The organism is Microcoleus sp. FACHB-831 (assembly GCF_014695585.1).
GTDB lineage: Bacteria > Cyanobacteriota > Cyanobacteriia > Cyanobacteriales > FACHB-T130 > FACHB-831.
This window is the reverse complement of record NZ_JACJON010000077.1, coordinates 1-115,343: the sequence shown is the minus strand read 5'-3', so window position 1 is coordinate 115,343 and position 115,343 is coordinate 1. Positions and strand designations below refer to the sequence as shown.

The window sequence follows — 115,343 nt, the reverse complement described above, 5'->3', positions numbered from 1 at the left end:
GTTCGTGATTTGCGCTCAAAGACAAGGAAAATTTTTAGTTAGTGCGGGAGATAATAAAATCTGCGATCGCACTCAGCGGTATTGCCCTCTCCCCAAACGGTTCAAGTTCAGCCTTTGCCGCATCAATCAGTTGTTGGGCTTGTCTTCTAGATTCCTCCAGTCCCCACAGGCTGGGAAAAGTTGCCTTTTGAGCTTGCAAATCCTTACCCGCAGTTTTCCCCAACTCCTCAGCCGTTGCCGTGATATCCAGAATGTCATCTACAATCTGAAACGCCAACCCGATATTCTCGGCATAGCGAGACAGCCGTTGCAAGTCCGATTCACTACTACCTGCCAAAACGCCACCGCAAACCACACAAGCTTCCAACAAAGCACCAGTTTTGTGGGTGTGGATAAAGTTAAGCGTTTCCAGAGATATATCCGGCTTTCCTTCCGATTCCAGGTCAACAACTTGACCGCCAACCAACCCTGCCGCGCCCACAGCGCGACCTAAACGAGCAATTACCTGCAATACCCGTTCTGCTGGTACGTTTTGGGTCTGGGTAGCAATAAATTCAAAGGCATAAGACAACAAACCATCCCCAGCCAGAATCGCAATATCTTCACCATAAACCTTGTGATTTGTGGGCTTGCCCCGCCGATAGTCGTCGTTGTCCATCGCTGGTAAATCATCGTGAATCAACGACATCGTATGAATCATTTCCAGGGCGCAGGCTGTTGGCATCGCCATTTCCACGCTTCCACCCATCAAAGTACAGCTAGCAAGACAAAGGATGGGACGCAGGCGCTTTCCTCCAGCCAACAGCGAGTAGCGCATCGCCTCATAAATCTTTTCTGGATAGGTGAGTGGGAGGGAACGATCTAGGGCTGCTTCTACCAGCACGGCTTGCTGGGTTAAATAGGCCGATAGATCGAAGGCTGGAGATTCCCCCTGGGGGGCATGAAGGTCATCTGTCGCTATCATCCCTCAATTCCTTGAGCTGCTGTCGTGTCCGTAACAATTTTACGGGACTATGGCATTTTAGATTTTGGATTTTACATTTTGGAATGAGACATGGGGAATCCCATTACTCCTAACTAAGAATCCCCAAGGCCCAAACCTTAATGGCGCCTGTTGTAGCTTGATACGGTATTTTGCAACAACATCGCGACTGTCATCGCGCCAACGCCGCCGGGGACGGGGGTGAGAAATTGGGCGACGTTGCGGACAGAATCAAAGTCTACATCTCCTACGAGGCGAGATTTACCGCCTTCATCTTCTATGCGATTGATGCCGACATCGATAACTACAGCCCCAGGTTTTACCATGTCGGCGGTGATGAGTGACGGACGCCCTACGGCTGCAAGCAGGATATCAGCAGTGCGGGTAATAGCAGCGAGGTCGGGGGTGCGAGAATGAGCGATCGCTACAGTAGCATCCTCTGCTAGCAGCATCAAAGCCAGCGGTTTACCCACCAGAATGCTGCGTCCAACGACAACCGCCTGTTTTCCCTTGACATCAATCTTATATTCTTGCAACAGGCGCATCACCCCAGCAGGGGTGCAGCTGCGTAACCCAGGTTCTCCCCGCACAAGTCGCCCCAAATTAATCGGGTGCAGTCCATCGGCGTCTTTATCTGGATCGATTTGATATAACAGCGAAATAGCATCGAGGTGCGGCGGTAGGGGCAGTTGAACTAGAATGCCATCAACGCGATCGTCTTGATTTAGCGCGTGAATGACTTGCTCTAGCTCTTGCTGCGTCGTTTCAGTAGGGAAATGACGCCCAAACGAGGCAATACCCACTTTAGCGCAGGCGCGTTCTTTATTCCGCACGTAGGCAGCACTGGCTGGGTTATCGCCAACCATCAGGACGGCCAACCCCGGAGGGCGTCCGATTTGGGGTTGCTGCTGCTGAATCTGCTGTTGCAGTTGCGTGTAAATTTGTTCAGACAGGGCTTTACCGTCTAAAAGCTCGGCAGTTGTGGATTGCATCAGGCTTTAAAGAATGTTGGCTCTTATTGGCTATCCTATGGATAGTTTCGCAGATTTCGTCAATCATCACACCCACTTGGGATAGGTATCATTCTTTTATCGTGTAGCGCTCTTAAATTTCCCTGATGATATGAAGCTAGTTAAAATCCGGGTGTTGCAATTAGGTACGGCTGCGCTGCTGCTGGGTGGTTTGTCCGGCTGTGGTAACTTTACTCAGTTGGTTAATGGTGTACCTGTCAAAAAAATCGAAGATATCCAAAAGAGTCGAGATACCAATTCAACCGTTTACATCAAAGGCAAAGTGGCTACTGTTGCGCCGTTTATGGGAAGTGGCGCTTATGAATTGCAGGATGGTAGCGGCAGTATTTGGGTTATAACTAACAAGACTCTTCCAGATAAGGGGGATGAATTGTTAATTAAGAGCCAAGTGCAGTATAAAAGCATTCCTATTGGCGGCAAAGATTTAGGAGAAGTATACGTGCAGGAGCAAGAACAGGTAGAAAAGAAGACGGTAAATAAAGAATGAAGGATAAATTAGTTGAGGTAGCGATCGCTATCCTATATCGCGACGGTCAATTTCTTCTGCAACTGCGAGATAATATCCCCGGTATTTACTATCCCGGACATTGGGGCTTTTTTGGCGGTCACATCGAACCGGATGAAAGTCCCCAAGAGGCTCTAAAGCGGGAATTATTAGAGGAAATTGGCTATGCTCCGCCAGAGGCTACATTGTTTGGCTATTATCCTGATGAAAAAGTGTTGCGCCATGTTTTTCACGCACCGCTTGCTGTAGAAATCGACCAGTTAGTGTTAGGCGAAGGGTGGGATATGGGGTTATTAACACCAGACGAGATTAGAAGGGGCGATCGCTACTCTGAAGCCGCTGGGCAAGTGCGACCTCTGGGGAGTCCTCATCAAAAAATTTTACTGGATTTTCTCGACAAGTTCCCCTCCATTGCCTGAGTAGCCAGACACAAAAGTTCTTTTTATCTTTATGAAGTTTCAGTTCGGAACGTGACCCCATGCAATCAGCAAACAAATTCCCGCGATGGTTAATTATCTGTTTGGCATTTCCTCTTGCTGTTTTGAATGGTTGGCTATTGCTCCTGGTTTTGCAATATTTTCAACCCCTCGTTAGCGTTTTTGCGGCAGCAATTCTGGTTGCTTTTATTTTGGATTATCCGATCCAATTTTTACAGCAAAGAGGAGTTAAACGTGACACGGCTGTTGTGGTCGTTTTGTTGCTGGCGTTAGTGATAATAGGGGGTTTGGGTATAACCTTAGTTCCGATTATTTTACAACAGCTCAACGAACTTGCTACGATTTTGCCCAGTTGGATCGATTCGGGAAGGCAACAAATACAGACTTTTCAAGAGTGGGCTGTAAACCAGCAACTTCCAGTTAATTTAAGTGGATTAGCCACCCAATTTACAGACAGATTATCTAGCCAACTCCAGAACTTAACAGGTCAACTTGTTAGTTTTGCTTTTGATACCATTGGTAGCGTCTTCAACATACTGGTAACTGTAGTTTTAACTTTCTACCTGGTATTGAACGGAGAGCGTATGTGGGATGGAGTTTTTAAATGGTTGCCTGCTAGGTTTAGTCCTCAAGTGCGGCAATCTTTACGCGAGGACTTTAATAATTATTTTATCGGTCAGGCAACGTTGGCAACTATTGTTGGATTTGCCATGACACTGGCCTTTTTAGCTCTGCGAGTTCCTTTAGGGTTGCTGTTTGGAATCGGAATTGGATTTTTAGCTTTCTTCCCGTTTGGTACGGGGATAGGAATCAGCTTAGTGAGTTTGTTGGTAGCGTTACAAAATTTTTGGCTTGGCGTGGAAGTTTTAGCTATAGCCGTAGCGATAGATCAGGTTAATGCTAATTTTATTGCTCCTCGCCTTTTGGGTAATTTAACAGGATTAAATCCTGTGTGGGTTTTTGTTTCTTTACTCATAGGAGGGAAGCTAGGAGGTTTGCTAGGGGTTTTGATTGCTGTACCCTTGGCTAGCTTTTTTAAAAGTATTGCAGATAGTTTGCGCGAGGTAATAATGAAGCAATTAGATGGCAGTGAATCTGAATCGACAGCTTTAAATGAATCGGTTGTAATAGCATCGAAGGGATTAGCTAGTGATGCTGGAAACTGATGGCGATCGCATAAGCATTTTTTCATAGGGCAGCATTAGTTGCTTTTTCCATTGCTGGTGGTTGTAGTAGGAGAATTAATCACTCTCAAGTTTTGCCTGGATTGGAGATAACTTTACTGCAAGAAGCACTGGGGCGCAGTCGGCAAATGGATAATACGCAAGTTGGTGCTTGGTTGTTAGAGCAAATGCAGAATTCAAGTTTGTTTATTGCAGTAAATTTATTATAATTTCAAGCATTTGGACTTATTTGGGTTAAATAGGAATTACCTGAATGTTTCTTGAAGCTACGCCGATTGCTTGGCATAACGGAAAACTGGTTGAACGCGAACAAGCTGCACCCTCAATTGCTAGCCATTCTCTTCACTTGGGCATAGGCGTTTTTGATGGCATAATGGCTTATTGGAATGGCGATCGCTATTATATTCATCGTCTAGAATCACATTTAGACCGCCTTCGCAATGGGTCGACAAACATGGGGCTGGAATTTGCCTGGTCAAACGAAGACCTTAAAATGGGTATTCTGTCATTGCTAGATGAAGTCCCAAAAACTAATTATTACATTAGACCGATTGTTTACCGTTCAGTGCCACAACTGAACTTTAGCGATGCAATGCCTGTCGATGTGACAATTTTGGCTGTTACTATTGCACGGGATGTAGACACCTCTCTTACTTGCCATATATCTCAATATGAGCGCGTTTCTGGTAGTGCCATTCCAATTACGTGGAAGATATGCGGAACCTATGTAAATAGTTATTTAAGCCGTCGCGCCGCCGAGTTAGCTGGATTCAATGATGCTATCCTGCTAGACAGGGAAGGCAGAATTACCGAAGCTGCGGTGGCTAATCTTTTTTTCCTGAAAAAAGACACTATTATTACACCTGCGCTAACTCCGAATATTTTCCCCGGCATTACCCGCGCTACCATACTTGATATTGCAATATCCGAGGGGATTGAGGTGATTGAACGCGATATTAGACCTGAAGAATTAGGTAATTTTGATGCTGCTTTCTTAGCTGCTACCATGATGGAGTTAAAGCCGCTGACAAGCATTCATCCATATCAGTACGACTCGTCAACCCATCCCCTATTTCGCAGAATTTTAAAAGAGTTTCGCGAGATTACCCATCAATAATAAGGATGAGGTTACTTACCTTGCTTCCTCGCGACATATTAACAAAGCTTTAACAACTGTTAGAGTCACCTTGCGCTAAAGTCATTAAAGGTTTAAGCATATCGCCAGCGTCTATGAATTACTCGGCATCTACCCCTCAAGAACCCAATCAACCCAAGATCCGGAACGCTGATTATCACAAGCTAGACCGAACTAAGCTGACGCCGATGATGCAGCATTATGCTGATATTAAAGATCAGTATCCTCATGCGTTACTGCTGTATCGTGTTGGCGATTTTTACGAGGTATTTTTTCAGGATGCGTGTATTGTTTCTCAGCAATTAGAACTTGTTCTAACAAGTATCAATGGTGGCAAAGAAATCGGTCGCGTACCGATGTCGGGAGTTCCTCATCATGCAATAGATAGATATTGCACAATGCTGGTAGAAAAGGGGTATGCCGTTGCTATTTGCGACCAAATGGAAGAAGCCTCTGAAGTTGAAGGCAAAAATTTGGTACGCCGCCAAGTAACTCGCGTCCTCACCCCCGGTACGCTATTAGATGAGGGGATGCTAACAGCGAGGCGCAATAATTTTCTAGCAGCTATAGTTATTGCCGGGAATCATTGGGGGTTGGCTTATGCAGATATTTCTACTGGCGAATTCTTCACCACTCAAGCCAGTGAATTAGAACAACTAACTCACGAATTGATGAGATTGCAGCCTTCAGAAGTGCTGGTTCCAACTAATGCTCCGGATTTGGGAAGTTTGCTGCGACCGGGTGAAACTAGCGAGCATTTGCCTAACTGTTTGCCGCCGTCTTTCTGTTATGCACTGCGATCGCAAATTCCCTTTACCCCAGCAGAAGCAAGACAGCGACTATTGCAAAAATTTAAAGTGCGATCGCTTGAAGGATTGGGTTGCGAACACCTCCCCCTCGCAGTTCGCGCTGCTGGTGGATTATTAGAATATCTCGAAGACACCCAAAAAGAAAACCCAGTTCCACTCCAAACCCTACGCACCTATACCCTCACCGATTACCTCATCCTCGACCACCAAAGCCGCCGCAACCTCGAAATTATTCAAACCGTCCGCGATGGCACGTTGCACGGTTCCCTACTCTGGGCAATAGACAAAACCTGCACCGCAATGGGTGGCCGTGCTTTGCGCCGTTGGGTGTTGCAACCACTACTAGATATTAAAGGAATTGGCGCTAGACAAGACACTATTCAAGAATTAGTAGAAAATAACTTTCTTCGCGGCGATTTGCGACAGTTACTCCGCCAAATATATGACCTAGAAAGATTAACAGGTCGCGCCGGTTCCGGGACTGCTAATGCTAAAGATTTAGTTGCTTTGGCAGATTCATTAGCAAAATTACCCGAATTAGCTGAAATAGCAGCTAACGGTAGTTCTCCCTTTCTTAGAGCTTTGCAGAAAGTGCCGCCTATCTTGGAACAACTGGCACAGAAGCTACACGTTAATCTAGTAGAAGCGCCCCCCCTCCACCTAAAGGAAGGCGGTTTAATTCGACCTGGTATCAACGCTGATTTGGATAAACTGCGTGCAGAAGCGGAAGACGACCAAAAATGGATAGCAAATTTGGAAGTTACCGAAAAAGCTCGCTCAGGTATTTCTACACTAAAGGTAGGCTTTAATAAAACTTTTGGCTATTACATCAGTATCTCTCGCGCTAAGGCAGATCAAGTTCCAGATAACTACATTCGCAAGCAAACTTTAACGACTGAGGAGCGTTATATTACTCCCGAATTGAAGGAACGGGAAGCGCGAATTTTGACAGCGCGTGACGATCTAAATAGGCTGGAGTATGAGATTTTTAGTAACTTGCGCTTAGAGGTTGCAGAATACGCAGAACAAATTCGCAATGTCTCACGCGCTGTTGCTGCTGCTGATGTTTTGTGCGGTTTAGCAGAGGTTGCAGTTTATCAGGGTTACTGTCGTCCGGAGATGGTTGAAAGTCGGGAAATTAATATTATTGATGGGCGTCATCCTGTTGTAGAACAATCGCTGCCTGCTGGCTTTTTTGTACCGAATTCGACTCAGTTGGGTAGGGAAGAATTAGCGAACCGCAAAGGCGCAGAGAGAGCAGAGGAGAGGCCGGATTTAATTATTTTGACGGGGCCTAATGCTAGCGGGAAGAGTTGTTATTTGCGCCAGGTGGGTTTGATTCAGTTGATGGCGCAGATGGGTAGTTTTGTGCCTGCGCGTTCGGCTACTTTGGGGATATGCGATCGCATCTTTACTAGGGTTGGCGCTGTTGACGATCTGGCTACTGGTCAATCTACTTTTATGGTGGAGATGAATGAGACAGCTAATATTCTCAATCATGCAACGCCTAAATCCCTAGTTTTGTTAGATGAAATTGGGAGAGGTACGGCTACTTTTGACGGCCTTTCGATTGCTTGGGCTGTTGCAGAATATCTGGCAAATGATATTCAGGCGCGGACTATTTTTGCCACTCACTATCACGAACTTAACGAATTAGCGTCGATTTTATCTAACGTTGCTAATTATCAAGTGACGGTGAAAGAGTTAGCCGACCAAATTATATTTCTGCACCAAGTTCAGCCTGGAGGTGCAGATAAATCTTATGGAATTGAAGCTGGACGATTGGCTGGTTTACCGCCCTCTGTGATAAGTCGAGCCAAGCAAGTGATGGGGCAAATTGAAAAGCATAGTAAGATAGCAATCGGGCTGCGGAAAGGACTCGATCTAGATGAACCCCCGGTTGATTTTTGAAACAGTAGTCCGGCGCTGGTGGGCTACGAAGCTTAAAAGAAATCTGGCAGCCAAGGTTGCGAACCAGCAAACAAGCTGGTAGCAACTGATAATGCTGTTTCTGTAGCTTCTAGTTTCCCTGCGAGTTGCAGTTGATGTGGCGCGAACAGACCTGTGTAGAGTGGTGCTAATCCCCGCACGTCTAGGTGTAATTCGCCTTTTCCTCCCTTTGTGACTTCACCGCGTCCGTTGGATACTTTTAAAACAAATTTACCGTTATTTTCAGGTAGCAATTCGTCCTCTACTTGCAAATGCAACTCGGTTTCTATTCCCAAGGGATAGCCTCGTTTTTCCAATGCTTTGGGAACATCAATTACTCGCAGCATCCAGCGTTCCAAATTGCGAATGTTTGCTGTCTGCTCTGGAAGCAACAATGTTAAAGGGTCAACTGGTGAACTGCGCCACCTCATTTTTTTAATTTGGGAGCGATGACCAGCTAAAAATGTCCATAAAGTATTCGCTGCTGCTGCTGTTAAAACTACCCAATCTTTGATTAAAATTAGGTTGTTGTTGTCTTCTTGATATTGAGCCAAAATAATGTAGCCTTCGGGTTGGGTTTCTTTGCCGATGAGATAGGCATAGACTGGTTCTTCAGTTTGGGGTTTTATGGCTCCGTCCCAGATGGCTTTGTTTCTATCTAAATTGCCGTTATTGACTTTCGACTGTTGGTGATAAAGGTCTTTAAAGACTTCGTGGCTGATGGAACTGACAGATTTTATCGGGAGGTTGCTATCTTTTATTTGGATAGTTTCAGTGGGTATTTCCCAACTGCAATATATCCCGCCTTGTTCGTATCCAGCTTTGCGATAAAGTCGCTGAGTTGCTGGATAAAGTACAGAAATTGGCAATCCTTTGGCATAAAGTTCTTTGACGGCGTGCTGCATCAGGGCGATCGCTGCTCCAGATCCGCGATACTCTGGTGCTATGCCAACGGCAGCAATTCCCCCCATTGGTACGCTCTCAAGGCCATAATATTGCCCCATGTGGTAAATCGCCAAGCCGCCCATCAGTTCTCCGCCTTTGCGAATTATGCGAAAGTTTTCTAAGCCGATGCGATCGCTGTAAGTTTGCCAACTGTTAGGCGGACTGTTAAAGCACTGATTGAGAATTACCCCAAGTTTTTCAGCTTCTTCAGGGTTGGCGATGCTACCGTATTCAATCTGAGATGTCATGGTTTAATGCTGGGAAAGGTTGAATTGAACTCGCCAGGAATTGCAATATGAGATCTGCCATTTCCGAAGCATGATTTTGCGGCAATGCATGGCTTGCACCTGGGATTATAGCTATCTGAGCGGCTGGAATTTCTTTAGCATAGGTTTCGCTATGCCACAGAGGAATAGTTTCATCGCCGTCACCAGTAATTACCAGCGTCGGAACCCGCAGCCTATGAATTTCTTTCTCAACTGTATCAATTGCATCTTCAGGTCGCATCCGGTCGAGTAAAAACGATCTTGCTGCTGGCTGTGACATCAATTCTTGTCTAAACCAGCTAATTCTATCTAATGTTGCGCGTTTATCTGTAGTATTAGCAAATGGCTTGGCTAGCCGCAACGCCCAATCAACTACAGGTGTAGGCCATAATAAAGGACGCAAGTGGTCGTAGCGACCGCAAAAACTATCATCTCGAATCCCTGCTGGTGCTGCAAGTATCAAGCCTTTAACCGCATTGGGATACTGCAACGCATAAGCAGACGCCACCCAGCCGCCAAACGAGTGTCCGATAATATAGCAGGGGTCTAACTTGAGTGCCTCGACGACGCAACGCACGAAGGCGACTTCCTTCGCGATGTCGTAGCGGATGGCTGGTTTGCCTGACTCGCCAAAACCCATTAAGTCTAAGCTGATGCAACGACGTTCCCAGGCAGAGTCCTGGAAACGAGAGGATTTTAGCTGTTCAATCAACGGCAACCAGCAAGCTTTAGTGCCCATAAAGCCGTGCAGCATCAGCAACGGTGGTAGAGACGTTGCATTGCTAGTCTCTACATCTTCTAGGTAGGCGGCTGGCTGGGGAACTTGACGGAGCGGCTCGATATCCAGGTGTACCGTCAGGATGTGTTTGTTGATTGATGACATAGCTTGACTCGCCTGGACTCAGGCAATGAAGATTAGAAAAATCGCTACAACTATTTTACGGTTCTTAACATTTAAGCGAAAAATGATTAAAGTTCGTTGCGAAATTAAAACAGAGCAAAAAGTGCGTGATAATTTCTAATGATGATAAACAGCTTAGAGACAGGGACGGACAACACTGTGGCCTTTGATTCAAAGCAATCCCCAAATCCTGCATTTCGCGAAGATTTTAGTGAGTACGTGGCCCACTTGCAGCTTCACATGGCTTTACAAGCCCGTAACTTGGTTCCCACGCTCACCCATGCGGGAGATACCCGAGAGCAGCTATTGCATCAAACCCAGGCGAATATTGAAAAGCTAGTTTCTCGACAGGCGGGCTAGCTATACGATCGCCATATATGCTTTAAAGGACAGGCAAGATGCCTGTCCTTTTTGCGTTTATAGCATTTTTGCGGGGCGATGCCCGATCTGCCATTAATCGCATTTAGCTAGAAAAAACCCGCAATGGCAAGCGGATCGAGTGGGGGCTAAATAGAAAAATTTATTAAAATGTCAGGTTACGGGGCGTGCCATCATCTCTGAATCGTTGTTCTCCCACACCAACGAGTTGCACTATAATTTCCCGCGCTGCTGGTGTAAAATTGCCCTCACGTTGAGCAATTTCAACTATTGTTTGTTGCCCTTCAGAATAAACGCGATAAGTTGTTGTTGCCCAAGCGCCTGTCTGATATTCAAAGCTATGACCGTCGTCTTCGTAGAGGGTAAATTCGCCGTTTCCTGGGAAGATGCGTAATGTTAGCTCATCCAGAGGACGCTCGTCTGCATATTGCACTATGGGTGCGAGGGGAATAATAGCGCCAGCACGCACGTAGAGGGGCATCTGCTCTAGGGGTGCGTGGGCTAAAATATGCGTCGAGCCTTGGTAACGTTCGCCACTCCACCAGTCGTACCAAACGCCTTCGGGAAGATAGACGGCGCGGTACTCTACGCCAGGACGATAGACTGGTGCAGCCATTAGGGCCGAACCGAGCAATACTTGGTCGTAGAGGGCGTAAGTGTGGCGATCGCTTGGATAATGATAGAGCAAAGGGCGCAATATCGGTGCGCCTGTTGTTGTTGCTTCCCAGAATAAGGTGTAGATGTAGGGGAGTAGCTGATATCGCAGATTGATATATTCGCGGCAAATTTTCTCGGTGCGATCGCCAAATACCCAAGGTTCATGTCGCGCCGTACTCATCGCTGAATGTCCGCGCATCAATGGATAGAGTATCGCCACTTGCATCCAACGCGCAAACAACTCAGCCGTCGCATTTCCAGCAAAGCCGCCAACATCGCAACCCACAAAAGCCACGCCCGACAGCCCCATATTACACAGCATGGGCAGCGACATTTCTAGATGTTCCCACAGCGATTGGTTGTCACCCATCCACACCGATGACCAACGCTGAATGCCAGCATAACCCGATCGCGTTAAGACAAACGAGCGCTCGTTTGGGCGCGATCGCTCCAGTCCTTCGCAACACGCCTTAGACATCATCAACCCATACAAATTGTGGGTTTCCGCATGGTTAGATATCTCCTCGGCGTCACCTTGCGGCGTATCTAGGGGAAAGGCAATTTTTCTCCCACCATCCCCAAATGGGCGCTCGTCAATGGTGGGTTCGTTCATGTCGTTCCAGATACCAGCAACACCCACATCAGTTAAACTTTTTTGCAAATCGCCCCACCACTTACGCACTTCAGAGCGCATAAAGTCGGGAAATACAGACTTTTCAGGCCAGACGTAGCCGTGAAATAGCTTTCCGTCGGCTTTACGCACAAAGTAGTCGTGTTCGATACCTTCGTCGAATACGTGGTAATCACCCTCTGGCTCGTATTTAACGCCTGGATCGATAATTGTCACCGTCTTAAAGCCATTTTGCGCTAAGTCACCCACCAATTTTGCGGGATTGGCGAAGCGCTTGGGACTCCACGTAAACACGCGGTAGCCGCGCATATAGTCGATATCGAGATGGATGACATCGCAAGGAATGCGGCGATCGCGAAATTCCTTAGCCAATTCCCGCACGATCTCTTCCGACTCGTAACTCCAGCGACATTGGTGGTAGCCCAGCGCCCATTTTGGCGGTAGTTGCATTCTACCAGTGAGTTCAGTGTAGGTACTGAGAATTTGTGAGGGTTCGGGGCCGTAGATGATGTAGTAATCTAGTTCAGCCCCGCGTGTTTCCATTCGCAAGATACCTGGTTTTTCCGCGCCGATATCGAACTGGCTCCAGAAGGTTGTGTTAAAAAAGATACCGTAGGCTAATTCTGGGCGCAAACCAATAAAAAATGGAATCGCCTGGTACATTTCATCTGTAAGCGAATTATAGTCAAGCGCGTCAGTTGTCCAGTTGGTTTTTACTTCGCTAAGTTTGTCAAGCAGCCCAGTACGTTCGCCGAAGCCATAGAAGTGTTCGTCAGTTTCGATGCGTTTCCAAGCAGCAACAGCACCCATGCGCCAACCCATCCCTAAATCTGTATCGTGGGCGAAGGGTTTGCCAGTTTTATCGAAGCAGGCGATGCGACAGGGGTTGCGGTAAACGCACGCACGCATTTGTTGGGTTTCGATTTCTACCGCTTCATCAGATTCTCGCAACTCAAACGGTACAGTTGGCCATTCTCCATCATCTAGGGTTACTGCCCAAGATCGACGCGGCATAAAATCGCCCGTTGGTGTTAGTCGCACGCGGATTAAGTTGGGCGCTAGGACGCTGAGGACGATGAGGGAACCGCCACAAGCGAAGCGAATGCAGCGTTCGTCGCGGTTTATAATTTGTACCGGGCCAAGGGTTGACCAAGGCTGTTCCGTTTTTTGGAGTTGTCCGAAGTATTGCGGCATAGATTCAAGGATTTTGCGATGAGAAGCATTTATTATTTATCGTTCGTGGTTCATTCTTCATCCTTCCCTTGGGGGTTCTACCGCAGATTTTTACCTACAGAGTAGCTGTCAGAGTTGTACGTGTTTGAGAGGGAATAAATATTCGATTTTGCGAGAATTCAGGAGGAATTAGGCGTTAAGAGCTGTAAAGTGCGTTTGACCACTTTTTTCAAGATTAATAGTTCTTTTTAGTCGAAAAGTTAGGCAAGATGTTTCGTTTGTTTTTTGATTGAGGTGGTAAGGGATAATGAGTGGTACAAAAACTGTTCCCTAATTACCAATTAAGAGCGATCGCTCCAATCCCTACGGTAATAAATTTTGACATATCTTCCCCTTACTTGCGTGGGAGTAAAAAACATAATTTTTGATCCCCCTGCAAACATAAGCTTTGAATTACGCTTCCCTCTTAAACTAGACAAATAAGGGGGGTGGGGGGATATTGGTAGGCTTTTTATGTTAGTTGGCTTCGGGGTGATGCTGCGAATACCGAAACATCAACAGGTTAATTACAGTTGCTGTTGTTGGGATTGCTCAAGTGAGTTTATACTTTAGATCTATGCCAAATTTACGGCTAAATTGTTAAAAATGTAGATAAATACAGGTTAACCCCAGGTTAACTAGAAGCAATAAAATAAAGTTGCGATCGCGCAAATCCAGGCCAGTTATAATACGCAGCCTTACCCATCGTATCTCGGATCGCAGCTGGCAGCGAATAGATCGAGTACAACATAATTGTTACCCCTAAAGCAGCTCGGCAGAAATACACCACTGGCTCCATAGCAGGGGTGGGTAAACCCACTCCTGAGAGCGAACCTTAACCTGAGACATTGCACTGTCTAAAGATTTCCGCTGCTATGAAGGGAAATATTTTTCTGTTGCTGAAGTATTCGATTGAGCAGCAATTATATATCTTTTTTGTTCAGCGATTGTGACTACTTCAGCAGTTGATGAGGAGCAAGAATGAGAGTATCGTTGCCTGATAACGAAATAGACAGAATCGAGGCGCTTTTGCAGTATAAAATCCTCGACACAGCACCTGAAGAGTCATTCGACGATCTCACCCGTTTAGCTTCTTATATTTGTGAAACTCCCATTGCTTTAATCAGCCTAATTGATACAAAACGCCAATGGATCAAGTCAAAAGTGGGTTTGGATCTTGTGGAAACACCCCGCGATGACGCCTTTTGCGCCCATACAATTTTACAATCTGACGTTTTTATAGTTCCTGATGCGCTAGCTGATGAACGGTTTGCCACTAACCCCCTAGTAACATCCGAACCCTATATACGGTTTTACGCGGGTATCCCCGTAATTACCCCTGATGGACACGCACTGGGAGCGCTCTGCGCGATCGATCGCGTACCAAGGGAACTCAGCCCGAAACAATTAGAGGCATTGCGAACGATTGCCCGCCGAGTAACCCAGCAACTAGAGCTACGGCACAACTTAGAAAGTCTGAAACTAGCACCGACTAATGAGTATAAGCTAGCAGAGAAAACGCGCAGGAAATTCTTTAAAAAAATTGCCGGAGGATTTGGGTTAACTTCGACAATTTTAGTTTTGATTGCTACAGTTTCATACCATAGCATCAGAGAAGTAATTAATACCAGCAAACAGGTTGCACAAACTCAAAAGAAGATCACCAAGCTTGAAGAATTACTCTCGTATATGAAGGATGCGGAGACTGGACAACGCGGCTATATTATTACTGGAAAAAATTATTATTTGGAACCTTACGAAGTTGCAGTTGAAAATGTCGAACGACAAATTGATGAGCTTAGGAAACTAACAGCAGATAACCCCAAACACCAGCAGCAGATTGATATCCTGGTTCCGCTGATTGCCGCAAAATCATCCGAACTCAAACAGACTATTGAATTGCGATCGACCAAAGGGTTTGAGGCTGCATTGCAAGTAGTGTTGAGCGATCGCGGAAAGTCACTTATGGATAATATCCGCTACACTATTCGCGAAATGGAGAATGAGGAGGCAAGACTATTAAACCAGCGCGCTGCAATTGCTCAAACCAGCGCCCGCAACACAATCGTTATAGTCTCGGCTGGCATCATCCTGACTTTTGTGATTCTCGCTTTGGTCTACTACTTAATTTATCGTGAGATGACCGATCGCAAGCGGGCAGAGCAGGCATTGAAAGTACAACAGCAGTGGCTAGAAGTTACGCTTTCAAGCATCGGTGATGCTGTCATTACCACTGACACATCAGCAGTTATCACTTTTATGAATCCTGTAGCACAAGCGCTAACAGGATGGCCTATTAACGAAGCTAAGGAACGAAAAATTGATGAGGTCTTTTGTATTATCAACGAGCAGACGCGACAGCCTGCTGAAATTCCTGTAGAACGGGCATTGCGCGAGGGTATTGTTCTTGAATTAGCTGATAATACAATTTTGATCCAAAGGGATGGTAGAGAAATACCAATTGATGACAGTGTTGCACCCATTCGCTCTAAAAATGGGGTGTTACAGGGAGCGGTGTTGATATTCCGCGACATCAGCAAGCGTAAGCTAGCTGAAGCGGAAATGTACAAAACGCTGGAAAAAGAAAAAGAACTCAACGAACTAAAATCCCGCTTTGTATCAATGGCTTCTCACGAATTCCGCACTCCGCTATCCACGATCTTATTTTCTGCCGGGTTGCTAGAAGATTATGGCCATAAATTAGCAGAAGATAAAAAAATCACTCATCTGCATCGCATTCAAGCAGGTGTTCAAAGGATGACGGAGTTGTTGGATGATGTGCTGCTTATCGGAAAAGCCGAAGCGAAAAAATTAGAGTTTAAACCAGCCCTCCTCGATCTAGAAAACTTCTGCCGCGAACTTGTGGAAGAAATTGTTTTGGGTGTTGGTATTCAACATAAGGTTAATTTCGTAGTACGCAATAGTTTGAATTCTAGCTCTACAGGGAGCTACACCAATGCTCATATGGATGAAAAGCTACTACGGCACATCCTCAATAATTTACTTTCAAATGCTATTAAGTATTCCCCTGAAGGTAGCACTGTAGATTTTGAAATTAATTGTGAGGATGAACAAGCCATCTTTTACATTAAAGACGCTGGCATAGGCATTCCTCCTGAAGATTTAAAAAGACTGTATGAGAGTTTTCATAGGGCGAAAAACGTCGGTACGATTCGGGGTACTGGTCTGGGATTAGCAATTGTTAAAAGGTCGGTTGACTTACATGGTGGTCAAATTGATGTCAAGAGTGAAGTTGGGGTTGGAACTACGTTTACTGTGAGGCTACCCTTGAACAATCAAGAAAAAAACTGATGGTAATTTGCAGGATTGAAGACGCGGCAGATCGCACCAATGGGGTATATCGATTTAGATTTACTCACCCGAATCGACAAAACTCTCGATCGAGGAAGAAGCTTAGAATAATGACAAACTGAAGATTCTATGCCAAAGGATATGGTATAGTCACGCGCCTGACTGTATGCGTTGCTAGGCAAATGCCCTATCAAACTTTCCGGACTTTAACAACAAAGCCTGTGAAAGGGAGAAGAGGACATGATGGAGTGACGGAATGAGCCATTTTTATCTACTGGCTACAGGTCTTTTAACGCAAGGGTCAATATCAGATGGGGCGATCGCTAATCCTTCTACGCTACCACCAGACCCACCTTTAGCACAGTTTGATGCCTACGATACGGAGTTTTTGCAACTTGTTGGTAACCACAGCGTCCCTAGTTTAGAATTGCCGACTTTGGAATTCAGCAGTTTGTTGGATCGCCCGCTTGCTGATGGTTCCCCAATTGCAGGTTTGCCAACATCAGCGATCGCGCTCAACTCTCAATTTAGTCCTGAGTCGGTTGTTGGGAGTCGAGAAACTACTGCCCTACAAAACTCAAAACTATCTAATCCAATTCTTTTATCTGACGTAAAGTTTACCGGTTCAGATATTATCAAGAATTCAGATAATTTATCTGATTTTGCAACTATAAAACCCATCTCGGGAACTCAGCTATTTTACCAACGGGTAGCAGCGTTACAATCTGGGCAGATTTATACGCGCTTGCCTGCTTATAGCTTTAAATCCTATTGGGAGAAGGCTAAGAAAAAACCCGCCTATGAGCAGTGGAAGCGCTTATTAGTAAAGGAAGCAAAAGCGATCGCGCACGGTCGGGGCGAGAATCGTCTAGCTATCTTAGTTGGAGATTCTCTTACATTGTGGTTTCCTCAAGAGAAACTTCCCTATGGAACTTTGTGGCTAAATCAGGGAATTTCTGGGGATAATTCCACTGGTATTTTAAAAAGATTGTCAGCTTTTTCTCAAACACAACCCGATGCTATTTATGTTCTAGCTGGCGTCAATGATTTAAAACAAGGTGCTACAAACGAGGCGATTCTTAGTAATATCAGGCAGATAATTCGCCGCTTGCGCTTAAATCACCCACGTTCTGAGGTAGTTGTGCAATCAATTTTGCCCACGCGGGTGTCAACAATTTCTAACATTCGGATTCGTTATCTTAACAGGCAAATAGCTGCGATCGCTCAACAACAAGGGGCAAGCTATTTAGATCTTCATTCTCGTTTTACCGATCTTGAAGGCAATTTGCGTGCTGATTTGACAACAGATGGAGTGCATCTGACTCGTCGCGGCTACGATCTTTGGGAATTGGCCCTTCAGAAGTAGAAGGCGTGCTGTTTAAACTATGCCCCTTAAAAAGGGAGGCTATAGAATTTTCGCCCCTTTTTACGGGGCATTTTTGTAAGCCCTGAAGCGAAACGAGAGCATTCTGGCGATCGCTGTTTGTACAATTAAACATAGCAAGTTGAGTGCAAAACTTATTATGACGACAAGCGGCAACACAATTAAACTCGACCAGTTTTTAAAGCTTCTAGGTGTAGCGGAAACTGGTGGGCACGCCAAACTGATGATTCAAGGGGGCGAGGTAAAAGTCAACGGCACGATCGAAACCCGACGAGGACGGCAATTAGTAGAAGGCGATCGCGTGATGGTTGAAGGGCAAACTTTTTCTGTTAATTTGGGCGATTCCTGATGCGTTCGTTTTAGGATTTGGTTTCGATTATTTCTTTTTATCGCCAAAGGCTAAAACTCCACGTAAGAGCATAGCGATTCCGCTTATGAGAATAGCGATCGCTATTCCACCTGTTACTAAGTCTAGCCAAGCTGTATTTTCCATTTGCTTCTCCTGCACGTTTGCCATTTTTATTTTTGGGCATACTTTAATTATGGCAGAGCGCGATCGCCCCAAACATTAATATTGCCTTTATTATGAATTACCGCCTAATTGCGATAAAAATCATTGGTTTAGTTTACAGCCTTAATTCTGTAGCCTTTGCCCAAGACATAGATAAAAGCTCTCCAAATAGATTCGGAGACTACTACAGCAATGATGCTCCAGTTAAAGCAACTCTCCCCCTTAATTCTAGTTTGATGGCAGGTTCGGTGTGGCGTGTTGTTAGTAATAATTTAAACTGTCGCAGCACCCCAGGAACAAATAACCGGATTATCAAGAAGTTTAATAAAGATGATGTAATTCAAGCCGAAGTGGGGCGTGGTGGTTCTGATGAAGTTCTCCTTAATGCCAGAGACATTGCAGGTAAGCCCTGGATGCCTGTTAGGTACGAGCGGGCTAAAAATAGTCCAGATAGAATGAGGTGTTACGTTAGAGCAAATAGTCGTTATATTACACCATATATGCGCGATCGCTGACGTGCTGAAACAACAGTTATTGATACAAATTGAAAATATATTTTTATCTCTAACAATGACTTAGATGGCTATAAATTTCGCCATTTATATTGTTATACCAACGCTCTTTAATTTTAAAGATATTGTCGAATAGGAGAAAATTCATGCTTAAGTAATAGGCCTAAAAGCCTATACATCAAAATGTAAGAGCTGAGTATGACTTATAATTTGGATCTTCTCAACAAGCCCATTTTTTGAGCCAGGAGTTATCATGTAAAGCTATAATTCTGCCTCTGGACAGACACCGCTAGCCCTGACATCGCACATCCTTGATATTAAGGTAATTAGGAGGCAGAAACATGGATATCAAGTACAAGTGGAAAAATGGCGCTCCCCCAACCCGAGATGAAGCGGCACGGAGCGAACATCTACTAGATGAAAGTCAATTTAACAGCGAACACGACCACCAGATGGCAGAACAAGACGCTCGCAAGCATCTGGGCGTACCTACGGAAACTACAGATTCAGACCGACCTGTGTTACCATAAGCTGCTCCAGAAACGGGTCTAGGTATCGAATAAATATGGCATTCTAGGGGTGGTTTTGCACAAAGCTGATATCTAGTGTTGAAAGTGTCATTAATTAATTGAAAAATACTGAAAGCGACGCAACGGAGGGAGCGCTTAGTTTTGTTTGTCGGTTTAAAAAAGCTGTAGGTTTTATTGGCGCGATCGCACCTTAGACCTGTGGAATATCCTCTGGCATTACCCAGTAGTAGAGGGTGGATTCTTCGTCTTCTGAGGAAATCATTTGAATTGTACGATCGGGCTTCCAATTACCTATGTCGAAGTCATGAGACACGATGCGCGTACCGGGCTTGAGCTGGCAAAATAGTTGGGGTACTAGCTTGAGATTAAGATGGGGTAATAGGTACAGAAAAATAACCGTAGCATCACTGAAATCACACTCAAACAAATTTTGTTGGCGAAACTCTACGCGATCGCTAACTCCAGCAAGAAAAGCGTTTTCCTTAGCGATGCGTATGCGTTCTGGATCGATGTCGATACCGACACCCCGCGCACCACACTGTTGAGCCGCCGCGATCGCCACTCGTCCATCTCCACTGCCCAAATCGTAAAGAATGTCATTAGAATTCACATTGGCTAGAGCGAGCATTGCATTGACAAGATCTAAAGCTGTCGGAATGTAACCAATGTCTGGCCTTAAGTGGTTCATCTTTTGCTCTTGGGCATCAGTCAATGGAACTGGCAGGCAACTTAAAGATTTGGCAAAGTTCTAAGTTTACTCGTATAAACACAGTTGTCGCCCGTCCGGGGGCAGAGTAGACGTAGATTAGAGACTTCATAAAAATATTGACGCCTGTCTGACAGCCATACAGGTGTAATTATCGTATGCCTAGCACATCAAATTTGCAAGAACGCCTCAGCTCCAACGGGTCTAGCTTTCAAGAGCTGACTCCACCAACATTGGGAACATCAGCGATCGCGCCCGGACTCAGCGTTCCTACCTACAATTCCAGCAGTACTGCGCCCTCCGTCTCGGCATCAACCCCTCCAAGCAGTGCTGTGAAAGGCTACGACTTCAACAGCGATGGCAAAAGCGACATACTCTGGCGCAACTATGCGACAGGGCAAAATGTCGTGTGGCAGATGAACGGCACAACCTTCACTAACGGTTTGTTCCTCACCTCAAACAATGACCTCAACTGGAAATTAGAAGGGACAGGTGACTTTACGGGCGATGGCAAAAACGACGACCTGCTCTGGCGCAACTATGCGACGGGACAAAATGTCGTGTGGGAGATGAACGGCACAACCTTCGCTAACGGTATATTCCTCACCTCAAACAACGACCTCAACTGGCAAATATCGGGAACGGGCGACTTCAACGGCGATCGCAAAAGCGATATAGTTTGGCGCAACTATGCGACAGGGCAAAATGTCGTGTGGGAGATGAACGGCACAACCTTCGCTAACGGTATATTCCTCACCTCAAACAACGACCTCAACTGGCAAATATCGGGAACGGGCGACTTCAACGGTGATGGCAAAAGCGATTTAGTCTGGCGCAACTATGCGACGGGGCAAAATGCCGTGTGGGAGATGAATGGCACAACCTTCGCTAATAGTTTGTTACTCACCTCGAACAACGACCTCAACTGGGAGATTGGGCTAAATGATGCGGTTCTAGAGAAGGCCCCCAACACAGTAGCTTATGCCCGCGACATAACAGTAAGTTCTAGCATCACCACATATAAAGATTCGGTAGGCAGCTCTGACAGGAATGACTACTATAAATTCACTTTCGGCACGAAAAGCGACTTCAATTTAGCTGTCAACGGCTTGGGTGCAAATGCTGACGTGCAACTCCTCAACAGCAGCGGAGCAGTTATCTATAGTTCGGTAAATTCCGACACAGCAGCAGAGGGGATTAATACTAACCTTAATGCAGACACTTATTACATTCGCGTCTACTCCGCTACAAACGCGAATACTAGCTACAATCTGAGCGTAACTACTGTATTTACAGCTCCCAGTTTCAGCAGCGTTAGTGCCATAGATGCTTCTGGTGACAACACTAACAATACCGTTTTTCAGAATGGGGCTATAAATTTTAGCTATAACTTGACAAACCCGGCATTTTTGTCAAATGTTCGGTTGTTAGTAACGAGCAATGGCAACGTTGTATCTACTCTAGGAACTTGGACTGGAGATAGTTTATCCAATCAGTTAATAAACCTGGCTAACTTTTCCAGCTTGACTGGGGGTGATTATCAACTCCTCGCGGTTGCGCGCACTACCAACGATCAAGACATTTTCTCCTCTTCCCAGGCTATGAAAGTTTTGGGTTGGAATCAAACTAATGGCACTTTTGCTGCTGACACCCTCAATTACTCAGCTGGTCTAGGAACTGGTGCTGTCATTACAGGTCGCGGCGGTACGGACACGGTAGATCTTTTTAATGTCTCCCGCGCTAATGTTACGAGTATAAATGGCATCAGCCTTAGTGCTTTTAATCCGTTGTATGGTTCGACAAATAATCAAGCGATCTTCGGCGGTACAGCTTTTGACTATTTAACTCTAGCTGATGGCCGGGAGCTTTACTTCCAAGGCATTGAAAACCTTAAGTTTTCAGATGGTTCAAGATTAGAACTGCAAGTTCGCACCAATGACACTTACTTCGGCGAACAGTGGAATCTCCATGTATCTGATGTAGATAGTGCATGGCGTTTTACTCAAGGTTCTAAAAATGTGCTGTTGGTTTCTTTGGATACTGGAATTTTGACACAAGCTGGAGGGAGTGGCGGTATAACTGACATTTCAACAAGTAGGTTAATTACCGATCCATCCGATGATGATAACTACAACGATCATGGGCACGGGCATCTTTCTACCAGCATCATGTCTTCGACTGCTAACAACAACTCAGGTATTGCTGGCATTAACTGGAATAGCAATGTGTATATTAATGATGTTTACAACGGCGTATCTCTACAGCAAGGAATAAAGGATGCAATAAGTTACGCACGAGCAAATAATCAGCGGGTTGTTTTTCAGGGTGGAATTCAAGGTGAGGGTTGGCTTAATTATGGTGGCACGCAAGCGGAGCTAGAGCAATTAATCAAAAATAACTCCGATATTGCTTTTTTTGCTGTTGCCGCAGGTAATGGTGGCCCTGGCGGTAATCTTGACGATCCGGATTATCTAACCAGTGTTAGCGGTGTAGCTAAGTTAGAAACTACTCACAGCAATGTAGTATCTGTTGGGGCGCTTTTACCAGCAAAAGATAATGGTGGGTATTATGATTATTCCCCAAATTATGTCAATAACTTAAAGAACCCCCAAGGCGTAGCTCTTGCGCCATATTCCAACCGGGGTTCTAATTTAACCTTAGTTGCTGCTACAAATTCGCCAGCTATGAATAAGCTAGGGCAGATGGAAATATTTGGAGGAACGTCTTCCGCTAATCCCAATATGGCTGGAATTGCCTCTCTGGTTTGGAGCGTTAATAGTAACTTGGATGGTGGGCAAGTACGTCAAATTCTAGTTGATACAGCGATGGATTTGGGAACAACTGGCCGGGATAATACTTATGGCTATGGATTAGTTAATGCGGATGCGGCTGTGCGTCGTTCTTGGGCACTAGCGAGTAACTATAACCTTGCCAATCTTTATTCTAGTGTCTCATGGCTTGTGTGATGCTCTTGCTTGACACCCCACGCTCTTTCTAAAAGTGTTATTTTGAATTCGCCCAATTTGTTAGTTATGAAATACCGCAAGAAAGAGCAATAGAATAAAACCTCATTCAGACGTTGCATTTAGGGAAACAGGATTAAGGAAATTATTGCGATTTATGAGGAGGTGCAGCCGGAAATTTACAAGCCTAGCATCAAAAAAATAAATATTATAAGCCTTCAGACTGAGGTAAGCATCAACTAAAATTTCAACACTTGTTACAGAACTAACAGCAAGCTTTGTGCTTTGTACAAGGAGGAAATAGGATGAGTTCACAGCAACCCATGCACGTTGATGCAGTAGGCGCTGATGCTAATGGCAGTGGTTTCCTTACGGCGGATGCAGGCCCGGATACCTCACGCGCTGATTATTCAAGCGATCGCCCGCAAGACCTCAATGACTCTAGCCACGATAGCGAAAACGTTGATATCCCAATTCCCAAAGGCCCTGGCGTAGATTTTAGCGGTAATGTTGTCGATCGTCAGATGAGATCTATTAACCAGACGCCGGGATGACATCACCCAGCATCAACGCTGGGACTGGACAACAAATGTCGCTTAGCACGTTTGCTATATTCAGATACCCGACTTCTATAAGAAATCGGGTATCTCGCTTCACGAATCATTTAGGACTGCGATAAAAATATTTCAGCTATATTAATTAAAGGGCAATCGAAATAATATATTTTTTTCTTTAACAACATTTTACTATTTGTTTGCAACAAATAGATTTTTTGCATAATCAAGCGAAAATTTAGCTTGAAAAAATTATTATGAGTTTTTAATGAAAGGTGCGCTAAAGGCAAAAATTTGCTAAAACAATACTTTGCGATGTAGCAATTAGGGTTAAAGGCAATGGATGAAGTCGTCAAAAAAATTGCGGCTTTAGGATTACCGGGTGTAATTCTGGTCATCACAATGGCTGCTACTGGTTTAACCGGGGCTGCTGCTATTACAGCAGCTTTAGCCTTCTTGGGTGGCCCTGGGGGAATGTTAGGGGGAATGGCTGTTTTAGGGCTGACGGGATTAATTACTGATGCTTTGGCTAAAGTGGGGCTTGAGGATTTACTAACGGCGATTTATTGCCAACGACGACAGTCTGAAGCGGCTGGGAAGCTTTTAGAAGAGATTAATTCGTTGTCGCTATTTGATGGCGATATTAGGGATAGGCTAAAAGTAACTGTAATAGATGGGTGCGGTTGTTCGACTGCGGTAAACGCTCAAACTTCGGATGCAACACAAGAAGCGATCGCGCTTTTAGAAAGTGTCCCCGGTATAACTCCAGCACACCACAGAGACTTTAAAAGTTCCGACCCAATTATCAGGCTGAGGGACGGAACAGCAGTGAAAACCTGGAAAAATCCTCTGGGAGTTGACCACGTTTTCTTAGCCGATGCTAATGACCGGATGGTTTACGGTGGTTATGTAGGCTGGATTCATAGTGACGGATTAAAGGACGCGATCGCGCGAATTAGAAGCAACTTAACCTAGAAATTAACAATTAGTTGATGCCACAGGATAATAGTCTCAAATCTCCTAACTTTGCCTTTTTAGGCGAGCGCGAACCGCAGTTATTGCGCTTAGGAACTCTGGCCGAACAGTATTTTGTTAATGACCCAGTAACCTGCTTGATGAAACTGCGTCAGTTTGGCGAACTTTTGGCGCAGTTAGTAGCAGCAAATTTTGGTCAATACGATCCTGACGCTGGCGAATCGCAGATTGAGTTACTCAATCGCTTGCGGGATAAGGGGTATTTACCAGGTCGAACTAATCAACTATTCCACGAGTTGCGACGTGCGGGAAATGATGCCAATCATGCCTTATCCGGCGACCATCGCACAGCGCTAAGTAACCTTAAATATGCCAGGGAATTAGGCATTTGGTTTCACAGAAGTTTTGGTAGAGATGCAAACTTTAAAGCGGGGGCGTTTATTCCGCCACCCGACCCGCTAAATGAAACGCAAGCACTCCAGCAAGAATTAGAACGGCTGCGACAGGAAGCTGACGAAAGGCGTTCGGCGGTGGAAATGGCTTTGGCTAAAGCCGCAAAGGAAACAGAACTCAGACAGTTAGCCGAACAGTTGTTGGAAGAAGCGGAAGCAGAAGCTAAAACAGCATTAAATAATTTGGCTGAACTGCAAGCGCGTACTGTTAGTCAACCTGCTGAAGTTTTGCAACAAACTCTTCGTCAAGTGCAGCAGGCGGAAAAGGAAGTTGTTCTCGATGAGGCCGAGACGCGCCGCTTGATTGACGCGCAACTAAGAGCAGCAGGTTGGGAAGTAGACTCGGAAGAACTTAAATATAATAACGGTACTCGTCCGCAAAAAGGGAAGAATTTAGCGATCGCAGAATATCCCACAGCCGATGGACGCGCTGATTATGCGTTGTTTGTAGGATTGCAAGTTGTCGCAGTTGTAGAAGCTAAGCGCCAGAGTAAGGATGTTTCCGCAGCAATTGACCAGGCGAAGCGCTACAGTCGCGGCTATCAAATCAAAGGGGATGAAATAGCAAATGGCAACCCTTGGGGTGAATTTAAAGTCCCGTTTGTATTTGCAACAAATGGCAGGGAATTTTTAGAGCAACTGCGGACTAAAAGCGGTATTTGGTTTTGCGACTTGCGCCGTCCTGAAAATTTGCGCCGACCGTTACCGAGTTGGTACAGTCCGCAAGGTTTGGTTGATACGCTGAGTCAGGATTTAGAGGAAGCGCATAGAAAGCTGGCTGAAGAAGGTTTTAGCTACAACCTGAAGCTTAGAGATTATCAGATTAAGGCAATTCAAAAGGTTGAGGCAGAACTTGCTGATAATAAGCGCCAACTTTTGATCGCAATGGCGACGGGGACGGGGAAAACTAAAACCTGCATTGCTTTGGTATATCGGTTGTTGAAAACTAAGCGCTTTCGCCGCGTTTTGTTCTTAGTAGACCGCACGGCATTAGGGGAACAGTCGGCGAATGCTTTTAAAGATTCGCGGATGGAGAGTTTACAGACTTTTGCCGATATTTTTGAGATTAAGGAATTAGGCGATCGCGATATTGATAGCGATACTAAAGTTCACATTGCAACCGTCCAAAGTTTTGTCAAACGCCTGATTTATCCCTCTGAAAAAACTGTTATTCCAACGGTCGATCTATATGATTGCATTGTAGTTGATGAGTGCCATCGCGGTTATTTGCTCGACCAAGAGTTAAGCGAGACACAACTAACCTTCCGCGACTTCAACGACTACATTTCTAAGTATCGCCGGGTGTTGGATTACTTCGATGCGGTAAAAATTGGTCTGACAGCAACGCCAGCGCTGCATACAACCCAGATATTTGGCGAACCTGTTTTTACCTACAGTTATCCGGAAGCCGTAATTGATGGTTGGTTGATTGACCACGAACCGCCTTATGAAATTAAAACAGCGTTATCTGAAGATGGTATTGTCTGGAACCCAGGCGACCAGATGGAGTTTTTTGACCCTAAAACGGGGGAATTGGATTTAGTTCACGCGCCGGATACCGTTCGCATTGATGTTGATAAGTTTAATCGGCGGGTGGTTACTAAAGAATTTAATCGGGTGGTTTGTGAATATTTGGCTGAAAATATTGACCCAGCGTTACCGGGGAAAACGCTAATTTTTTGCGTCAATACAGATCATGCGGATATGGTGGTTGACCAACTGAAACTCGCTTTAGAAAAGCAGTATGGTAGCGTCGAAGATGACGCGGTGTTGAAGATTACGGGGAATGCTGATAAACCGATGCAGTTGATTCGCCGTTTTAAAAATGAGGCTAATCCTAAGATTGCGGTGACGGTAGATTTGTTGACGACGGGGATTGATGTTCCCGAAATCTGCAATTTAGTGTTTATGCGACGGGTGAATTCCCGGATATTGTATGACCAAATGATAGGACGCGCTACTCGCCTTTGTGATGAGATTGGTAAAGAGGTGTTTCGCGTTTTTGATGCGGTAGATATCTATAGCACTATCTCGAAAGTGTCGGAAATGAAGCCAGTGGTTAAACAGCCGAATATTTCTTTTAGTCAGCTAGTTGATGAGTTGGGGAGGGTGAAAGATTCGACAGCGATCGCGTGTATTATTGATGAGCTGTTGGCGAAGTTGCAGCGCAAAAAAAGATCGCTTTCCGATGACAGCAAGGAAGCGATCGCACTCTTGGCAAATATGTCTGTTGATGACGTGGTAAGCCATCTGCGCGAATCTAGTCCCACCCAGGCGGCGCAGTGGTTGCGGGATAAAAAAGCGATCGCTGAAGTGTTAGACCGACGCGATGGCGGGTTGCAAGCGGTTTTAATTTCCCATCACCCCAATGTTTTGAGGAGTGTAGAACGGGGGTATGGAAAGGGGGAAAAGCCGCAAGATTATTTAAACAGCTTTAACGCCTTTTTAGGGGAGAATTTGAATAAGATTCCGGCGCTGTTGGTGGTGACTCAGCGACCCCGCGAATTGACGCGATCGCAACTCAAGGAAGTGCGTCTGTTATTGGATGCGGCGGGTTTCTCTGAAACTAATTTGCAAGTGGCGTGGCGGGAGACTACAAACGAGGATATTGCTGCTTCTATTATCGGATTTATTCGGCAGGCGGCGCTAGGAAATGCGTTGGTTCCTTATGGCGATCGCGTGGATAAAGCGATGAAGAAAATCTTGGCGAGTCGTGCTTGGACTGCACCGCAGCGCAAGTGGCTCGAAAGGATTGGCCAACAGTTGAAGACAGAGGTTATTGTAGATCGGGATGCTTTCGATCGCGGAGCATTCAAGGCGCAAGGTGGAGGATTTGAGCGTATTAATAAGGCGTTTGACGGACGGTTAGAAGAGATTCTGGTGGATATTAACGAAGCTCTTTGGCAGGAGATGGCATAGAAATAATAGTATATTTTTACTTGCAATTACTTAGATTTTTCCTCTAATAAGCAACTTGTAACAATGAATTTAAACAAAGCAAGCCATTTTTACATTTTCATGGGATTGTTGTTTAGCTTGCTCTTTTCTAGCGCAGGGTTGGCAATGATTTTTTGGATGGCAAGTTTTACTACATTTAATTGTCAGCGTATAGACTCGAATCAAGGAAGCTGTGAATTAAGAACGGTCACGGGGCCATCCAATAAAGAAAAGATTCGCACGTTTCCCCTCAAAGAATTGAAATCAGCTTCTCTGGAAAGATCTACTTCTTCTTCATCGAGAAAAACTTACTATGTTTCTTTGAAAACACAGACAGAAGACATCGATCTCCGTACCGATGCCTATGGATCGACTGGGACTAGAGCCTCTTTAGTTACTGAAATTAATAATTTTATTAAAAACCCAAAGGAGACATCCCTAAACGTTCAAGAAGATGATTTTCGTTTGCAGATGTATATATTTGGAGGGTTGTTTCTTTCAATTCCTAATTTAATAGCAATTCATGCTCTAAAATTGGGTATTCAGGAACTCAGAAACGAATGAGACAGTGGCTCGAAAGGATTGGCCAATAGTTGAAGACAGAGGTTATTAGACGTGTTGCAAAAATCTATGAATGACCCCTCCCCAGCCCTCCCCGCGAGTTCGGGGAGGGGGCAAGATTTCAAGTTTTTCCCCCCTTACTAAGGGGGGATTAAGGGGGGTAAATTCGACTTTTGCAAGAGGTATATTGTAGATCGGGATGCTTGCAATCGCGGAGCTTTCAAGGCGCAAGGTGGAGGATTTGAGCGAATTAATAAGGCGTTTGACGGACGCCTAGAATAAATTTTGGTGGATATTAACGACGCTCTTTGGCAGGAGATGGCATAGAAATAATAGTATATTTTTACTTGCGATTACTTAGATTTAACCTCTGATAAGCAATCTGTAAATAATCAGACAATGAATTTGAACAAAGTACGTGACTTTTTCAGTTTAGTGGGACTATTATTAGTCTTTAATGGTGTATGTACGACAGTAATTTTATTGGCATCTCCTACAAGTTTTACCACATTTAATTGTCAGCGAATAAAACCCAACCAAGGAAACTGCGAATTGACAACATTCACAGGGCCATTTAATAAAAAACAGCTTCGTGCGTTCCCCGTAAAAGAATTAAAATCAGCATCCTTGGAAAGTTATTCTTATTCTTCCAAAAAAACTTACTATTATACCCTTTTGAAAACGGAGAATGGGAAAATTCCCCTCCCTACTGGATTTTATGGGCCGAGTGGGAATACAGCCTCCCTACCTGCTGAGATTAATGAATTTATTAAAGACCCCAATCAAACATCCATTGTCGCTCAAGAAGATGACAGTCGCGGGGAGAGTTATTGGGTGGCAGGGTTGATTATTGGACTTGCTAATTTGATAATAATAAATAGCATAATTGTAAGGATGAAGGCACCCCGAAACGAATGATATTGCTGGATCGTGTTAAATAGTCAGTACGTTGGGGAGCCACACGAAAAGCGGTAAGTCTCCCACCCTAGCGACCTGGAGTTGAGGTAACGAAACCCAACTTTATTTAGGTGGTGCTGTTGGGTTTCGCGATCGCTTTACCCAACCTACTAGAACTTTTGCAAGATGCAAAAATCCATCAATGACCCCTCCCCAGCCCTCCCCTTACTAAGGGGAGGGGCAAGATTTCCAAGTTTTTCCCCCCTTACCAAGGGGGGATTAAGGGGGGTAACTTCAACTTTTGCAAGAGGTCTATTGTAGATCGGGATGCTTGCGATCGCAGAGCATTAAAGGAGCAAGGCGGAGGATTTGAGCGACTTAATAAAACTTTTGACCGACGGTTAGAAGAGATTTTAGGTGAGATTAACAATAGTCTCTGGAAAAAATTAAAATAATTAAATTTGTGGAAATAAATTTTATGACAATAGAAGATCTGGGCAAAGAACTTTCTAGGCTGTCAAATTTTGATTTTAATGACTGGAACGAAAATGATGTTAGGGAAGAATTTATCCAACCTTTGTTAAAATTATTAGGATATCGCAAGAATACTGACTACGATATAAACCGCGAAGAGAAACATCAATTACATAAACCCTTCCTCATGGTAGGGCGTAAAAGAATTGATATAGATTATGCACTATTGGTTCGTAAAAAACAGTTTTGGATAATTGAGGCAAAACCATCTTCTCCTAGACAAATCGAAGAAAAAAGTATTTTTCAAGCACATTTATATGCTTTACACCCCGAAGTCAATGCTCGTTACTTTGCCGTTATTAATGGGTGGAATATTGTAGTTTATGATTCACGAAACATTGATGAGGCTTATCAACCAATTTTAAATATCAGCTCAACTGAATTACCGCAAAAATTTTTGATGCTAAATAAAATATTGGGTGCAAAAAATCTTCTCCCAATGCTAAAACAGCGTGTACTTGACGATATTAGAGATATTTTATCTGTTGAAGTAATGGAAGAACGACTGCAAGAGTTCTCTTTGGCAGTAGACTCTATTTTAGAATCTGCTCGTCCAGTAGTACAAGAAAATCGAAGGAACATTTATTTTAGAAAAGCCCTTGAATCTGAGCAAAGCTTCAAGCAAATTTGCTTTAGTAGTACTTTAGATGAATTAATAAAGCTAAGTTTTAGCTTTTCCAACACTTTTGGGGATTTTAAGATTATATATGAAGCATTTAATTCAAAATTTGAATTATTAAATAATCTTGAAAAGTCTAAAGTTGTTACGACTATTCTCCAAGTTTTGAGAGGACGCCCTGCAATCTGCCATCGTCAAAATTTAATTGCCTTACTTGTTAAAATTCTGCCGAATAATGAAATGCTTTCTGATTCTCTGTCTTTCAGTTCTATTGCAGATGAAATTAAACGAGCTATAAAAGACTGTTTAACTCATTTTGAGAATCAAGCATGGTTAAGAGAGCTTTGGAAATTAGAAGGAAATCTTTATAGAGTATATTATAAATTAACATTTTTCTCAAATGAATGGTTTGATATGTTTTTCAATAATATTGTTAAGATAAAAAAAGAAGTATTAGAGGATGAAGAATTAGTTTTCCAAGCTCCGGATAACCTACGAGAAAGAGTTGACTTTATCCAAAAATCTGTAATTATAACCTACTATCAATGTATATCAAGAGATGAACAATCACTTTTACAATTAAATCACGAATTAAATGAGCTTGAAGAAAGAATAAATCCTGTTTTTCAGGACGAAATAAAGAAAGTACATCCTGACGATAGAATTATATTAAGATATGAAATGTACAATAAGCCATTTGATTTCTTGATTTCTGGCTTATTTAATTTTTTATATAAAGATTATGAAATAGTAGAGCGTTTATTAGATGAAAAAAGTTTAGAGCTAATTTTAGAATTAATTCAAAAAGATAGAAAAAAATACACAGCTAGTTGGATAGATAAATTTTTAGTTAGATATTTATTTAATCAAAATCGCTATGAAATATTGGAGCCAGTCTCTAGTAATTATAACGATAGCCTGGATATGCTAATCATTTTGAAAAAAATATTCAACTGTGGTCAAATATCTATATCAATTAAACCTTCATCGACTACCAATACAAATTTGCTTAACATATTTATTAGAGAAAACTATAATAATGAGGGAGAATGGACACTTGAAGGAGAAGTAGACATTAAAGATAAAATCCTAAAAATTACATCATTAAATAAGAAAATTAAGTATGTAAGCGATCCTATAAAACCTAGTGCATTTTCAACTTCTGAAAAAACCGAAAATGAACGCAACAACTGATATTGTCCAAAAACTGTGGAACCTGTGCCACGTCCTGCGGGATGATGGCATTACTTACCTGCAATATGTTACGGAACTGACTTACTTGCTATTTCTCAAGATGGCGCAGGAGACGGGGGTAGAAGACCAATTGCCCGAAGAAATGCGCTGGGCAAATTTGACAGCAAAAGAAGGGATAGAACAGTTGACATTTTACCGTTCGCTGCTCTTAGAATTGGGGTCAAAAGCTTCTTCGTTAAGGGTGCAGGCGATTTTTGCTAATGCTCAAACGGCGCTAAAACAACCGCGCATTTTAAGCAAGCTCGTCGATAGTATTGATAAGTTGGATTGGTATTCTGCTAAGGAAGAAGGGTTAGGCGACCTCTATGAAGGGCTATTAGAAAAGAACGCCAGCGAGAAGAAATCTGGGGCGGGGCAATATTTTACACCGCGTCCGCTGATTGATTGCATGGTGTCTTTGATGAAACCGCAACCGGGGGAACTGCTACAAGATCCAGCAGCGGGAACGGGTGGTTTTTTGATTGCTGCTGACCGCTATATTAAACAGCGCACTGATGAATTGTTTTCCCTCTCGGAAGCTGAACAGGTGTTTCAACGACAGCAGGCATTTTATGGCATGGAATTGGTGCAAGATGCCCATCGCTTGCTGTTGATGAATATGATGCTGCACGGTATTGAGGGGGAAGTAACTTTGGGGGATACTCTCTCACCCGATGGACAGCGATTAGGTAGGGCAAATGTAATTTTAACTAATCCACCTTTTGGTACTAAAAAAGGCGGTGGAAGTCCGACGCGGGATGATTTTACTTATCCCAGTTCTAACAAGCAATTGGTATTTTTGCAGCACGTTTATCGCAGTCTGCTACCGGAAGGACGGGCGGCGGTGGTGTTACCTGATAATGTTTTATTTGAGGATGGACAGGGGCGCAACGTCCGGGCAGATTTGATGGATAAGTGCAATTTACATACAATTTTGCGCTTACCTACGGGGATTTTTTACGCCCAAGGTGTGAAGACGAACGTGCTATTTTTTCAGCGGGGGACGACGGAAAAGGGGAATACTAAAGCTGTGTGGATTTATGATTTGCGGACGAATATGCCCAGTTTTGGGAAGCGGATTCCCCTGACCCAATCGCATTTCCAAGAATTTGAATTAGCCTATGGAGATGACCCGAATGGCAACAGTCCGCGTGTTGACCAAGGGGAAACCGGACGCTGGCGTTGTTTTACTAGGGAGGAGATAGCCAAGCGCGGGGAAAATCTCGATATTTCTTGGTTAAGGGATGAAAGTTTGCAATCGGGCGATGGTTTGCCAGAACCGGAGATTATTGCTGCTGAGATTATGGTGAGATTGCAGACGGCGATGGAGGAGATGACGGAACTCATGGTGTTGCTTGATGAGTGAGCAAATTAACCATGACCAGTTGTTCAAAGAACTCCTCTCAACGTTTTTTATAGAGTTCATTGAGTTATTTCTGCCCGATGTAGCGGGTTTTCTGGAACGAGACTCTATTACTTTTTTACCCCAGGAGTATTTTACCGATCTTGTTTCTGGCGATCGCAAACTTCTAGATATTGTTGCTCAAGTGGGGTTTCGCGAGCAGTCGGCATTTTTTATTATCCATGTGGAGAATCAGTCTTACACGGAGTCGAATTTTGCTCGGCGGATGTTCTTCTATTTTGCTAAATTGCATCAGGAGTATTTGTTACCCGTCTATCCAGTTGTGGTGTTTTCTTTCGATGAACCACAACGAGCAGAGACAACACAATATCGGGTAGATTTCCCACAATTAAAGGTGTTGGAATTCAATTTTACGACCATTCAACTCAATCAGATGAATTGGCGGGATTTTTTGCAGCAGCGCAATCCCGTAGCAGCAGCATTAATGGCAAAAATGAAGATTCAACCGGAGGAACGTCCGAAGGTGAAGGCGGAGTGTTTACGTCTGTTGGCGACTCTAAAGCTAGATCCAGCGCGGATGCGGTTGATTTCAGGGTTTGTGGATACCTACTTGCGGTTGGATACAAGGGAGGAAGCGGCGTTTGAGGTTGAGCTTGATAGGATGGGACTAACTGAAGAGGAGAGGGTTATGGAAATTGTCACAAGCTGGATGGAAGAGGGAATCCGGCGCGGATTGCACCAGGGACAACAAAGAGAGGTAGCATTAGTGCTACGGCAATTAAATCGCCGTTTGGGAACTTTGCGGCTCGATTTGAGGGAGCGAATTAGCCGCCTAGAAATCGATCGGGTTGAAGACTTGGGAGAGGCACTTTTAGACTTTTCTAGCGAAGCAGAGCTTATCGAATGGCTGGATAGATTGAGTTGATGAAGTTGCATTTAAAACAGTTTCTAGAATAGAAATACGATTAGCAACCTATGGGGTAAAGGATTCGCGATCGCCAGGGTTAAAAGTAAGTTGCTGTATGCGATCGCCTTCTGAAATTGCCGCACAGATTATGGTGAGGTTGCAGACAGCGATGGAGGAGATGGAGGCGCTGACAGCGTTGCTTGAGGATGAGGAAGAGACTGAAACCGCGCTTCTAGAATAGGAAGATGATTAACAAGACTAAAGAGTAAACATCAATGAACGTATCATTAACTCCAGAAATTGAACAGTTTATTCAAAGTCAAGTAGAGAGTGGCAAGTACACCTCGCCTGACGAAGTTATCCTAGCGGCACTTAGGGCGTTTGAAGAACGGGAACGCATCTACAAGGGGCGCTTTGAGGAGTTGAGACGGGAAATTAGGGTTGGTGTTGAAGCGTCTAAACGGGGAGAGGTTGTTGATGACGAGATAGTTTTCAGCCAACTGCAACAGAAGCTGCAACGGCTTCGTGAGCGAGAAGGTGGAATGAGTAATATTTGTAGGTTTACTGTTCCGGCTAGTCGAGATATTGAAAGCATTATCGACTATGTTGCTGGCAATATTAGTTTGGATACAGCGCAGCGCTTGCTCAACAAAATAAATCAAAAGTGTAAGACTTTAGCCAATTTTCCTGATATAGGGCGAGTTGATGATTACTTGATTTTTTGTCGCCCGATTGAGGGAGGAATTGAGATTTTGCGGGTTGTTAGTGGTTATCGGGATTTAGAGGCGCTTTTCCAAGATGAAGACGAGGGTTAAATGTAAGTTGCTGTATGCGATCGCTTTCTGAAATTGCGGCTATTGATTATGATGAGGTTGCAGACGGCGATGGAGGAGATGGAAGCGCTGACGATATTGTTGGAAGAGTAGTTAGTAGGTAAAAAAGTATGAAGAGTATTAAAACGCGATCGCTTGTGGGAAAAGATGGTATTTTGCATCTTGATATTCCCGTAGGAATACAAGATAAAGAGTTTGAAGTGATGGTGATTTATCAGCCGATTGAATTATCAACGCCATCGAAAACACCAGAGGAATTAGGCTGGAATCCTGGTTTTTTTGAAGAAGTGATTGGGGGTTGGGTGGGAGAACCGCTAGTGCGCGAACCGCAGGGAGAGTATGAGACGCGGGAGCCGCTGTTTTGACTTACCTGCTTGATACTAATGTTTGTATCCGATTGTTGAACAATACCAGTCCTCTGGTTACTACTCGGCTGGCAGCAAAACAGCCAAATGATATTTATCTGTGTACTATTGTACAAATGGAGCTATTTTATGGAGCGTATCGCAGTGGTAATGTTGAACAAAATTTAGCGGTGCTACAACGGTTTATCAGTCAGTTTCCTATTTTGCCTTTAGACTCTCGCTCTGCTGAAGTTGCAGGCCAAGTTCGCGCTCAATTAGCGGCATTGGGTACGCCTATTGGCCCCTATGATTTACAAATTGCGGCTATTGCTTTGGTGAATAATCTAATATTGGTTACGCATAATACGGGTGAATTTAGCCGTGTGAATGGATTACAGATTGAGGATTGGGAAGAGGTGGGGTGAGAGCGCCTTCTGAAATTGCGGCTCTTAATTCTAGTGAGGTTGCAGGCGGCGATGGAAAAAATGGAGGCGCTGTCAGAGTTGTTGGATAGTGAGGAAGTAGGTTGATTAAGAAAAATATTCCTGGTTGGTGTCGAGTACCACTCGGAGAACTATCATATCGGATTACAAAAGGTACAACTCCTACATCATTGGGCTTTAACTTTACTGACAAAGGTATTCTGTTTGTAAAAGTTGAAAGTATCTCAGATCAGCGTATAAATCATGCGCTATGTACCTATATTGACCCAGATGCTGATGAAGCTTTAGCACGCTCACGTTTGCAAGAAGATGACATCTTATTTTCAATTGCAGGAACTCTCGGAAGAATTGGGATTGTTCATCAGAATGACTTGCCAGCTAATACTAATCAAGCTGTATCTATTATTCGCCTCGTAAAACCAATATTGCCTGAGTATATTGCTCATTTTTTATCATCCCATTTACTTGAAGCTAGGATTCGAGAGCAGCGTCGTGGTGTTGGACTGCAAAATTTAAATCTAAAGCAAGTTTCGGAGTTTGAAATCTCCTTACCGCCCCTCAACGAACAACGCCGCATAGTTGGCAAGATTGAGGCGTTGAAGGCTCGGAGCCAGGGGGTGAAGGAGGAACTTGAGGCGATCGCGCCCCTCTTAGACCAGTTCCGCCAATCTGTCCTCGCTGCCGCTTTTCGTGGCGATCTTACCGCCGACTGGCGAGAGAAAAACCCCGATGTTGAACCTGCAAGCAGTTTGTTACACAAAATCTTGAAAGCACATGAATTGGCAGGTGGACATAAACGAGGAAATGCAGCTCCACCTACAGATGGTGTTCATAATTTAACTTCCGAGGCATTTCCTAAAACGTGGAAGATAGCAGAATTAAAGGATATTTGTGAACCGGGTCGCCCTATCACTTATGGAATTTTAAAACCTGGTTTTGAGGTACATGATGGTGTACCTTATATTCGAGTTGCGGATTTTCCAAATGACCAGCTTAATCCAGAAACCATTAGAAAAACTTCCTTTGAAATAGATGTGCAGTATGCAAGGTCTCGATTAAAAACAGGAGATTTACTACTTTCTATCCGAGGAACTGTTGGTCGTTTATGTAAAATTCCGCCTCTATTGAATGGAGCTAATATTACCCAAGATTCTGCCAGATTAAGTATTCAAACAGACGTGTTTTCTGACTATGTTTTTTGGTTTCTTAAAGCTAAAGCAACTCAAGAGAGGATGCAAAAGGCGATTAAAGGAGTTGCAGTTCGAGGAATCAATATCGGAGATGTTAGAGCCTTACAGATACCGTTACCACCGTATTTAGAGCAACAAGAGCTTGTTCGCCGAGTAGAAGCTCTCCTTAAAACTGCTGACTGTATTAAGCAACAATACCAAGAGTCAAAAGCCTACCTAGCTCAACTCGATCAATCCATTCTCGCCAAAGCATTCAGAGGCGAACTGGTTCCCCAAGACCCCAACGACGAAACCGCCTCAGTCCTCTTAGAACGCATCCGCGCCGAACGCGAGAAACTGGATACAAACAAAAAAGCAAAAAGTAAAACTGAAAATAAAAGCCGCAAAGCAAAACCCGAACCCGAACCAAAACAATTGAGCTTTCCAGGATTCGAGTAACCGCGCAGCTAACTTAAAAAATCACCCCTATTCATCACAACCCAGAACAACCCAACATTCAGCACCGCAGCCGAACCTTATAATTACCCTGCTACCCAATAACCTCAAGCCTTTAGCTGCGCTTCAATCTGCTCAAGCAACGCCTCATCAGAATAAGACGATTCCCATTCCCCTTGCAATTCCAGCCGCACCGACTTCGCACCGCCAGAGGGAGTACAAACAACCCAGTAACTATCTTTCTCGCCCTTTACCTTAGCCGCCTCCTGGTTCTCCCCCCCATCCGAAAGCCCCGCATAAGCCTGAATGCAAGACCAAGTAATTCCCTCAGCATCAGTAACTTCTCGCGCCATTTTCTACCTCCTCTTCATTCCTGTTAGCCAAGCCAATACTCACCCGGCGCCGTCCGGTTTAACCAGCCCTTGCGCGAGTTTTGCAAATTCTACAATAAAAATCGGGATGACAGGATTTGAACCTGCGACCCCCTCGTCCCGAACGAGGTGCGCTACCAAGCTGCGCTACATCCCGATGCCATACGGCACTATTAATCAAGAATATCACGTCAACAGCAAATTACCAACACCGCGCGATAAAAATTGACCCAAATTACCTTTTGCTTGATACCATATAACTCTGTATGACTTCAGTGGGAAAAGCGGTTGTGGCTGTTAAACCAGATTGGCTGCGAGTAAAAGCCCCTCAGTGGGAGCGCGTCGGCAATGTTAAAGAAATTCTCCGGGATTTGTCCCTAAATACCGTCTGCGAGGAAGCATCTTGCCCTAACATCGGTGAGTGCTTCAATGCCGGAACTGCCACTTTCCTGATTATGGGGCCAGCCTGCACGCGAGCTTGTCCCTACTGCGATATAGATTTTGAGAAAAAACCCCAACCGCTAGACCCGACGGAACCAACCCGCTTGGCCGAAGCTGTCCGCCGACTGCGTTTAAACCATGTCGTCATTACTTCGGTAAATCGCGACGATTTGCCGGATGGGGGTGCGTCTCAATTTGTTAGCTGTATCGAAGCTATACGCGCCATTTCGCCCGATACAACCATTGAAGTATTGATTCCAGACCTTTGCGGCAATTGGGACGCATTGGCGGGGATTTTGCAAGCCCGACCAGAAGTACTGAACCACAACACAGAAACCGTCCCCAGCCTCTATCGGCGAGTGCGTCCTCAAGGAAATTACGAGCGATCGCTTGAAGTATTGCGCCGCAGCCGCGACCTAGCTCCTTCCGTCTACACCAAATCTGGCATCATGGTAGGACTCGGAGAAACCGACGCCGAAATTCGCCAAACTATCCAAGACTTGCGCGACGTAGACTGCGATATTTTAACCATCGGTCAATATCTCCAACCCAGCCAAAAGCATTTGCAAGTTAAAGACTTTGTAACACCAGCGCAGTTTGACGCTTGGAGAGAATTTGGCGAGTCTATCGGCTTATTGCAAGTTGTAGCCTCACCCCTCACCCGCAGCTCTTATCATGCAGAACAAGTAAGAGAATTAATGAAACGCTACCCCCGGTAAAAAGTTTTGAGTTTTGAGTTTTGAGTTTTGAGTTGGGAATTTTAAGTTTTGAGTTTTGAGTTTTGAGTTTTGAGTTGTAGAGACGCGATTCATCGCGTCGGAGTTTTGAATTTTGAGTTTTGAATTTTGAGTTGGAAGTTATCAAGAGACCTCTTGCAAAAATCCATGAATCACCCCTCCCCAGCCCTCCCCTTACTAAGGGGAGGGGGCAAGATTTCAAGTTTTTCCCCCCTTACCAAGGGGGGATTAAGGGGGGTTAACTTCAACTTTTGCAATAGGTCTAATAAATCGATTGTTCATTATTCATGGCTCATAGTTCGCAACAATCAACCATGAACAACGAACAACCAACAAAATCCATAGCGATTATTGGCGGTGGTGCTTGGGGTAGTACCCTAGCAACCTTAGCCTCCAGGAACGGTCAGGATGTGCAGTTGTGGTCGCGTCGCAGTCCCCAAAGGCTGGAAGATGTTCTGGAAAAAGCAGATATAGTGCTATCTGCTGTCTCAATGTCCGGCGTCAGAACAGTGGTGGAGACTATAAGCAGAGCAATTTCTCCTCACGCAATTATCGTAACCGCGACTAAAGGTTTAGACCCTGTTACTACCGACACCCCCTCGCAAATTTGGCAAGCGGCGTTCCCAACGCATCCTATAGTTGTTCTATCTGGCCCTAATCTTGCTAAAGAACTTCAACAGGGATTACCAGGGGCTAGCGTTGTCGCCAGTATTGATAACGAAGCGGCTGTGGCGGTGCAAAGAGTGTTTTCGTCGCTGAATTTCCGGGTATATACTAATAGCGACCCGCTGGGAGTGGAATTGGGCGGGACGCTAAAAAACGTCATGGCGATCGCTGCGGGTGCGTGTGATGGTTTGCATCTAGGGACTAACGCCAAAGCCGCTTTATTAACTCGTGGCTTAACAGAAATTATTAGAATTGGCGATCGCTGGGGTGCAAAGGCTGAAACCTTCTATGGTTTGTCGGGTCTGGGAGACTTGCTAGCTACCTGCAACAGCAACCTCAGCCGTAACTATCAGGTGGGATATCAGCTAGCTGGGGGTAAGACGCTTGCACAAGTTCTTGCTAATCTTGAGGGAACAGCCGAAGGCGTCAACACCACACCAGTTTTAATACAGCGATCGCAAAGCCAGGATATTTACGTTCCGATCTCTTATCAAGTTTATCGGTTGCTTCAGGGAGAAGTTAGCCCCCTAGAGGCATTTGAGGCATTAATGCTACGAGACACAAAGCCGGAGTAGAACTAAGAGCGTTACTTAAACCTGTTGCAAAAATGCTCGAAATGTCAGGTTGAGCGAAGCCAAACATCTCACGAGATGCTTTGCTACACTGCGTTTGCGTGAATGACATCCACAATTTTTCGACTTTTACCACAAGTCTATTTGTCCTGGTTCGTGAAATGTCATGTTGAGCTTCGCGAAACATCTCAGACGATTAGTTTAGGCGAATGGGCGCGATCGCAATTTCTATAATAAACCGCGAGTTAAATACAGCCTCGTGCTAATGCCAGCAACGTTTCTAGCTTGTAATAAATATTCTCTATTGAATAGGGAAATTTTCTGGAATCACTCTTAGAGGTGATGAAGATTAACATAAGCCTTGACCAACGTCACTACTTTGGTTTTAAAAGGTGATTATACTAGCCAACATTGGTAAGAAACGAATCCTACTAAAGGTAGGTTCGCTGCTTTAGCCAATGTTGAATCTTGTATGCACGCACGATCGCGTCAGGGTGTCCGTATAAGCGATCGTTGCCCTCCCACCGACAATGCAGATTGTTAGCTATCGAAAGTAACGAAACAATAAGCCGCGATCGCCCTTTTCTTGACGGTGGGAACGTTAATAACAAGCAACTGACAAAAAGCAACCCTGTAGTCCCCGGTCGCAATTGAGAGATCACTATGCCAGCCACTCCTTTCTACGCAGAAACAGAATACGACGCTCAGGTTGAAGCCAGCGGCTTTGAGCCGTCGAGCCACTATGAGGCGGTACCCCTGGTGGATGAGCTTGTTGACCTTGATATGGAAGGTACCGACGATGCTACTAACTTGTCAGTAACTGCTAACCGTCGTACCACCGATCTGGTGCGCTTATACCTTCAAGAAATTGGCCGCGTTCGTTTGCTGAGGCGGGATGAAGAAGTCTCAGAATCTCAAAAAGTTCAGCGCTATATGCGCCTGCTGGAACTCCGAGCTGAAGTCGCCGGAGACACAGATGAAGTAATTCAGCGCTACGTCCGCTTGATTGAGTCACGCGATCGTCTAGCGTCCCAACTTGGCCACCGTCCTTCTTTAGAGCGTTGGGCTACTGCGGGTGGCGTTCCCGTATCGGAACTGAAACCAAGTTTAGCAGCCGGAAAGCGTCGCTGGGCAGAAATAGTCGATCTGACTGTTGAGGAACTTGATACCATTCACGCTGAAGGGGTGCAGGCTAAGGAACACATGATTAAAGCCAACCTGCGCCTAGTGGTGTCGGTTGCCAAAAAGTATCAAAATCGCGGCTTGGAACTCCTCGATTTAATCCAAGAAGGCACATTGGGTCTAGAACGGGCAGTCGAGAAGTTTGACCCTACCAAGGGTTATAGGTTTAGCACCTATGCATACTGGTGGATTCGTCAGGGAATTACGCGGGCGCTGGCTACCCAAAGCCGCACTATTAGGTTGCCCGTACATATCACCGAAAAACTCAACAAAATTAAAAAGGCTCAACGCAAAATTTCTCAAGAAAAAGGTCGCACCGCGACTATCGAGGACATTGCCAAAGAGCTAGATATGGACGCGCCTCAAGTACGCGAAGTCTTACTGCGCGTTCCTCGTTCTGTTTCTTTAGAAATTAAGGTCGGTAAAGAGAAAGATACCGAATTAGGCGATTTGCTGGAGACGGAAGAGGTTTCTCCCGAAGAAGTGTTAATGCGAGAAGCATTACACCGCGATTTACAGGATTTGCTTGCGGATCTCACCACCCGCGAAAGAGATGTGATTAGGATGCGGTTCGGGATGGGAGATGGACATCCTTACTCCCTCGCAGAAATCGGTCGCGCTTTAGATCTATCCCGCGAACGAGTCCGTCAAATTGAAGCCAAAGCTTTGCAAAAGTTGCGCCAACCCAAGCGCCGCAATCGCGTGCGGGATTATCTGGAATCCCTCAGCTAGAGGTAATTGGTAATTGCTAAAGAGTAATGGTTAATAGGTAGTTATTAGGATATATTCCAACTACCTATTAGCCATTATTAACTCACTAGCCTTTATTAATCATGCATTCTTAAGATTTACTTATTAACTATTATTCTCAATAAGCTAAAATTGTTGCAAATCTGCTGGCAATTCGTTATCCTTCTCAATAGGGCGGATTCCTTGAGAAGGTAAGTATGTCTTTCTACACAGCAGGCTCACTCAAGGCTGAACTTAACGAACTCGGCTGGCGTCTGACTCCCCAGCGAGAGACAATCCTGAACGTCTTTCAGCATCTCCCTAGAGGCCAGCATTTAAGTGCTGAAGACCTTTACGATCTGCTGCAAGATGAAGGAGAGAGTATCAGCCTGTCCACTATATACCGAACGCTAAAGTTAATGGCCCGTATGGGAATTTTGCGGGAACTAGAACTAGCGGAAGGACATAAACATTACGAACTCAATCAACCTTACCCCCATCATCACGACCATTTGATCTGCGTGCGGTGTAACAAGACGATTGAATTCAAAAACGACTCTATTTTAAAAATTGGCACGCGGACTGCTAAAAAAGAAGGCTACCACCTGCTTGATTGCCAACTGACTATTCATGCTGTGTGTCCATCTTGCCAGCGATCGCTCAGCCCTATGTAAGTCAAAATTAAAAAAAGCAAAAGGCAAAAGAATTTATTTTTTCTTTTGCCTTTTAACTTTTTATTTCTACTTTCTTTTAGTAGCGTCCGTTGATTATGTCATCAGCACTAACGCCATAAGCTTGCTGGGCAGTAGCGATCGCTTGTTTGGTTTGTGCATTTAAAACACCATCTATAGGGCCACTATAAAAGCCCCTCTCTTGCAAGCGCTTTTGCAAAGCTAGAACGCTAAAACGATCGGTTGCCTTGTTTATGGCTACAACTGTCTTCTGTCCAGCAACTCCATCAGTGGGTAATTTTTCAGCTTGTTGGAAGTCGATAACCGCGTTCTTAGTATCTTCATCAAACTCGCCACTCAGCCGCCCCTTAAAATATCCCAGATCCCTTAACCGCTGCTGAAGGTTGACAACTTCTGAGCCTTTGTCGCCTGGCTTCAGTCCCGTTGGAGTTGTCAGTCCCGCTGGGGTTGTCAGTCCCGCTGGGGTTGTTGGTTTGGCTATAGCTACAATTTTCGCCATAGTTTGCCGCCCCACAAGACCATCAGCAGCTAGTTTATTAACTTGCTGGAACTGCTTGACAGCCGCTTCTGTATCTGCATCAAATACCCCAGTGGTGGCGCCATTATAAACACCAGCCATTTTCAAGCGTTCCTGAAGGGCTGTAACTGCCGCACCGCGATCGCCTAGACCCAAGACGTTTTCCGCAGGTTGTGTGGGGGTAGGCGTGCTAGATTCTTGCCGAGCGCTGGTTCTAGAACGTTTTGTAGCTGCCGTGTTGTAGGCTTGCCGCTGGCTGTTGGTACGACGTTGGCTGATAGCCTGCGTTTGACGCCTCGCTCGGTTCCCCCGTAACGCCGCCTCGGTTCGCGACCCCACCAAGCCATCAGCAGTTAGGTTATTAGCTTGCTGGAATTGCTTAACAGCAGCTTCGGTAGCGGCATCGAATACCCCATTGGTAGGGCCATCATAAACGCCAGCCGCCCTCAAGCGTTGCTGAAGTGTTGTCACAGCCGCACCGCGAGCGCCCGGAGCCATAATATTTTCGGTAGGCTGTCTTGTTGCCCCCGCGTTATAGTTTTGCTGCTCGACGTTTCTGGAACCTCTTGTCGATGAAGCACTATAACTTTGCTGCTGGTTGTTGCGGCGACGTTGGCTGATAACCTGCGTTTGACGCCTCACTCGGTTCCCCCGCAAAGCTGCCTGGGTTTCCGACCCTACAACGCCATTGGGTGTCAGCCCCTTATCTTTCTGGAATACCATAACGGCATCTCTGGTTGCAGGACCAAAATTGCCTGTTATGCGCCCGCCCAAGTAACCCTGCTGCTGCAAACGCTGCTGGAGGGCTGTCACCTCCGGGCCGCTACTTCCTTGTTTAAGTTGAGCTAGAGCCTTACTGGCTATACCCAGAAATCCCCAGGCGATAGCAACTGATAGAAAATACATCCAGGCGCGGCTAGAAAGCTTACGCCAGACAACTCCCTCAAAAAGTTTCACATTCTCTAGCACAGGAAGCGTTTCGGCGTCGTACCCTTGGCGCACCTGCGGTGCGACAGCTTCCTCGTAGGCCAGAGCAATATGGATATAGGCAAGGGTTTCCATAATTTCACAGAGAAATTTCTGCTTGTAAGTTTAGCCCGAATATTCTATTAAGTTGCACTCTTTTCGCCTCTATCGACGGCGGTATACTACCCGAGCATTAAGCTTATAAGCTTGTAAAAACTTCGATAGATTTTCGGCAGGCTGCCGATTGGGAAATTCCCCAGCATTAACATAGCAACCTAAGTTTGACCGCTCCAAAACAGCATCAGGCTGATACGCCCGCACTTGCCTGAGCCGATCTTCCGTTCCCGGTATTACCACTACATAGCGATTTTTAGGAAAAAAGCTGTATGCCGATGTAGGACAGCGATCGCGTCGTGCTTGGGCGATATTACCTGTATAACCCAGTTGCCTCAGTGTTTCTGTTTCAGCAATACCATCGGGGAAAAGATTCCTAGCCCGCTGGAACGACAGTACACCTTGCTCTGTTTGGGAACCAAATACCCCATCGATGTTGCCATAGTAGAAACCTTGCCTTGCTAACAATTGCTGGAGGAAACTGACATCCTCACCGCGATCGCCACGTTGTAATAGATTTCTGCGACTACCATAGTCAAACCTCTCAATCGGCCTCTGCCCTAGCAATCTATCGCTATCCCTAAAACTGTCGAAATTATCTATCTGAGGCAGTCTACGCGAACCAAATAATACCGTTTCGGTTTCTCTACCCACTTCGCCATCCGCCGTCAGCCCGTTATCTCGCTGGAATCGGATAACTGCTGTCCTAGTGAGGGAGCCAAAATTGCCATTTGGACGACTGTTAAAGTACCCCAGCTCTTGCAAACGCTGCTGAACTACTTTTACATCCTCACCTCTACTGCCAAGTTTTACCCCAGCTAGAGCCTGACTTGCAATTGCTAACAGCGACAGGCCGACGGCAAGGGATAGAAAATGAATACTCGCCCTGCTAGAAAGCTTTCGCCAGTTCAGCCTTTCAAAAAGTTTCAGCTCCTCCCATACAGGAACAATATCGGCTTCTGTTACTGTTTCGTAAGCTAAAGCCAGATGAATATAACCAAAGGTTTCCATATTTTTACCCGGCCAATTTTTAATAGCTAGCCTAGCCGTTCGCTATTAACAAACAGCTCTATACTATGCAGTGTCTATTTAAAGTAAACCACCCTAGCATCGAGCTGGTGTGTTTGCAACAGCTTGCTGTGACTTTCAGCGCTGGCAGTGTCATCAAATTCTCTAGCGTTAACGTGGCACCCCAATTTTGGGTCATTATCCACAAAAGCATCAGGCTCATGCACGCGCACTTTAGTCAGTGTCTCTACATTCCCCGGTACTACAACTACATAGGGATTTTTAGAGGAAGTTCTGGTAAAAGGGCGGTTGGGAGACAGGGGGCAATTTGCACCTTTTTGCGTTGCTTTTGTAAGATCGCTTTCTTCTTGCTGGGCTGCTTTTGCTTGACGATAGTCGTCGAACCGCAGTTCGGCTAGGGTATTTTTCTCAGCAATGCCGTTAGCGATTAGACCCCTATTTTCTTGGAATTGTTTGAGACTAGCCTGGGTTTTTGGGCCAAATACCCCATCTGTGCCACCGGGGTCGAAACCTTGTTCTGTCAGCAGTTCTTGTAGCAGTTCTACTTCTTTGCCGCGATCGCCTGCCTGCAATTCACTTGTATTGCTAAGACTAGCAGCGTTCAAACTCACCTTCTGAGTTGGCTTGTCTTTGTTTAATAATGCTTGGGTTTCGTCGCCCACAATTCCATCAACAGGTAGGTTATTTTCTTGCTGAAATCGCATTACAGCATCCCTAGTCAATGGGCCAAAATAACCGCTGGGACGACGTTTGAAGTAGCCCCAATCGCGCAAGCGATGCTGGACAGTTCTTACCTCCTCGCCTCTAGCTCCTTGCTTTAGCACTGCGATCGCCGATTTTACCGTCAAAAGCTCCGCAAATCCGACGGCAAACGATAGTAAGTAAATACCTGCACGCAGGGAGCGCTTTTGCCAGTAATTTTGTGAACCTTGTTTCCGGCTCTGCGGTACAGACTCACCCTCACATCCAGCCATTCTCTTCTCTAAGCAGATGTGAGCTGAAGAATCATCTGCGTTTGAGTATGTATCGTAGGCTAGAGCAATATGAATATAAGCAAGAGTTTCCATAGGTTTACTAGGCTTACTTTTGATACACAGTTTACCCTATATAGCCAAAAGTAGATGCCTAATAGGTATGTTTGGCTTAACAAAGAAACAACTATTTATCTTAGGTAAACTACCCGTGCATCAAGCCCCAGCGATCGCAACTTTTGCGCTTGACTTTCAGCATTGGGTTGATTTTGAAATGCTCCTGCATGAATATAACTCGCAAATTTAGATTCATCCAGATAAGCATCAGGCGCATAGCGCATCACTTGATTTATCGTATCGCCAGTCCAAGGCGTTACTGCTACCACGTATGGAGAATTTGAAGATCCCAGATAGCCCAAGGCAAACCAGGTTTCTTTACCCACAATGCCATCTACATCTAAACCCCTGTCTGCCTGAAACTGTCTGACAGCTTGCGCGGTTTTGGCTCCAAATTTCACATCGATCGGCCCTGGATCAAAACCAGCAGCTTTCAACCTTTGCTGAATATCTTTTACTTCTTCGCCGCGATCGCCCAATCGCAGTCCGCGCTTAGCAACACCAACGACAACTACCCGCTTGCTGATAGCATCAATGTGTTTTTGTAGCGCCTCTAGGGTGTCCTCACCTGCTACGCCATCTACCGCTAACCCCTTGGCACTTTGAAACTGTTTAACGGCTGCTTCGGTCAACTTGCCATAGTATCCCGTTACAGGCCCGTCATAGTATTCTGCTGCTGTCAGCTTATTTTGCAGATCGGTTACTTCAGAACCTTTGTCCTGTTTCTGTATTGCTGACGCAGGTAAAACCATACTGACTATAGCTATAGCGCTACAGAGCGATCGCCAGTTTAGTTTTGAAACGAATTTCAGTTTCTCGCCCAATAGTGTTTCTTTTGTCGGGTTGAGACTTTCGAGCATCTCCCCCAAATCGGGCGAAACTGCGTCTCGTGTTTCCTCGTAGGCTAACGCCAGATGAAGATAGGCAAGGGTTTCCATGCTTGTCCTGCAAAACTTTTAATCCCTAATCCAGCTTTTTTGTTGAAGGACGCCTAGAGCGGCAATATCCCTCTTTTTGTCAATTTTTTCTGGTGTTTTGCAGTTATTTTAGTTCATCTCACCCCCCTCTGTTACGTGGTTTTACCGAGAATTTATTAAACAAATGATTGCTTACCTTGCTGTTGACAAAAAAATATTTTTTTGCATAGGTAGCCCTGCACCCAGACACGCTGCACTCCTAACCTAGCTATGCCCATATCTATCAGTGGGTTTTTGACCTCGAATAATTACCAAAGAAGTAACTTAGCAGCCCCCAAACCCGCGATGGAGCTAGCAACCAATCTTTGTTTTACTTCAGTTATGGTGTTGATGAGGTTGTGTAACCTAAGTTCCCACCGAAATAAATATTTGTATTAATCAAAATTTCTTAAAATATAAAATTTTAATCGGTTAATGACTCGCGGCTAATAGTTTAAGCCCTAGAGTAGTTGACCGATTGATGAATTAACAATTACAAATTTGCAATTAGCTATTGAGCTGACTCTGTTTTAGCTTTCTCAGCGTTTTCGTCAACGCGCTCAATATTCCCAGCTTTGACCCAACCTTTTTCTTCACCAGTTTCCCCGCGCACCTGCTGCCATTTTTTATCAGCGCTTTCTTGTAAGACCACAATTGTTTCGTTGAATCCAATACCACCAACTCTCTTAGCGTCCAAATTTGGTTCGTCCCGCATACTCAAGCCTTGGGGCCAGGTAACGCGGCCTTTGTAGGCTCCTGGTTCTAGCGGTTTAGGTGTGGATGGTTCTTCGGGTGTGGCTGAAGCGCTGGCTTTGGAGGAAGGGGGTGTTGATTTTGATGCTACAGATGCAGTTTTGCCTTTGGCAGCGGGTTTAGACTTGGGTTGCTCCTCGGCAAACAGGGGTTTCTCAGGCGCTGTTGTGAGTTTAGTTAAAAAGTAAAAGGCGGTGGCGCCAGTTGCAGCCAACAAAAGGGCGATCGCCAGAAAAACACCTAGAACAAATTTGGCAAGACCTGACAAACTCATGAATATTTATTAGTTGTTAGTTGTTAGTTGTCAGTTGATAACAGACGATGGTCTGGGGGATTATTGAAGTTGACGCTGAATGCGACTGCTTAAATTGTTGTGTCTGGAAGCTAAACGGGCTTTCCCGGCCGCTGCCCAATTTTGCAAAAACTCGATCTGCTCTTGAGCCGTGCGAGCTAGGGGCACAATCTGGCTCGCGGCTTCCAAGATGTCGTCTGTAGAGAAGTCTCGATTTTGGCTAAAGCCAATATGCATAGCTTCAATCAGAGTTTGCTCAATTTCTGCCCCAGAAAAATCAGGGGTTTCGTAGGCGAGTCGGTCTAAGTCGTAGCTATTCAAGTTGTGAGGCCGCAGTCTGGATAAGTGTACACCAAAAATGGCACGACGTTCCTCCTGGCTGGGCAAACCAACAAAGAATATTTCATCAAACCGACCTTTGCGGAGCATTTCCGGAGGTAATGCTTGGATATTATTGGCTGTTGCGACAACAAAGACAGGAGACTTCTTTTCTGCCAGCCAGGTGATAAAGGTGCCAAAGACGCGGCTGGTGGTGCCTGCGTCTCCTTTGCTGTCAATTCCGGCGAATGCTTTGTCAATTTCATCAATCCACAGCACGCAGGGAGCCAGGGCTTCTGCAAGCTGAATCATCTGCCTGGTGCGGGATTCCGATTCTCCTACTAAGCCAGCAAATAGACGCCCCACATCAAGACGCAATAAGGGTAAGTGCCAGTGATGGGCGATCGCTTTTGCGGTTAAGGATTTCCCAGTTCCCTGAATTCCTACCAGCAGCAAGCCTCTGGGGTGAGGCAACCCATATTGCCGCGCTCGTTCGGAAAATGCGCCGCCTCGTCGCAGCAGCCAGTCTTTTAGGTTATCTAAACCGCCAATATCAGAAATGTTTTCTTTGGCGGGGTAGAAATCTAATATTTGTGTTTGGCGAATTGTTTGGCGCTTTTCTTCGAGAACTAGCTCAACATCTTCTGGTTGTATTTCCCCTCTAGTAGCGATCGCCTTTGCCAGAATCCTCCGAATCCGTTCCATCGACAACCCCTGGCAGGATCTCACCAATTCATCCAACACTTTGTCGCTAAGCGATTGGCCTGTAGCATGAATTAGGCGTTCCACTTCAGTGCGAATGTCGTTCGCTCCAGGCAGTGGAAACTCCAAAATTGTACTTACTTCAGTGAGGTCAGCGGGGATGGCGATAGAAGGTGCTAGGATGACCAGGTTTTTCGGCTGGGATTTTAGACGGCGCGACAAGTTTCTTAGTTTCCTAGATACTGAGATATCTTCTAGAAACCTTTGAAAATCGCGCAGTATGAAAATTGCTGCTGACGATGCAGGCAGTTTTTCCACAAATTCCAATGCTTGGAGGGGATTTCTGCGTCCAAATCCAACGTCGTTGGGGTTGCCCTGGTATCCATCGACGAAATCCCATATATATACGGCGCGATTGCCCAGCCGTTGAGCGCACTGCGCGATCGCTGCTTCCACTCGCTCTTCTTCCGGCGTCGGAATATAAATCAAGGGATAGCGGGCACGCATTAGCAGTTCAAACTCATCATTGAATGTCATGGCAGTAGTTATAAAAGTAAAAAATAAAAATTAAGAGTAAAAAGGAAAAATAAAAATTTTTTCTTTTTCCTTTTTTTTGCCTCCCCCCGTGCGAAGGGGGGAGGGGGTCGCCTTTTTCCTTTTTAGGAAAGCTGCTTTTTAAGATCTGCCAAAGATGCCCAGCGCCGATCCGTAGTTTGTTCTGAAACAACGCTATCAGATGGCTGGATTCCTGGACAGTTTTCGTCACACAGTTGGCGTGGAGGAATTGCCAGACACATCTGTTCGTATAGCCACGCCTCTGGCTCAAAATACCCTTGGGGTGGTAGTGCCTCCACCAAGTCTTCAATGGCAGTTTCTCGTTCTAACGGGCCATTATCAGGTTGGTCAGCGGATTCATCTAACCAAATCATTTCCGATGTTTTGAGCGATAACCGATGATTGAACTGTTGCAAGCACCGATGGCAATTTAAGGTAATAATCGTCTCCGCAGTTGCGGAAACCTCAAGGTAGCTCCCCTTATGTGCCACAGAAACCCTTCCGCGCACTGGCGTTAGCGTTTCCAAGTCGGGGAGAAACTCATCAACCTCAATTACCTGTGTTTTTTGAGGCGCTTTTGTCAGTTGAGGAATGTGAATACTTTCCATGATGGCTTTTGCCCTCCTCCCGAACATGATTTTGGATTTTAGATTTTTGATTTTGGATAAATCCCCTATCTCCAATCTAAAATCTAAAATCTAAAATTACCGCAGGCGCAGGACGAGACGCCTATCTGGTTCAGATCCGCGACTGTAAGTTTCTATATCGTCGCAATCCTGAAAAAAGGTATGAACCATCCGCCGCTCGGCTGAAGAGAGCGATCTCAATTCAACTTCTTCACCCGAGGAGCGCACTGTATCTGCGGCTTCAAGAGCCATAGCGCGGAGTTCTGCCAGACGCCGGACGCGGTAGCCGTTGAGTTCTATGGTGTATGAGCCTTGCAGCTCGCGCTCTTGACCTAAGTTGAGAATAGAATTAGCCAAATACTGGATGGCATCGAGGGTGGCACCAGAAGGGCCAGTCAAGGCATTGATTTGTGTCGGTGTCAGTTTCGTTTCGTCGATGGTCAACCAGTAGCTGTCTGCTTCTGGTAGGTCGCCGTCACTTTCGCCTGGTTCAGCTTCGCCTGCCGTATGTTGATATAAAGCTTGCTTTTCTGCCTTGACACCTGTTTTAAACTGTCCCTGTTTAAGCAGTTCTTCAAGCCACTGCTGCCCCCGCTCTATTTGGCGATCGCTCATGATTCCCCTCTAGCTTTTTTCTTAGAAGCTTTTGGCTCGAAAGGGATTGCTTTTTCTTCGTTCTTGGCCTTTTCTTTTTCTTGCACTTCTACCAGTTTTTGCAGGTTTTCTGGCAGCGGCTCCCGCATCAGAATATATGTCTGGAGGGTTTGAAAAATGTTGGCTATCACCATGTACATCAGCACCCCAGCTGGTAGCGGGAAGAACAAAAACATCCCCGAGAAAATTATTGGGGTGATTTTGTTAACCGTACCTTGCGCCGCTTGCTGCGGGTTTGAACCTGCATCTTGATTGCTGCCGCTTAGAAGCTGGTTGATATACAAACTGACGCCAAAGAATATCACCATCCCCACAATATCCCAGTGGACGGTTCCGTCTTGATCCACAGCGCCGACGCGCCCTAGTGCATCAATGAACAGAAATCCTTTATCTGACGCTAGTCCTGGAAGACTTCCTTGAATTGTCACCTCTCCTGGTTGGAGTGCAACGATAGTCCCATCTTCATTCAGTTGAACCTTATCTTCGCCTTTGGCCACCTTCCAACGCGGTGCAAGTTTCGTATCTGGATATTCGGCAGCAAGGGCTTTCAGGGGTTGGCCAGAAACGGTTTGAAATTCGATATTTGTTTTTTGCCCTACTCCAAGATTGTTGCCTCCTGGCAGACTGGCTATTAATGGCGCATGAACGCCATCGGCAACGTAGATGTTTTGGGGTGGTGTTGCGAAGGCTTGCGGTTGGATTTGCTCAATTTGTTCCGCCGGAAAGATTTGCAGGTTGATGTTGTAGTTTACATCCGAGAACGGGGACCCCCGCAAGGTGGCGAATAGAGCAAATAAGACTGGCATTTGCAGCAGGACGGGGAAGCATCCTGCTAGTGGGTTGCCAAATTCTTTGTAGACATCGCTCATTTCCTGCTGTTGTTTAGCAGGATCGTCTTTGTAGCGCTCTTGTATTTCTTTGACTCGCTTTTGCATCAACGGTTGGGCGATTTTCATTCGCCTCATGTTGCGAATGGAGCCAGCGCTGAGGGGATAGAGGGCAAAGCGAATCACGAGTGTCAACGCCACGATGGCGAGACCATAGCTGGGCACGATCCCGTAGAAAAAATCCAGGATCGGCAGCATGACGTTATTGGAGAGAAACGAGATACCAAAGTCCATTCGTTCCTAGTCCCGCTAGGCGCTGTAAAGTTTTCTTAATCTAATGTATCGAATCTTGTTACATCTAGGTGTCATGCAAAGCCACCAATGGCAGCTTTGTGCAAGACAGCCTTTATGGTGGCAGAGACTTTATTACTTTTGGAAGCCGCTGGTTTTACCTGTTCTGGCAGCGACTTGCTCCTCTATGTAGGAATAAATTTCCCGGAAATTAGGAACGGATCTTAGCTCCAGACGACTGCCATCGCGCAGGGTAAGTACCATGTCTCCCCAGGCGCCGAAGCCTCTGGGGATTTTGACTGCCTTAACAATTTCGGAGTAGATGATGTCGGTGCGATCGCGCCCCATCCAACCACCCGTTACCGAGATGCGACGATTTGTGATGCGGTAGCGCAGCCAAAGCGCTCTCACAATCGATCCCACTGTTAGAGGCAAACAAATCACTGTGAATCCCAGCAGGATATTGATTATCAGATCGCCAACGTGGGGGCCACCTTCATAAAAAGTTTCCTCTTTAATTCCCATTTAATACCTCTGCTTCTACCAACAACTGCTCTAATTGTCCCAAAAGTTGAGCATAATCGCACTCTGGAGCTTTCTGTCCTACTACTACTACCAACAGCCATCCTGGCTTTAGGCGGGGCAATAGCGATCGCGCGGCTGCCCGAATCTGTCGCTTGATCCGATTCCTCACTGTTGCCTTTTTGCTCACTTTTTGGCTTATAGAAATGCCAATTAGCGTCGCATTCGTACCAAGAGCTGATGATTTTAATCGGGGTTTATTACCCTCTGTAGCCTCGGATTTTAAGTCTGTTTTCCCTCCTGCTAAAGACGGGGGGAAGCCGCCATCACGTTTCCCTCCAGCATTAGCACGCAGACCGTATAAAGTCAAATTAGGGGCTTTGCGACGAATGCCCCTTTTATACACGGCCTGAAAATCTTGCCGTCGCCTGAGTCGATTTACTTTAGGCAATGCCACGGTAAGCTGCCATTACCATATCAACTCTGGCTAAACTGCCAGCCGATAACGTCCCTTCTTTCTCCGTGCTTTGATGACGGCTTGGCCGTTTTTCGTCCGCATCCGCGCTCTAAAACCAGATGTTCTTTTTCGCTTGCGGTTGGTGCCGCCCAGAGTACGCTTGGTCATAAAAAATTACTCTCGCTTGACTGCTTGACTGTTAAAAAAAGTCACAATCTATTACAATAGCAGGTTTTAGCAGCCATTGGTCAAAAGGTCAATTGTTGATGGTGATAAACCATCAACAAAGCAGAACACCCCAATTCTTAACTAATGCTCAACATCCAGGTGCCGAGGTAACGGGGTAGGGGGACATCACCCGGCGTGAGAATCCGACACTCAAAATAGTAAATGCCTCCAAAGGGCGGATTTTTCACGTTAGATAAATGTATTTCCACCTTGTTACCCGCCTGAATCGGCTCCTTTAGGTAAATCTGGAGCAGGTGATTCTCTTTATCCCACTTCACCTCTTGCAGGGGCACAGCTTTGTCTTTAACAAGCACCTCAATGCGCTTGGTGTCAAACTTGCCTTTGTAGTAATCGGGATAAGAAATGGCAAACTCGGCAACCCCTAATTCCATTTTGTTGGAGGGAATCTTCAGTCGGTACCGATCCCACTGATCCGCTTGACCGCCGAAATCCAAGCGGTAATTTAGCTGATCTTTGCGTTCAACACCCCCCCATAGGGTTAATCCGGGCAGACTTTGCGCCAGAGTGACCGCAGGCAACCCACTCAGCAAACAACCTGCCATCGCGCCAAAAAGAACGATGCGTTGCTTAGAGGATTTTATGGAAAACATAGGCAAGTACCTCAATCGTAGGAATCTGGCTGCTGTTACTAAACTTTACTATTTTCAACTTGTTCGCGGTAGAGCATCCGAGCTAAATCTGTGGCAGTGACGTTGCTGGTGACACAAAAGTGCCATTGGGGTGCGGGGAGTCGGGCGTTAGGAGCCTGCGGAAATTGATTTCCGCAGGCAGATTAAATATCGGGGATATATTGCCTGCTTCCCCGCCTGTAAGACTTAGAAGCCGACGCGATCGCTCCTTTCAGGTATTTTCATTGCCAATTATGTCTGACTGTATCAGAGTTGTTACAAATATTAAAAAAAATATTGTAGGTAACTGCTAAAAAATCGTTCGCTTTATATAACTGAATTAAAGAATTCCTAAGACAAGTTAAAAATACCTTCTCGAAATTGGGGATCGACATAGTATGCAAAGTGAGATGGCTAATAAATCCCCGCATTGACTCTAAGAGTGTCACTCGCTGGCGTCACAAGGCAAGCTGTTGTAAAGTAGCAACCGGATGCCAACCGACCCTACTCTCTACCAGAGGGAAGCGCGTGAAATTGAGGCAATGAATTCTCTCGAAAGAATGAGGAAAACCCTGCTCGTGCTGGCATAACAAGTTCAGGTAAGTTTTGATGTCATCGGTACTAAATTTAGGCAGAAAAAAGGAGATTTCATGAGAATAGCGGTTGCCAAAGAAATTGAAGTTGGCGAACATCGCGTTGCCCTAATTCCTGACACTGTTGCCAAATTGGTAAAACAGGGTTTAGAAGTCTGGGTAGAGGCTGGGGCTGGTGAAGCGTCTTTCTTTTCTAACGACGCCTATGAAGCAGCAGGAGCAAAGATTATCTCCGATACAAATCATTTGTGGGGTAGCGCCGATATCCTACTGAAAGTCAATGCTCCAAAAGAGCATGAAGTTTATCAACTGCCCGAAGGCGGCATGTTGGTAGGGTTTTTAAATCCCTTGGGGAATCCAAGCACAGTGCAGCGTCTGGCAGATCGCAGGGTGACTGCTTTGAGTATGGAGCTGATTCCTCGCAGCAGTCGCGCTCAGAGTATGGATGCTTTATCCTCTCAAGCTGGGGTGGCTGGGTATAAAGCTGTGCTAATTGCAGCAGCAGCATTGCCCAAGTTTTTCCCGATGTTGACGACAGCCGCAGGAACGATCGCTCCGGCTAAAGTGTTTATCATGGGTGCTGGGGTAGCTGGACTGCAAGCGATCGCAACTGCCCGCAGACTCGGTGCTGTTGTCGAAGCCTTTGATATTCGTCCAGCAGTGAAGGAAGAAGTGCAAAGCCTTGGTGCTAAATTCGTCGAAGTCAAACTCGAAGAAGAAACCGTAGCAGCAGGTGGTTATGCCAAGGAAATTTCCGAAGCATCCAAGCAACGCACCCAAGAAGTATTAGCAGAACACGTAGGCAACTCGGATGTGGTGATTACCACAGCCCAAGTTCCCGGTAGGAAAGCGCCCATCCTAGTGACAGAGGAGATGGTAGCGCGGATGAAACCCGGATCTGTGATTGTCGATTTGGCAGCAGAACAAGGCGGTAACTGCGCCTGCACGGAACCAGGCAAAGATGTCCAGCGCAACGGCGTTACAATTATTGGCCCGATTAACTTACCTTCCTCGATGCCAATACACGCCAGCCAGATGTATGCCAAAAACGTTTTGACGTTGGTGCAATATCTGATTAAAGATGGCGCGTTGCAGCTGAATTTGGAAGACGACATCGTTAGCAGCACTTGCGTTACTCACAACGGCGAGATTCTCAATCAACGAGTGCGGGATGCTTTGACTCAGCTAGCAGTAAATGCCTAGTTTTGTAATTGATTAGGTTAGTCATTAGTAGGAAGACTAACTAACAAGTAACAAGTAACAGTTCCAACCAAAAACTAAGAACTATCACCTGATATGAATGAAGCCTTGATTGCTGCGTTGTTTGTCTTTGTCCTGGCATCTTTTACAGGATTTGAAGTCATCAACAAAGTACCGCCAACGCTACACACCCCTCTGATGTCTGGAGCTAATGCGATTTCTGGAATTGCCGTGATCGGCGCACTGGTTGTTGCTGGGCCACGCGAGTCAAATTTAACCGTTATTTTGGGCTTGATTGCCATCGTACTGGCAACCATCAACGTGGTGGGCGGTTTCCTAGTAACAGATCGAATGCTGCAAATGTTTAAGAAGAAGGAAGTCAAGGCATAGTGGGAGACGCGATAAATCGGCGTCGCTACAAGAGCATATTTATCGCGCATCCAAATCGATAAGCGATCGCGCTATTGCTGACCCCTTACAACTAACAACCAACAACTAGAACTAACAACAGATATGACGGATTTTCTGCCAACAGGGATACAGCTGACTTATTTAGTGGCGGCATCTTTATTCATCCTGGGTTTGAAGAAGCTGGGTTCGCCAGCAACTGCTCGTCAGGGCAATTTGTGGGCATCTGTAGGGATGCTGCTTGCTGTAGTAGGGACGCTGCTGGATCGGCAGGTGCTGAACTACGAGATGATTTTGGTGGGTTTGCTGATTGGCTCGGTATTGGGAGCGATCGCAGCCTATAAAGTAGAAATGACCGATATGCCCCAAATGGTGGGTTTGCTCAACGGCTTGGGAGGTGCAGCATCAGCCCTCGTAGCCGTAGCAGAATTCTGGCGGTTGCTGGGAACGCAGCAAGCAATACCCCTTGACGCCAATCTCTCGATCATCAGTAGCGTCTTTATCGGTGGTGTAACTTTTACAGGCAGTATGGTTGCCTTTGCCAAATTGCAGGGACTGATTAGTGGTTCGCCGATCTCATTTCCCTTCCAGCAACCAATTAATGCCTTACTGCTAGTTAGCTTTGTTGTTTGTTCAGTCTTCCTAGCTATCGACCCGCAAAACCTGCCCGTCTTCTTGGGAATGGTTGCTGTTTCCTTACTGCTGGGCGTTTTGTTCGTCATTCCCATCGGTGGGGGCGATATGCCAGTGGTAATTTCCCTATTGAACTCCTTGTCGGGGGTAGCTGCTGCGGCTGCTGGTTTCGTGGTGATGAACAATATGCTGATCATCGCTGGTGCTTTGGTTGGCGCGTCTGGATTGATCCTCACCCAGATCATGTGTAAGGCGATGAACCGCTCCTTAGTAAGCGTGTTATTTGGTGCGTTTGGTAGCGCTGGTGGATCTGGTGGCGGTGCAGGTGCAGATCTTGGCGATAAAGCTGTACGCAGCATAGATAGTGAAGAAGGCGCGATGATGCTGGGTTATGCCCGCTCTGTAGTCATTGTTCCTGGGTATGGGATGGCAGTGGCGCAGGCGCAGCACGCTGTACGCGAGTTGGCTGATGGTTTGGAAAAACTGGGAGTTGAAGTGAAGTATGCGATTCACCCAGTTGCCGGACGGATGCCTGGGCACATGAACGTGTTGTTGGCTGAGGCGAATGTGCCTTATCCGCAGTTGTACGACATGGATGATATTAATCCCCAGTTTGAACAGACGGATGTTGCCTTGGTTATTGGGGCAAATGATGTTGTGAATCCAGCAGCGCGAACTGATTCGAGCAGCCCAATTTACGGAATGCCTATTTTGGAAGTAGATAAGGCGAAGCACACGATTGTGATTAAGCGCGGTATGAGTGCGGGTTTTGCTGGTGTGGAAAATGATTTGTTCTACAAAGACAAAACCATGATGCTTTTTGGCAGTGCGCGTGATGTTGTGGCGAAGTTAGTTGCTGATGTGAAACAACTTTAGGAATTTTGGATTTTAGATTTTGGATTAATCCAAAATCTAAAATCATTCAGATAGTATAAAAACCCGGTTTCTACAAGAAACCGGGTTTTTGTTTTAAGAGATTGGCCACTATTAGCTCATACAAATTTAGTCTCTCAATTAACGCCAGATCTCCGCGATCGCGCTCTCACATTAGCTCGATAAACTCATCTACACTAAGGCCAGCATCTCGGATGATAGCTCGAAGTGTCCCTGTGTCCAGTTCCCTATGATCGGGCACAACGACTTGAGCAAAGGGATCGTCCCGACGCAAAATTATATGGCTGCTTTGCTGTCGTTTGAAGTAGAAACCAACCTTAGCTAAAGCGTTTACACATTCGCGTCCCGAAATTCTGGGTATTTTATTCACAAAACAACTACAAATGCTTCAAAACGTTCTTTCGGAACAGGTAGGCCATCTTCTTCCAAAACCGCGATGTATAGTTCAATGGCTTCTTTGATGTTGGCGATCGCTTCTTCTTTGGTTTTTCCCTGACTGTTGCAACCTGGTAAGCTGGGGCATTCAACCACCCAGTAGCCATCTTCGCCGGGATAGATAATTACTTGTCGCATGGTTTCAGCTAGTCGTGATTCTTCCTTATATTCTGGCACTCACATTCGCGATCGCCTGCTGTTTTGGATTGTGAGTAGCGATCGCGCCTCTTATAATTATTAATCCGCTCAATAGTAGGGTGGGCAATGCCCACCTTATTTTCATCACTACAAACCCCCGTCGTAGTCGTCCCAATCGTCGGGGATTTGGGATATACGATCGCGCAGTTTGGCTAGCATTTCTAAGAGCATTTTCCAAGCGCGATCGCCTATTTTGGGGGCAAGCCAAGATATCAGAAAGTTGATAATCAGGTTTACGATGAAGTCCATATGAGTGCTTTCCAATTCAACACCTACAGAATGGCACGAGCCGCTGAAAGCCTTCTCTGGCTAAGTCTGTGAGCTATATTTGACTTAGATGTGACTTGTGTGATTTCCGTGTGAATTGGGCATTGACTGATATGAGTTTTGTATGACTAATTTGATTTAGTGGTGAAATTCAACCCCAAACAGCCTTAATGAAAATTTAAGATTTAGACAAATAGCCGATTTTTTTACAGTTATGGCCAGCCACTCAGTCCGGGCATCTAAACTCCGGGCATCTAAACAAGGTATCAAAAAGGCATATGAGGCTCTCAACCATAAGGGATGGATAAAAAAAGACCTGAAAAAGGAGGCAGGCTTATCTTACCAGCCAGTTTCAAGGTTCTTTAACGGCTGGCCTGTTAGCCGTTACACCGTTGACAAAATCTATACTGCACTGGGTCTGAGGCATGAAGATGGAGATATTGAACCTAATCTAGATGAGCAGGCTCAAGACAACAGCACTGATATTGATACTTTGGTGCAACAAGTGCGATCGCTCCGCCGCGCCAAAATCCAAGAACAGTGCGGCAAAATGCGGATGCTGGACATTGAACGGGCGATCGCAACGGCGGAAATCTACACCGATGTCAATGTATTGGAGAAGATAACCAGCCTGCAATGGCTAGAAATTTCCGATCTGCTGCAAGGCTTCAACCCAGAATCAGATGATTTTGACAGACAGGGACTGGGTAGGGTTCAAAAACGAGTACCAGGTAAGGACGCTGTGGAAAGGTACTCTAAGCTGATGGTACTCGGCAAACCAGGGGCGGGTAAAACCACATTTTTACAGTGGATAGCGGTTCAGTGCGATAACGGCGAGTTTCAGTCACGCCTGATACCAATTTTTATCAGGCTGAAAAACTTTGCTAAAGATACTAAGGGTGAATTTAATTTCAATCTATTTAACTACATTAAAAACGAGTTCCGTACTTGTGGCCTTGCCGATGAGACGGTAATAGAAACCGTACTTACTCAGGGTCGTGCCTTAATTCTGCTGGATGGTTTGGATGAGGTTTCCGAGGCTGATGATGATGTTGTTGTAGACCAGATTATAAAATTTTGTGAGACGTATTTCCAAAATCAGTTTATTATCACCTGTCGCATTGCTGCCGGAAAGTACAGGTTTGTGGATGAAAATTTCACAGAAGTCGAGGTAGCAGATTTTAAACCTGAGCAAGTAGAAGCCTTTGCTAAAAAGTGGTTTGTAGCAGTTGCCCAGAATAACCCGGTAGAGGGGGAAGCGACGGCGAAACGATTTATTGATAAGCTGAATTTGCCACAAAATAATCGCATCCGCAACCTGGCTGTCACACCAATATTACTGAATTTAACCTGTTTTGTTTTCCAAGAAAAAGGGGAATTTCCATCGAAACGCTCCACGCTGTATGAGGAGGGACTGGAAATTTTGCTAGTCAGATGGGATGAAGAAAGGAAGATTGAACGAGATGAAGTTTATAATAATTTGTCATTACCACGCAAAATCAAGCTGCTGATTCATGTGGCTGCTATCACATTTGAGCAAGGCTACTACTTCTTTGAACAAAGCGAAGTCAAGCGACTCATCGCCAACTATCTCTGCACTTTACCTGATGCAAAAACTGACTCATCCCAATTGGAACTGGATAGTGATGCGGTACTGCGAGCCATTGAAGCACAGCATGGTTTATTAGTAGAACGTGCAAAGGGAATTTACTCGTTTTCTCATTTGACTTTTCAAGAGTATTTTACCGCTAAACACTTTGTTGACAGTTCTGGTTCACAGGCTTTGGAGAATCTGGCAAACCACATTACTGAGAGTCGGTGGCGTGAAGTATTTCTCTTGACTGCGGAGATGATGCCAAATGCAAAACGTTGATGATCTTATTGCGTCAATGAAGCAACAAACTGAATTAATCATCGCCAATGAAGCATTTCAGCCATTTCTTAGGTGGCTAGTTCAGAAATCTCTCTCAGTTAAAAGTACATATAAACCAGTCTGGTTAACACGAAGATATCTTGCGGATGAAATTAACTTTAAGCCAGCAGCAATTAGAGCTTTTTATTTTGCTCTTGCTATGAGCCACATAGGTGGTCTCGATGTTGCTATTTACCGTAACTTTAGCTCTAATTTTTCCAGGAAAGTTTCTAGGGACGAAACCCCTGATTCTCGCCTTGCCAGCGAATTTGATCTTGCTTGTGCGCTCGCTCGTGATGTCGCTCCTTATCTTCACTTTGTCAGCGACCTGGCGCTGATCGAAGCCGACGACCTTGCTATCGATTCTGCTCTTGACAGTAACCTTGAATCGGCCCTTGAGTTGGCCTGGGATTGTACCGTTAAACATTATAAATTGCAGGAAGCCCTACGAAAACTAAAAGCTCAACTACCAGACCTGCTTAAAGACAAGGAAAACTTTGAGCAGTGGTGGCAAGCTAACGGTCAAGCATGGACTGAGCAATTAAGAGCCGTGATGATTGAACATCGCAATATTGGTCACGATTGGCAGTTCAGCAAAGAGCAGAAAGAATTACTCCAGAAGTATTACGATGCCAATAAATTGCTTGTAGATTGCATGAATAGCAGTGAAGTAAGTGACGAAGTACGACAAGAAATAGAAGATACTTTGTTATTACCCATTTCCGAAATTGAGAAATACAAGACAAATAAACTCTGCGGATAAAATTGGCAACTACACAACCTCGCGTCTGCTAGAGTTTACCCTTTAACGAAGTGAAGGGCGGATTAAAAATAAAATTTGTATTCAAACCGCACAGGCGTGTGGTGGCCTACATGCATTAATGAGGGTATTTCCGCTGAAGAAACTCTGAGAGGTAAGTTAATTCGCAGATCCCGTCCGTCTAGATGAGTAGGAGGCGATCGCCCGCATTGCTTTCTTCTATCTCAGACTGCTGTTATTGACAAACCATATTATTTGTGTTAACAATAGCAACAAGTTCAGAAAGCATCATCAGGTTTCACCTGTAAGCACCAGAGCTAACCGAGAGAGCGCCCCGTCTGGCAGTAGCGTCAGGAGCGCAGTTGATAAGTTATATAGCGATCGCGCAGCGAATGCATGCTTAAGGGTGCATTTCTTTTATATAATTTAGAGAGAATTTTCCGTTTAAATATTGGGGTGCATTGAGTTCAGGGTGTTTAACCAGCGAGTTGAACTCAATCCGCTTAGGTAGTAAATGGTGATATTTTCACCAATAAGCGAAACTGTTGTACCCTTGCAATGTGACCGCCCCTAATATGATTAACGATATCGATCTGATCAAAAGCCTTAGCCCCAGCGCTATGGATCAGATCATGCTATATCTCGCTTTTAGTGCCATGAGAACCAGCGGGCACCGACATGGAGCCTTTCTGGATGCGGCTGCCACAGCTGCAAAATGTGCGATATACATGACCTATCTAGAGCAGGGACAAAATATCCGCATGACCGGACACCTGCACCACATAGAACCAAAGCGGGTGAAGGTCATTGTTGAAGAAGTCAAGGAAGCCTTAACCAAAGGCAAGCTCCTGAAGATGCTAGGCTCTCAAGAGCCACGCTATCTGATTGAGTTTCCCTATGTTTGGCTGGAACAATATCCCTGGCAACCAGGGCGATCGCGCATTTCTAGTACGAGTCTAACGGCTGAGGAAAAGCGGTACATTGAGCAAAAACTGCCCGATAACCTGCCAGATGCTCAACTGATCAACTCATTTCAGTTCCTAGAATTAATCGAATTTCTGCACAAGCGATCGCAAGTAGATTTACCAGAAAGTAGGCATCTTGAGCTAAGCGAAGCAATGGCCGAACACATCAAGCGGCGCTTAATCTATTCTGGGACAGTAACGCGAATTGATTCCCCTTGGGGTTTGCCCTTCTACGCCTTAACTCGGCCTTTCTACTCACCCGCAGATGACGAAGAACGCACCTACATCATGATTGAGGATACGGCGCGTTACTTCCGATTTATGAGAGATTGGGCAGAACGCCAGCCCAAAGTAATGCGGATCTTGGAAGAACTGGATATTCCCTCAGATCGCATCGATCGAGCTATGGAAGAACTCGACGAAGTAATCCGCGCTTGGGCGGACAGATATCACTGTCAAGGTGGAGAAACAATGCTTCTACAAATGGTGTTCGGCCCCAAAGAAGATTAAAAATAAGTTTTTAGCCTTCAAAACACCATTAACGTCTGAACTGCTTGAACTAGACCAGGAACAGCTGCCGCAGGCCAAGTGCCTTCGGCGCGACGTCCTGCGTTCAGGATAAAGTGAATGTTGTAAGCGTGGGGATAGCCTTCTACTTCCATCCACAGGCGATCGCTCTCGGCTTCACAGGCAATTTTCTCTTCATCCATTAACTCGGCGGTCATCTGGCTCATAGTCTCAGCCAGTTGCCCCAACAATCGGCAAAAGTCATTCAACTCCGGCTCAGTAAGTTCAATAGCCCAATTTTCTCCAGCCACCAAACCTTTAAATTCATCGGAGTTGGGGTTCCAGCCGATACGCCAACCCTCTCCACTCTTAACAACACGCTCCATCAGGATTTTGGATTTTGGATTTTGGATTTTTGATTAAAATTACCTCCAATTACTAATTACCAATTACCGCTTCTAAGGCTTTAGTAACTGAGCATCTCCCGGCTTTGGTCGCGTTGGGGTGGCTCTTTGCCTGGAGTTTGTAGGTGGCTTAGGTGACGCCACAGGGGTAGGTGTTGCTCTTTCGTTGTATTTGGGATCAAAAGTGGTAACGAGAACATTAATCAAAGCTTCGCGCTGAGAGCGATTCAAGCGATTAATCGCTGTCCTGTCACCCTCCATCGGATTTTTCTGCAAAGTATCGTAACCCGGATACACTGCTTCTCGCAGGTACTCGTTAGCACCGAGATAATCAGCTAGAGTCATTTTCCAATCCAGCCGATATATAGGGGGACGATTTTTCACATATATGTGATAGCGGATCAAGCGATTCGCCAGAGTGTTATCAGTCGCCACCTTGCCCGTTTCCTTACTAACGTATTGGTTTTCTTGGGGGAAATCCGGTAGGCGTTGATAGACTTGCTTTGCCACATCTGACGGACTAAAGCGCTGGGCAACGGCTATATCGTAGCTTGCCCAAAAAAAGCCGCCTGAGTGTTTAATGCCCACACCTGCAAGAACCAGGCAGACACCAATCAGGGCGGCAAAAGCAAAACGCAGGATTCGTCTTTGAACCCTGCCAGTTTTTATTGCATTTAGGTTTTTGAATGCCAAGCGATCGCTCCTCAAACTCCTCGCCACGCACGAAACCTTCCTCTAATCACCAATAATTTCCGGTTGTGTCAGCTCATCTGACATCTCAGTAATCGCCCGGAGTACTGGTTTCATCATCGGGTCCATCTCAGTATCAAACTCTTCATAGCGACGACGCTTTGCACGATTCGCCACTTGAACCGTAATCCGATAGCGATTGGAGGCAGCACTAACCAGCTCCTCAGCTCGGTACATAATCTGGGTTGTATCAAACGGGGAACGCTTATGCATACACTTCTCTAGTTTTATGTCGCCCCCTCCAGTATACTTAGCCTCCACTCAAATTCAGCTAAAAACTCAAAACTAACAACAAACTTGGTTTCTTTTCACTCAAAACTTTAATAGCGTGTTATATTTGTCTATGCCGATGAAATTACGGGGCGTAGCGCAGCTTGGTAGCGCACTACTTTGGGGTAGTAGGGGTCGTGGGTTCGAATCCCGCCGCTCCGATCGGTACAAATTAAATATAAAACCCCTATAGGGTAATGCCTTCAGAGATTGAGCCGATAAAGCTTCAAAACTGAAGGCAAATTTTTTATTTAAAATTTTGCATATTTCTGCATATCTTGGGCATCTTGCTAGAAATTTAAATTTCCAACCACGATATACCCCATGAATAAAATACAGCAAAGATCTAAACTGCTAAGGGCTGTATTAATAGTTCTTGTATCCCTTACTCTAATTACTGTGCCATTAACTGCGCTGCCATCTATGAAATCAGCGGGCGAGTTACTAACAGATCCATTTTTACAATTTCCGGCAAGCAACCTGGTGCAAGTTGTGTGGTTTACCGAGTTTGCAGGTTCGCGCCATACAGTTGCCTATGGTGAAAATTTACAGCAAAGCGCGATCGCCACGACGACAAAACTCAGCCGCACAAGGGAAGACCAAAAATCTAGAGTAGGCAAACAAACCGCTGACGCTCAAGTTTACAAGCAAACTACAATGCGCGACATCTGGCGTCACCAAGCCACCGTCACGGGATTAACCCCAAACACCCGCGTACCTTATCGCGTGAGTAGCGTCCGGGAAGATGGCAAAACTATTAATAGTAAGCAGTTTACTCTTGCGCCCACACCTGCACCGGGGACGCCAATTCAAATACTACTCACCTCCGACCATCAGCTCAAGCCCATGACATCTGCTAATCTGCAAAAAGCAGCGGAGAGTGTTGGGCAAGTCGATGCAGTCTTGTTTGCTGGCGATATGGTAAACGTTCCCGACCGCGCTTCAGAGTGGTTTGATGATAACAGAGGCGGCGCATTATTTCCTGCTCTCCAAGGTCGGGCAAAATTTGAACTTGAAAAGAACGGTGTGGGGACAATTTATAAAGGCGGCGAATTCCTCCAACACGCCCCCATGTTCGCCACAATTGGCAACCATGAAGTAATGGGTCGCTTCTCAATGGACAGCAGTCTGGATGACCAGTTCAGCGATGCTTTCCCCCGCTTGGATGCCCAGGAATTAAAATCTACCAAAACTTCGGTGAAAGACAATTCCTTTAACACCGATACTTATGAAGAGATTTTCAGTTTACCCCAGAGCAACGAAGGCGGTAAAAAATACTACGCCGTAACTTTTGGAGACGTGCGCTTGGTAGTACTCTACATTACGAATGTGTGGCGTCCTTGGGGAATCGATCCAAAAACTAAGGGAAAGTTTTCCGAACGAGAGCAAGACTTGAACGACCCAATTAACTGGGGATACGGACAACACATTTTTGAACCAATTGCCAAGGGTAGCACTCAATATAAATGGCTGGAGGAAGAACTTAACAGCCAGGATTTTAAGGAGTCGAAGTACAAGATTGTAATGTTTCATCACCCGCCGCATTCTCTGGGGGAGAATATAGTTCCTGCCTACACCGACCCGCTTCAGGTACGCGAAAATAATGCAGATGGGAGCATAAAAGCTGTGCGATACGAGTACCCTAAACAGGCAGATTATATAATTCGCGATGTCGTGCCGTTGTTAGAGACAGCAGGCGTGCAGCTTGTATTCTACGGACATTCGCACTTGTGGAATCGCTTTATTAGTCAGAAAGGGATGCACTTTTTGGAAACTTCAAATGTAGGTAACTCTTACGGTGCTTTTATTGGTGATAAGAAGCGATCGCTCCCATCAAACTTTGGATCAGATTATGCTGTAACTGGCAACCCCAATGGACTGGAGCCTATAGTACCTGCGATCGCTCCCCTCGTGGGTGAAGATGGCCAGCCTTTGCCCTATGTTGCCAGTAATGATATTACTGTCTTTAGCATCTTAGACACTGGCGCTGGTACGGTGAGCAGCTATCGCTTCGACACGCGGGAACCGGAATCGCAGGTTGTGAAATTCGATGAATTCCGCCTCCGTCAACATATTTAAACTTAGAATGGATTACAAAACTGCTCGTAGCTTTCTAATTACTCAAGGCATGGCTTCAGAGCAAAATTTTGATGCTTTGCTGGTGCGGCTGAAAATGGGAAAAGCACCGATTCCCGGTCAGGTAACTAATATTTTGCTGGCACTTAAAATAATGTTTGAGAATTTGCAAGGTGCAGCGAATCTTGACCGAGAATTAATTTATGCGCTGTATCAATTGTCTTATGAGAGCCGACAGCGCTTTGAAGCCGGACGCCAGTCTGGGGTGAACTGGCCACCCCTGCTGGATGAAGACTTAAAACGAATTACCACAGCGGTTAAGAGTATTTTTGCTGGGGTTTGGCAATTATGAATTATGAAACTTAGCTCTTAAAATTCATAATTTTTCAGCGCCCGCGCAACTGAGTCTCCAGCTTGTCCAAGTCTTCTCTAAGAAAAATCGTCATTTGACCGTTGAATGCCTTGCCTTTCTGTGCTTGGGTAACTTCCATCCAGTAAGCGTATCTATCTCCTAAGCGCAGTTCTCCTTGTTGCGCCTCCAACAGAATCCTATTCTCCCGCCTAGCTAGATCTATTGTTTGTGGGCTGGGGTAGACATATACAAGTTTTGCGCGATCGTAATCTTGATAAATATCCAGCCCATAGATTATCCTCAGCGCTTCTTTGAGACGCCCTGGTGTAACGCCATTAATCGTGTCAAAGAACGAAAAGGTTTCTGTGCGAATAGTGTTGTTATCTCTGGGAAGAGTAAGTTGGCCGGGAGGAAGGATGGTAGCGTCAAAGTTAAACCGCACCCGCGCTGTATCGTTCTTACGCACCTGCAACCCATCGCCAATCCCAGGTCTAAGGGTGGGGTTGGCGTTGATCCACGCAACAACTTCGTCTGTACTTTGACCAGGTAAGGCGTTGGCTGAAGAAGTAAAAAGTAAGAAGTTAAACGGCAAAAGAAATAAGTATTTAATTTTGCTCTTTGCTGTTTGCTCTTTTTGTGACAAGAATGACCGCCGTCTGAATATACCCATAACTCCTCCTAAGAGCCAAATTCGTCACCACAAAAATTTATAAATGGACGCGATGCACGACGCCCTGATGATGCAGAATTTGTCTTCCATCTATTCTTAAGATGCCATACTGGGGTCGATTGCTACCTTAATCGCCTTACGATTCTTCATATCGCAGAAGACTTGCTCTAAATCCTTGAGAGGTCGGCGATCGCTGATGAGTAATTCAAATGGTATGGATCGGCTGGCAATCAGCGATAGGGCATCTCGCACGTAGGCTGGTGTGTTGTGAAAAACACCTTTAAGGGTTAGTTCGCTGTAGTGCAACTGTTCTGTATTGACGGTGATAGAAGTATCGCGGGGACAACCGCCAAATAAGTTAACTGTGGCACCAGGACGCGCGATCGCGATCGCGCTTTCCCAAACTTCTGGTACTCCGGTCGCTTCAATTACTACATCTGCACCCAGCCCGTCTGTCAGTTCTTTCACTGTTGCTGGTATATCTGGTGTCTGATGGTAATTGAATGTCTGAGACGCCCCCAGCTTTTGCCCAATTTCCAGACGCTGGTCGTTGCCTCCAAATAATACTACTTCAGCATCTAACTGGTGAGTTAGAGCCGCGACGAACATCAGGCCAATCGCACCATCGCCCAAGACTGCCACTTTATCCCCAGGCTGGACATTAGAACGCGCAGTGCCATGCAGCACGCAAGCTAAAGGTTCAGTCATCGAGGCTAGATCGTCGGGCAATTCCCCTGGAATGGGCAACAAATTGTGCTGGACAATCGGTGCTGGAATTTTTAGATAACTGGCAAAAGTGCCGTTATTCCAAGTCAAGTTGGGGCAAAGAGAATATTCTCGGCGTTGACAAAAAAAGCAACTCATGCAAGGTGCAGAGTTATTAGCTACTACGCGATCGCCTATCTGCCAACCTTGGACACCTGCGCCCATCGCTACAATGCGCCCAGCAGCTTCGTGACCGAACAGGGTAGGAGGACGCAGCATTTTTGCATGACCCCCGCGACGCCAGACCTTCAAATCTGTGCCGCAGGTAGTCGCCGCCGCCACTTGAATCACGACTTCACCAGCATCAGGCGTCGGATCGGCTACTTGTTCGAGGCGCAGATCTTCTTGTCCGTAAAGTACAGCTGCGAGCATTATCCACTGCCACTAACTATTTCCAAGCTGATTGTATCAGGGCAATGGGGGCTGGCGGGGGCGGGAGAGTTATGAGTTATGAGTTATGAATTTATAACTTATAACTCCGTAATCGCTCGCGAGCAATGAGGAACAAACAAATTTATCCTATGGCTTCGCCGCAGTAGTGGCGAGCGATCGCACCTTCAATGTATTGCAAACAGGCTTCTTCTCACCCACCAGAGGCATCATTTCCTGGCGACAGGAGGTGCAAAACCAATAAATACCCCGCTGGCGAGCATGGCGTAATAACAAACCACCGCAACAAGGACAGGTATTCAAGTTCATGATTTTTAAGCTCCAGAGGGCAAACAAGTAATTTTAAAAAGCTAGTCTGGGATCGGGAATGTAGCGATTGAACAAAGAAATTTTACAATTTTTTTTTGATTCGATATGTGAGGATAATCACCTAAAGAATGTCCGCCAATAAAATAGAGCGATCGCAGCTTTGGCCTAGTCTTGAAATAACCCGCTTATTAGCCGTGCGTTTTTTTAGCAACCCCCATAAACACAAGCTGTATATCTTGGGGAGCGGGCGCAATACTTGTTTTGTCAGGCGGCCTGTCGTCAGTTGGCTGCCACCATACGATCTGGGGGGCACTCGTTCCCACAGCGGTGAAATTCGAGCGGTTCGCATATTTTGGTTGGGCGCTTATATACAAAAAGAAAAGAGCCTTGGCTGCTGCAATTGCTCTGATTATTTAGATAGTAGCTGTGTCGATTCGATACGACCATCTATCCTGGGGATCATGTCCTGGTAGGCGCTCTAGCAGTTAAATGCACTAAGAGCTATCGCGTAAAAGTAGAGTAGTTTCACCCTTGCCGATCCTATAAAAATCTAGTAAAGGTGCTTCTGGTGTTTACAGTAGCGATAAACACTAGGATATCTGTATTTAAGTCATGCATCGGTAGTTTTAACGACAATAGTTACAAGTTCGATACAATATTCTAGACACACAGAAGAAGGTGAGTTCTAGCTTCTGCTACAGCCAATATTCTGATTAGTAAGGAAATAAAGTATTAAATAGTTAAATCAACTGTAGGGTAAAGATATAAAATTCCCAAACCTCAAATCTGAATATTTATTTAATAATTCATAACTCTGAATATTAGCAAGAGCATGGCCTAGATTGTGTTAATAGAAGGTAATCTAGGGGATATACGGCTGACTCGCAGAAAATTTCCTAAATGGGTCAAAGCCTAAGTAAGCCAAATGTAGCTGACGATAGTAAAGAAGCTTTAGCATTACCGCAGTAAGACGCCAAGCAAGTCTAAGCTATTGGATGTGAGGCGCTCGAAGAAATGGAGAGCATCTCAATGAAGGTAAAAACATCAAGCCCAATCTGCTTACACAGACCGAGAAGTGTAAGCTAATGAGCATTGAAATTGCCTGCCTTCATATATTGTGGGAAAAGCAACAAATTCTCTCGCCTTTTACCACAACAGGTAAATTAAAGGTGTGACAGCTTACTTCCCCCCGTTCGCGGTGGAGTGAGGGTGATTAATTGTAAATGTTCACAAGTGAGATGAGCCTGCGGAATTACGAACAAAAATCATCTCAAACAAAGCCCTGTGGTAATTATGGCAACATCCACAGACCAGTCAGGCTATTTATAATAGCTAGAATCTACATGCCGTCTTGCACATTAATCGCGCCAGTCGCTCGGGATCTGTTGTTGAGCTTTATCAAAACGACCCTGGAGATTCTGGCTCGAAACACCAAGTTTGGCGAAAGTAAACGATTTAGATTTAATTTCAGGGCAGTAAGCAAAACGCCCGCATAGATAATGTTAACCGCCACTTTGGCTTGAACTATGCCTCCAGAAACCATCAAGATAATGTTAGTGGAGGACAACCCAGGCGATGCCCGTCTGGTGCAGGAAATGCTGCGGAAAGGGTACGAGCCGCCGATTCAGCTACTCCACGTAACTCGGCTAGCAGAAGCAATTGAGTGCTTAGCACTGCAACCTTATTCAGCAATATTGTTGGATCTATCCTTGCCCGACGGAAACGGGTTAGAGACGGTGAAAAGAATCGGGAATGCGGCGCCAGACGTGCCGATTGTGGTGATGAGCGGTCTCATCGATGAAGAGATCGCCATTGCTTCAGTGCAAGCAGGCGCCCAAGACTACCTCGTTAAAGGTAATGCCGATCCAGACTTGCTAGTGCGTTCTATTCAATATGCGATCGAGCGTCACCGGATGCAGAGGAGGTTGCACGCAGCGCAGCAAGCCTTACAGCAACAGGCAGAAAGGGAAGCTCTGGTTAACCGCATCACTAACGCCCTCAATTCCAATCTCGACCCCCAACGAGTCCTCGATGAGATTGTGAGGCAAACTGCCAGCCCTATGGGCTGCGATGTGTGCATGGTAGTCCGCGACTTGCCGGAATCGAACCAGATTTATATAGAAGCAGAATATTGGCCGGGGCAGCAAGATCGGGGGGGGTTAGATGGAAGGAAGTGGCAGGGTAAGACCTTGGTGATGGAGCGATGGGAACCAGTACGGCGGGCGATCGCGCACCACCAACCAATAGCGATTACCGATACTGCGCCTTTGCTTTGCGCCCCTGGTTTCCGGGAAGTTCCTGCGGACGCTAGACCAGCGGCTATTTTACTCGCCCCGATCTTTGTGCGAAAGCAATATTACGGCAATTTGGTTGTTGGTTATCTTCAGCCCCGGTATGCATTTGAGGAGTGGGAAATTTGTCTGCTGCAACAGTTGGCACAACAAACTGCTTTAGCTTTGTACAATGCCCGTAGCTACGAACAGTTAGAAATTTTGGTGCAGGAACGCACGCAGCAACTAGCAACTGAGAAGGCGCTGCTGGAGGCAATTCTTAATTCTATTCAAGAGGGGATTTGCGTTACTAAGCCCGATGGTGGGACGCTGCTGACTAACCCGGCGTTTGAAAGGATGAAAAAGGGAAAGGGGGCATGGGGAGCTGGGAAAAGAGGGAGGCAAGAGGGTTGCGGTTGCGAATCGCTCGATAGCTCATTAAGCAACGGTCAATTGCCAATTATTAGCTTTATCCCTGCGATTAGGCAGACGCTGCAAGGGCAGGTATTTACCGATTGTGAATTGATGGTGGGGGGCGGTAAACCTGGGGAAGGGAAGTGGGTGAGTATTAGCGGCGGGGCGATAAAGGATGAAGCTGGGGAAGTTTTGCTGGCGGTGAATACGACGCGGGATATTACGGCAGCAAAAGAAGCAGAGATGGAATTAGCAGCGAGGGCGCGTCAGCAAGCAGCGATCGCTTATTTAGGGCAACGCGCCCTGGCTTCTTCTGACTTTTCGGCTTTGCTCTCGGAGGCGGTAACTCTAGTTGCGAAGACGCTTGAAGTAGAGTATTGCAAAATCTTAGAATTTTTACCCGATACGCAGGGTTTACGTCTGAGATCTGGTGCGGGCTGGCCCGAAGAAATGGTGGGAAAGGTCATATTAAATGCCAGCAATGATTCGCACGCCTCGTATACTTTAAGGACTGGCGAGCCGACGATCGTGGAAGACCTGGGTGCAGAAACGCGGTTTAAAGCTTCGTCTGTGCTGCTGGAGCGGGGGATTGTCAGCGGGATGAGCGCGATCGTCGCGGGGATTAACAAACCATTCGGCATTTTGAGCGTCCACACGAAAAGCAAGCGCAAGTTTGGGGATGACGATATTAATTTTTTGCAAGCGATCGCCAACGTACTGGCGCAGGCAATCGATCGCTCCCAAGCAGAGCAAGCGTTGCGGGAATCGGAGACAAAATTTCGGACGCTTTACGAATCAACTAGCGCGTCGGTGATCTTGCTCGATGAAAAGGGATTTATCGATTGCAACAGTGCGACTCTGCGTACATTTGGCTGCACGGCCTTGGATGAGTTTTGCGGCAAACACCCGGCTGAATTTTCGCCACCAACTCAGCCGAACGGTGAGGACTCGTTTGCCTTGGCGTCGGCTCATATTAGGACAGCGCTAAAGATGGGTAGCAGTCGTTTTGATTGGCTGCACTGCAAGCTAGAGGGCGGGCAATTCCCGGCTGAGGTGACGTTAACGGCTATTGAACTGGGCGGGAGGGCGTTGGTGCTAGCCGTTGTAAACGATATTACCAAGCGCATCGAGAGGGAGGCGGAGTTGCGTGCGGCTAAGGAGGCGGCTGAGGCGGGGAGTCGGGCGAAAAGCGAGTTTTTGGCGACGATGAGCCACGAACTGAGGACGCCACTAAATGCGATTTTGGGTTTATCTCACGTGCTGGGGGAGGGTCTGTTTGGTTCGCTTAATTTAAAGCAACAGGAGTATGTATCTTGCATTAATAGCAGCGGGGAGCATTTGCTGTCGCTGATTAACGATATTTTGGATCTGTCTAAAATTGAGGCTGGGAAGGAGCAACTCAGCCCCGCGCCTGTTTTGGTGTCGGATTTGTGCGAATACGCGCTGGCGATAGTGCGCGATCAGGCGTGGGTGCGGGGTTTGGAACTAAGTCTGGAGATCGAGCCTGGGGCGATGTTTTGTTTGGCTGACGAACGCCGCATGAGGCAGATGTTATTGAATTTGCTGTCTAATGCGATTAAGTTCACGCCAGCGGGGAAGGTTTCTTTGATTGTAGAGAAGCGAGATGCGATGGATTGGTTGGGGCTGCGGGCGATCGCATTTCGAGTTATAGATACGGGTATTGGCATCGAGCCTGAAAAGCTGCCGTTATTGTTTGAGCCGTTTCGCCAGTTAGATAGTGGCTTGAACAAACAGTTTTCGGGTACTGGTTTGGGTTTGGCTCTGACGCGGCGATTGGCTCGACTGCACGGAGGCGAGGTCACGGTTGAGTCGATAATTGGCGAGGGCAGCGAATTTACTCTTTATATGCCTGCGTCAGAAGAAGATGCATGCGGGGAGGAAGCCCGCGAGATAATGCGGCAGGGTGACTCGGCGGTAGTTTCTTGTGCGATCGCGGGACGTATTTTGGTTGTGGAAGACGACCCCCGCAGTGCCATGCTGTTGCAGGATTATCTCCAACTGGCTGGCTACAATGTGGAGGTTTTGACAGATGGTATTGATTTTTTGATGCGGGTGCGGAGTTTTAGGCCCGATCTGATTTTGCTTGACGTACAGTTACCAAAGGGGGTGACTGGTTTCGATTTGCTCTTGCAGTTGCGACAAGAGCCGGAGACAAAAAATGTGCCCGTCGTGATGGTGACGGCTATGGCAATGGAGGGCGATCGCGATCGCTGTTTGGCAGCTGGCGCAGATGATTATCTCAGCAAGCCAGTTGGCATCGCCCAACTAGAGTCTATGCTGATGCGATATCTCCCTTAAAAAAAGCTTTTGCCTACTTTATTTTGTCTTTTATTTTCTGATAAGCAGCCCATGCTTTAAACAAATTCCCCTGCATCAGACCAGCAGCACCATCGAGTGCTTCAATGTATGGTTGGTTTTTGCTCATTGCTAAAGCTGGTTTGAGTGCAGCTTCAGCAGCGCGGGGGTTCCAATCGTATAGATGGACAAATGCTAAATAGGCGTAGGCGTAAGGGTTTTTCGAGTCGAGTTGGGTAACTCGTTCTAGAGCAGCGATCGCTCCTTTCACTTGTCGTTGCAACACCTTTGACAGCGCCACATTATAAGCCCACTCACGGTTTTGCGGTTCCAGCCGCAGCCGATATTCTAAAGCTTGCTCGCCTTGCTTCAAATAATCCTGAATCGGGTCATACTGGTTAATTCGCCCGACCCGATCGAACACTGGTGTAAGTCCATCTGGCCCCTTGGGTAAATCAGCGGCCATTGTCCGTAGCTGAGTCACCAAATCCAACTCAGGCGCAGGCTGTATACTCGCCGCTGGGTCGATCTTCAGCGCTACTGGCGGAACCGGAATAGAGTAACTCTCGCCCGTTTCCCGATTTAGATAAGTCGCTTCCAGAGTGTAAGTCCCAGAAGCAATATCAGCTGGGGGTAACATCGCTAGCCGTTCCGTCACTTGAAAGATATTTCCCGCTTTCCCCTGTTTTATGGCGTGCAAATTTCCCATTCCAATGCCGCGATCGTGCAACCATCTCGTCGATTGTGGATTATTAGGCTCCTCGTTAATCAACGTCGCTGCTGGATTTTCGCTCTTCTTCTCTAATGCTAAATTGAGTCGCCAAGTCAGCAGCACTATGCCAGATTGTAGCTGTTCCCAAGGGCCAGACCACTTGTATGTAACAGGAACGGGCGCTCCTGGCGGCGATTGTTCCGGAACTGTCACCTCCACAAGCCTGACCGCAGTTAGAGGTTCTTCAACAGGCTGCACCTGGACTGGTGGTATGCGGCGATGGTACAGGTTTAGATTACTGCCATCGGGCAAACTCCATGACTTGTGCAGAGCGAAATCCGGGCCTTGTTCGATAATTTTGACAATATTCGCTTGAGCTTCTTGAGGAACTGACCCCTGATCGCCAGTTTTGGTGAGAAACCAAGAGAGGCTGCGTGCATCTTGTTCCACTTGCTTGCGCCGGACTCCCACCTGACGCCCGTAGACCTGAAAGTTTTCTAAGGCTCCGTAGTAGTTAAAATTATGCTGATTAACAGCCCCTGTTGAGGGTAATACCCCCAAGTTTGAGCGCAATAATGGTTCAGTTTTAATAATTTCGTCAATTACCTGCTTGTGAGGCCATATATTTCCCAAGTAGGCTGAGTGCTGGGCATTTGGGCTGAGGGATTGCGTCAGCCAATTACCACCCAATGGATACAGATTTAGGAACATCAGCAATGTCGCCAAACCAACAGTACCCCACCGGATTCGTTTTCCTAAAACACCAGGCCAGCGCGTTATGCCATAAGCTAAAAACACCGATAGCACTGGCAAGTAAGGCAACACATAGCGTGCATCCTTGTTGATGTTGACTGAAGAGAGCAAATAAGCCCCCACCAAAAACACTGCCAACCAACCCAATTTTGGATTTTGGATTGCAGATTTTGGATTATCAACTGACTCGTCAGATTCAACTGCTTTTGGTTGGCGATCGCTAGTTTTCAATCTAAAATCGAAAATCGAAAATCTAAAATTTCTTCTTTGTCCCCAATAGATAAGCAATCCCACAATCGGCACTAGCAACAAAGGCCAAGAAATTAAACTCGGCAGGATTTTCCAGTAGTAAGTCCACGCTGCTAGCGTGTTGAGGGCTGGATCTCCTTCTGCCAGAGCAGAATCCACCGTTGCCCGCTTTCCTGATGTCAGAATCAATAGCCAATTGGTGCGATACCACCAGCCAAAGACAGCAACCGAAAGCAACAACGCCCCGACCAATTGGGCTAACCGCCCCCAATCTCGTCGGCGAATTGCTCCCACTCCCACCCACACGACTGGTATCAACAGGAAGAACAGCGCTGTCTGTTTGGTCATTAGAGCCAGTCCCAAAGAAAGGCCAAACGCCAAAGAAGGCAAAAGGCAAAAGGCTGCATGCAAAAGAGATTTTTCGTTTTTACTTCTTCGTTGTTCCTTTAAAACTGTGAGACATAGGAAACTCAGGGTGACAACAGCTGTGAGGGGATAGTCGAGGAGAAAATCCAGGCGAACCCGATAAAGGCCTGGAAACAGCACGCACATTCCAGCCGCCCACAAACCTACTGGGGGGGAAAACAGCTTAGCGCCCAAGCCGTATACGGAACCCAGTAGAATGGCACTGAATAAAAGGTAAACGAGTGTGGCTTGGTCTGGCCCCGTGCCAAAGAGGTTCAGGAAAGGAGTTGTTGCAATGTAGGTTAAGGGGGGTATTTTGGACGAGAGCATCCAAAAATTCGTCCACCACTCCCCCGATAACCACTGAGGATTTTGTAGCGCTTGCCAGTAGTTTAACGAGCCAGTTAGGTACTCGGCTTGATCCCAGGCTGGCATGGTATGGTCGAGGGCAAACCAAATGCGATCGCATACCGCCCCCAACAGCCAAATTATCCCCAACACCTGCAAAGACCTGAACCTATTGCGTTTATCTTTCTCAGCCACAAAATCCTTAATTTGGTAATTGGTAATTGGTAATTGGTAATTGGTGGGTATTGGTGAGTTTTTCCCATTAACCATTACCTATTTATCGAAGTTTATATTTTAATTCTCCACAGCCGAGCTTGGGCGGGATAAACTTGCTCTAATTTTTGTTTTTTATCTCCAACAAGGGTATAACGCAGCTTTTTGGAAGGATTAAAAACAAACACGTCGCTAAACCCATCGGGGAGCTTGGGGATATTTGGGTCAAGCACCAATAATAGCCTCACTTTGGGATCTAGCAAATAGCTGAGAGACAGCAACTCACCGGGGTTAAGGTTATAATTGCTGCTGACTAAAAGCGGACGAGTCGCGGCGTTAATAATGCGGGCTGTTTGGGGATTGTTATGGCTATTTTTCTTATTCCACCAAGTCTCTGCTTGAGAACTTACCGCACACGATATAAAGCCACTGGAGATTATTACTAATACTATTATTTGCCACATCCTCCGGGAGAAACTTAATACGCTAGTCTTGGCGTTTATAAGATAAGCAACTGCTAGCTGAATGCCTAAGTAACTAGGGAGCATATAGCGGCTGACGCTGGAACGCCGTCCTCCCAAAATTAAATCTGGCAGTATTAGAGATAAAGCATTAAATACAATTAAGGTTAAAACAAATAGCCAAATGTTTTTGCTGGTTGTACGGCATAAAAAATAAAGGGAATAGCCTATTAAGATTAATACCAGTAAAGTAGGAGCTACGGTGTATATTAATTGAGATTTTGAATCTAAATTTAAATCGAAAAATATCCTACTTAAATTACCAATCCATATTTGAATTAAAGAAATAATAGCCATTTTTTGAGATGTCCAGGATGAGGCGGGAAGCGAACCTGGGTTGGTAAGAATAACTATTATCCAAGGTGCAAAAACAAGAAATCCAGCAATAGCGGCGATCGCGAAGGCAATTAATGTTTTAGTAATGCGGAAACTTTCACTTATTAATACATAGATGCCATGTCCAATTACAACTAAAGCAGAGAAGGGATAAGTATAGAGTCCAAGCGTTACAGTTGCCGCATAAATTACCCAACTGCTTTTAGTTTTTACTCGGAGCGATCGCAGTAAGGCGGCGCTCATTAGCAAGATAGTAACTGTCCACAAGCTATATTCCCGCGCTTCTTGGGCGTATAGCATATGAAATGGCGAGACGGCTAAGATTGCAATGGCTATCCACCCTACAAGTGAGGATTCAAATAATTCTAAACAAAGCCAATAGATGGAGGGGAAAGCAAATAAACTAAAGAAGGCGGATAGACTTCTAGTTACGGCGGGGGAATTACCAAAAAAAGAATTCCATAAGTGAGCGATCGCATAATATAGCGGCGGATGTTCCGGAAAGTCTACTGCTAAAGAACTAACTGTATCGATTAACCCTTTCTCTGGATTTGTGCGCTGAAACTTCTGCAAATCTTCAATGCCAATTTCGCTACCATCAAAAACTTGCTCGATCATTTCTGTCCATCTATAGCCAGAAATCGTCAATGAGGTAAGAGTCTCATCGTGCCAGTAAACTTTGTCGCCAAGGTTGACGAAGCGAAAAAACACTCCAGCTACCAACAAGATAACAATTAAAAATCGCCACCAACTTGGTGGTAGCGTCCACCTAGAAGTCAATTCGCTTTTCATTTCCTCGTCTGCTGTCTACCAGGAAAGCCCGTATTCGACATAATAACAGCACAATGGCACTGGTGATGCCTGGTTGATTTACAGGTCGCCGCCTGGAAAGCAGGACATAAATTAAGCAGTAATCGTTAAGCAGATAGCGAATTAGTTGGTATTGCGCCGTATCTCCGTCTAGCCTTACCAGCCATAAAAAACCATACGCAGCTATGGAAAAACCCGTTTTCTTTGAGAAAACGGGTTTTAATGAGGGGGATGTTGGGGGTTATCCCCCGAAAAAACTAAGATGATGTGAGATTTTTACGCGGCTCTACTTCCTCACTGTTTTTCTAATTTCCAGAGCCAAGCATTCATTTTGTCGCTGTAAATAAGCTTTGCCTGAGCATTGTATTGTTTCTCAACTTCAGAGCGCCACTCCTTAGTAGGCAGGAGTAAAAACACATCGCTGAAACCATCAGGAATCTTAGGTATATTTGGTTCAACTACCACCTGAAGCTGCACTTTGGGGTCGAGCAGATAGCTAAGGGAAATTAAATTACCTACAATCGTAAAATTGGAGTAATTTGGCTTGGTAGCGCTGATTAAAAGTGGGCGAGGAGACTCATTAATTGTCTTAGCTAATTGGAAATTTTGTGGGCTGGTGTACTTAGTCCACCAAACATCTGCCTGAGAACTCACGCTACAGGAGAGAACTCCCACAGAGAAGATGGCGATCGCTGCAACCTGCCACATCTTCTGACGCACAACTTTAACAGATGTAGAAGCAAGTTGAGCAGCAATTAGATATGCAACAGCTATCTGAACACCTAAATAAGATGCTGTCATATACCGACCGAAAATCGACCGCCTCCCACCCTTAATCACATCTGGCAGGATGAGAGCTAGAGCTGTCACCCCTATCAATATCACAACAAACAACCAAACTTTTTTTGGGGCGTGACGACAGAGAAAGTAAATTGAATACCCTACCAAAACTAAGCTGAGTAAAATCAAGGGCACAAGCGCTATTAGCTGGATTTTTGGCGCTTCTTCAGTCATGCCAAAATCAACAAAAACACGGCTCAGATTGACAACCCACTTTCTAACCAAAAGCATCAACGGCTCTCGCGAGCGTGTTTGCCAGCCGATTGACGTATCAAGTTGAGCCAAGTTACTAAGAGTAACAATAATCCAAGGCGAAAAAGCAACAATCGCTGCAATAGAAGCAAGCAAATAATTCTTCACCGCCTTACTCCAGCGGAAGCGTTCGCTTGCTACTACATATATGCCATGACCAATAGCAACAAATCCTACATAAGGATAGGAATATAGTCCCAGCGCTATGGTTGCTGCATAAATACTCCAACTAATTAGCGTGCTTTTCCTCATGGCTCGTAGCAAGCACGCGCTTGATAACAACGTCATCAAAGCTAACGTACTATACTCTCGAAATTCCTGCGCGTAGAGTAAGTGAAAGGGTGAGACAGCCATTAATGCTACGGCTAGCCATCCCACTAAAGAACCGGGAACCCTGGAAGTTTTTACCCCACCGTCAGAAAAAGATTCGGGAATGCGGGAAGTTTTTACCCCACCACCAGAAAAAGATTCGGGAATGCTCCGACTTCCTCTGCCACCAACAGAAGCAGCGACGGGAACGCGAGCAGTTGATATCTCGGCAACAGAAAAAGACAATTCAAATAATTCCATGCATAACCAGTACATACAAGGCAATGCCAAGAAGCTGATTATTGCAGCTGAACTTCTGGCTGCTGCTATTGAATTGCCAAACAACTGCATCCAAAATCTCGCAAACACGTAATAGAGTGGTGGATGCTCTGGAGTTTCTACAGCTAAAGTTCTAACTGTATCCGCTAAGCCTTTTTCAGGAACAATACCCTGATATTTTTGTAAATTTTTGATACCAAGGGGTGAATTAGAAGAAACTTCGTGTACCAATTCTGACTCTAGGTAGCCTGCGATCCGTAAGGAGCTATAAGTCTCATCTACCCAGTAAATCTTTCGGTCAAGATTCACAAACCTAAAAAATACTCCTAGTACCAAGAGGGCAACTATTAGAAACCGCAACCACGTCGGTGGTAGCTGCCAAATAGAAGCCAGTTTCCGGCTTGTGGTAGAGGTTGTCGGAACCTGCTTAATGTTTAGTCTAGTCATAGCCCCCTGTACCTAAAAATCAGTAATTATGCTGACTTTGGGAAAATACGTTTTTTCTATTATGCGTAATACCTCTATAGATAGACGAAATTTTTACAGAACCTTTAATAAAGATAGTAGATATATGGAAATGTATAGATTTTTAGTAAAGGAATACTTAAGTACGTCAGTATATTCACGCGGTTTAGACGACAAAACTCTTGATTTAATTGGGAAAAGCTTTTATGTACAAATATATGCTGTTACAATATATACCTGTTTTTGCGGTAATATTGCTTATACCACGCTTGCCGCTTTAAGCGGCAAGCGTGGTATAAGCATCTGAATTGACTATCTAAACCCTTGATATCCGCCCTATTTCCACGTAGCTTCAACCCAAGGGGATTTTTTACTGAGTTTTGACTAATTTCCAGAGCCAGGTTAGCGCTTTTTCTTGGTAAACAGGCTCTAAATGAAAATTCTGCTCTTTTTCGAGTCCGCGCCGCAACTCCTGAGAAGGTAGCAATAGGAATACATCACGAGTACTATCAGTAATTTTAGGGATACTTGGTTTAACTACTAGCTGAAGCTGTACTTTTGAATCTAGCAAATAGCTAAGAGACAGTAGATTACCTATCGTCATATAATTTACCGTCTCGCTGTTGGTATCGCTGAGCAAAATAGGATGAGGAGCTTGGTTAATGATGCGAGCTAGCTGTAGATTTTGACTGCTGCTATACTTGTTCCACCAACTATCAGCTTGAGAGCTGATAGCGCAGGACAAAATCCCTAGTGAAAACAAAGCAATCATCGCAATTCTCCACGCTTTTTGTTGCTTTATTTTAAGAGAAATGCAATTAATTTGAGCAGCAATTAGGTAAGCAACAGCTAGATGGATACCTAAATAAAGCGCGATCATATAACGACTCTGGGTTGACCGAACCCACCCAAAGATTAAATCTGGGATAATCAGCAATAGCGCTGTAGGAGCTATTAAGGCAAAAATAAATTTCCAAGCTTTTTGGGGTTTTTGAGTATACAAAAAATAAAAGGAATATCCAACTAAAGCTAATATAGTTGCGCTAATTAAAATTAGCGGAACTAAATGTGATAAGTAGCGATCGCCGTCTAAATTAAAATCTATAAAAACCCGATTGAGATTAATAACTAAGTTTTTAAGTAAAAGCAAACGGGGTATAGTTGATTGTATTTCCCAGCCTACTGACTTACGAATTTGGGTCAAATTCGCTATCAAAATGATAATCCAAGGCGAAAAAGCTACAATCCCTGCAACAGAGGCAAGCAAATAAGTTTTAAATGTCTTAGTTCCTCGTAAGCCTTCAGTGGCTAATACATAAATCCCATGACCAAGAGCAACGAATGCAAAATATAAGTGGGAATAGAGTCCGAACGCTACCGTTACTGCATAAACGACCCAACTTATGGAGGTGCTTTTCCTAATCGCTCTTAGTAGGCAGGCGCTTGATAACAAGATAGTTACAGCCCACAAACTATATTCCCGCGCTTCCTGGGCGTATAGTACGTGAAAGGGTGAGATAGCTATTAGAGCGATCGCACTGCATCCAACTAAAGAACCGGGAACGACGCCATTTGCTTGCCTTGCAGCAAAAGATAATGGCGAGCTAAATAATTCCATGCATAGCCAATATATACAAGGAAATGCTAACAAGCTAATTACGGCTGCCGAACTTCTAGTCACCGCTATTGAATTGCCAAATAGCTGCACCCAAAATCTTGCTAAAGCGTAATACAGTGGTGGATGTTCTGGGTGTTCTATGGCTATAGAACTTACTGTATCAATCAATCCTTTTTCAGAATTAATCCCCTGATAATTTTGTAGATCTTTAATGCCAATAATTTGGCGCTCAGAGACTTGCTGTATCAATTCTGACTCTAGATAGCCAGCAATGCGTAAGGAAGTATAACTCTCATCCACCCAATATACTTTTTTATCAAGATTGGCAAAGCGAAAAAATATGCCCAGTGCTAACACGACAATAATTAAAACCCGCAACCAAGTTGGAGGTAGCTGCCAAATAGAAGTTAATCTACTGCGTTTGGGAGAAATTGGTGCAACCTGTTTAAGATTTGATTCAGCCATAGCTTCAACACCCTAACAAATAGTAGTTAGTCTGGATTTTTTAAATTGATTTTTTATATTATGCGTAATACCACTCTAGACAGAAAGAACTTTTACTGAATCTTTAATAACTTGGGTATATGCACCAACTTTATAAAATTTAAGTGAAGGAATACTTAGTTAAACCGTATATTTACCTTTGTTTTATAACTAGAACATTAAGGCGATTGCCTATAGCTTATTTATATAAATATGTAAAGTGACGGTAAATACATTAGGACTATATGCAGATACCAGCAATTTTTCGCGCAGCTTGAAACCCTATCAGCTAGGCTATAGCATTGCTATATGGCGCTAACAAATCGAATAAATCTCGGGTGCTTTAGCATGGTAGCCAGGTTAGCCTGTACCAAAGCCTATGACCGATTAAAATATGAATTTTGCAACTTCTATACAAATTAACCAAAAGCAATAGAAAAAGGGCTGAGATATTTAAAGTCGTCACAACTCATAGCAAACCCTCACGCGCAGCAGCAGATAATCAGATACTGGCTTCTTATGTAATTAAAGGTTAGCCATTTTATTTTGAACAGGAATTAAACTATTTCTATCTATTTTTCTACTATTTAAAATATATAAAGCTCCTAATACCATCAAGCTTCCAGCAAAGAGGTAAGATTGGAAAATATTCAATAATGGTATATGCGCGATCGCCTTATTTATAGAAAAATTATTACTACAGAGTATGTAACTAAGACATAAGTAAGGAATTGTCATTTTTCCAAAAATTTGTTTTTTTAATAAATAAGGAACTAAAAATGCATATATTGGCAAAAGAATACCATAGTGATGTTCCCACGCAACTGGAGAAGCCATAGTAGATGTAATGCCAATTATACAAAAATCGATTGTACTTTCTTTTTGGGTGGTTTTCCTCGGCAAAAATATAGCCACCCCAATTAATACAGCCGAACTAATTACTGTGCCGAGATAAACTAACAAATTAAATGGAGGAAAATACCCATCTTCAAACTGTAAGTTATTTCCATTGAATAACAATCTATGCAGCAATCCATTGACTGATTGATTAGAATAATAAGCTTCGCCATGCTGAGATATCAACTTCAGAACCTTTATATACTCTATATGATTTTCAATACCAAATAGAAAAATAGAAATTAGTAAACCTGTTAAAGCAATAAATACAAATGAGCGTACAAAACTCCATTGTTTCCGCACAATTCCCCACAATAGAATAATTGCGTACTGTGGTTTAATCAGACACATAATTCCTGTTAAAATACCGGAAATTTGTTTTTTATCTTGCATCCACAAGAAAATAACTATAGCGAACATACAGTTTAGCCATGTTTGTATCTGGCCCAAAGTGTAAGCTTTTATTACAGGATAAAATGTTAAAGTTAAACATACTAAAAGAATATTTCTAGTGAGTATATCAACCTTCGATGATGAGTCGAGGCTAGGCTCAGAATTTCTTTCTAAACTTAACTTAAATATTTTAATTGCCATAAATACTGTAATCAATACAAATATCCATGACAATGCTTGAAAGAAATCCGTCCAAGATATGCCATTTGGTTGGAAATATTTTACAATTTCGCTAAAAAATTGTTTTACTTCTTGTAAACCGGAATAAACTAATAAAGAACTAGGGGGATACTGAAATTTTACCCTTTGTGTAAAAAATATTTCCTGATACAGCGTGTTCTGAGGAACAGATTGAAGATAATCAAATGCCTTGCTCATTGGCATCCATGAATCTGAGCCTTTTTTGAAAAATAATTGAGCTGTAAAAGATTGCGCCGTATGAAATAGTATTGAGCCTTTAAATTCTTTGGTTAATAAACCTACTATTAATGTCATTGGCAAATTAATTATTAAATTTATAAATAAAATAATATAAAGCTGTTGTGTAATAGCAGTTAACTGATGCCAATAGTTAATTAATTTTCTCATTTCTCTCACCTCGTTTAGTTAAGGCAAATTTAGATAAGCTACTGCAAAAAATTAGCAGATAACATTTGTTGGGAAATCTGCTTGCTGAATATAGGGCTTGAGCCTTTTTAAGCTTCTGCTTATTGATAGGGTTGCCTCTAGCGCATATTTCTCCGCCTTAAAGCTGTTGTATCTAAGCGAGTATTATAGTACGTCTTTAGCAAAAATATTTCTTTAGTTCGTTGCTGGCTGACTTGAATGAAGCAAAATGGTTGAAAGTCAGTACTGGCATGGTTTCGGATGTTTTATTTCGCCGGAATTGTCTATAGGTAGAGAGTATGTTTTCACTAAATGCCTTTATAAAACTGTGTATTTGGCGACTAAAATTATAAAAACTTTGGATTGTAGCCTTTATATTTAGCTTGGAGTTTTTTACTTAACTTGGATTCAGGTAAGCAGATGGACGTTAAACACAAGCTAGTTTTAACCCGGTAAAGTCCACCGTTGCGTAGTAGTCTAGGTAACAGAAACTTTGGTCGGCAATGCGGGATTACGTTTAATTGAGCTTACCTACTTATTGCTAATTAACTAAAAGCAATAGAAAAAGGGCTGAGATTTAAAATCATCTCAGCCCTTTCAACGCTGCTATATCAGCATTAAAAATTCAGATCGAGTATAAATTGCCTTAATCTACGCCTTCAATTGGCGCGAAACCTTGGCGTTGAATATTCTCCGTAATTACACGAGGTTCGAGGAATTGCAGCAAGTAATCTGGCCCTCCTGCCTTGGAACCAACCCCAGAAAGTTTGAAGCCACCGAAGGGTTGTCGCGATACGATCGCGCCCGTAATCCCCCGATTAATATAAAGGTTGCCCACTTCAAACTCAGCTTGTGCCTTGTCGATGTGCGAAGGAGTGCGGGAGTACAACCCACCCGTAAGCGCGAAATTTGTACCGTTAGCGATCGCTATTGCTTCTGAAAAATCTTTTGCCCGAATTACAGACAACACGGGGCCAAAAATTTCCTCTTGGGCTATTGTCGCCTCTGGCGCAACTTCGCTAAATATAACTGGGCCGATAAAATAGCCGCCTTCGGGGGCTGGCATTTCTAAGGCCACTGTTGCTTCGGCGCGACCTTTTTCGATATATTCGCGGATGCGGCTGTGAGCATTGGCATCAATCACTGGGCCAACCCCGGTGCTGGGAAGTTCAGCGACGCCGATGTTGAGCGATCGCGTCGCTTCTACTAACCTCGCTACAAAAGCATCGTAAACGGGTTCCAACACAATCGCCCGCGAACAAGCAGAACACTTCTGACCGCTATAGCCAAACGCCGACTGCACCACACCCGCCACAGCTTGGTCGAGGTCTGCACTCTCATCCACAATAATCGCGTTTTTGCCTCCCATCTCAGCAATCACGCGCTTCAGGTGCTTCTGACCGGGTTGTAAAATCGCGGCATCGGCGTAGATGCGACAACCAACTTCCATCGATCCCGTGAAGGTAATCATGTGGACATCGGGATGCTTCACCATATAAGCACCAACCGTCGAACCCTTACCAGGAACGAATTGAAACACCCCTTTGGGAATGCCTGCTTCTACCAAAATTTCCGCTAATTTCGCGGCGATCGCTGATGAAACTTCTGCTGGCTTCAGTAGCGTGCAATTCCCCGCCACTAAGGAAGCAACTGTCATCCCCGTAGGAATAGCTAGGGGGAAATTCCAAGGAGAAATTATCAGCGAAACTCCCCGCGCTTGGTAGTTATAGCGGTTATTCTCACCTGCAATGTCATAATTGTGACCCCCGTCCAGCCTTTCCATCTCGTCGGCGTAGTAGCGACAGAAGTCTATCGCCTCTGAGACTTCTCCATCTGCTTCCCGTACTGGTTTGCCTACTTCCAACGACATCAAAGCAGATAATTCATCGCGGCGCTGTTCCATCAACTCGGCTGCTTTCCGCAAGACGCCAGCGCGTTCCCGTACTGGTGTCCGCCGCCAACTGGGGAAGGCTGCTTTTGCTGCCTTAATTGCTTGTTCTGCTTGTTCTATAGAAATGAGTCCAACCGTTCCCACTACTTCAGTTGGGTTAGAGGGATTGAGGGAATCAAAGGACTGCGATGTATTTTGATATTCGCCGTCGATTAGGGGTAAATAGGTTTTCCCTAGTTGTGCGCGTACTGTTTGGAAAGCCTTGCGCGATCGCTCCCTTGCTTCTACCTCCGCATAGTCGGTATCGGCTACATTGGGGAATACCCTTTTAACCTCATGGGTTGACGCCTCGTTTCCATTGGCAACTGGCGGCGCTAACAATTCTTCGACGGGACGATCTTCCATGTTTTGCCGCAGGAAAGAACTATTAGCAGTATTTTCCAGCAAGCGACGAATCAGATAAGCCATCCCTGGTAGCAAATCGCCGTAAGGACAGTAAACCCGCACGCGATAGCCTTTATCGACTAATGCTTTTGCCAGTTTATCGCCCATACCGTACAAGACTTGCATCTCAAAGCGACGGCGGGGAATATTTAGGGTTTGGGCGATCGCAATGGCGCGTGCTTGCGATCGCACGTTATGGCTGCCAATAGCCGAGTAAATATACTCGTGATTTTCCAGCATCAACTGGGTTAATTTCTCAAAATTGGCATCTGTTGCCGCTTTGTCGTTATAAACTGGCTGATGCCAATCTTTCTGGGCAGCTTTGATCGTTTCCTGATCCCAATAAGCACCCTTAACCAAGCGTACCGTCAGGGGATTTCCGCGCTGTTTTGCCCATTCGATCAAATCTCGCAAATCTTGTTCGCTGTCGCGCAGATAAGCTTGAATTGTCATCCCCACATCGGTGCGGTTGCGGAACTCTTCTTCCATCAACAACTGCTTGAGGATGCTTAAGGTAATGTCTTTATAGGAGTACTGTTCCATATCGAAGTGAACGGCAGCACCTAATTCCTTAGCGCGACGCAAGAGGAGGCGGATGCGATCGCTTACTCGTTCCTGACTCCCCATCGCATCTAAGGGGTCAAACTGCGAATAAAATGCCGTTAACTTGACCGATACCTGAACTCGCGGTATATCTTCCCCATCTGCCTTATCGATCGCCTCGACTTTAGGCCAAGACTTCGCCGCATCACTCAATTGGGTCATCAATTCTAGGTAACGATCCAAATAAGACTGCGCTTCGGCTTCCGTAATCACCGCCTCACCCAAGAGGTCGATGGTGAAGGTCATCTTATCTTTCCGCAACCGTTCAACCGTCTTGATGACTTGTTTAATGTTTTCCCCAGCAATATACTTATGCGCTAAAGTTTCTACTGCTGTGGATACAGTCGTCGCAGCAACACTTCCCGGCATCGAGTCTGGGTTAGCAAAGTTCAGCATACCTTTGAGAGCCGCTGGCAGTTCAACCGACTCATCCCCCAGATATTCCTGCAAGTGACGAGCAATTTCCTGTTTGCTACGCAGGGAAGGCAGACAGTCAATGAAGCGAAACAGCTGTACGCGCAAACCAGGATTAGCCATTGCCCAAGCGAGCAATTTATCATCCCACCGCATTTGATCCTGTATTTGAGCAAAAAAGGAGCGTTTTTCCTTAGTTGCTGCCAGAAGTGTTTTGGCGATTTCCAGGGTTTTCGTTTCGTAAGCGGTATTAGTATTAGATATTTGTAAGACCACAGCTAGCAGACTCCTATATTCAGTGCTATTGGCTCAAAACCCTCTGTTTACCATTGTCACGTTTGGCAGCTACATTGCCACTCATGAGAGAATAGCCTGATTTTAACTATATGCCTTGAAACCCGTTAACTTCACAGAAAACGGGTTTCAAATGTTGTGAATTCTTGATTTTTAGTTTTTAATTCTTAATTTTTGTGGGGACAGATTGTTTGTGAGGAATAGTTACATTTACTGGCGGTCGATCCAGTTCTTTTGTCAAAGAAATATCCGCTCGCGGCACACCCACCTCTTTACGCAACAGTCCTGCATCCTCTAACACTTGCAGACCGCCGAACACCGCATCCCTAACAACGGGTTCTTGCTCCTGACTCAGCATCAGGCGAAAGCACTCAGTAACTGTACGTCGCTGTGATGGTTCCAACCTCTGTTTTTCCATCAAGCGCGTCAACTGCCGCACTGCAATTAGACGCTTCAGGGGGTCAGCGTGGGTGAGTTCCGTTACTATTCGGTTCAGGTTAGCTTCATCCCGATTAGCTGCACGGTTTATTATTTGCCATACCAGAAGGATGAGCGTTGCCAGAGTGCCGAAGCCTTGAAGAATGGCACCCGCGGCAATCCAGGGACTATTTGAGTCAGCCCAAATAGAAATTGCTAGGTAAGTGCTAAAGGCTGCTATGCCACCGCTGCCAATGGCTAGGCTTAATTCTAATTCTCGGTTGGAGCCACTAAAGAACTGCCGCAGAGAAGACAAATGCACTTGCCAATCCCAATCGTGCATCAGGTAGACGAGCAACATCACCAATACACCAGTGCCAGTCGCCAGCAGTAGCTGCCAATTCCACAAAAGCATTGCTACCACGACGGTTAGAGCCAGCATCCATCCTCCTGGCTCTCTGAAACGGTTGCCCCCAAACCACTGAAAAGTTTTACTTTTGTAGTCTAAAGGCGCAGAGCTTTGAACAAGCTTAACGAGTTGCTGCCACCAAACCGACGGCTGTGCCACTTTCTTTTCCTTATTGACTGCACTGCCTATGTTAATAGAATAGCGGCTTTGTGTTTACCTAATAAACCGACAAAAATCCACTTTTTTTGAGAATTGGGGTTTTAGGGAGAAGGAAATTACAAATTACAAATTACAGATTAGCGATTATTAATTTTAGAACCCAAAGCTCAGGTCATCAATGGTGAGATGACCGTCAAAGGAGTATAAGCTAATCCGATAGATGTCCGGGGCGCTCAAACTCAATTTAAGGTTGGGAGGAATTTCGGAGCCAGAACCCGCTAGATTGGCTATAGGCATTTCATCACGGACGAGGAGCTTCTCTTCGCTGTCGTAGGCAGAGAGAATAGTGCGTTGGGAACTGGTGAGATAACAGCTAAAAAAGCGAGCGGGATGGAGGAAGGTGATTTCCAGCAAGCCATTTTTGGGAGCTGCCATTAAAACGGTGTTTCCGCTTCGGGGAGGAAAAGCTGGGTTTGTGGGGTGAAGGGCGATCGCATTCCTAAATATAATTCCCCAGTGTTCAAACTGACGCTCGACCACTTCAAAGCACTTCAAATCTTCCACATTGAGAAAAACGCAGGTTGGCATAGTTCCTAATGGCAAGCCGGATTCCTGGCCGGATGTACTCCTGCGAGGAGAAGCTACAACCGTTTGCGGCTCGATGAAATCCATTACAGGCTCACATGGTTCAAATTCTTTTACAGGGCTGTGAATACCAAGCAGCCGTTCCTCTTTTTCTGGGTTCGGGGTAATAATACCTACCATCTTCCCCTCTTTTTCTGCGATGACCTTTGATAAAAGACTATAGTGATTTGCCATAGAACGCACTTTAAAACACTTTTATAAGAACCGGATTGTCAATAGTTACGATTCTTTGGGTGGCTCCATTCGCCCGCATCTGAGCTTTTTATCTTGTAATGGGATAGAAGGACCCAATTTCTCGCCTTAGATTGTCTGAGCAGGAAATAAGCGCTAATGTTCCAGGTCATTTGTATAAATGGACTTGGGTTAAGCCGTTCTAACTTCTTGAGCCGCTCTCAGTAGGGTGGGCGCAGGCGATCGCGGTTCTTCAAACGTGCAGTTTTGCGTTTACTTGGCGGACATTATCTACTCAAGGCCTAGCCTAACAACCGGGTGGAGGGTTTAACCCCTCAGTTTGGATTATCTCCGATATTTTGCGATATGTCACAAATTTAAGTAATTCATCAAACAGAACCGCTACAGGCTAGAAACAAGCAAGCACTGGTGTTTACAATCAACTCCTGCCGACCTAATTTCGGAAAAAAAAGCACAAAAATTGTAACTAAATGTCGTATTGTTTTAAATTTGCTTCTTATTGCTAAAAAGTTCAACAAATTGTGTCGCGTGCAGGCGGTTGTGGTGGCGTCAATATCTCAAGGCGCGATCGCCCGCTTCAGTCCCTTTACCTGGGAAGAATTAACCAGCAATGACGCATTAACTTACGGCATATCAGCGCTCGTGGCTAAAGTGGGGAGGATGCTAAGATTTCCTCTGGGCAAAAGACGTAGTTATGAGGTTTAGCCATGATTGAGCCACTCGGCTTTGAACAGCAATCAATCGTCACCTCGCTGGGAAGAATGGTGTATTACACCAACACTGGGGAAATTTGGCAGCCATTAGACGCAGCCACTGCCAACGATCAGCCCAAGTTAGTGTTTTTGCACGGCTTTGGCGGGGGGTCATCTGCCTACGAGTGGTCGAAGGTCTACCCAGCTTTTGCCAGCGAGTATCGAGTTTTAGCGCCAGACTTAATTGGCTGGGGAAGATCTGAGCATCCGGCGCGGAATTACAAGATTGATGACTATATCACCACCATCATCGAGTTTATCGAGCAGACCTGCGAGCAGCCTATTACAGCGATCGCGTCTTCTCTGACAGCAGCTTTCACAATTCGAGCAGCGATCGCGCGTCCCGATTTATTCAAATCGTTGATTTTAACCACACCCGCAGGTTTATCTGACTTTGGGGAAAACTATTCCCAAAGCTTCTTTGCCCAACTCGTCAGCACGCCCTTCCTCGACCGATTTATCTACAGCACTGGCGTTGCTACCGAAGGCGGCATCCGCAGCTTCCTAGAACAACGTCAATTTGCCCAAAGCAGCCGCGTTTACCAAGAAATAGTGGACGCCTATCTACAGTCTGCCGAGCAACCGAATGCAGAATATGCGGCGCTTTCATTTGTGCGGGGAGATTTGTGCTTCGATCTATCCCTGCACGTTACCCAGCTTACCGTTCCCACAGCGATTATCTGGGGGGAAAAGTCGCAGTTTACTGGCCCAGAGATCGGCCAGCGTTTGGCCGCACTTAATCCGCAAGCAATTAGAGCCTTTCAACACCTTGATGATGTTGGGCTGACACCGCAACTGGAAGTGCCTGCGGTGACAATCGGCTTAATCCGACGATTTTTGGCTTTGTTGGAATAGTTTTATCTAGCGCGATCGCCCTCTTTCCTCCTGGCAAACAAAAATTTATCCCGTTGCGGGGGGATGAGGGGGTGTCTTTTGTCTGCCCCTGCTGCGGGGAAGCGATCGCGCTTTGATTAAGTTAGCCTTTTACACGCACATCAATGACGGTGGCATTAAAGTTGTAATTAAAACCTTCAAGCTCAATCGGCACGCCAATTTTTACTTTACTGTTACCCAGAACCGGGCCATCTTTAGTGATATTCGCGTCACCGCCCAGAGTTAAAATCATGTCAGTGCTGAATTGCTCAGTCCTGGGATCGGGCAATGCTTTGACCGTTCCATCCGGTTGGGGAATGAGTACTGTTCTGGGGAGTTGTTTGACAGCTTTAATACCAATCTCTCCGTAAGGTTGATTGCGGATAATAACCTTGGTTTTTCCGCCTTCCTTAAGACCTTGCTGGAATAATTCTTGGGGATCGCGCACGTTCAGACCCCTAACAACCAAATCTACTTCTACAGGTTTTGTGGTAACGCCAACTTGGGCGACGGAGCCGGAGGTACTGGGGAAGAAGAAGATACCTACGACAACTAGCAAAATCACTAAGGCAGCACCCACATCTAAGATGCTCACCTTGCCAAATAAGCGACCTTTGGAATCCAAAATCTTCATGCAGAATTTTCCTGGCTCTAAATAGTTGTTAATTGTTAGATGCTGGTTCTAGCTGTCCTGTGTTAAATTACCACGACCAAGAGTAGAAATCGGCATGAATTGACGCAGGGGAGTCAGTTATTTTTCAAGGGCTGTGGTAGCAAGACAGTAATTATTTCCATCCCTGATAGGGATTAATACAGAGCGGGTGGGCGAACAAGTAACACGCAGCCGGGAATTAAGTAAGTTATATCACGTTCGATTCGGGGTTTTATATAAATCCTACGCGAAAACAACTTAAAGGAAAATAATGGGGTGTAAGCATTGGCGATCGCAACTTAAAGCCGTCAGATAGCGTCTAAATATCAAGGCTGTTTTAGGTTCCGGCTAGGGAATCGCCCTCCGCAGCGTAGATTTCGTGGTGTTTTCTGCCCATATAGCTAGTGTCTGGAAATCAGACTTTGGCATATCTGCGGACGAGTGAAATTACTTTTTTGGTTCTGCTGTCGAATGACTGTTTCTCACACCTAGATGCTATGTTGAATTTTTTGTCATTTTTTTACCGTCAATCGCGTCGTCGTTTTTTGTATCCGTTGGTGTCTGCGCTCGTAGCTGTGGGTATGGTGGTAGCGGCGCCCCTGCCTAGTAAAGCGATTTCCTGGATTGACTTGCTGATTCAGGGGGCGCAGATCGTTCAATTGTCAAATATATCGGATAAGCAGGAATACCAGATCGGTAGAGATATTAATCAGCAGTTGGTTAGTAGCGAGATTCGGATCTTGCGGAATCCGGGACTTAGCCGTTACGTCGATCAAATTGGACAGCGGTTAGCCCAAGAGAGCGATCGCCCCGATATCCCCTATACCTTTCAGGTGGTTGCCGATAAGGGCGTAAATGCCTTTGCCACAATGGGGGGTTTTGTCTACGTCAATGCTGGTTTACTGACAGGGGCAGATAATGAAGCTGAATTGGCAAGTGTCATAAGTCACGAGATCGGGCACATTACTGGTCGTCATGCCATCAAGCAAATGCGACAGATGGCGCTAGCTAGGGGTGTGGCGCAAGCTGCTGGTTTGGATCGCAGTATGGCTGTGCAAATTGGTGTTGACCTGGCTTTGCGCCGTCCGAAAAGTCGGCAGGATGAATTGGATGCCGACAGACGAGGACTGGCAACTTTAGAACGTGCAGGCTATGCTCCTTCCGCAATGGTGGGTTTCATGGAAAAGTTGCTGTCTGCACCCTCGGTTCCCACTGTTTTGAGTACGCATCCTGCTACTAAAGACAGAATTGTTGCCCTAGAGCGTGCCATCGAACCAAACCGTGCCAATGTTGGCGATGGGTTGAATAATGTTGCCTACAAAGCTAAATTACGCTCTTACTTAGGGTCTTAGCAAACTTCGACGCCTTAGCACCTGGTTAGGCTCGACTCGCGTTACAGCTTCCTCAAGTGGCATTTTGCGAACCCGACGGCGTTGAACATTGGCTTGATAAACCTGGTTATTGGTGATGTCCAATCCGGTTAACCAGCCGCTCTTGGGGTGATAAGCTCCGGTATCGATGTCGAGCCAACCATTGCCCAAAGCCAGTTTTCCAGGGGCGACCCCAGGCAGGGTAAATGTAATGGTGTGACCCGTGACGATCAGTTTATCGGGAAAGTATGGCTGGGTTATACTGTGAAATTCTTCGCGAATCCAACAAAATTGATCGGCGGTTTGCTTATCTAGGGGCATTTGCGGATTTACCCCGGCGTGTACTAACCAGATATCCCCTAAATCTAGGTAAGTAGGGAGGGTATGCATCCAGTCGATATGGTCTTGGGGAATGCCAGCGTCGCCGTAACTGTTTACGGTTGCGTGTCCGCCACTGTAGAGCCATGCTTGCAATGCTGGGCCGTAGAGTTGTCCGTCGCCCATGACATCCAGTAACATTTGCTCGTGGTTGCCCAGCAAACACGGGTATGAATTGTCCTTGACAAACTTAACTACTCGATTGCTGTGAGGCCCCCGATCGATTAAATCCCCTAGAAAATATACTCGATCGCTAGAGTTGGGAGCGATCGCTTCCAACAGGGTCATAAGGCCGTCGTAGTGGCCATGCACATCACCAATCACAATGCGACGGGGGGTCATTTCGATCATCCTAAATCCGATTGCTCACAAAACTGGATAGCGGTCAGCCGTGAGGGTATGCACAGCCTGGGTAGCACCGAACACCTGAAGACAAAGCGCGATCGTCTGTTGCCAACTTGGGCGAACATTCAAACTACGCAGGCTTAACGAAGCAGATACCAAGTATGCTACACTACAGCTTCGATCATATCTCGCTAGCCAGAGATAACGCCTGCTGGGGTAGTGCAAATACATCCCTTTTGCTAAAAAACTCAGGGTTAATGACTCCACAAAATTTAGACTAAACTACTCTGGCTCTGAGTAATTTTTCAAATTTTATGTAAGTAGTGATTTGAGCGTGAGTGTGACTTCTGCAACCCAGCCGCTGATAAACACCCTGAAGCAGCCGAGTAGCGAGGCTTGGGTAAAACAAGCGATCGCTAACCTTAACATAATTCTACTCGACCACTCCCATTGCGAACGCAAAGCAGCAGGAGTGGCTTTAAACTTAATGTTTCGCTACCCGTCCAATACCAAGCTGGTGCGGATGCTAACAGCGATCGCTAGGGAAGAACTAGAGCATTTTGAGTTAGTCAATCAATGGCTGGAACGGCGCGGTATTCCTCTGGGGCCTCTCGCCGCACCCCCATATGGTGCTGGGATGAATGCCCAAATTCGCCGCAACGAACCAGAACGGTTGTTAGATTCTTTACTTGTTTCTGGTTTAATTGAGGCTCGCAGTCACGAACGACTGGGGTTGTTAGCGGCTGGCTGCCCCGATCCAGAGCTGGCCCAATTTTATCGCGGCTTGATGGCATCAGAGGCGCGTCACTTTGGCGTTTATTGGCTTTTGGCTGATACTTACTTTGAGCGATCGCTTGTAACCAACCGACTGGAAGAATTAGCTATTGTGGAAAGTGAATTGCTAGCAACCCTTCACCCAGAGCCGAGAATACATAGTTAGTAAAGCTAACTATTGCGTTTCTTCCTATGAAGAATAGCCAAGAGATGCTGTATAAATATTTTTTTGGTGTATTTGACTGCTTGTGCCACGCCGTCAAAACATTTAAATTTAACCTTTACCGACGCGATGCAATCAAACGGTATAAAACTTGCCGCGATCGCGCCTTCAAATACTCATACTCCATTTATTTATACCGCCACCCTACTTAAAAATAGTACGCATATAGTTAATTTTATGCTTGGCGATCGCGCTATTTCCCTGTTTGCTAAATATGGATTTACCCCCCTTACCAGAAAATAACATCGCTCAATTTTTTTAGGAGCTGGCGTTGCTTGTTATTAAATGATGAATAATCAACTAGCAATTTATAAATAAATTGCGATCGCAAAATTATTTAAAAGTTTATAATCCCAAAACTTCGATAGATTTTCCTAACACTTCGTCCGGATCGAAAGGCTTGGTCATATACAGATCTGCACCAACATCCCTACCTTTCTTTTTATCAAATTCTTGACCTTTTGCAGTCAACATAATAATATAAACATTCTGCATAGACAGCTCGTTTTTCACAGCGCTACAGACTTCAAACCCGTTCATTTTAGGCATCATTACATCCAAAAACACCAGTTCTGGTTTTTCTGCCCGTATCGTCGCTAGAGCCTCCTCGCCATTAACTGCCATCAGCAATTCAACTCCCTCTTCTTCCAGCTCTTCAAGAGTTTGTTCCATAAGAATTCTGATGTGAGGTTCATCATCGACAATTAATATTTTTTTAGCCATAAAAACTCCACGTTATAAATTATGAATTATATTGTGACTTATAATTATATATACTGCATTGTAATAATTCGTTGAAAATAGGGTTTAGTTAAACCATCACTAACCTCCACTAATCTTTTAAACTCATAATTTGCCCTTGAGTTCAGAATTATCAGAACTATCAACTTGCTTATCTGCTAGTAATAGAAAAAGGACATTTTCCAACCCCTTTTCAAAACGTAATATTTTAACAAGATTGTGTTGCTGTGAAAACCCAGAATCTACAATAATCATATCTGGTTTTATTGATAATGCCTTCTCGATGCACTCAGGGCCATTAGATGCCTCAACAACACTATATCCTTTTGCCTGTAGCACAGAACCCAGTATTTTTACAGTTGATATATCTTCATCCACTACAAGAACTTTCTTTTTTGATGTGCCCTGAGATATGAGTAAACCAATCTCCCTCAGCAGAGATTCGGTGTTAAGTGGTTTAGTAAAGTATCGGTCAATGCCAAGGCGATAACCCCTTTCTTTATCCTCTATTATTGATAGGATGATAATCGGGATGCCCATTGTAGCAGGGTTATTTTTCAGGACTGCTGCCACATCAAAACCGCTAATTTGTGGCATCATCACATCTAAGATAATCAGGTCGGGAATCCTAGTTTTAATCTGACTAAGGGCATCCATGCCATCAGTAGCTTCCCTAACTTCATACCCTTCTGTTTCAAGTTCTTGTCTGAGCAATTGGCGGATATTGGCATCATCATCGACTACCAGAATATTTTTATGGTGTTCGGTTAGAGATGGTGCTGCTTGTACGATGCTTTCTTTCAAATGTCTAAATAGGGTATCAATATTAATTTTTTCTATTCCAATACCCGTGAAAACGCGATTCATTATGTCTCTAGAAAGAGGTAGGGTAAAGGAGAAAGTACTCCCAATTCCTAGCTGACTTTCCACCGACATTCTGCCGCCATGATGTTCTACAATCTGTTTGCAAATTGGCAATCCTAGACCAGTGCCTTTGGGTTTGTCTGTCAAGGTGTCGCCGACTTGCTTAAATTTTTCAAATACTTTTTCTAGGTCAGATGGCGCGATACCGATGCCAGTATCAATAACACTGACGATCATCTCGTTACCCTGGCGTCTTGCTCTCAAAGTACAAGAGCCTTTTTCGGTAAATTTTACAGCATTAGAAATCAGATTAATTAAGACTTGAATTAAGCGATCGCGATCGCCAATCGCATCGGGGAGACCAGGTTCGACATCTTCGGTTAGAATTAGCCCGTTTTGCTCAAATAAAGCTGATGTGGCAGCGATCGCTCGTTCAATAATCTCTGACACAGCTATAGGCTGCATCTGCCACTCCACCTTACCAGCTTCCATTTTGGCGATGTCCAAAACATCGTTTATTAAAGATGTCAGTCGTTCGCCTTCAGAGATAATGATGTTAATATTTTCTCCCACTTGCCTGACAGTTTTTTGAGTTTTACGATCCTCAACCTGTAGCAAAGGGAAAATTCCATCCTCCAGCTTCTTCTTAATAATCTTGGCAAATCCCAATACCGAAGTTAGCGGTGTCCTAAGTTCGTGGGAAACAGTGGAGATAAAATCCGTCTTCATGCGGTCAATTTCTTTTTCGGCGGTGATATCGCGAATTAAAATCACCGAGCCGATACACTCATCGACATCTTGACTCGATGAATTTTTAAAGATAGCTGTTGCCAATGCTCCACCAACCCGACCAGATGCTAGTAAAATCTCTGCCGTAAAGACTTCTTTAGGGTGTTTCCGAGTTTGTTGTACAAGTTCTGTCACCTCATTGCTAGACAACTCATCGGCATCTTTACCCGTGAGATCCATTTCTCCCTTGCCAAACATAGCTAACAGAGCTGGATTAAACCTATCGATCTTGCCAGATGTATTTGTTACCAGCAGACCATCTGCTAAGTTATCGATGATGGCACTTAGATGAGCCAGCGTCTCCTGGCCTTGGCGCATTGAAATGGCAAGACTGGTACTGTAGTCTTCTAATTGGCGACCCCGCGCCTCCAACCCTTGCAACAAGCTGCTGATTTGCTCGGCCATTGTATTGAGCGTAGAGGATAGCATTCCTACCTCGTCGGTAGTTGCCACTGTTGAACGCACTGTAAAGTTGCCACTGCCCATAATCTTGGCAGCCTGGGTTACTTGGGTGAGGCTGCGGGAGATGCGGGAGACGATGAGAAAAGAGATGGCGATCGCTAACATACTTAAAAGCACAGTCACTAATAATAAGGACTGACTTTTGCCAGCATTATCTGCTATTTCTTTGTCCACCGAGTTTGCCATAGTATCTAGCTGGTTCGCTAAGAAACCCGCTAGGTTGTTAATGGCTTGAAGATGTTGATTTTCTGTGGCTGCGTCAGCGACCAGATAATCTTGCAACTGCTCGCGGTAAAGCCGCCATGTAGCTTCGACTTTTTCGAGCTGAACCAGAACTGTTGGATCGTTAATGGGACGGAGACCGAATTTTGCGGAACCCCCCCGCAATCCCATGAGAAATTCTTCAAATTGCGCTATTTCTGCCTCGATTTCACGAGTCACGGAAACCCGATTGCGAGAGTTAACCTGGTCTTGGCGGATATTAGCCAGATAAGCCAGCTTAAAAGTTGTGCCGCGCTGCGAACTTACTTTGGTACTCAATGGATTATTAAAGACCAACTGAGTTAGCGCCAGCCACCCGACTCCCACCGCCATAAAGTTGATGCCTACCAGTCCAGTAAACAGAAAGCTCAATCTGTGGCGAATACTCAGATGGAAACCGCGCTGACTGGGAGCCTGCGTGCTGATGGAACCTACTTTACTTTTGTCTGAACTAGAGGTCATCCGATGGAACTTGCCTCAATGATTATTTGGATAATGCCACGCTCTTAACTAACTAGCATGAGGGCTGATACTGATTTAAGGGGTATCTCAATGCAGAATTCTGTCCCCTCACCAAGCTGGGATAAACATTTGAGAACCCCGTTATGTTTCTCTGTGACGATATGGTGCGAAATTGACAGCCCTAGCCCCGTGCCTTTGCCTACTGGTTTTGTCGTAAAGAACGGATCGAATAGCTTTGTTCTAACTTGCTCGGCGATTCCAGGGCCGTTGTCTCGAAAACGAATTAAAACAGAGTTAGTGTCAGAAGAAATTGAGGTGCTAATGGTGATAACACCGGGTTCTTTTTGCTCCTCTAATGCATCGATAGCATTACTGACAATGTTCATAAATACCTGATTTAGTTGCCCGGAGAAACACTCCACCTTGGGCAGGTCGCCATAGTCTTTGATTATTTTAATACCCGCGCACGGGCGTCCCCCTCGCGAACCATTTGGTTTTAAGCGATTGTGTAATATCAGCAGGGTGCTATCGATACCTTCGTGAATGTCCACTGGCTTCATCTCGGCTTGTTCTAGGCGGGAAAAGTTTCGCAAGCTAAGGACAATCTGGCTGATGCGATCGACACCTATTTGCATTGAAGAGAGGAGTTTGGGAAGGTCTTGGGCGAGAAAATCTAGTTCTATATCTTCGACAAAGTTTTGAATTTCTGGTGCGGGTTCGGCATAATGCTGTTGGTAGAGCTGCACGAGTTCGATTAAGTCTTGGGTGTATTTATTTGCGTAGTCGAGATTACCGCCGATGAAGTTGACGGGATTGTTGATTTCGTGGGCAACACCAGCAACTAGCTGACCCAAGCTGGACATTTTTTCGCTCTGAATTAGCTGGGATTGAGTTTGTTGTAATTCTTGCAAAGCTTGCTGTAACTGTTGGGCACGCGCTTGGGCGGTAGCAGCAGAAAGACAAGTTTGTTTGTAGAGTTCGGCTTGATCGAGGGCGATCGCTAGTTGATTGGCTACCATTTGCAATAGTTCTACTTCCGCATCGCTCCAAGGTCGGGGTTCTTGATGTTGAGAGCAGCTAAGGACTCCAATTAAACCAGAGCGAGTTTGAATGGGAAGGGCTAATACAGAGGTACAACTCTGGGCGAGAAATAACTGCTGCATATCTTGCGCGATCGCTGTTTCAACCTCATCAAGTCGAACTATTTCCATGTTCAGCAGCTTATGACTAAAAGAACCGAAATCATCCGGCGAGTAGTACCCAATTGCGCTCAATAAATCAAAGTTCCTAGCTTCATTCACAACTTCCCAAACTGGCCGATCCTCGTTCCAAGAGGCTTTGCTTGAACAGCAACAGGCTTTATCGACTTTTTCCGTAAATGAATGTTGTATTAGATCTATACTCGCCCGGTCGGGCTTTATTAATCCCTGCTCAGGTCTAGAAATACCAACGATTTGCGCTCGATACCAACTGAATGCACAGCGATCTATATGTAGCAGGCTGCGGATCTCGCTCACCGCAGTTTCCAATATCGTATTGAGGTCGAGAGATTGACGGATCTGGCTAGCTAAACGGAAAAGCAAAGCTTCACGACGGCTTTCCTTTAGTTTGTTTTCGTGGAGCAGGGCATTTTCGATAGCTGATGCTGCTTGGAACGCTAGCATCGCCAAAAGTTTAAGATCTTTTGCTGTATAGTTTACAAGTTCGTCGCTGCTGAGTTCTATTGCACCTATTACTCTAGCTTTGCTTTTTAGAGGTACGCAAATAACAGAAATCACCTCATTTACCAGAGGTTCTATATTTAAATTTTTAGTATTTATTGGCGTGGATAAAATATCGTTGACTATCTCTCCCGTTCCTGTTCTAACAACATTATCAACAATGCCCTCAAAAAGCCGATAGCGTGTTTTTGATTTGTACTTATTACCAAACTCCGAGATAGTTTCTAAGGTTTCTGCCCCGCGTTCTAGTAACATCATCCTCCCGCCTGTGGCTTGGATGAGTCTTTTAGCTTCATCCAGCACTAATTGGGCGACTTCTTTGAGATCCAAACTAGCAGTTATCTTGTTAGAAATATCGTGTAATAAGGATATCTCTCTATATTTATCCAGTAATTCATTGGCGAGTGTTTTCTTTTCCAGCTCTTTATTAGCTAAATAGGAGAGAAGCGAAGCGACAGCAGATGCATTTTCACCACCAATCACCCATCCAATTACTTTCTCGGACATTGCTACAGGATATTTATCCTGCGCTGCGTCCATGTCACTTCCTATCAGAACCTGGCCTTCTGCATCTTGAATGATAAAGTTGCTCTCAAGGGAATTTAGGATGCCACTGATTGCAGATAAGCAATCTTTTTGGGAAAGAATTTTTTTAAGACTGATTGGCAGCATAGGCTTGTGCGTTCTGTGGGAAATGTTAGCTTTTGTCTCTCTAAGCCAAATTACTGAGAGAATAAAATTAATGGTTACTTAGTGGCTAAAACAGGAAGAATTTAGTTGAATAACGCTAAAGTCATCATAATGTGATATGTCAGCATAGATAAGGTGCGTGTTGGCCAAATCCCTCCTATCTAGAATTCCCATAAGTATCGTGCAAATTAACTATCGAGATTTTATAATTCGTCATTGGGAGAGTGGCGATCGCGCCGCCGCAGCCCTCGTTATCCATTCTGTGTTAACCGAGTACGGGTTGAATTGGGAACCAGATGGGGCAGATAAAGATGTATTGCAGGTAGAAAATTTTTATCTAGCAACTGGTGGAGAATTTTGGGTAATTGAACAACAAAAAAGCGTGGTAGGTACTGGTGCGTATTATCCGATCGAACGCGGACAAAATGCTGTAGAAATACGGAAAATGTACCTGTTGCCAAATGCGAGAGGGCAAGGGTTGGGTAAGTATTTACTACAACAGTTGGAAAGCGCGATCGCGGCACGAGGTTTCAAGGAAATTTGGATTGAAACCGCCAGCGTATTAAAAGAAGCCGTCAAGCTGTATGAAACCAGCGGATACCAAGCGGCGACTGGAGTGGAAACTCATAGGTGCGATCGCGTTTATGTCAAATTCCTCCCTAGCGATCGCCCCCTCTTTTAATCCAAAACTCATATTACCTAACTGCTTTAATCGGTATCTGAATACAAAACTCTGCTCCCTGCGCTGGTTCCGAAAAACATCGCAGAATCCCGCGATGTTTTTCCACGACAATTTGATAACTAATCGTTAGACCAAGACCTGTCCCCTTGCCCACTGGCTTAGTAGTAAAAAAGGGGTCAAACAAACGATTACGCACTTCCTCAGTCATCCCTGGCCCGTTGTCTGCAATACTAATAGCAACATAACCAGAATCTAATACTTCAGTGCGAATGCGGATGCAAGGTGAGAAACTATCTTTTGACTGTACAGTTTCGGAGGAGCGATCGCTATTGGCTGCATGACCGCTGCTGCCAATTTTAATACCTTTTGGCATACTATTTAGCTTTCCGGACCTCGCGCTTTGTAACTCTTCTAGGGCATCTATAGCATTAGCAATAACATTCATAAAAACTTGATTTAACTGTCCCGGATAGCATTCAACTGGCGGCAGTTCGCCGTAGTCTTTAATAATTTGGATGTCGCGCTTATAAGGATTTGTGGCTTTCAGTCGGTGTTGCAAAATTAAGAGAGTGTTGTCAATCCCTTCATGAATATTCACCCGCTTGATGTCAGCTTCGTCATGGCGCGAGAAGTTACGCAATGACAAGATAATTTGACGAATTCGCTGCGCCCCTCCACGCATTGAGGACAACACTTTAGGCAAATCGTCTATTAAGAATTCCCAATCTATAGTGTCAAGTTGCTCTTGAATTGGGGCAGTTGGGTTGGGGTATTGTTGTTGGTATAGGGTTAGCAGATCCAGCAGGTCTCTGACATAGTTGCTGGCATGATTTAGGTTCCCGTGAATAAAATTAATTGGATTGTTGATCTCGTGAGCAAGACCAGCCACAAGTTGCCCAAGCCCAGACATTTTTTCGGTTTGAATTAGTTGCGCCTGAGTTTGCTGTACTTTGTGTAAGGCTTGCTCAATTTTAAGGCTTTGCGCTTGAGCGATCGCCACCGCCGATAAACTTTGTGAGTATAGTTGGGTTTGGCGAATCGCGATCGCGATCTGATTTGCCAATATTTGCAGAGTCTGTAAATCTGAGCGCGTCAGCCTCGGTCTTCTTATGTTATCTTCTGTTTGGTTGCCCGCGAACAGAATATGATTGACCTCATCATGTATGGCAAAAGGAACAGCAATAAAATATTTGACCTGAAAATTGGATTGATATGTATCTGAGCCAATAGCAGTAGTTTTGCTGTTGACTAAAATGCCTTTTTTACGTTTAACAAATTGAGAAAAAAACGGGTTTGCCAATTTTTCTGCTAGATTTTCATCAGGATAGCCCCGGACGGCGACGGGTATAAAATTGTTTTCTGATTTCTTGAAAATAACTGCTCTGTCAAAGCCAATATTTTCCGCGAGATACTTGACGGTGATTTGATAAATATTACAGGCGTCTGTTGCAGAAATAATTTCTTGATACAGCAATTGGATAAACTTAAATGTTTCTTCGCGTTTTGTAGCCTTAATTCGCTCTTCTAGCAACGACCCTTCCAATTGCACTGTATCGAAATTTAAGCTTTGTAACTCCTGTCTAAGAGCGGTGTTTTCTTGACGAAGCTTTTCAAGTTCCGCTTTTAATTGCTGATTTTCCAACAGCAAATTTGTTTGTATATCCATCACTAAATTCCTGCTAAGATTCCCGTATAGTTGTGAAAATGAATTTTCCCCTTGCTGGAGATATTTCTCCAAAGGTGAAAGCCCAATCATTGACCTATCCGCACCCCAAAGCTTTAATACGCAAAGTGGAAGGTTTCGCGCAAGTGCGTGATGAATACCTTCAATAAGGTTACTAATATTGTGTCCAACGGTGGCAAACACGAGAAAAAAATATGTATATTTGCCATTATTTTTTTTATAAAGGCTGCCATTGCCTTTAGAGTAGTAAAAAGTAAAAATTAAAAAGGCAAAAGAAAAACAAAATAATCATAAAAAATTTTTCTTTTGCCTTTTGCTTTGGCTATCGGCTTAGGGCACGCAAGAACTGTTGCATGCTGGCGAATAGCCCTTGTTTCTTGGGTTTTGGCGTCTCGCCGTTGTCGGTAACTTTACCCAATATTTCGTCAAGTCTGTCGCTAACGGGCCTTTGCGGTTCTTCGGCAATAAGTTCGTAATCCTCGCTGTTTTCCAGCCAGACTTGCCAACGAGACGGGTAGCAGCGGTATATAGCCGCACCTTCTAGGGGTCTAAGGTAGTAGGAGGATTCAAACGTCTTGAGGAAGCGATCGCGTATTTGCCTACCTGCATATCCTATGCCAATAGTGCCTATATCTTCCAAGCGGGGGTTAAGTAGAATTACAGGGCGCGAGTCTGCAATTTGACAGAGTTTTTCGACTTGAGCTAATTCTACTGCACTGGGGCCAACGAGCAGAAAAACTTGGTCTTCTGGCTGAATTTTATCCTCTACGGGGGTTCTGCCGATGCCGATGTCTTGAATTTTAAAGGGAATCTCGCCCCAGTCGCGGCGGGCAAGGGCGGCAGCACCAGCATCGGGAAATAAAACTTTCAGCCCAGAACCGAAGTCTTCAAATGCTGGGATGAATTGTTCAGCTATTGACTGCGCTTGGAGGGCGATTTCTGGGTATACAAAGTCAACCTGTAGCCGGGAGTAACCCGCTTCAATGGCGGCTTTTGTTGCAACGCTGGCTTGCGCGATCGATTCTTCTAGTGTCTTGGGTAGTTCAGCCATATTCAATATTATTGCGTTTTCACTTCTTAAGGTTAGGCCAAACCGCGCCCTTTTAGGGTCTGATATTATAGCGATCGCGTCTTACTTTCAACCACGATTCCAAATCGAATCCAGTAGAAGATCGCAGGTATTCGTAAGTCTCAGTACCTGCCCTTATTGTCCAACCACCCATCCTGCAAGCATTGATAGCTTGGGACAAACTATCACTCCTGAGTATCAGTAAAACTGGGTTGTACCCCATTTGACGCAATCTAACTGCATACTGTCTGAACTTCTTCAAAGTTCCTGAATCCCCAGAACCAATCCTATATTTTGTATCAATGGCATCCAGTCCAATAACAAGATCGCAAAGTTCATCTTGCCCTTCTCGAATTGCAGCGCTGAAATTATCACATCTTTGTCTGCACAGAGCAATTACTATGCGCTCCCAACACTTTCCTAACTCTCTTCCCCAATACTGTTTATTTTCCGCTTTAATTTCTTGATTTAAACCGAACACGCGCATCAGATCGTCTTCTTCTAAAGATTCCTCAATAAATAATTTGGCTGCAAAAGACACGCTGTACTGTTGGATTATCCTCTCTAAGGCATTATCAATTTCATTAGGGTTCATAAGGCTGGCTTTTCCAAAATCACAGTCGTGTCGTGTTTGATAGTCCCAGCCCAATCTACGTTTCTAGGAAGATTTAGTCTGCGATTTTTCAATAGCAGATGAAAATGAAATTTCTCCCTAAAACCAACTTCAGTGGCTATCTCAGTTAGAAGTGAAGCAACTGGAATATCAACCCCGCAAATCCGACTCACGTCACCTATTGAAAAGCAGTAATATCCACCCGTTTGCAGATGTGAAAAACTACTAGCAAAGTGGCTTCTCATATCGTTAAAGTATTTATAAACAACTCTTGCCCTCAGTTCGTTCTGCCCCCGCGTTGCTTTGTACTTGCTACCTGTATAGATATCTTCTATTAACCGATCGAGACATTGATTGCCAGTTTTGCCAAGTGAGTTGCATTCTTCTCTGGGTATTCTTTCTGTGCCAATCTCTCTGGAATATAAGTTCAGCCTATCGCGATCGCTTTTAACCATTCCCAGCCAATGAAGCTCAAATTTGGCAGCCCACACATAATCTATAGCATTGATGTAAGGCGGCGACGTGACAATTGCATCGCATATAAATTCCCCTTGAAGAGTTTTTGCATCTGAGAAATTTAACTCTTCAGACTTGGCCTTCGTTAACTGCAAATAAGTCTTCCATTCAACAACTGCATCAATTGCTTTATCAACGTAGTATTGAAAGTATCTAAAAACATCAGCCCGAGCGCGTTGCGGTATCTCCTCAACATGAGAGCGTCGAGCCGCCAGCAGCATCCCATCATTCATATTTGATGTTTTTCTGACCGTCGATGCAAATGCCAGCCACAGTAAGGGCTGAGTGCTTTCTCTAGCTTTAACAATATGAGCTTTGAGGATTTCAAGCCCCTCTTGCACTGGCTTTTGAAACCAGAAATCTTTATTGGCAAAGTTTACCGTTTCTGGTGCTAAGACATGATCCTTGACCCCGACAATAATTTTTGATGTTTCCTCTAGAACTTCTAGGGGTGAAAAATCAGTGGTTTTGACGCCACAAATTAGGCGGCTAAGGGGGTGATAGTCTAGCCAATAGATTGACGAGCCATGTTTCAGAGCTTCAATTATCGTAGTGCCAGAGCCAGCGAATGGCTCTAGTACAGTAAACGGCGAATTGGCATACTTCTGCAAAAACCAGCGAGGAATTTCTGGGATTGTCTTGGCGGGTTGAAAACCAAGCGAGTAAATTTTAAGGGGAGTCTTTCTAGTAACAGAAACAAACGTTCCTTGAGTTATATCGAGTGGAATATCTCCTTCAACATGCAAGTAGGAATTGGACGGCTGTTCGACTGTAAATGCCATAGCTAATCTCGAATCTAGGAGTGTTACCTAACAGGGTTGATTTAACGTCTCGCTAAGACTAATTCTGGCATTAATCTTCGCAAAATTTGCTTCAAAACCATCGCAGCCCAGTCTACATCAGCTTCAGTCGTGTCTCGTCCCAAAGTAAGGCGAATTCCTGTTTTAGCAGCAGAGTCGCTGAATCCCATCGCTAGCAGTATAGGACTTGGGTTAAGTTTGCCGCTGTTGCAAGCTGCACCAGCACTAATAGCAATTCCTGCTAAATTCAACTGTCGCACTAGAGTTTTGCCGCTGATTTTTTCACCATCGGCGTGTTGCACATAGAAACTGACGTGGTGGGGTAAGCGATGGTAGCGATCGCCTGTTGGAATTAAACTTGGCGTGTCAGCTAAGGCATCGAACAACTGTTCTCGCAACCGAATTAATCTCGGTGTTTCTGTTGGCATTTCTTGCGCCGCCAACTCAGCAGCGACACCAAAACCAGCAATAATTGGTACAGCTTGCGTACCAGAACGCGATCGCATTTCTTGTCCCCCCCCGCACAACAAAGGGACTAACTCCACACCCGGACGCACGTACAATGCCCCAGCACCCGCAGGGCCATAAATTTTGTGGCTGGAAAGCGATAGCATATCGACGGGCAAATGCTGCACATCTATAGGCAAGCGCCCTGCAACTTGAACTGCATCGGTGTGGAACAACACACCATGAGAACGGGCAATATTTCCCAGTTCCTCAATCGGTTGCAGCGTACCAACTTCACTTTGACCGTAAATAATAGAAACCAGAACCGTGTTGGGTTGCAACGCTGCTTCTAAGTCACTGGGATTAACCCGTCCTTTGACATCTACGGGCAAGCGAGTTACTTCCCATCCCCACAACTCCAGCAACCGTGCTGTTTCTGCGATCGCTGAATGCTCGATACTGGAAATAATGACGTGCTGCGGCGTACTGTAACATCGGGCGACACCCATAATCGCCAAGTTGTCCGCCTCCGTGCCGCCACTCGTGAAAATTATAGACTCTGCCGGAGCGTTAATTAGCCCAGCTACCTGAATTCTGGCTAATTCCAGAACCGTTGCCGCCCGTTGTCCCCACTCGTGTAAGCTCGAAGGATTCCCCCAGGTTTGCGTGAGTGATGCTTGCATAGCTGCGATCGCTTCCGATCGCGGCGGTGTTGTAGCGCTATAGTCTAAATAAATTTGCATAGTTGCTTATCGACGGGCTGTATCCAATTTCAGCATATAGCCCTCAAAGTCTAACAACTAACTACTAGCTGCTAAATCCCCGCCTATCCGCCTGGTTTGCGGACGTTGTAATCTTCGTGGGACAACACTGCTTCAGGAATCAGAATATTACCGCAGTCCCGGCAAATCATCCGGTAGTCTCGCGTGATGGGGATACTGACGATGAAGCGGTTATGGCGGAGTCGCTTTCCACCAAATTGTCTGTAATCCCTTTGCTCCTCCAAGGAAGAAATTATTAGGCGAGCCTTTAACACTACATGAGGGGGTAAGGCTCTCAAATCTATGGGATCGTAGGCAAACTTAGCATCCCACTCTCTTTTTTGCTGCCTTTTTTGCTCCCTTTCTGCGTCTTCTTCGGCGCAACGATGGCACTTTTGACCATAGCCCTTGTGACCGCACTGAAAAATTTTTCTTCTTCTTGACATAAAATCATGGGGTGGTTTCAGACCACCACCTCCACGCTAGTGCTACCCTGCTCATACTTCTCATATCGACCCGTTTGGCGAAGATACAAACTTTATTGGTTTGCTGTTTATGGTACTTCAAGAGGGGTTTGTTGGGAATTCAGTCATCAGCCCTCTGTCTTAGGGTGGAAAATGACTGTATAAAGCTACGCAACTTGTTTGATTTAACTACCAATGCATCTGCTTTCCCCAACTCACCAGCGGCTTGGTTACGCTTTGCTGTTGTCTCTGACTCTTCTGGCTTGTAAATCTGCCGAGCCAAAGAGCCTGCGTCCTACTCCTCTGCCTCAAGATTCTTTGGTGCAGGTATACTTCAATCACTCGCAGTCTGCCGACTATGTAGAGCCATATCGTCGGCAAAAACGACCGGGAGATGACTTAGAGCAACTTCTTGTGGATGCGATCGCGAATGCCAAATCTACAGTAGATGTGGCAGTTCAAGAGTTGCGCTTACCGAAGATTGCCAAGGCGCTAGTTGAGCGCAAGAAAGCTGGCGTCAAGGTGCGGGTTATTTTGGAAAATACTTATATTCGCCCCATTAGTAGTTTTACAACAGTTGAAGTGGCGAAACTGCCGCAAAGAGAGCAAGCGCGATACAAAGAAGTTTATAAGTTAGCTGACAGCAACGGCGATAATCAACTCAGCCCCGATGAAATTAACCAAGGTGATGCCTTGGCAATGCTGCGAAATGCCGCTATCCCCATAATTGACGATAGCGCTGACGGTTCCAAAGGCAGCGACTTGATGCATCACAAATTTGTTGTTGTCGATAATCGCAACCTGATCGTTACTTCAGCCAATTTCACCACATCGGACATTCACGGAGATTTTGCCTCTCCCAGCAGTTTAGGTAATGCCAACAACCTGCTAAAAATTGACAATTCCGAATTAGCAGATATGTTCACCCAAGAATTTAACTTAATGTGGGGTGATGGGCCAGGAGGCAAGCCAGATAGTAAATTTGGAGTAAAAAAACCATATCGACCAGTGCAGCAAGTCACTGTTGGCAATACAACAATAACCGTGCAGTTTTCCCCCACATCTACAGCGCAACCTTGGAGCGAGAGTGCTAACGGCTTGATTGGTAAAACATTGAACGCAGCCAACCAATCTGTTGATATGGCATTGTTTGTATTCTCAGAGCAACGTTTGGCTAATATTTTGGAAACCGAAAATCAAGGCGGCGTGCAGATACGAGCTTTAATCGAGCCAGATTTTGCCTTTAGAAATTATAGCGAAGCCTTAGATATGATGGGGGTTGCGCTGAGTAATAAATGCAAATACGAACCTAACAACCGTACTTGGCAACAGCCAATTACAACTGTTGGCATACCCCAGTTACCAAAAGGCGATTTATTGCATCACAAATTTGGTGTTATAGATGGACAAACTGTTATTACTGGTTCGCACAATTGGTCAGTGGCTGCCAACAACGGGAATGATGAGACAGTTTTGGTAATTAAGAATAAAACTGTAGCCGAGCATTTTGAGCGCGAATTTACCCGACTTTATGGTAATGCTCAGCTAGGATTACCAGATGTTGTTAAGAAAAAGATTGAGGCGCAGCAGAAGCAGTGTGCGACTTCTACAACAGCGCCTAGCCCCTCTCCAACTAATGTAAGTACACCGGGATTAACTGAAAATGATATTATTCAGAAAGTCAATCTCAACACTGCAAGCCAACAAGAATTAGAAGCATTGCCGGGGGTGGGGCCAAAGTTAGCAAAACAGATTATTCAAGCGCGTCAGCAGAAACCTTTTACTTCTTTAGCAGACCTCGATAAAGTGCCTGGAGTGGGGCCAAGTTTGCTGGAAAAATTGCGCGGTCGCGTCACTTGGTAGTTTTGCTAAAAAAGTCAATTCAACATGAACGATACTACAGTTTTATTTCGTCCCGTAGGTCAAAAAGAACTCGATTTAATAATAGAAAGCGGCTATACTGCCTTTCCGCCTCGGCTTCCCTACCAACCAATTTTTTATCCCGTAATCACCGAAGAGTATGCAGTGCAAATCGCTAGGGATTGGAACACGAAAGACAAAGCCTCCGACTATGTTGGTTATGTCACCCGCTTTAGTGTAAAAAACGAATTTCTGGATAAATACGAAGTACAAACTGTGGGGAGTTCCTCACACCAAGAGTATTGGATACCAGCGGAAGACTTGCCTGAATTTAATAGTAATATTGTGGGTAAAATTGAAGCGATCGCCTGTTTTCGACCTGAAGAAGAATCACCACAATAACACTCTTTAACATATACGCCCCCGCTTACCTGCTGAAGAGTGGGCAATAGGATTTACACCCACCCACCTTTCATCGATTGGTTGCGATGAAAGTTGATAGCGGCTATCTGAAGAAAGGCGAATTTGTTCCGAGTGATTATCTAAACTCCCATGAATTGTAAACATCCCAAATATCAAAACATCTCCAGCTTTAAAATTGGTAGTTAGCCAGCGTCCTCCGTATTTTTTGCGTAAGGAAACTGGATTTTTTGATAACGCTCCATTCCACCATTTTTCACCCCTTGCGTACAATTGTGCAGTATTATGATTTGCACAATAGCTATCAACATCTTTGCGCCCATAGCCGTTTTTAATACTTTCTAGACGATGGGAATTTTCCAAAATCATCAGTCCTCCCATCTCTAGAGAAACATCTCCTAGAGGCGTCCAAGTCGTATAAAGTTCGTGGGTTCCCCGTCCCATGTAGACGATATCGCAATGAGGATAAGTCCCTATTCCAGGTGCGACTGCTCTCAGCCAAGTAAAATCAAAATTTCGGACGTTTCCGCCTAAAAATTTTTGATAAAATTCCATCATTCTGCCAGTATAAAGCAGGTTTTTCAGCGCCTGACTTTCAGTTGCTAAATCGGGACGAAAACTCATTTTTAAGCCTGGTTTTGCCACGCAATCTAAAAGGGGAAAACCAGGTTCTAAACAACCATCAGCGGCTAATAATTCGGCAATTTCCTGGCGCGATCGCCAAACTTCTTCGGGATTTATAAGTGCGCGGAGATATAGGTAGCCTTCCTCTTGCATTCGCAAGCGCAGTTTATCCGGTTCGTTGAGTAAATCTGAGGAATCGGTTAACGCGCCAAAAGCATCGGAACTGCAATCAAGTTCGTAACCTAAAGAAGTTAGGGCAGTTTTCTCAGGTAAGATTATCATTTTAATGTTTTTCTACGATCGCGCTGGCATTTTTATTAGTATCGCTAACATAGCCATATTAGCTTTGCTTTGGGCGGGGTTGTTAAAATAAAGCGATAAATCTGGTTGAGGACATAGCATATTTACCATCTGCACCTGGTTGAAAATTATGAGCGATCGCACCTCCTATCTTGTTCAAAACGACACAATTACCATTCGTCTTATGCAAGACGATTTGCAAAATTATCAGTTAATGGAAAAATGGCTAACTGATGAAAAAGTATTGGAATTTTATGGGGGAAGAGACAATCCTTACCCGTTAGAAAAACTTATAGAAGAATATCAACCCCTAGCGCGGGGGGAAGACCCAGTAAAACCCTGCATTGTTTCATATAAAAATGTCAACATCGGTTATTTACAGTATTGTTCGCTAACAGACCTATCATCCGAAGAGAGGCAGACATATGGCCTTGGAGAAACAGTTGATACCTATGCCATCGACTTGTTCATTGGCGAGACAAACTATTGGAATCAGGGTATCGGCACGCAAGTGCTTTCCACTTTTTTAACCTATCTGTTTGAAGAGCTGCAAGCTGTTAAAGTTGTCATAGACCCGGAAACGTGGAACACCCGCGCCATCCGCTGCTACGAAAAATGCGGCTTTATGAAAGTTAAACTACTGCCCTCACATGAACTCCACGAGGGAAAATATCGCGATAGCTGGCTGATGGCTATAGAACGGGCAAAATCAGTAGACTGAAGGAAGTTGCCCAGCTAGAATCGCCCACCCCTTGAACTATGACCCAGCAACCTGCACGCATTTGTATTCTCGGTGGAGGCTTTGGCGGTCTCTACACTGCTCTACGTTTGAGCCAGTTACCTTGGGAAAAGCCAGAAAAACCCGAAATTGTTCTGGTCGATCGCAGCGATCGCTTTGTATTCACCCCCCTACTATACGAACTCCTCACTGGCGAGCTGGAAACGTGGGAAATTGCCCCTCCATTTCCAGAAATTTTAGCCAATACGGGCGTGCGCTTCTGTCAAGGCGTTGTGTCTGGAATTGATATAGACGAACGACGGGTGCAGTTGCAGGATGGCCCAGAAATACCTTATGACCGCTTGGTGCTGGCGCTGGGTGGAGAGACGCCCCTGGATATGGTGCAAGGGGCGGCGCAGTATGCGTACACTTTCCGCAGCCTCACCGACGCCTATCGCCTAGAAGAAAAGCTACGAATTTTGGAAGAGTCAAACGCCGATAAAATTAGAGTGGCGATCGCCGGAGCTGGTTACTGTGGAGTTGAGCTAGCTTGCAAACTGGCAGAGCGTTTGGGAGAACGAGGAAGACTGCGCTTAATTGAACAAAGCGATATGATTCTCCGCACATCGACCGACTTTAACCGCGAAAGCGCCCGCAAAGCCTTGGAAGCGCGGGGTGTCTGGATCGATTTAGACACAACAATTGAGTCAATTTCGCCAGACGGAATCTCGCTTTTGTACAAAGGACAAGTAGACTCCATCCCCGTCGATTTGCTAGTGTGGACCGTTGGAACGCGAGTCGCAAGCCAAGTAAGCGAGCTTCCCCTCAAGCACAATCAACGCGGTCAACTCACCACTACAACTACGCTGCAAGCGGTTGACCATCCAGAAATCTTTGCTCTAGGCGACTTGGCTGATTGCCTTGATGCGGATGGGCAACTCGTACCCAACACCGCACAGACGGCTTTTCAGCAGTCCGATTATACTGCGTGGAATATCTGGGCATCGCTCACAGACCGTCCTTTGTTGCCTTTCCGCTACCAGCCTCTAGGGGAGATGATGACGTTAGGGACTGATAATGCAACACTCACAGGCTTGGGAATGGGATTGAAGCTTGATGGTCAGATGGCCTACCTTGCGCGTCGTCTGGCTTATCTGTATCGCATGCCGACGCTCAACCACCAGCTAAAAGTTGGATTTAATTGGATTGCCAAACCGTTGTTGGATCTGCTCTCCAATTAGGTTTAAGGCAAACCGCTGACTGAATATTATTTACTCGTTCCCAGGCTGTAGCCTGGGAACGCATTTTAAAGGGCTGCTGCCTCTTGCTAACTCGAAAAAATGGATAAAGTTCTTAAATCAAATTGGTTTTGGAGTTTCTTTGCCACAGTTTTGATATTGTTTTCCTTCACCATTTTTTCTAGTTGGGTGGTGATGGTATCTGTTTGGTTTGGTTTATTTTTTATTTTTAGATTTACAGGACTAGAAACAAAGTTATCAGAAAAAGAACATAAACTTTATCTAGCTACAGTATTGCTCTACCCTGTAGTTGAAACGGGGATAAAATGGATGATTGTGAGAAATGTCATTCCTTATTCTTGGTTTTGGCTAAATCGGCTAGAGCATTTTTCATGGGCGATCGCTGTCACTATATTATTTTTACCAACCTATACGGATATCTGGCAAAACCTCAAATGGTGGCAAAGCATGATTTTCGTAGTTGGTTTAGTTTGTATTCTGGGTAATTTAAATGAATTTTTAGAGTATGGGTTGCGTATGGGCAATAGCAAAAACTTCGCAGCTTTCTACTGGGATACCATTTATGACATGATGATTAATATGATGGGCGGTCTGATTGGGTTTGTGGTAACAAGATGGAACGCGAAGATAGGGTGAAGCAACCCAAAGTAATTTTTGCCGATGCTGTCGGCACGCTGTTTGGCGTCAGGGGTAATGTGGGTGAAGTTTATGGGGCGATCGCTGCTCGGTTTGGCGTCTCAGCTTCATCTGACACCTTAGATAAAGCATTCTACCAAGCTTTCGCAGCGTCGGAACCGTTGGTATTTCCAGGCTCGACACCAGAAGAAATACCCGATTGCGAATTTGAGTGGTGGCAAACAATCGCACTTCGCACGTTTCATCAGGCAGGCGTCCTGAACCAATTTTCAGACTTTTATGCTTTTTTTGAGGAACTTTACGCCCACTTTGCCACAGCCGAACCTTGGTTTGTTTATCCTGATGTCCTAATGGCTCTGGAAAATTGGCAAAGTCGCGGTATTCAGTTGGGTGTAGTTTCTAATTTCGATTCGCGTATTTACTCTGTTTTGAAGGCTTTAGATTTAGCTGAGTTTTTCACTTCAGTAACAATTTGTTCCGAAGTTGGAGCGGCAAAACCAGATCCGCAAATTTTCGCGGCGGCATTGCAGAAACATAGCTGCGAACCAACAGAAGCATGGCATATTGGCGACAGCTATAAAGAAGATTATGAGGGAGCCAAAGCCGCTGGAGTTAGGGGAATTTGGCTAAAGCGAAATAGTTAGATTTATAGCTCGATATTGCCCACCAAAAACCCAATATGCATTTTGGTATGGGGTAGCGATCGCATTCACAGGTTTGTAATACCAAGCTAATTTTATGATGGCGATCAACAGCATCGTAAAAAATGTAGGCACTGCCCACCCTACTTCTTATTTGATAAACTAGATAAAATTAAATTAGTGAGTTGCATTGATATGGATAATAAATTCTACCCCCTCGACTGTGATGATGATGTCTTGTTATTCAATCAATCTACGTTTTTAGTAGGTAGATTCAAAGAATTAGTTCAGGAAGAGTGGCGCAACAAATTTAATTGGGGTCAAAACAACCAAACAATTACAGATATTTTTAAGGCGCTATCAATTGGCGGAGTATATCTAAGTTCTGGTGAAATTATATGGAACTCTTCTAGTGAAGGTATAAAGTGTCAAATTCTAAAAGTTGGTGCTAAAGGCTGGGAAGAAGGAAAATTTAGAACTCAAGTATCTATAACCCACATTCCGCACCCACAACTGTCACAATCGGAAATTACGGAGATAAAAAGGCTATTTTTGTATAAAAAGAGACATTTTCCTTCACAAAAGAGATTCCAGCCGCGATGAACG

At 45.2% G+C, this 115,343-nt stretch carries 104 protein-coding genes, 2 tRNA genes and 2 pseudogenes; 54 read left to right on the top strand and 54 right to left on the bottom strand.

Annotation, left to right across the window (positions count from 1 at the left end; translation table 11 throughout):
- Positions 1 to 34: 34 nt before the first annotated feature.
- On the bottom strand, positions 35 to 964 hold the full coding sequence (gene crtE, locus H6F77_RS25085) for a geranylgeranyl diphosphate synthase CrtE (protein WP_190491642.1): 930 nt from the start codon (positions 962 to 964) through the stop codon (positions 35 to 37).
- Between the two features lie 137 nt (positions 965 to 1,101).
- Positions 1,102 to 1,974, bottom strand: coding sequence for a bifunctional methylenetetrahydrofolate dehydrogenase/methenyltetrahydrofolate cyclohydrolase FolD (gene folD, locus H6F77_RS25080; RefSeq protein ID WP_190491641.1), 873 nt, complete (start codon positions 1,972 to 1,974; stop codon positions 1,102 to 1,104).
- 130 nt (positions 1,975 to 2,104) lie between these two features.
- On the opposite strand from folD, the gene H6F77_RS25075 reads away from it, so the two are divergent.
- The 5 genes from H6F77_RS25075 (at position 2,105) to mutS (ending at position 7,994) form a co-directional block, all read left to right on the top strand.
- The gene (locus H6F77_RS25075) at positions 2,105 to 2,500 is read left to right on the top strand and encodes a hypothetical protein (protein ID WP_190491640.1); all 396 of its coding nucleotides are present in this window, start codon (positions 2,105 to 2,107) and stop codon (positions 2,498 to 2,500) included.
- Positions 2,497 to 2,937 carry an NUDIX hydrolase gene (locus tag H6F77_RS25070; protein ID WP_190491639.1) on the top strand — a complete coding sequence of 147 codons (441 nt, stop codon included), beginning with the start codon at positions 2,497 to 2,499 and terminating at the stop codon, positions 2,935 to 2,937. Before H6F77_RS25075 ends, H6F77_RS25070 begins: the two co-directional genes overlap by 4 nt.
- A gap of 59 nt (positions 2,938 to 2,996) precedes the next feature.
- A complete protein-coding gene (locus H6F77_RS25065; RefSeq protein ID WP_190491638.1) occupies positions 2,997 to 4,121 on the top strand; it encodes an AI-2E family transporter in 1,125 nt (374 codons plus the stop codon).
- Between the two features lie 271 nt (positions 4,122 to 4,392).
- Positions 4,393 to 5,256, top strand: a complete 864-nt coding sequence (locus H6F77_RS25060; RefSeq protein ID WP_190491637.1) for an aminotransferase class IV — start codon at positions 4,393 to 4,395, stop codon at positions 5,254 to 5,256.
- Between the two features lie 113 nt (positions 5,257 to 5,369).
- The gene (mutS, locus tag H6F77_RS25055) at positions 5,370 to 7,994 is read left to right on the top strand and encodes a DNA mismatch repair protein MutS (protein WP_190491636.1); all 2,625 of its coding nucleotides are present in this window, start codon (positions 5,370 to 5,372) and stop codon (positions 7,992 to 7,994) included.
- A 32-nt stretch (positions 7,995 to 8,026) separates the two neighbouring features.
- Here mutS and H6F77_RS25050 read toward each other — a convergent pair whose 3' ends face one another.
- Together H6F77_RS25050 and H6F77_RS25045 are read right to left on the bottom strand one after the other, a co-directional pair.
- Positions 8,027 to 9,205, bottom strand: coding sequence for a GNAT family N-acetyltransferase (locus H6F77_RS25050; RefSeq protein ID WP_190491635.1), 1,179 nt, complete (start codon positions 9,203 to 9,205; stop codon positions 8,027 to 8,029).
- Positions 9,189 to 10,106, bottom strand: coding sequence for an alpha/beta fold hydrolase (locus H6F77_RS25045; protein WP_190491634.1), 918 nt, complete (start codon positions 10,104 to 10,106; stop codon positions 9,189 to 9,191). The genes H6F77_RS25050 and H6F77_RS25045 overlap by 17 nt, the downstream gene beginning before the upstream one ends.
- 177 nt (positions 10,107 to 10,283) lie before the next feature.
- On the opposite strand from H6F77_RS25045, the gene H6F77_RS25040 reads away from it, so the two are divergent.
- The gene (locus H6F77_RS25040; RefSeq protein WP_190491677.1) at positions 10,284 to 10,484 is read left to right on the top strand and encodes a hypothetical protein; all 201 of its coding nucleotides are present in this window, start codon (positions 10,284 to 10,286) and stop codon (positions 10,482 to 10,484) included.
- 163 nt (positions 10,485 to 10,647) lie between these two features.
- On the opposite strand, the gene H6F77_RS25035 is transcribed toward H6F77_RS25040, so the two are convergent.
- Entirely contained in the window at positions 10,648 to 12,984 is a 2,337-nt protein-coding gene (locus tag H6F77_RS25035) for a glycoside hydrolase family 31 protein (RefSeq protein ID WP_190491633.1), read from the bottom strand.
- Positions 12,985 to 13,983: 999 nt separating this feature from the next.
- Between H6F77_RS25035 and H6F77_RS25030 the strand changes: the two genes are divergently transcribed.
- The 5 genes from H6F77_RS25030 to H6F77_RS25010 all read left to right on the top strand — a co-directional run bounded on the left by H6F77_RS25030 (position 13,984) and on the right by H6F77_RS25010 (position 19,251).
- A complete protein-coding gene (locus H6F77_RS25030) occupies positions 13,984 to 16,314 on the top strand; it encodes a sensor histidine kinase (protein WP_190491632.1) in 2,331 nt (776 codons plus the stop codon).
- Between the two features lie 256 nt (positions 16,315 to 16,570).
- Positions 16,571 to 17,680, top strand: coding sequence for a GDSL-type esterase/lipase family protein (locus tag H6F77_RS25025; RefSeq protein WP_190491631.1), 1,110 nt, complete (start codon positions 16,571 to 16,573; stop codon positions 17,678 to 17,680).
- A gap of 157 nt (positions 17,681 to 17,837) precedes the next feature.
- Positions 17,838 to 18,047: an RNA-binding S4 domain-containing protein gene (locus H6F77_RS25020; RefSeq protein WP_190491630.1), complete on the top strand. Its 210-nt coding sequence runs from the start codon at positions 17,838 to 17,840 to the stop codon at positions 18,045 to 18,047.
- A 236-nt stretch (positions 18,048 to 18,283) separates the two neighbouring features.
- Positions 18,284 to 18,724: an SH3 domain-containing protein gene (locus H6F77_RS25015; RefSeq protein ID WP_190491629.1), complete on the top strand. Its 441-nt coding sequence runs from the start codon at positions 18,284 to 18,286 to the stop codon at positions 18,722 to 18,724.
- Between the two features lie 338 nt (positions 18,725 to 19,062).
- Positions 19,063 to 19,251 carry a bromodomain-containing protein gene (locus H6F77_RS25010; protein WP_190491628.1) on the top strand — a complete coding sequence of 63 codons (189 nt, stop codon included), beginning with the start codon at positions 19,063 to 19,065 and terminating at the stop codon, positions 19,249 to 19,251.
- A 190-nt stretch (positions 19,252 to 19,441) separates the two neighbouring features.
- On the opposite strand, the gene H6F77_RS25005 is transcribed toward H6F77_RS25010, so the two are convergent.
- Positions 19,442 to 19,939 carry a class I SAM-dependent methyltransferase gene (locus tag H6F77_RS25005; protein WP_190491627.1) on the bottom strand — a complete coding sequence of 166 codons (498 nt, stop codon included), beginning with the start codon at positions 19,937 to 19,939 and terminating at the stop codon, positions 19,442 to 19,444.
- Between the two features lie 176 nt (positions 19,940 to 20,115).
- On the opposite strand from H6F77_RS25005, the gene H6F77_RS28675 reads away from it, so the two are divergent.
- The 14 genes from H6F77_RS28675 to H6F77_RS24935 all read left to right on the top strand — a co-directional run bounded on the left by H6F77_RS28675 (position 20,116) and on the right by H6F77_RS24935 (position 37,200).
- Positions 20,116 to 22,923, top strand: a complete 2,808-nt coding sequence (locus H6F77_RS28675) for a S8 family serine peptidase (protein ID WP_190491626.1) — start codon at positions 20,116 to 20,118, stop codon at positions 22,921 to 22,923.
- A 302-nt stretch (positions 22,924 to 23,225) separates the two neighbouring features.
- Entirely contained in the window at positions 23,226 to 23,474 is a 249-nt protein-coding gene (locus H6F77_RS24995) for a hypothetical protein (protein ID WP_190491625.1), read from the top strand.
- Between the two features lie 339 nt (positions 23,475 to 23,813).
- Entirely contained in the window at positions 23,814 to 24,449 is a 636-nt protein-coding gene (locus tag H6F77_RS24990) for a hypothetical protein (RefSeq protein WP_190491624.1), read from the top strand.
- Positions 24,450 to 24,466: 17 nt separating this feature from the next.
- Positions 24,467 to 27,820 carry a type I restriction-modification system endonuclease gene (hsdR, locus tag H6F77_RS24985; RefSeq protein ID WP_190491623.1) on the top strand — a complete coding sequence of 1,118 codons (3,354 nt, stop codon included), beginning with the start codon at positions 24,467 to 24,469 and terminating at the stop codon, positions 27,818 to 27,820.
- 63 nt (positions 27,821 to 27,883) lie between these two features.
- Complete coding sequence (locus tag H6F77_RS24980) at positions 27,884 to 28,402, top strand: hypothetical protein (protein ID WP_190491622.1); 519 nt, start codon at positions 27,884 to 27,886, stop codon at positions 28,400 to 28,402.
- Positions 28,403 to 28,804: 402 nt separating this feature from the next.
- A complete protein-coding gene (locus H6F77_RS24975; RefSeq protein ID WP_206753496.1) occupies positions 28,805 to 29,317 on the top strand; it encodes a hypothetical protein in 513 nt (170 codons plus the stop codon).
- Between the two features lie 457 nt (positions 29,318 to 29,774).
- Positions 29,775 to 31,643, top strand: coding sequence for a type I restriction enzyme HsdR N-terminal domain-containing protein (locus H6F77_RS24970; protein WP_190491620.1), 1,869 nt, complete (start codon positions 29,775 to 29,777; stop codon positions 31,641 to 31,643).
- The gene (locus H6F77_RS24965) at positions 31,627 to 33,048 is read left to right on the top strand and encodes a class I SAM-dependent DNA methyltransferase (RefSeq protein ID WP_190491619.1); all 1,422 of its coding nucleotides are present in this window, start codon (positions 31,627 to 31,629) and stop codon (positions 33,046 to 33,048) included. The genes H6F77_RS24970 and H6F77_RS24965 overlap by 17 nt, the downstream gene beginning before the upstream one ends.
- The gene (locus tag H6F77_RS24960) at positions 33,041 to 33,970 is read left to right on the top strand and encodes a DUF4351 domain-containing protein (protein ID WP_190491618.1); all 930 of its coding nucleotides are present in this window, start codon (positions 33,041 to 33,043) and stop codon (positions 33,968 to 33,970) included. Before H6F77_RS24965 ends, H6F77_RS24960 begins: the two co-directional genes overlap by 8 nt.
- A 97-nt stretch (positions 33,971 to 34,067) precedes the next feature.
- Positions 34,068 to 34,193, top strand: a complete 126-nt coding sequence (locus H6F77_RS28610; protein WP_255515876.1) for a hypothetical protein — start codon at positions 34,068 to 34,070, stop codon at positions 34,191 to 34,193.
- A gap of 34 nt (positions 34,194 to 34,227) precedes the next feature.
- Complete coding sequence (locus tag H6F77_RS28770; RefSeq protein WP_309228919.1) at positions 34,228 to 34,767, top strand: type II toxin-antitoxin system ParD family antitoxin; 540 nt, start codon at positions 34,228 to 34,230, stop codon at positions 34,765 to 34,767.
- Between the two features lie 128 nt (positions 34,768 to 34,895).
- Complete coding sequence (locus tag H6F77_RS24945; protein WP_190491617.1) at positions 34,896 to 35,150, top strand: hypothetical protein; 255 nt, start codon at positions 34,896 to 34,898, stop codon at positions 35,148 to 35,150.
- The gene (gene vapC / locus H6F77_RS24940; protein WP_190491616.1) at positions 35,147 to 35,554 is read left to right on the top strand and encodes a type II toxin-antitoxin system tRNA(fMet)-specific endonuclease VapC; all 408 of its coding nucleotides are present in this window, start codon (positions 35,147 to 35,149) and stop codon (positions 35,552 to 35,554) included. Before H6F77_RS24945 ends, vapC begins: the two co-directional genes overlap by 4 nt.
- Positions 35,555 to 35,655: 101 nt before the next feature.
- Positions 35,656 to 37,200, top strand: a complete 1,545-nt coding sequence (locus tag H6F77_RS24935) for a restriction endonuclease subunit S (RefSeq protein ID WP_190491615.1) — start codon at positions 35,656 to 35,658, stop codon at positions 37,198 to 37,200.
- A gap of 104 nt (positions 37,201 to 37,304) precedes the next feature.
- On the opposite strand, the gene H6F77_RS24930 is transcribed toward H6F77_RS24935, so the two are convergent.
- Together H6F77_RS24930 and H6F77_RS24925 are read right to left on the bottom strand one after the other, a co-directional pair.
- Complete coding sequence (locus tag H6F77_RS24930) at positions 37,305 to 37,550, bottom strand: hypothetical protein (protein ID WP_190491614.1); 246 nt, start codon at positions 37,548 to 37,550, stop codon at positions 37,305 to 37,307.
- Positions 37,551 to 37,651: 101 nt separating this feature from the next.
- Positions 37,652 to 37,725, bottom strand: a tRNA-Pro gene (locus H6F77_RS24925).
- A 133-nt stretch (positions 37,726 to 37,858) separates the two neighbouring features.
- Between H6F77_RS24925 and lipA the strand changes: the two genes are divergently transcribed.
- Complete coding sequence (lipA, locus tag H6F77_RS24920; RefSeq protein WP_190491675.1) at positions 37,859 to 38,728, top strand: lipoyl synthase; 870 nt, start codon at positions 37,859 to 37,861, stop codon at positions 38,726 to 38,728.
- A gap of 332 nt (positions 38,729 to 39,060) precedes the next feature.
- Positions 39,061 to 39,987 carry an NAD(P)H-dependent glycerol-3-phosphate dehydrogenase gene (locus H6F77_RS24915; RefSeq protein WP_190491613.1) on the top strand — a complete coding sequence of 309 codons (927 nt, stop codon included), beginning with the start codon at positions 39,061 to 39,063 and terminating at the stop codon, positions 39,985 to 39,987.
- A 428-nt stretch (positions 39,988 to 40,415) separates the two neighbouring features.
- Here H6F77_RS24915 and H6F77_RS24910 read toward each other — a convergent pair whose 3' ends face one another.
- Positions 40,416 to 40,646, bottom strand: a complete 231-nt coding sequence (locus H6F77_RS24910; protein WP_206753495.1) for a hypothetical protein — start codon at positions 40,644 to 40,646, stop codon at positions 40,416 to 40,418.
- Position 40,647: 1 nt separating this feature from the next.
- On the opposite strand from H6F77_RS24910, the gene sigC reads away from it, so the two are divergent.
- Positions 40,648 to 41,898 (top strand): RNA polymerase sigma factor SigC, encoded by a 1,251-nt coding sequence (sigC, locus tag H6F77_RS24905; protein WP_190491611.1) that lies wholly within the window; start codon positions 40,648 to 40,650, stop codon positions 41,896 to 41,898.
- Positions 41,899 to 42,113: 215 nt separating this feature from the next.
- Positions 42,114 to 42,569, top strand: a complete 456-nt coding sequence (locus H6F77_RS24900; protein WP_190491610.1) for a ferric uptake regulation protein — start codon at positions 42,114 to 42,116, stop codon at positions 42,567 to 42,569.
- A 76-nt stretch (positions 42,570 to 42,645) separates the two neighbouring features.
- Here H6F77_RS24900 and H6F77_RS24895 read toward each other — a convergent pair whose 3' ends face one another.
- The 13 genes from H6F77_RS24895 to H6F77_RS24835 form a co-directional block, all read right to left on the bottom strand.
- Positions 42,646 to 44,166, bottom strand: a complete 1,521-nt coding sequence (locus H6F77_RS24895; RefSeq protein ID WP_190491609.1) for a peptidoglycan-binding domain-containing protein — start codon at positions 44,164 to 44,166, stop codon at positions 42,646 to 42,648.
- Between the two features lie 69 nt (positions 44,167 to 44,235).
- Positions 44,236 to 45,195 (bottom strand): peptidoglycan-binding domain-containing protein, encoded by a 960-nt coding sequence (locus H6F77_RS24890; protein ID WP_190491608.1) that lies wholly within the window; start codon positions 45,193 to 45,195, stop codon positions 44,236 to 44,238.
- A 74-nt stretch (positions 45,196 to 45,269) separates the two neighbouring features.
- Positions 45,270 to 46,280, bottom strand: a complete 1,011-nt coding sequence (locus tag H6F77_RS24885) for a peptidoglycan-binding domain-containing protein (protein WP_199321544.1) — start codon at positions 46,278 to 46,280, stop codon at positions 45,270 to 45,272.
- A gap of 95 nt (positions 46,281 to 46,375) precedes the next feature.
- Positions 46,376 to 47,239, bottom strand: coding sequence for a peptidoglycan-binding domain-containing protein (locus H6F77_RS24880; protein ID WP_190491607.1), 864 nt, complete (start codon positions 47,237 to 47,239; stop codon positions 46,376 to 46,378).
- A 529-nt stretch (positions 47,240 to 47,768) separates the two neighbouring features.
- Positions 47,769 to 48,284, bottom strand: coding sequence for an SH3 domain-containing protein (locus H6F77_RS24875; RefSeq protein ID WP_190491606.1), 516 nt, complete (start codon positions 48,282 to 48,284; stop codon positions 47,769 to 47,771).
- 60 nt (positions 48,285 to 48,344) lie between these two features.
- On the bottom strand, positions 48,345 to 49,859 hold the full coding sequence (locus tag H6F77_RS24870) for a Ycf46 family AAA ATPase (RefSeq protein WP_190491605.1): 1,515 nt from the start codon (positions 49,857 to 49,859) through the stop codon (positions 48,345 to 48,347).
- A gap of 122 nt (positions 49,860 to 49,981) precedes the next feature.
- Positions 49,982 to 50,485, bottom strand: a complete 504-nt coding sequence (locus H6F77_RS24865; protein ID WP_190491604.1) for a YceD family protein — start codon at positions 50,483 to 50,485, stop codon at positions 49,982 to 49,984.
- Between the two features lie 96 nt (positions 50,486 to 50,581).
- Entirely contained in the window at positions 50,582 to 51,118 is a 537-nt protein-coding gene (locus tag H6F77_RS24860) for a Jag family protein (protein ID WP_190491603.1), read from the bottom strand.
- Entirely contained in the window at positions 51,115 to 52,278 is a 1,164-nt protein-coding gene (gene yidC, locus H6F77_RS24855; RefSeq protein WP_190491602.1) for a membrane protein insertase YidC, read from the bottom strand. Before yidC ends, H6F77_RS24860 begins: the two co-directional genes overlap by 4 nt.
- Positions 52,279 to 52,410: 132 nt before the next feature.
- The gene (locus tag H6F77_RS24850) at positions 52,411 to 52,800 is read right to left on the bottom strand and encodes a PH domain-containing protein (RefSeq protein WP_190491601.1); all 390 of its coding nucleotides are present in this window, start codon (positions 52,798 to 52,800) and stop codon (positions 52,411 to 52,413) included.
- On the bottom strand, positions 52,790 to 53,254 hold the full coding sequence (rnpA, locus tag H6F77_RS24845) for a ribonuclease P protein component (RefSeq protein ID WP_190491600.1): 465 nt from the start codon (positions 53,252 to 53,254) through the stop codon (positions 52,790 to 52,792). Before rnpA ends, H6F77_RS24850 begins: the two co-directional genes overlap by 11 nt.
- Positions 53,255 to 53,284: 30 nt before the next feature.
- Positions 53,285 to 53,422 carry a 50S ribosomal protein L34 gene (gene rpmH, locus H6F77_RS24840; protein WP_190491599.1) on the bottom strand — a complete coding sequence of 46 codons (138 nt, stop codon included), beginning with the start codon at positions 53,420 to 53,422 and terminating at the stop codon, positions 53,285 to 53,287.
- 137 nt (positions 53,423 to 53,559) lie between these two features.
- On the bottom strand, positions 53,560 to 54,093 hold the full coding sequence (locus H6F77_RS24835) for a DUF2808 domain-containing protein (protein WP_190491598.1): 534 nt from the start codon (positions 54,091 to 54,093) through the stop codon (positions 53,560 to 53,562).
- A 668-nt stretch (positions 54,094 to 54,761) separates the two neighbouring features.
- Between H6F77_RS24835 and H6F77_RS24830 the strand changes: the two genes are divergently transcribed.
- The 3 genes from H6F77_RS24830 (at position 54,762) to H6F77_RS24820 (ending at position 57,821) form a co-directional block, all read left to right on the top strand.
- The gene (locus tag H6F77_RS24830; RefSeq protein WP_190491597.1) at positions 54,762 to 55,907 is read left to right on the top strand and encodes a Re/Si-specific NAD(P)(+) transhydrogenase subunit alpha; all 1,146 of its coding nucleotides are present in this window, start codon (positions 54,762 to 54,764) and stop codon (positions 55,905 to 55,907) included.
- Between the two features lie 93 nt (positions 55,908 to 56,000).
- Positions 56,001 to 56,294, top strand: coding sequence for an NAD(P) transhydrogenase subunit alpha part 2 (locus H6F77_RS24825; RefSeq protein WP_190491596.1), 294 nt, complete (start codon positions 56,001 to 56,003; stop codon positions 56,292 to 56,294).
- Between the two features lie 123 nt (positions 56,295 to 56,417).
- Positions 56,418 to 57,821: an NAD(P)(+) transhydrogenase (Re/Si-specific) subunit beta gene (locus H6F77_RS24820; protein ID WP_190491595.1), complete on the top strand. Its 1,404-nt coding sequence runs from the start codon at positions 56,418 to 56,420 to the stop codon at positions 57,819 to 57,821.
- A 166-nt stretch (positions 57,822 to 57,987) separates the two neighbouring features.
- Here H6F77_RS24820 and H6F77_RS28105 read toward each other — a convergent pair whose 3' ends face one another.
- From H6F77_RS28105 to H6F77_RS24805, 3 genes are all read right to left on the bottom strand, one after another.
- Positions 57,988 to 58,209: a type II toxin-antitoxin system HicA family toxin gene (locus H6F77_RS28105; protein WP_190491594.1), complete on the bottom strand. Its 222-nt coding sequence runs from the start codon at positions 58,207 to 58,209 to the stop codon at positions 57,988 to 57,990.
- Positions 58,206 to 58,451, bottom strand: a complete 246-nt coding sequence (locus H6F77_RS24810; protein WP_309228918.1) for a type II toxin-antitoxin system HicB family antitoxin — start codon at positions 58,449 to 58,451, stop codon at positions 58,206 to 58,208. Before H6F77_RS24810 ends, H6F77_RS28105 begins: the two co-directional genes overlap by 4 nt.
- Before the next feature lie 108 nt (positions 58,452 to 58,559).
- Positions 58,560 to 58,721 (bottom strand): hypothetical protein, encoded by a 162-nt coding sequence (locus H6F77_RS24805; RefSeq protein WP_190491593.1) that lies wholly within the window; start codon positions 58,719 to 58,721, stop codon positions 58,560 to 58,562.
- A gap of 232 nt (positions 58,722 to 58,953) precedes the next feature.
- Between H6F77_RS24805 and H6F77_RS24800 the strand changes: the two genes are divergently transcribed.
- The 3 genes from H6F77_RS24800 (at position 58,954) to hetR (ending at position 62,886) form a co-directional block, all read left to right on the top strand.
- Positions 58,954 to 60,612 carry an NACHT domain-containing protein gene (locus tag H6F77_RS24800; protein ID WP_242022598.1) on the top strand — a complete coding sequence of 553 codons (1,659 nt, stop codon included), beginning with the start codon at positions 58,954 to 58,956 and terminating at the stop codon, positions 60,610 to 60,612.
- Entirely contained in the window at positions 60,599 to 61,414 is an 816-nt protein-coding gene (locus H6F77_RS28100) for an NACHT C-terminal helical domain 2-containing protein (RefSeq protein WP_242022596.1), read from the top strand. The genes H6F77_RS24800 and H6F77_RS28100 overlap by 14 nt, the downstream gene beginning before the upstream one ends.
- A 572-nt stretch (positions 61,415 to 61,986) precedes the next feature.
- Positions 61,987 to 62,886 (top strand): heterocyst differentiation master regulator HetR, encoded by a 900-nt coding sequence (gene hetR / locus H6F77_RS24795; RefSeq protein WP_190491592.1) that lies wholly within the window; start codon positions 61,987 to 61,989, stop codon positions 62,884 to 62,886.
- Between the two features lie 17 nt (positions 62,887 to 62,903).
- Here hetR and H6F77_RS24790 read toward each other — a convergent pair whose 3' ends face one another.
- The 3 genes from H6F77_RS24790 to H6F77_RS24780 form a co-directional block, all read right to left on the bottom strand.
- Positions 62,904 to 63,269: a DUF1818 family protein gene (locus H6F77_RS24790; RefSeq protein ID WP_190491591.1), complete on the bottom strand. Its 366-nt coding sequence runs from the start codon at positions 63,267 to 63,269 to the stop codon at positions 62,904 to 62,906.
- A gap of 72 nt (positions 63,270 to 63,341) precedes the next feature.
- Entirely contained in the window at positions 63,342 to 64,007 is a 666-nt protein-coding gene (locus H6F77_RS24785; RefSeq protein ID WP_199321543.1) for a hypothetical protein, read from the bottom strand.
- A gap of 15 nt (positions 64,008 to 64,022) precedes the next feature.
- The gene (locus tag H6F77_RS24780) at positions 64,023 to 64,250 is read right to left on the bottom strand and encodes a DNA-directed RNA polymerase subunit omega (RefSeq protein ID WP_190491590.1); all 228 of its coding nucleotides are present in this window, start codon (positions 64,248 to 64,250) and stop codon (positions 64,023 to 64,025) included.
- 145 nt (positions 64,251 to 64,395) lie between these two features.
- On the opposite strand from H6F77_RS24780, the gene H6F77_RS24775 reads away from it, so the two are divergent.
- From H6F77_RS24775 to H6F77_RS24765, 3 genes are all read left to right on the top strand, one after another.
- Positions 64,396 to 64,469 (top strand) — tRNA-Pro (locus tag H6F77_RS24775).
- Between the two features lie 261 nt (positions 64,470 to 64,730).
- Entirely contained in the window at positions 64,731 to 66,386 is a 1,656-nt protein-coding gene (locus tag H6F77_RS24770) for a purple acid phosphatase family protein (protein WP_242022593.1), read from the top strand.
- Between the two features lie 7 nt (positions 66,387 to 66,393).
- The gene (locus tag H6F77_RS24765; RefSeq protein WP_190491588.1) at positions 66,394 to 66,735 is read left to right on the top strand and encodes a Dethiobiotin synthetase; all 342 of its coding nucleotides are present in this window, start codon (positions 66,394 to 66,396) and stop codon (positions 66,733 to 66,735) included.
- A gap of 34 nt (positions 66,736 to 66,769) precedes the next feature.
- On the opposite strand, the gene H6F77_RS24760 is transcribed toward H6F77_RS24765, so the two are convergent.
- From H6F77_RS24760 to H6F77_RS24750, 3 genes are all read right to left on the bottom strand, one after another.
- Positions 66,770 to 67,405 (bottom strand): hypothetical protein, encoded by a 636-nt coding sequence (locus H6F77_RS24760; protein ID WP_190491587.1) that lies wholly within the window; start codon positions 67,403 to 67,405, stop codon positions 66,770 to 66,772.
- 96 nt (positions 67,406 to 67,501) lie between these two features.
- On the bottom strand, positions 67,502 to 68,542 hold the full coding sequence (locus tag H6F77_RS24755; protein ID WP_190491586.1) for a zinc-dependent alcohol dehydrogenase: 1,041 nt from the start codon (positions 68,540 to 68,542) through the stop codon (positions 67,502 to 67,504).
- 147 nt (positions 68,543 to 68,689) lie between these two features.
- Positions 68,690 to 68,869 (bottom strand): hypothetical protein, encoded by a 180-nt coding sequence (locus H6F77_RS24750; RefSeq protein WP_190491585.1) that lies wholly within the window; start codon positions 68,867 to 68,869, stop codon positions 68,690 to 68,692.
- A 128-nt stretch (positions 68,870 to 68,997) separates the two neighbouring features.
- On the opposite strand from H6F77_RS24750, the gene H6F77_RS24745 reads away from it, so the two are divergent.
- A complete protein-coding gene (locus tag H6F77_RS24745; RefSeq protein WP_190491584.1) occupies positions 68,998 to 69,342 on the top strand; it encodes a hypothetical protein in 345 nt (114 codons plus the stop codon).
- 1,053 nt (positions 69,343 to 70,395) lie between these two features.
- Entirely contained in the window at positions 70,396 to 73,872 is a 3,477-nt protein-coding gene (locus tag H6F77_RS24740) for a response regulator (protein ID WP_190491583.1), read from the top strand.
- 13 nt (positions 73,873 to 73,885) lie between these two features.
- On the opposite strand, the gene H6F77_RS24735 is transcribed toward H6F77_RS24740, so the two are convergent.
- The 8 genes from H6F77_RS24735 to H6F77_RS24695 form a co-directional block, all read right to left on the bottom strand.
- On the bottom strand, positions 73,886 to 76,606 hold the full coding sequence (locus H6F77_RS24735; RefSeq protein ID WP_190491582.1) for a phospholipid carrier-dependent glycosyltransferase: 2,721 nt from the start codon (positions 76,604 to 76,606) through the stop codon (positions 73,886 to 73,888).
- 17 nt (positions 76,607 to 76,623) lie between these two features.
- Positions 76,624 to 78,198, bottom strand: a complete 1,575-nt coding sequence (locus H6F77_RS24730) for a glycosyltransferase family 39 protein (RefSeq protein WP_190491581.1) — start codon at positions 78,196 to 78,198, stop codon at positions 76,624 to 76,626.
- A 312-nt stretch (positions 78,199 to 78,510) separates the two neighbouring features.
- On the bottom strand, positions 78,511 to 80,343 hold the full coding sequence (locus H6F77_RS24725; protein WP_190491580.1) for a glycosyltransferase family 39 protein: 1,833 nt from the start codon (positions 80,341 to 80,343) through the stop codon (positions 78,511 to 78,513).
- 388 nt (positions 80,344 to 80,731) lie between these two features.
- Positions 80,732 to 82,444 carry a glycosyltransferase family 39 protein gene (locus H6F77_RS24715; protein ID WP_190491578.1) on the bottom strand — a complete coding sequence of 571 codons (1,713 nt, stop codon included), beginning with the start codon at positions 82,442 to 82,444 and terminating at the stop codon, positions 80,732 to 80,734.
- Positions 82,445 to 82,987: 543 nt separating this feature from the next.
- A complete protein-coding gene (locus H6F77_RS24710) occupies positions 82,988 to 84,400 on the bottom strand; it encodes a glycosyltransferase family 87 protein (RefSeq protein ID WP_190491577.1) in 1,413 nt (470 codons plus the stop codon).
- Between the two features lie 664 nt (positions 84,401 to 85,064).
- The gene (pruA, locus tag H6F77_RS24705) at positions 85,065 to 88,046 is read right to left on the bottom strand and encodes an L-glutamate gamma-semialdehyde dehydrogenase (protein ID WP_190491576.1); all 2,982 of its coding nucleotides are present in this window, start codon (positions 88,044 to 88,046) and stop codon (positions 85,065 to 85,067) included.
- A 178-nt stretch (positions 88,047 to 88,224) separates the two neighbouring features.
- Positions 88,225 to 89,049 (bottom strand): hypothetical protein, encoded by an 825-nt coding sequence (locus H6F77_RS24700; RefSeq protein WP_190491575.1) that lies wholly within the window; start codon positions 89,047 to 89,049, stop codon positions 88,225 to 88,227.
- Between the two features lie 153 nt (positions 89,050 to 89,202).
- Positions 89,203 to 89,868, bottom strand: a complete 666-nt coding sequence (locus tag H6F77_RS24695) for a hypothetical protein (protein ID WP_242022591.1) — start codon at positions 89,866 to 89,868, stop codon at positions 89,203 to 89,205.
- A gap of 561 nt (positions 89,869 to 90,429) precedes the next feature.
- Here H6F77_RS24695 and H6F77_RS24690 point away from each other — a divergent pair.
- Both H6F77_RS24690 and H6F77_RS24685 read left to right on the top strand, forming a co-directional pair.
- Entirely contained in the window at positions 90,430 to 90,591 is a 162-nt protein-coding gene (locus tag H6F77_RS24690; RefSeq protein WP_206753494.1) for a hypothetical protein, read from the top strand.
- Positions 90,592 to 90,593: 2 nt separating this feature from the next.
- A complete protein-coding gene (locus H6F77_RS24685; RefSeq protein WP_190491573.1) occupies positions 90,594 to 91,493 on the top strand; it encodes an alpha/beta fold hydrolase in 900 nt (299 codons plus the stop codon).
- 121 nt (positions 91,494 to 91,614) lie between these two features.
- Here H6F77_RS24685 and H6F77_RS24680 read toward each other — a convergent pair whose 3' ends face one another.
- Positions 91,615 to 92,145, bottom strand: coding sequence for a DUF4330 domain-containing protein (locus H6F77_RS24680; RefSeq protein ID WP_190491572.1), 531 nt, complete (start codon positions 92,143 to 92,145; stop codon positions 91,615 to 91,617).
- A gap of 515 nt (positions 92,146 to 92,660) precedes the next feature.
- Here H6F77_RS24680 and H6F77_RS24675 point away from each other — a divergent pair.
- Positions 92,661 to 93,515: a M48 family metallopeptidase gene (locus H6F77_RS24675; RefSeq protein ID WP_190491670.1), complete on the top strand. Its 855-nt coding sequence runs from the start codon at positions 92,661 to 92,663 to the stop codon at positions 93,513 to 93,515.
- Here H6F77_RS24675 and H6F77_RS24670 read toward each other — a convergent pair.
- Positions 93,504 to 94,253 (bottom strand): metallophosphoesterase family protein, encoded by a 750-nt coding sequence (locus H6F77_RS24670; protein WP_190491571.1) that lies wholly within the window; start codon positions 94,251 to 94,253, stop codon positions 93,504 to 93,506. The two genes, H6F77_RS24675 and H6F77_RS24670, sit on opposite strands and share 12 nt — an antisense overlap.
- A gap of 24 nt (positions 94,254 to 94,277) precedes the next feature.
- Positions 94,278 to 94,415 (bottom strand): hypothetical protein, encoded by a 138-nt coding sequence (locus H6F77_RS24665; protein WP_190491570.1) that lies wholly within the window; start codon positions 94,413 to 94,415, stop codon positions 94,278 to 94,280.
- A gap of 175 nt (positions 94,416 to 94,590) precedes the next feature.
- On the opposite strand from H6F77_RS24665, the gene H6F77_RS24660 reads away from it, so the two are divergent.
- Both H6F77_RS24660 and H6F77_RS24655 read left to right on the top strand, forming a co-directional pair.
- A complete protein-coding gene (locus H6F77_RS24660; protein WP_375335972.1) occupies positions 94,591 to 95,196 on the top strand; it encodes a MiaE family protein in 606 nt (201 codons plus the stop codon).
- Between the two features lie 126 nt (positions 95,197 to 95,322).
- Positions 95,323 to 95,496, top strand: coding sequence for a type 2 periplasmic-binding domain-containing protein (locus tag H6F77_RS24655; RefSeq protein ID WP_206753493.1), 174 nt, complete (start codon positions 95,323 to 95,325; stop codon positions 95,494 to 95,496).
- Between the two features lie 102 nt (positions 95,497 to 95,598).
- Here H6F77_RS24655 and H6F77_RS24650 read toward each other — a convergent pair whose 3' ends face one another.
- The 4 genes and pseudogenes from H6F77_RS24650 to H6F77_RS29025 all read right to left on the bottom strand — a co-directional run.
- Positions 95,599 to 95,976 carry a response regulator transcription factor gene (locus H6F77_RS24650; protein WP_190491567.1) on the bottom strand — a complete coding sequence of 126 codons (378 nt, stop codon included), beginning with the start codon at positions 95,974 to 95,976 and terminating at the stop codon, positions 95,599 to 95,601.
- 123 nt (positions 95,977 to 96,099) lie between these two features.
- Entirely contained in the window at positions 96,100 to 98,832 is a 2,733-nt protein-coding gene (locus tag H6F77_RS24645) for a response regulator (RefSeq protein WP_190491566.1), read from the bottom strand.
- Between the two features lie 44 nt (positions 98,833 to 98,876).
- Positions 98,877 to 100,433: pseudogene (locus H6F77_RS24640) on the bottom strand (GAF domain-containing sensor histidine kinase); the annotation flags it as partial.
- A gap of 39 nt (positions 100,434 to 100,472) precedes the next feature.
- Positions 100,473 to 101,060 (bottom strand): annotated as a pseudogene (locus H6F77_RS29025) (GAF domain-containing protein); the annotation flags it as partial.
- A gap of 364 nt (positions 101,061 to 101,424) precedes the next feature.
- Here H6F77_RS29025 and H6F77_RS24635 point away from each other — a divergent pair.
- Positions 101,425 to 101,925, top strand: coding sequence for a GNAT family N-acetyltransferase (locus tag H6F77_RS24635; protein ID WP_190491669.1), 501 nt, complete (start codon positions 101,425 to 101,427; stop codon positions 101,923 to 101,925).
- Positions 101,926 to 101,938: 13 nt separating this feature from the next.
- On the opposite strand, the gene H6F77_RS24630 is transcribed toward H6F77_RS24635, so the two are convergent.
- Complete coding sequence (locus H6F77_RS24630) at positions 101,939 to 103,591, bottom strand: ATP-binding protein (RefSeq protein ID WP_242022588.1); 1,653 nt, start codon at positions 103,589 to 103,591, stop codon at positions 101,939 to 101,941.
- A 32-nt stretch (positions 103,592 to 103,623) separates the two neighbouring features.
- Between H6F77_RS24630 and H6F77_RS28605 the strand changes: the two genes are divergently transcribed.
- Entirely contained in the window at positions 103,624 to 103,758 is a 135-nt protein-coding gene (locus H6F77_RS28605; RefSeq protein ID WP_255515873.1) for a hypothetical protein, read from the top strand.
- Between the two features lie 173 nt (positions 103,759 to 103,931).
- On the opposite strand, the gene H6F77_RS24625 is transcribed toward H6F77_RS28605, so the two are convergent.
- The 5 genes from H6F77_RS24625 to H6F77_RS24605 all read right to left on the bottom strand — a co-directional run bounded on the left by H6F77_RS24625 (position 103,932) and on the right by H6F77_RS24605 (position 108,261).
- The gene (locus H6F77_RS24625) at positions 103,932 to 104,660 is read right to left on the bottom strand and encodes a DUF1995 family protein (protein ID WP_190491563.1); all 729 of its coding nucleotides are present in this window, start codon (positions 104,658 to 104,660) and stop codon (positions 103,932 to 103,934) included.
- 52 nt (positions 104,661 to 104,712) lie between these two features.
- On the bottom strand, positions 104,713 to 105,273 hold the full coding sequence (locus tag H6F77_RS24620) for a restriction endonuclease (RefSeq protein ID WP_190491562.1): 561 nt from the start codon (positions 105,271 to 105,273) through the stop codon (positions 104,713 to 104,715).
- A complete protein-coding gene (locus tag H6F77_RS24615; RefSeq protein WP_190491561.1) occupies positions 105,270 to 106,589 on the bottom strand; it encodes a TRM11 family methyltransferase in 1,320 nt (439 codons plus the stop codon). The genes H6F77_RS24620 and H6F77_RS24615 overlap by 4 nt, the downstream gene beginning before the upstream one ends.
- A gap of 41 nt (positions 106,590 to 106,630) precedes the next feature.
- The gene (locus H6F77_RS24610) at positions 106,631 to 107,797 is read right to left on the bottom strand and encodes a cysteine desulfurase family protein (RefSeq protein WP_190491560.1); all 1,167 of its coding nucleotides are present in this window, start codon (positions 107,795 to 107,797) and stop codon (positions 106,631 to 106,633) included.
- Between the two features lie 83 nt (positions 107,798 to 107,880).
- Entirely contained in the window at positions 107,881 to 108,261 is a 381-nt protein-coding gene (locus H6F77_RS24605) for a DUF7682 family zinc-binding protein (RefSeq protein WP_190491559.1), read from the bottom strand.
- Between the two features lie 213 nt (positions 108,262 to 108,474).
- Here H6F77_RS24605 and H6F77_RS24600 point away from each other — a divergent pair, with 213 nt between their 5' ends.
- On the top strand, positions 108,475 to 110,142 hold the full coding sequence (locus H6F77_RS24600) for a DUF655 domain-containing protein (RefSeq protein WP_190491558.1): 1,668 nt from the start codon (positions 108,475 to 108,477) through the stop codon (positions 110,140 to 110,142).
- A 24-nt stretch (positions 110,143 to 110,166) separates the two neighbouring features.
- Complete coding sequence (locus H6F77_RS24595; protein ID WP_190491557.1) at positions 110,167 to 110,541, top strand: hypothetical protein; 375 nt, start codon at positions 110,167 to 110,169, stop codon at positions 110,539 to 110,541.
- Between the two features lie 6 nt (positions 110,542 to 110,547).
- Here the strand turns inward: H6F77_RS24595 and H6F77_RS24590 are convergent, their stop codons facing one another.
- Positions 110,548 to 111,465, bottom strand: coding sequence for a phytanoyl-CoA dioxygenase family protein (locus H6F77_RS24590; RefSeq protein WP_190491556.1), 918 nt, complete (start codon positions 111,463 to 111,465; stop codon positions 110,548 to 110,550).
- Positions 111,466 to 111,613: 148 nt separating this feature from the next.
- On the opposite strand from H6F77_RS24590, the gene H6F77_RS24585 reads away from it, so the two are divergent.
- The 4 genes from H6F77_RS24585 (at position 111,614) to H6F77_RS24570 (ending at position 114,740) form a co-directional block, all read left to right on the top strand.
- Entirely contained in the window at positions 111,614 to 112,204 is a 591-nt protein-coding gene (locus H6F77_RS24585; protein ID WP_190491555.1) for a GNAT family N-acetyltransferase, read from the top strand.
- Positions 112,205 to 112,242: 38 nt separating this feature from the next.
- The gene (locus tag H6F77_RS24580; protein WP_190491554.1) at positions 112,243 to 113,442 is read left to right on the top strand and encodes an NAD(P)/FAD-dependent oxidoreductase; all 1,200 of its coding nucleotides are present in this window, start codon (positions 112,243 to 112,245) and stop codon (positions 113,440 to 113,442) included.
- A 99-nt stretch (positions 113,443 to 113,541) separates the two neighbouring features.
- On the top strand, positions 113,542 to 114,096 hold the full coding sequence (locus tag H6F77_RS24575; RefSeq protein ID WP_190491553.1) for a hypothetical protein: 555 nt from the start codon (positions 113,542 to 113,544) through the stop codon (positions 114,094 to 114,096).
- The gene (locus H6F77_RS24570; protein WP_199321540.1) at positions 114,075 to 114,740 is read left to right on the top strand and encodes an HAD-IA family hydrolase; all 666 of its coding nucleotides are present in this window, start codon (positions 114,075 to 114,077) and stop codon (positions 114,738 to 114,740) included. Before H6F77_RS24575 ends, H6F77_RS24570 begins: the two co-directional genes overlap by 22 nt.
- On the opposite strand, the gene H6F77_RS24565 is transcribed toward H6F77_RS24570, so the two are convergent.
- Positions 114,723 to 114,872: a hypothetical protein gene (locus H6F77_RS24565; RefSeq protein ID WP_190491552.1), complete on the bottom strand. Its 150-nt coding sequence runs from the start codon at positions 114,870 to 114,872 to the stop codon at positions 114,723 to 114,725. The two genes, H6F77_RS24570 and H6F77_RS24565, sit on opposite strands and share 18 nt — an antisense overlap.
- Positions 114,873 to 114,932: 60 nt before the next feature.
- Between H6F77_RS24565 and H6F77_RS24560 the strand changes: the two genes are divergently transcribed.
- Positions 114,933 to 115,340: a KGK domain-containing protein gene (locus H6F77_RS24560; protein ID WP_190491551.1), complete on the top strand. Its 408-nt coding sequence runs from the start codon at positions 114,933 to 114,935 to the stop codon at positions 115,338 to 115,340.
- Positions 115,341 to 115,343: the final 3 nt, after the last annotated feature.

Excerpts from the sequence above, each read along its gene's own strand:
- crtE (WP_190491642.1), bottom strand. The coding sequence starts at position 964 with ATGATAGCGACAGATGACCTTCATGCCCCCCAGGGGGAATCTCCAGCC.
- folD (WP_190491641.1), bottom strand. The coding sequence starts at position 1,974 with ATGCAATCCACAACTGCCGAGCTTTTAGACGGTAAAGCCCTGTCTGAA.
- H6F77_RS25075 (WP_190491640.1), top strand. The coding sequence starts at position 2,105 with ATGAAGCTAGTTAAAATCCGGGTGTTGCAATTAGGTACGGCTGCGCTG.
- H6F77_RS25070 (WP_190491639.1), top strand. The coding sequence starts at position 2,497 with ATGAAGGATAAATTAGTTGAGGTAGCGATCGCTATCCTATATCGCGAC.
- H6F77_RS25065 (WP_190491638.1), top strand. The coding sequence starts at position 2,997 with ATGCAATCAGCAAACAAATTCCCGCGATGGTTAATTATCTGTTTGGCA.
- H6F77_RS25060 (WP_190491637.1), top strand. The coding sequence starts at position 4,393 with ATGTTTCTTGAAGCTACGCCGATTGCTTGGCATAACGGAAAACTGGTT.
- mutS (WP_190491636.1), top strand. The coding sequence starts at position 5,370 with ATGAATTACTCGGCATCTACCCCTCAAGAACCCAATCAACCCAAGATC.
- H6F77_RS25050 (WP_190491635.1), bottom strand. The coding sequence starts at position 9,205 with ATGACATCTCAGATTGAATACGGTAGCATCGCCAACCCTGAAGAAGCT.
- H6F77_RS25045 (WP_190491634.1), bottom strand. The coding sequence starts at position 10,106 with ATGTCATCAATCAACAAACACATCCTGACGGTACACCTGGATATCGAG.
- H6F77_RS25035 (WP_190491633.1), bottom strand. The coding sequence starts at position 12,984 with ATGCCGCAATACTTCGGACAACTCCAAAAAACGGAACAGCCTTGGTCA.
- H6F77_RS25030 (WP_190491632.1), top strand. The coding sequence starts at position 13,984 with ATGAGAGTATCGTTGCCTGATAACGAAATAGACAGAATCGAGGCGCTT.
- H6F77_RS25025 (WP_190491631.1), top strand. The coding sequence starts at position 16,571 with ATGAGCCATTTTTATCTACTGGCTACAGGTCTTTTAACGCAAGGGTCA.
- H6F77_RS25020 (WP_190491630.1), top strand. The coding sequence starts at position 17,838 with ATGACGACAAGCGGCAACACAATTAAACTCGACCAGTTTTTAAAGCTT.
- H6F77_RS25015 (WP_190491629.1), top strand. The coding sequence starts at position 18,284 with ATGAATTACCGCCTAATTGCGATAAAAATCATTGGTTTAGTTTACAGC.
- H6F77_RS25010 (WP_190491628.1), top strand. The coding sequence starts at position 19,063 with ATGGATATCAAGTACAAGTGGAAAAATGGCGCTCCCCCAACCCGAGAT.
- H6F77_RS25005 (WP_190491627.1), bottom strand. The coding sequence starts at position 19,939 with ATGAACCACTTAAGGCCAGACATTGGTTACATTCCGACAGCTTTAGAT.
- H6F77_RS28675 (WP_190491626.1), top strand. The coding sequence starts at position 20,116 with ATGCCTAGCACATCAAATTTGCAAGAACGCCTCAGCTCCAACGGGTCT.
- H6F77_RS24995 (WP_190491625.1), top strand. The coding sequence starts at position 23,226 with ATGAGTTCACAGCAACCCATGCACGTTGATGCAGTAGGCGCTGATGCT.
- H6F77_RS24990 (WP_190491624.1), top strand. The coding sequence starts at position 23,814 with ATGGATGAAGTCGTCAAAAAAATTGCGGCTTTAGGATTACCGGGTGTA.
- hsdR (WP_190491623.1), top strand. The coding sequence starts at position 24,467 with ATGCCACAGGATAATAGTCTCAAATCTCCTAACTTTGCCTTTTTAGGC.
- H6F77_RS24980 (WP_190491622.1), top strand. The coding sequence starts at position 27,884 with ATGAATTTAAACAAAGCAAGCCATTTTTACATTTTCATGGGATTGTTG.
- H6F77_RS24970 (WP_190491620.1), top strand. The coding sequence starts at position 29,775 with ATGACAATAGAAGATCTGGGCAAAGAACTTTCTAGGCTGTCAAATTTT.
- H6F77_RS24965 (WP_190491619.1), top strand. The coding sequence starts at position 31,627 with ATGAACGCAACAACTGATATTGTCCAAAAACTGTGGAACCTGTGCCAC.
- H6F77_RS24960 (WP_190491618.1), top strand. The coding sequence starts at position 33,041 with ATGAGTGAGCAAATTAACCATGACCAGTTGTTCAAAGAACTCCTCTCA.
- H6F77_RS28610 (WP_255515876.1), top strand. The coding sequence starts at position 34,068 with ATGCGATCGCCTTCTGAAATTGCCGCACAGATTATGGTGAGGTTGCAG.
- H6F77_RS28770 (WP_309228919.1), top strand. The coding sequence starts at position 34,228 with ATGAACGTATCATTAACTCCAGAAATTGAACAGTTTATTCAAAGTCAA.
- H6F77_RS24945 (WP_190491617.1), top strand. The coding sequence starts at position 34,896 with ATGAAGAGTATTAAAACGCGATCGCTTGTGGGAAAAGATGGTATTTTG.
- H6F77_RS24930 (WP_190491614.1), bottom strand. The coding sequence starts at position 37,550 with ATGGCGCGAGAAGTTACTGATGCTGAGGGAATTACTTGGTCTTGCATT.
- H6F77_RS24915 (WP_190491613.1), top strand. The coding sequence starts at position 39,061 with ATGAACAACGAACAACCAACAAAATCCATAGCGATTATTGGCGGTGGT.
- sigC (WP_190491611.1), top strand. The coding sequence starts at position 40,648 with ATGCCAGCCACTCCTTTCTACGCAGAAACAGAATACGACGCTCAGGTT.
- H6F77_RS24900 (WP_190491610.1), top strand. The coding sequence starts at position 42,114 with ATGTCTTTCTACACAGCAGGCTCACTCAAGGCTGAACTTAACGAACTC.
- H6F77_RS24895 (WP_190491609.1), bottom strand. The coding sequence starts at position 44,166 with ATGGAAACCCTTGCCTATATCCATATTGCTCTGGCCTACGAGGAAGCT.
- H6F77_RS24890 (WP_190491608.1), bottom strand. The coding sequence starts at position 45,195 with ATGGAAACCTTTGGTTATATTCATCTGGCTTTAGCTTACGAAACAGTA.
- H6F77_RS24885 (WP_199321544.1), bottom strand. The coding sequence starts at position 46,280 with ATGGAAACTCTTGCTTATATTCATATTGCTCTAGCCTACGATACATAC.
- H6F77_RS24880 (WP_190491607.1), bottom strand. The coding sequence starts at position 47,239 with ATGGAAACCCTTGCCTATCTTCATCTGGCGTTAGCCTACGAGGAAACA.
- H6F77_RS24875 (WP_190491606.1), bottom strand. The coding sequence starts at position 48,284 with ATGAGTTTGTCAGGTCTTGCCAAATTTGTTCTAGGTGTTTTTCTGGCG.
- H6F77_RS24870 (WP_190491605.1), bottom strand. The coding sequence starts at position 49,859 with ATGACATTCAATGATGAGTTTGAACTGCTAATGCGTGCCCGCTATCCC.
- H6F77_RS24865 (WP_190491604.1), bottom strand. The coding sequence starts at position 50,485 with ATGGAAAGTATTCACATTCCTCAACTGACAAAAGCGCCTCAAAAAACA.
- H6F77_RS24860 (WP_190491603.1), bottom strand. The coding sequence starts at position 51,118 with ATGAGCGATCGCCAAATAGAGCGGGGGCAGCAGTGGCTTGAAGAACTG.
- yidC (WP_190491602.1), bottom strand. The coding sequence starts at position 52,278 with ATGGACTTTGGTATCTCGTTTCTCTCCAATAACGTCATGCTGCCGATC.
- H6F77_RS24850 (WP_190491601.1), bottom strand. The coding sequence starts at position 52,800 with ATGGGAATTAAAGAGGAAACTTTTTATGAAGGTGGCCCCCACGTTGGC.
- rpmH (WP_190491599.1), bottom strand. The coding sequence starts at position 53,422 with ATGACCAAGCGTACTCTGGGCGGCACCAACCGCAAGCGAAAAAGAACA.
- H6F77_RS24835 (WP_190491598.1), bottom strand. The coding sequence starts at position 54,093 with ATGTTTTCCATAAAATCCTCTAAGCAACGCATCGTTCTTTTTGGCGCG.
- H6F77_RS24830 (WP_190491597.1), top strand. The coding sequence starts at position 54,762 with ATGAGAATAGCGGTTGCCAAAGAAATTGAAGTTGGCGAACATCGCGTT.
- H6F77_RS24825 (WP_190491596.1), top strand. The coding sequence starts at position 56,001 with ATGAATGAAGCCTTGATTGCTGCGTTGTTTGTCTTTGTCCTGGCATCT.
- H6F77_RS24820 (WP_190491595.1), top strand. The coding sequence starts at position 56,418 with ATGACGGATTTTCTGCCAACAGGGATACAGCTGACTTATTTAGTGGCG.
- H6F77_RS24805 (WP_190491593.1), bottom strand. The coding sequence starts at position 58,721 with ATGGACTTCATCGTAAACCTGATTATCAACTTTCTGATATCTTGGCTT.
- H6F77_RS24800 (WP_242022598.1), top strand. The coding sequence starts at position 58,954 with ATGGCCAGCCACTCAGTCCGGGCATCTAAACTCCGGGCATCTAAACAA.
- H6F77_RS28100 (WP_242022596.1), top strand. The coding sequence starts at position 60,599 with ATGCAAAACGTTGATGATCTTATTGCGTCAATGAAGCAACAAACTGAA.
- hetR (WP_190491592.1), top strand. The coding sequence starts at position 61,987 with ATGATTAACGATATCGATCTGATCAAAAGCCTTAGCCCCAGCGCTATG.
- H6F77_RS24790 (WP_190491591.1), bottom strand. The coding sequence starts at position 63,269 with ATGGAGCGTGTTGTTAAGAGTGGAGAGGGTTGGCGTATCGGCTGGAAC.
- H6F77_RS24780 (WP_190491590.1), bottom strand. The coding sequence starts at position 64,250 with ATGCATAAGCGTTCCCCGTTTGATACAACCCAGATTATGTACCGAGCT.
- H6F77_RS24770 (WP_242022593.1), top strand. The coding sequence starts at position 64,731 with ATGAAATCAGCGGGCGAGTTACTAACAGATCCATTTTTACAATTTCCG.
- H6F77_RS24765 (WP_190491588.1), top strand. The coding sequence starts at position 66,394 with ATGGATTACAAAACTGCTCGTAGCTTTCTAATTACTCAAGGCATGGCT.
- H6F77_RS24760 (WP_190491587.1), bottom strand. The coding sequence starts at position 67,405 with ATGGGTATATTCAGACGGCGGTCATTCTTGTCACAAAAAGAGCAAACA.
- H6F77_RS24755 (WP_190491586.1), bottom strand. The coding sequence starts at position 68,542 with ATGCTCGCAGCTGTACTTTACGGACAAGAAGATCTGCGCCTCGAACAA.
- H6F77_RS24750 (WP_190491585.1), bottom strand. The coding sequence starts at position 68,869 with ATGAACTTGAATACCTGTCCTTGTTGCGGTGGTTTGTTATTACGCCAT.
- H6F77_RS24745 (WP_190491584.1), top strand. The coding sequence starts at position 68,998 with ATGTCCGCCAATAAAATAGAGCGATCGCAGCTTTGGCCTAGTCTTGAA.
- H6F77_RS24740 (WP_190491583.1), top strand. The coding sequence starts at position 70,396 with ATGCCTCCAGAAACCATCAAGATAATGTTAGTGGAGGACAACCCAGGC.
- H6F77_RS24735 (WP_190491582.1), bottom strand. The coding sequence starts at position 76,606 with ATGGTTAATGGGAAAAACTCACCAATACCCACCAATTACCAATTACCA.
- H6F77_RS24730 (WP_190491581.1), bottom strand. The coding sequence starts at position 78,198 with ATGAAAAGCGAATTGACTTCTAGGTGGACGCTACCACCAAGTTGGTGG.
- H6F77_RS24725 (WP_190491580.1), bottom strand. The coding sequence starts at position 80,343 with ATGACTAGACTAAACATTAAGCAGGTTCCGACAACCTCTACCACAAGC.
- H6F77_RS24715 (WP_190491578.1), bottom strand. The coding sequence starts at position 82,444 with ATGGCTGAATCAAATCTTAAACAGGTTGCACCAATTTCTCCCAAACGC.
- H6F77_RS24710 (WP_190491577.1), bottom strand. The coding sequence starts at position 84,400 with ATGAGAAAATTAATTAACTATTGGCATCAGTTAACTGCTATTACACAA.
- H6F77_RS24695 (WP_242022591.1), bottom strand. The coding sequence starts at position 89,868 with ATGGCAAATCACTATAGTCTTTTATCAAAGGTCATCGCAGAAAAAGAG.
- H6F77_RS24685 (WP_190491573.1), top strand. The coding sequence starts at position 90,594 with ATGATTGAGCCACTCGGCTTTGAACAGCAATCAATCGTCACCTCGCTG.
- H6F77_RS24680 (WP_190491572.1), bottom strand. The coding sequence starts at position 92,145 with ATGAAGATTTTGGATTCCAAAGGTCGCTTATTTGGCAAGGTGAGCATC.
- H6F77_RS24675 (WP_190491670.1), top strand. The coding sequence starts at position 92,661 with ATGTTGAATTTTTTGTCATTTTTTTACCGTCAATCGCGTCGTCGTTTT.
- H6F77_RS24670 (WP_190491571.1), bottom strand. The coding sequence starts at position 94,253 with ATGACCCCCCGTCGCATTGTGATTGGTGATGTGCATGGCCACTACGAC.
- H6F77_RS24655 (WP_206753493.1), top strand. The coding sequence starts at position 95,323 with ATGCAATCAAACGGTATAAAACTTGCCGCGATCGCGCCTTCAAATACT.
- H6F77_RS24650 (WP_190491567.1), bottom strand. The coding sequence starts at position 95,976 with ATGGCTAAAAAAATATTAATTGTCGATGATGAACCTCACATCAGAATT.
- H6F77_RS24645 (WP_190491566.1), bottom strand. The coding sequence starts at position 98,832 with ATGACCTCTAGTTCAGACAAAAGTAAAGTAGGTTCCATCAGCACGCAG.
- H6F77_RS24630 (WP_242022588.1), bottom strand. The coding sequence starts at position 103,591 with ATGGATATACAAACAAATTTGCTGTTGGAAAATCAGCAATTAAAAGCG.
- H6F77_RS24625 (WP_190491563.1), bottom strand. The coding sequence starts at position 104,660 with ATGGCTGAACTACCCAAGACACTAGAAGAATCGATCGCGCAAGCCAGC.
- H6F77_RS24620 (WP_190491562.1), bottom strand. The coding sequence starts at position 105,273 with ATGAACCCTAATGAAATTGATAATGCCTTAGAGAGGATAATCCAACAG.
- H6F77_RS24615 (WP_190491561.1), bottom strand. The coding sequence starts at position 106,589 with ATGGCATTTACAGTCGAACAGCCGTCCAATTCCTACTTGCATGTTGAA.
- H6F77_RS24610 (WP_190491560.1), bottom strand. The coding sequence starts at position 107,797 with ATGCAAATTTATTTAGACTATAGCGCTACAACACCGCCGCGATCGGAA.
- H6F77_RS24605 (WP_190491559.1), bottom strand. The coding sequence starts at position 108,261 with ATGTCAAGAAGAAGAAAAATTTTTCAGTGCGGTCACAAGGGCTATGGT.
- H6F77_RS24600 (WP_190491558.1), top strand. The coding sequence starts at position 108,475 with ATGCATCTGCTTTCCCCAACTCACCAGCGGCTTGGTTACGCTTTGCTG.
- H6F77_RS24595 (WP_190491557.1), top strand. The coding sequence starts at position 110,167 with ATGAACGATACTACAGTTTTATTTCGTCCCGTAGGTCAAAAAGAACTC.
- H6F77_RS24590 (WP_190491556.1), bottom strand. The coding sequence starts at position 111,465 with ATGATAATCTTACCTGAGAAAACTGCCCTAACTTCTTTAGGTTACGAA.
- H6F77_RS24585 (WP_190491555.1), top strand. The coding sequence starts at position 111,614 with ATGAGCGATCGCACCTCCTATCTTGTTCAAAACGACACAATTACCATT.
- H6F77_RS24580 (WP_190491554.1), top strand. The coding sequence starts at position 112,243 with ATGACCCAGCAACCTGCACGCATTTGTATTCTCGGTGGAGGCTTTGGC.
- H6F77_RS24575 (WP_190491553.1), top strand. The coding sequence starts at position 113,542 with ATGGATAAAGTTCTTAAATCAAATTGGTTTTGGAGTTTCTTTGCCACA.
- H6F77_RS24570 (WP_199321540.1), top strand. The coding sequence starts at position 114,075 with ATGGAACGCGAAGATAGGGTGAAGCAACCCAAAGTAATTTTTGCCGAT.
- H6F77_RS24560 (WP_190491551.1), top strand. The coding sequence starts at position 114,933 with ATGGATAATAAATTCTACCCCCTCGACTGTGATGATGATGTCTTGTTA.